This window comes from Peribacillus butanolivorans (assembly GCF_001273755.1).
GTDB lineage: Bacteria > Bacillota > Bacilli > Bacillales > DSM-1321 > Peribacillus > Peribacillus butanolivorans.
Window position 1 is genome coordinate 115,344 of record NZ_LGYA01000001.1, and the last position, 115,343, is coordinate 230,686.

Consider the following 115,343-nt stretch of genomic DNA (forward strand, 5'->3'; position numbering starts at 1 on the left):
GCTATCATGATGCGTGCTCAAACTGCTGTGCCTGATAACGGTTTGTTGGATGGACAGCATTATAATGAAATCTTTACAACACACGGGGTTGTCATGATCCTGTTTATGGCTATGCCATTTATCATTGGGTTAATGAACATTGTTACACCATTACAAGTTGGAGCACGTGACGTAGCATTCCCACGTCTAAACGCAGTAAGCTTCTGGTTATTCTTTATGGGTGCAATGCTATTTAACATCTCTTTCGTAGTTGGTGGATCTCCTGATGCAGGTTGGACATCTTACTTCCCACTGGCAAGTAACGATTTCAGTGAATCAGTAGGTTCGAACTATTACGCGATTGCAATTCAAATAGCTGGTATCGGTACATTACTGACTGGTATCAACTTTATCGTAACAATCTTGAAAATGAGAGCACCTGGTATGAACTTAATGAAAATGCCAATGTTCACATGGTCTATCTTGATCACAAACTTCATTATCGTTTTCGCTTTCCCTGTATTGACAGTGGCACTTGCGTTGATGACAATGGATCGTCTATTCGGAACTCAATTCTTTACGATGGCCAATGGCGGTAGCGATATGCTTTGGGCGAACTTGTTCTGGGTTTGGGGACATCCTGAAGTTTATATAGTTATTCTTCCGGCATTCGGTATTTACAGTGAAATCATTTCGACTTTTGCACGTCGTAACCTGTACGGGTATAATTCGATGGTTATCTCGATGGTAGCTATTTCTACTCTATCTTTCGTTGTATGGGCTCACCATTTTTACACAATGGGTCACGGTGCAATGGTTAACGGTATCTTCTCGATTACCACAATGGCAATCGCTGTTCCGACCGGTGTTAAGATTTTCAACTGGTTGTTCACACTTTGGAAAGGTAAAATCGTTTTTACCGTCCCAATGTTATACTCTTTAGCTTTCATTCCGATTTTCACGCTCGGTGGGGTAACCGGGGTTATGCTTGCCATGGCAAGTGCTGACTACCAATACCATAATACAATGTTCTTAGTAGCTCACTTCCACTACGTTTTAATCCCTGGTACTGTATTTGCCGTACTTGCTGGTTTCACGTACTGGTGGCCAAAAATGTTTGGTTTCATGTTGAGCGAAAAGATTGGGAAATGGTCGTTCTGGTTCATTACAATCAGCTTTAATGTAACATTCTTCCCGATGTTCATCACTGGTTTAGATGGGCAAGCACGTCGTATGTATACGTACTCTGAATCAACGGGCTATGGTCCATTGAATATGCTCTCTTTCGTTGGAGCAATTGGCTTAGCAATAGGTTTCGCGCTTATTGTGTACAACATCTATTGGAGTACTCGTTATGCATCAAGAAATATTTCAAACGATCCATGGGATGCACGTTCTCTAGAGTGGGCTACACATACACCAATACCAGAATATAACTTTGCAATTGTGCCTACAGTTGATTCTACAGAAGCATTCTGGGATTCTAAGAAAAAAGGCTTTAAATTATTTGGTGGTAAAGTAGAAAAGATTCATATGCCAAATAACAGTGGTGTGCCGTTTATCATGAGCTGTATCTTCTTCGTTTGGGGCTTTGCAATGGTATTCAGCATGTGGATCATTGCAATCATTGCAACACTTGGTATCTTTGCTTGTATGGCTCACCGTTCATTCGAAAAAGATCACGGACGTTATATCTCCGTTGAAGAGATTGAAGAAACTGAAAATAAATTGCGAGGTGCTAAGTAATGAAAATAGATAACTCGCTGCCACTAGAATATAGCACGGAAGAAAATCGCTTAAAGATTTTTGGATTTTGGATTTTCCTGGGGGCAGAAATAGCTCTTTTCGCTACACTGTTCGCCACTTATTTTGTATTAGTTAACGGTACTGGAAATGGTCCAACAGGGGAACACCTTTTTAAAGTACCAACCCTAATGCTTCAAACAATTTTTCTTTTAACTAGTAGTTTTACCATTGGTCTTGGAATCAATGCAATGAGACTTGGTAGTAAGAAAGCGATGCTTAGTTTCTTCGTTATCACCCTTATTCTTGGTTTAGGCTTTTTGGGAGTCGAAATCTATGAATTCGTGGAGTATGTACATGAAGGAGCAACCATTCAAACAAGTGCTTTCTTATCTAGTTTGTTTACGTTACTAGGTACGCATGGAGCTCACGTTACACTTGGTTTATTCTGGGGAACATTCATCATTCTGCAGGTTAAAAAACGCGGTCTGATTCCAGAAACAGCAAACAAAGCTTTCATCTTTTCTCTTTACTGGCATTTCTTAGACGTTGTCTGGATTTTCATCTTCAGTTTCGTCTACCTGAAAGGAATGATGTAATATGAAACAATTATTCCCACGGGGCCAAGTTATGGGATTTGCCTTTTCACTAATCCTGACTTTGGTTGCACTATCAGTTATAGTGTTTGATCTCTCACTTAAAATGGCAATGATCATCCTACTTGTTACAGCCTTCATGCAAGCAGCACTTCAATTGGTTATGTTCATGCATGCAGGAGAGTCTGAGGATAAAGCATCGATTTACACAAACGTTTATTACGGATTGTTTGTTGCATTGGTTACAATTTTCGGTACAATGCTAACAATGATTTGGGGATATCAATAATCCATTCCTACAAAACTGGGCGTCTTGATGACGCCCAGTTTTTTTGTATTTAATTATTGTAAGTGGAAATTTATATACCATTTTAATCACTTCATCATAGAAATTTGTTTTGTTATGAAGGATGAAGATGAACCAATTAAGTTTAGTATAACCATTTCAGAATGTTTTATTTACAGGGAATGGGAGAAAATATGGGTAAGAAGATAGGAGCTAGATTCGTTATACACAAGAATTCCTTGAAAATTCGAGGAATCTTCAAACAAAAAACATCTTTTTTCATTATAATTTAAATAATAAATGTTGAGTTTTTACCCCAATCATTGCTCATTATTTCTAGGACGAGATAGCGGCCCCTTTATTGGGTCTTTTACAGTTTGCTCGGATTATCGATTGGCTTACCCTTAGATTCATTTGGAGGAGAGGGAAAAGGTAATGGTAATGCCTTTAATGCTTCTTCCGGGTTTTGAAACGTATTCTTTATCTGTAGCTTTAGTACCAGCCAATAGTGAATCAAAGAGAATAATAATCATCTTTTTATATAAAAAAGAATTCAACAAGCCGTTAAAATAATTTAGTGGTTTCTATAATTTCCTTAATTTCTACTATACTGCGTACATTTTAGACTGATTACGCATTAATCTAGTCTTCGTATCTTTAGTGCCCTTCTTCAGGCACCCGTTCTATTAACGTTTCACCATAAGTGAAACGTTAATAGAACGGTCACATCTTCAAAGAAAAACTGTCCGCCCCTTTGATATAATTAGGGATATAATAATTAATTTAGAACTTAGCGGAGATGATGAAATATGACATTGCCTGTTTTGATTTTAACAATTCTCATAAGCTTGGTTAAGCTATTAGTTACCTGTCTTCCAACCGATGCAGTGAATTGGATTATCAGCAAATTTAAACTGCATTCAGAACTTAGTGACGCGAATTGCATCGTAACCATTGACGGAAAACGCTTGGAAGGTGAAGACAAAATTCAAGTTATTAATTATTTTAATGAAGCTATATTTTTGAAAAAAAATCATATATTTCCAGGGAACGAGCAATTGTTTTTACATCCAGAAAACAATGGGACCCCATTAGTCATTGATACTAAAAGCGGCAAAAAGGATGTTAGGTTACTTGTGCACATTTACAACGACCACGTGGATGTAGTCAAACAGTACAAGAAGAAATTAGTTGCGTATAGTTTGCTTTCCGATAGCCTGCAAGAACGTTCTATGCCAGTAATAAGGGATTTTGTTTAAAAGGAACATAAAAAAAAGACGGTCTTTAAAAAGACTGTCTTTTTTTCTAAATTATTTATTGTGTAATCCATTTTTTTATTCGATGGTAAAAATTATAGTTAATAAAGCCCTGTTCATTTAGGTACCTTTCTTTCCTTCTTTATTGAAAATACTAAAGTACTAGTTATTCAGATTGAGTGTAAAAGCGTTCACAAGCTGACGTCTTTATATTGGTATAATATGAAAAAAACAATTAAAAGTGGGAGGAAATCGTAATCGAGGGGTTCTTCGAATAGAAAAAATTCAAAAAAATGCATTAGGATAATAGAACAATAGAAGTACATAAGTAAAACAGTATTGAAAAGGGTTAATTTGTTTATTAGTATAAGTGCATGTGAAAAGTAATTTTGGTAAATTATATCTGAAAAGGTAATAAAAAAAGCAGGTTTCTAAAACGAAGCCTGCTTTTTTATGCTTTCCATTGTTTTTCCACTTGATGAAGGGCTTGTTGTAAAATTTCTTCTTGATTAGTACCTGGTTTAGCAAGGACGTTAGTTTGATAAGATTTTCCTTGGAAATCAACTGTTACTGTAACTTTTACCATTATGCATCTTTCCTTTCTTAATTCAGTATTAAATGGGAGTGTTGTATGTACTTCTTTTATTCCCAAAGCTGAAGATTTTTCAAACATTTCGAAAGCAACGAAGGTGAAGATTTAATATTCATAATTATCTGATATTTAAAAAGAAATGTCAACACTTTTTGGGGCCAGACCCCATTTCCCGAGATTTTTTATTTGCATAAAGATTGTTGTATCAGTGTTAAAGGCTTGTTGTGTAGGGGTCAGACCCTATTTCCCATATAAAAACAACCTGGCTAGTTTGCATAACAGCCAGGTTGTTTTAGAAAATTTATTATTCAAATTTTGGTTAAGATAATTCCGATTAAGGCTGCAAATACGCCGGCAATTTGATAGGATTTTAGTTTTTCTTTGAATAAATAACATCCAGCAAATACGACCACTAAACAGTTTAGGCTGACGACAGGGAAAATGATGCTTGCGATGCCGGTATTCAACGCAAAGAAATAACATCCATAGGCTATGATGCTTAAAAAACCTACTAAGGAACCAATTTTGACTTCTTGTAGCTTGATTTTTTCATTCTTAAAGGCCAAAGCCGAAAGAAGATAAAGAGCTCCGCCCCCATACATTGATACTAGAATATCAAGGGAGTTTAAATGAAGACGTGTTGATGTCGTCATTAAGATGCCGAGCACACCAAAAGATAAAATGGAAAATAAAGTGTGCATAATCCAAGGTAAATATTGATGATTGCCTTTAGCATTAGGTGTATACTGAATGACTAAAGTAGCGAGAAGCATGCAGGCTATTCCACTCCACTGCAAGGAAGAAATATGTTCGTGAAAAATTAATGCTGCACAGAGAATGGGGAATATTGCATTCGCTGCAATTAATGGAGATGTCAAACTTGCCGGACCTTTTTCAAAGGCGCTTGCCATCTGGATATTCCCATTAGCGTTCAATACACCAATTGCTGCACCTAGCATGATAGAAAGCAAGTTCAGGTTCAAACCATCCACAAGTACTCCATAAGATATGGCCAAAATAAAAGCTACAAAATAAAAGAAAAATTGGATATGTACCTTTGAGTAACCCTTTCCGCTACTCCATTTAAAAATGCTGTTATTGATTCCGAAACACAAACTGGTGATGAGTGCTGCAAAGATCCACATTGCTTTAATCTCTTCCTTCATGTAGGATAAACTTCTTCTACATTTTAAGCTGAATACATGTAGGAATCAAACTAAATTTAAAAAGTATGATTGACAGATTAGATATTTTTTTCTATATTTACTATGACAATTTTAAAATATTTCCCGAAAATCGGGAGAGGTTCATAGCATCACCCTCTTAAAAAAACTATGGCTTTGATATTTTTCGCGAATCAACCATATCTTTGAGGAGATATGGTTTTTGTTATATAGAGGCCCACTTTATGAATCTCCCTGTGAAACGTGGAAGAGGAGGACTTTTTATGTCTGGAAGAAAAGAAGAAGAATTAAAAAAAGATATCACATTACTTGGGAATCAAGGCACAAAATATACATTCGACTATGCGCCTGAAATTTTGGAGTCGTTCGATAACAAGCATCCGAACCGGGATTACTTTGTCAAGTTCAATTGTCCGGAGTTTACAAGCCTATGTCCAATTACTGGACAGCCGGACTTTGCAACCATTTACATCAGCTATATTCCTAGTGTGAAGATGGTCGAAAGCAAGTCTTTGAAGCTTTATTTGTTCAGCTTCCGCAACCATGGTGATTTCCACGAAGATTGCATGAACATCATCATGAACGATTTAATCGAGTTGATGGATCCGAAATATATTGAAGTCTGGGGCAAGTTCACACCTAGGGGCGGAATTTCTATTGATCCATACACAAACTACGGGAAACCAGGGACGAAGTTTGAGGAAATGGCGAATTTCCGCTTGATGAATCACGACTTGTATCCGGAAACTGTAGATAATCGCTAAACATTAGAGGAGCCTCTTATGCGGTTGGAGCCCCTCTGGTCATTTTTCGAAAATGACTGTTACGAAGCCTATTGTCTGGCAGACGCAATGTATCTATCACCGAATGCAGAAGAAGAGGATCTTCATTCTGTAATCAAAGCTCATTAAGAATGGTGATCTTAGGCAGTTATTGACAGTTACTAGGTTAGGGAAAAGCACAGAAAAATACAGGATGAATCCTATCGAGTGATTCAATGGATTCACTGATTCTAATATATTTAATTTAACCCGTCAAAACAGAATCTAGGTATTTTGTTTTGGCGTTTTTTTTTTGTAAATGAACCGTATAAAATGTGAAAAGTGCTACAAAGAAGGGAGATTATTATACGTTTTTCTGCATCCTCATTCAATAATTTTATCGATTTTGTCTTTATAGAAAATACAAATGTCCTTGTATAACGGAATTAACTCTTGATTGTTTTGTCAAAACACGTAATAATAGGGAGAGTTAATTTTGACAGAATATTTTTAAAAATAGGGGATGTCGGGATGAAAGTTGCGAAGTTTGGCGGGAGTTCACTTGCGTCAGGTGAACAGTTAAAAAAAGTATTCGAAATTGTGGTTTCTGATCCAGAGAGGAAGATTGTTGTTGTTTCGGCTCCAGGGAAACGCAATTCCGATGATATAAAGGTGACGGATTTATTGATTGAAGTTGCCGAACAGCAACTACGAGGTGAGAATGGCCAGCTTTTGATAGAAGATGTGGTCACTCGGTATGCGAGTATTGCTGAAGAATTAGATATTTCAGAGGATGTCATTAAAGAGATTCGTGAAGATTTGCACACGTTGTTACGTGCAGATCAAAATAATCCGAAGCGTTATATGGATGCTTTAAAGGCAAGCGGTGAAGATAATAATGCGAAGCTGGTTGCGGCTTATTTTCAAAGCCGTGGGGTAGAGGCGCAGTATATGGATCCGAAGAAAGCTGGCTTGATTGTAAAGGATGAAGATGGATACACTAAAGTGCTGCCCGAATCATATGAGCGGTTATATGCTCTACGTGATGAGCCGGGAATTGTAGTATTCCCAGGGTTCTTCGGTTACACGTTAGATGGCGATGTTTTAACGTTCTCAAGGAGTGGTTCGGATATTACGGGTTCGATTCTTGCCAATGGGGTTAAGGCCGAATTGTATGAGAATTTTACAGATGTGGATGCCGTTTTCGCTGTGAATCCAAACGTGGTTTCCAATCCAAAGGGAATCCGAGAGTTAACGTATCGCGAAATGCGTGAGCTTTCTTATGCTGGTTTCTCGGTGTTCCATGACGAAGCTTTAATTCCTGCATTTCGTGCCGGAATTCCTGTTCATATCCAAAACACGAATAACCCAGCGGCTCAGGGGACGCGTATTGTGAGCACACGCGATAATACGAATGGCCCGGTTATTGGGATTGCGAGTGACAAAGGGTTTTGCAGTATTTACATTAGCAAATACTTGATGAACCGTGAAGTCGGATTTGGACGCAAACTTCTTCATATCCTTGAAGATTACGGGGTTTCATATGAGCATATCCCATCCGGTATTGATGATGTGACGCTTATACTAAGGCAGGATCAAATGACAGAGGAAGCTGAGAAGAAGATCGTTTCGCGCATTAAGCAGGAACTTCATGCTGATGAAGTGATTGTGGAACATAACCTTGCGTTAATTATGGTTGTCGGGGAAGGCATGCGTCATAATGTGGGTACAACGGCAAGAGCATCAAAAGCGCTGGCTGAAGCTAAGGTCAACATCGAAATGATCAACCAAGGCTCTTCTGAGGTGAGCATGATGTTCGGTGTGAAAGGTCATAGTGAAGAGACGGCAATTCAGGCTTTATATCACGAGTTTTTTTGAGAATGAGATTTTAGAAGCCTCCTTGAAAAGGGAGGTTTTTTACTGTTAATCAAATATCTCACCAAGTAGAAGGCGCGCTGAGGGCTCATTACGTCTACTTTAATTCAATACCCATTTGTCCTTCAAAAATAAAATCCTTGATACAGCAAAGAATATAGCAATGGAGACAATGAGGATACTGGCTGTAAGGAAGATGTTTTGATAATCAATCACGCCATAAATCAATTCTTTAAAGAGAGCAAAAATATTGAAAATTGGAATCAAGAAGTGTTTGGTTGTTAATTCATGTAAGCCTGTTCCGCCTAAGAATAGTGCAGGCAGAATGACGAGCATTGTTATCGGTGATATATAGTTTTGGGATTCCTTGACGGTCTTGGATATGATGCTTGCTGACATTTGCAAAGCTTCCTTGATGTTGACTTGCAGCGGACTTATCAGACTAGTGTCAGCATTTATGCTTTGCAGCCTATCTTGAATGATTTGCTTTTCAAAAAGTGTTAAGCTGACTCGACCTGTGAAAGGGCGTAAGAACTATCTTGACCATACGTGTCACCGAAGAGGCTGAACGTGACTTGTTTGCCCTTTTCTATTTGTTCCATGAAACCTTCGCCAACTTGCAGGGCAGCGGGGGCTTGGTCTTCTTGGACTGCTTCGGTAGGGTTATCGAATGATTTGACTTCGATTTGTGGAAAATCACTAAGTAAGGCTTTGCTGAATGACGGATCGACTGCCAGGGTATAGGTTTCATTTTCATCCGTGTTCATCAAACTCTTCTAAAATAGTGTTAACCCAGTCAATAATAGAATAGGCAGGAGTACACTTAAAATCAATGTGCGGCGATCCCTTAAAGCTTCCTTCATTTCTTTCACATACATATTAAGAAACACGGGATTGGTTCCTCCTTACAAGTTTGGACATGAAAATATAATTTAGGTCACGACTTTTTTCTTCTATATATAGAGACTCAAGCTTTCTTTTATAAATCAGTTCCACTTTATGCATCATCGCTACGGAGTCGCAGAGTAAAGTAACCTCCTCCATAATATGGCTAGAGAAAATGATCGTATTGCCCTGCTGTTTCAGTTGAAGAACAAGCTGGCGAAATACATTGGATGAAATGATATCAAGTCCTGTCGTCGGTTCATCGAAAAGAATGATGTCAGGATCATGAATTAGCGTACGTGTCATCGACATCTATAATAAAGAAAAGGAAAGCCTCCAAATTGAAGATTGGAGGCTTTCCTTTTTAGTTAGTTCATAACTGTTAGTAGTTGTTCAATCGATTTCCGTGGACGTGGGGTGGGAATCATATCGGGGTAGCCAACGTGCAGACTACCGACGATTTTTTCACCAGGATTTACGCCTAAAGCTTCACGGAACTCTGTGCTGTGAATCATGCCGTATGTTTCCCAAATCATTCCGATTCCTTGTTCCCAGGCAAGCAGGCTGAAGTTCTGAATCAGGGCACTTGTAGCTGCATAATCTTCTTCGCGAGTCATCGGATTTGGGTTTTCGTCCATTACAACCGCGACAAACATTGGAACATCTTTTAGTTTATTATATCCGCGCTGTCCAGCTTCTTTTTTCTTTTCCGGATCCTTTTCCTTGCCTGCCATAAAAGCACGGGTTGCTTCAGCCAGTTTTAAACGGCTATCACCCTGCACGACGATGAAGCGCCACGGCTGGGTCATTTTGTGATTAGGTGCCCATGTCGACGTTTCCAATAAGGATTGAATGGTATCAAGGGGAACAGGAATGTCCTTAAATCGTTTAATACTGCGCCGTTCTTTAATGATTTGTTCAAGTTTCATGTTCATCCTGCTCCTTTTATCTATATATGTACGTTTATTAGTTTTCAAAAAAAATAATCCCCGGCTGCCTAATATGCTTTCAACGTGAATAAAATGACTTGAATAAAGAGGGGGCAATATTCTAGTGACTTGCATTCGCTACTAAGCATATAATTTTTACTAGGCACAGAGAAGCCGGGGCGACATTGTATCTATGTACAATATCAAAAGGGTACGATAATAGATTATCGTATTTACTTATCAAATTTCAGAGATCGATAATGAAATTGAAAATCATTATCAATTAGAATTTTCTCTTATTTCCTGTTATTTGTCAAGCGTATTTCTAAAAAAATTTCAAGTTATTTACCAATCCTATTAATTATTTCAAAATCTTTTATAAATTCTGTATAAAAATGTATAATGAAAAGATAAAAATGCTATCTACATATGAAGAATTGAAGGGTGTCATAGATGAAAAAACTGTTCTCATTTCTAAGGCCATACCGACTCTTGATTACTCTCGCTTTATTTTTAATGATTGTTGAGCTCGGTGTTGAACTGTTACAACCGCTATTTATTGCAAAAATAATTGATGATGGTATTTTACAGAAAGATCTATCAGTAGTGATTAAGTGGGGAAGCATTATGGTGGGACTTTCTATTTTTTCATTTCTTGGAGGAATCGTTAATTCGTTTACAGCATCTCATGTGAGTCAGAGTTTTGGCCATGATGTCAGGAAAAGCCTTTTTGGAAAAATTCAGGCGTTTTCTTTTGCTAATTTGAATAACATTCCGACCTCATCTTTGATTACAAGGATGACGAATGACGTGACTCAGCTTCAAAATACGGTTTTCATGGGTCTGCGTATCATGGCAAGAGCTCCATTAATTGTACTTGGCGGCGCGATCATGGCGATTACGGTCAATTTGAAACTGTCTCTTGTGTTAGTCATTTCGATTCCCATTCTTGTGTTCTTTCTAGGCTGGGTTATGAAACGAGCGGCTAAACTATTTAAACTCGTCCAGAAAAAGCTCGATAATGTTAATAGCGTCATGCGGGAAAATCTGATAGGCATGCGCTTAATTAAAGCTTTTCTTCGTAAGGAGCATGAAATCAAACGATTTGACGAGGCGAATGACGAGTTGAAAAGAAAGACTGTAACTTCCCTTCGTTTAATTGAAACAACGATGCCGGTGCTGATGCTGGTTATGAATTTGGCCATCCTGGTCATTCTTTGGCTTGGAAGCGAATTTATTGCAACAGGAGATATACAGGTCGGGGAAGTGGTGGCGATTGTTAACTATGCAACGAGGATTGCGGCATCACTTTCAGTTTTTTCGTGGCTGATCATGGTCATTTCACGAGCAAAGGCTTCAGCCGAACGCGTGACTGAAATATTTGAAACCCCCATAGATCTTGATGAAGGTAAGATGGAGAGTCAGAGTGGGGCCGTTAAAGCAGGAAGCATCGAGTTTCAGGATGTATCATTCCGTTATCCTGGAAGTGGTACACCGGTATTGAAAAATTTGAGCTTCACTGTTGAAGCGGGAGAATCGCTTGCTATTATCGGAGCGACAGGCTCAGGGAAAACCTCCTTATTTCAGCTAATTCCAAGATTGTACGAAGTTGAAAGCGGATCCATTTTTATAGACAGCCAAGATGTGAAAAATATTCCCTTGGATTCCCTTAGAAAAAGGATTGGCTATGTACCGCAAGAAGCCTTGCTTTTTTCAGGATCCATAAAGAATAACATTGCTTGGGGGAAAGAAAACGCTACGATGGAAGAGCTTATGACAGCAGCCCAGCATGCTCAGGTTCACGAGACCGTGATGAAACTGCCAAAACAATATGAAACGCAGTTAGGGCAAAAAGGAGTGAATCTGTCAGGTGGGCAAAAACAGCGGTTATCGATTGCGAGGGCATTGGTGCGTAGACCGAAGATTCTTTTGCTGGATGACAGTACAAGTGCCCTGGATTTAAAAACAGAAAGTAAACTGCTTAATGCTTTAAAGTCCTATACATGTACGACACTTATCATTACACAAAAAATTAGTACAGCCATGGAGGCAGATAAAATTTTATTACTTGAAAATGGTGAAATGCTTGCGGAAGGAAAACATGAAGAGTTGATCAAAACAAGTACTCTTTATCGAAAAATCGTTCACTCACAGTTTGGGGAGGAGGGGATTTCACTTGAGTCGAAAAATATCTCCCGCTAATGCAAAGTCAAAACCATCCAACTCATGGAATACGATAAAACGAATAATCCCCTATTTAGCAACGAATAAAGGTCTGCTATTCTATGTCCTGCTTATGGTACTAATAAGCTCGGTATTGGGATTACTCGGACCCTTTCTTGTTGGGATGGCCATAGACGATTATATTGTCACCAAGGATAGCGGAGGGCTAATAAACCTGTTGTTCGGGCTTCTTGCGGTCTATATTTTCTATTCACTTTCGATGTGGTTGCAGAATTATTGGATGATCGGGATTGCGCAGGATACGGTGTATGTGATGCGCAATCAATTGTTTAAAAAGCTTCATCAGTTGTCGATCCCCTTTTTTGACCGCCGTCAGCATGGGGAATTGATGAGTCGGGTAACGAATGATATTGAAAATGTCAGTTCTACTTTGAATAGTTCTGTGATTCAGGTTTTTTCAAGTATACTGACATTGGTAGGAACAATAGGAGTGATGCTGTATTTGAGCCCATTGCTAACGCTTCTTACTCTCTTTATCGTTCCTCTTATGTTCTTCGGGTTGAGATGGATCACAAACCGGACAGGAAAGCTTTTTAAAGAACAGCAGAAAAATCTTGGTGAACTGAACGGGTTTATCGAGGAGACAATTTCCGGACAGCGGATCGTGAAGGCTTTTTCACAGGAAGATAAAGTTATCAGCGATTTTATTACCCGGAGTGAAAACTTAAAGAAAGCTGGGTTTTTATCGCAATCTTATTCAGGGCTGATTCCAAAGCTAATGAATTTACTGAACAACTTAAGCTTTACGGTAATTGCTGCTGTCGGTGGATTTTTGGCACTGAGTGGCGTTGGTACGGTTTCCATCGGGGTCATTGTCATTTTCACCGAGTACTCAAGGCAATTCACCCGGCCATTAAATGACCTAGCTAACCAATTTAATACGCTGCTTTCGGCTGTTGCTGGTGCTGAGCGTGTATTTGCCATTCTTGATGAAAAAGAAGAGGAAATGGATGAGAAACAGGCCGGTGAACTTCGGAATGTCTGTGGTGAGGTGGACTTTGAAGGAGTTTCCTTTTCATATAATGAAGAAGATCAAACAATACATGATGTCAGTTTTCATGCTGAAAAAGGAGAAACCATCGCTCTTGTGGGGCCTACGGGGGCAGGTAAAACGACAATCATTAATCTGCTTGCCCGTTTTTATGAACCAAACAGTGGTCGGATTTTGATCGACGGCCAGGATATCCGGCAGGTAACGAGAGCCAGCCTCCGTAAGCATATGGGATTTGTTTTACAGGATTCTTTTTTATTTCAGGGGACCATTCTTGAAAATATCCGCTACGGACGATTAGAGGCGGGGGATGAAGAAGTTGTGGATGCAGCCAAGCTTGCAAATGCCCATTCCTTTATCATGAAGCTTCCAGATCAATATGATACCATTTTGAATCAGGATGGCAGTGGAATCAGTCAGGGGCAGCGCCAGCTTCTATCGATTGCAAGAGCGATTTTAGCAGATCCCGTTCTATTAATCTTAGATGAAGCGACAAGCAGTATAGATACGATTACCGAACTGAAAATCCAGGAAGCGTTACACCGATTGATGGAGGGAAGAACGAGTTTTGTCATTGCTCATCGATTGAATACGATTCAGCAAAGTGACCAAATTCTGGTACTTGATGAAGGAAGAATCATTGAAAAAGGTTCTCATAATGAGCTTTTGCAGCAGCGAGGATTTTATTCCGAACTTTATCGCAGCTCATTAAAGGAAAATCAGACCGGATGAAAAAAATGTGTGCCGCTGGGCGCACATTTTTGCGTTGGTACTGTAAAGTCAAAACCCTATCCCTAGGAATTGCATTCGATTTCATTTAATGATGCAATTGCTTCGTCTAAAAAAGCAAGGAGCTCTGCCTTTACCGGGTACAAGCCTGCGGAAGAAGAGTCAGTCTCCGATTAACGCACATCCCAGAATTTCTCTTCTAGTTCTTTGTTTCCCTCGAAAATCAACTCAGACAAATGTAAGTCTTCAGCAATCAGCCTTCCTTCCTCTGAATCAGCAGGAATGCCTTTGTTCATGGTTAATTCAATGCGTTTGATGAGGTTAATCCATTGCTTCGCTTGGATACATAAAGATTAGTTAACGGAATAGCTGTGGTATTGACGGCCATTTCGTGAAAGTGCCTACAAATCAGGAAGAAAGACGGTATATTCCATAAAAGTGGTTATAAATCCATTACAAATTGACTAATTGACTATTGCTAAGAAACCTTTTAATGACATATAATTCTGAATATATACAAAATTCTTTAAATTCGTTTGGTTAAGGGGGAAGTATGGAAGCATATTGCCATATGAAATGAAGACTTTTTATAGTAATTAATAATTTTAATAGATAGGAGATGAAAAAATGAAAACGCTTAAATCAGTCATTCTTTGGGGGATTATATCGGCGGTTGGTGCAGTAAGTTTTGGTTTCGTTGCTTTAAACCGAGGAGAAAGTATTAATGCCATGTGGATAGTCACTGCAGCTCTCTGTGTATATTCGGTTGCGTATCGCTTTTATAGTAAATTTATCGCACAGAAAGTGTTTGAGCTAGATGACAATCGTCAGACTCCATCAGAAGCAAATAATGATGGAAAAGACTACGTCCCTACAAATAAATGGGTGTTGTTTGGTCACCATTTTGCAGCAATTGCTGGAGCTGGTCCGCTTGTAGGACCGATCCTTGCTGCACAGATGGGATATTTGCCGGGAACACTTTGGCTTGTAGTTGGAGTTGTTTTAGCCGGAGCGGTACAAGATTTTATTATACTCTTCGGTTCGATGCGCCGTAACGGCAAATCGCTTGGTGAGATGATTAAAGAGGAAATTGGACCTATTACAGGTTTGATTGCAATGGTGGGGATTCTTGGTATCATGATTATATTATTAGCGGTACTTGCCCTTGTAGTCGTAAAAGCCTTAGTTGGCAGTCCTTGGGGGATGTTTACGATCGCTTCAACCATCCCGATTGCAGTCCTTATGGGCGTCTACATGAGATATATCCGGCCTGGTCGGGTTGGTGAAGGTTCAATTATTGGTATTATCTTATTGATGCTTGCTTTATATTTCGGTCGATTTGTATCCGAAAGCGCGACATTGGCGCCAATGTTTACGTTCAGTGGTGAAACAATCGCCATCATGTTGATCGTATACGGATTTGTTGCTTCTGTTCTGCCGGTATGGATGCTATTGGCACCACGTGATTATTTAAGTACATTCTTGAAAATCGGAACGATCATCGGGCTTGCGCTTGGTATCTTTATCGTCATGCCAAGCCTTGAAATGCCTGCTGTCACTCAGTTTATTGATGGAACAGGACCTGTTTTCTCAGGGAATCTATTTCCGTTCTTGTTCATCACGATTGCTTGTGGAGCAGTGTCGGGATTCCATGCACTTGTTTCTTCCGGTACAACGCCTAAAATGATTGAACGTGAATCTCATTCGCGTCCAATAGGATACGGAGCTATGCTGACTGAATCCTTTGTTGCCATCATGGCGATGATAGCAGCCTGCGTACTGACACCAGGGATTTACTTTGCGATTAATAGCCCAGGTGCAGTTGTTGGAACGGAGCCAGCTCAGGTAGCAGCGACGATTTCCGATTGGGGATTCATTTTGACACCAGAGATGATTACTGGTCTGGCAGATGATGTAGGAGAAGAAACGATCTTATCCCGTACTGGAGGAGCACCGACCTTTGCAATTGGAATGGCTCATATCTTCTCGCAGGTGGTTGGTGGTGCTTCACTGATGGCGTTCTGGTACCATTTCGCGATCCTGTTTGAGGCACTGTTCATCTTAACGACCATTGATGCTGGAACAAGGGTAGGACGTTTTATGATTCAAGATATTCTCGGAACCTTTTATAAGCCATTTGCACAGACGAGTAAATGGCTGCCAAACATCATTGCGACGGCCATTTGTGTACTTGGTTGGGGTTATTTCCTTTATCAAGGAGTTATTGATCCTCTTGGTGGAATAAATACACTTTGGCCGTTGTTTGGTATTGCAAATCAGATGCTTGCAGCCATTGCATTGCTGCTTGGTACAACTGTCCTTTTCAAAATGGGCAAAAAAGCGTACACATGGGTTACGCTTGTACCGACTGTATTCTTATTGATTGTAACCATGACGGCAGGTTGGCAAAAGCTATTCCATGAAAACCCGGCGATTGGCTTTTTGGCGCATAAGGACAAATTTAAAGCCGCCTATGATAAAGGGGAGGTTCTTGCCCCGGCAGCTAACTTAGCCGAAATGAAACGAGTTATCATCAATGATTATGTGGATGCAGCCCTTTGTGCCATCTTCATGATTGTTGTCATCACTGTCCTGATTTCAGCCATAAGATTATGGATCAAGGTCTTGAAAAATCAAAAAATAGATTTACATGAATCACCTTATGTATCAAGGTCATAAGGGAGGGAAGACAATGTTGAAAAGATTAACAAAGATTCTTAGCTTCAGAAAGCAGTTTGTAAGTTTGCTTGTCGGCGTACCTAGTTATGAAACTTATGTAGACCATATGAAGGTCCACCATCCTAAAGATCCAGTAAAAACTAGGAAAGAATTTTTCTGTGAAGCGCAGGATGAACGGTATAATGCTAAAGGTGGTAAAGTGTCTCGTTGCTGTTAACTAATTATATTTTTGAAGGGCCCTCGATTTGAGGGTCCTTTTTTTGGTTCGTTTTTTTACGTGGGAAATAAGTAGGGATGGGTTATAAGAACATTAGACTAAAAAAATTTCTTTTGAAATGGTATTAAGGCAAAATTCTTTAGATTTCCGGTTATTTATTCAAATTTGATGTTATAAAATCTAACATTCTTTTTATAAAATATAAAAATAAAGTTGAATTATTAGAAAATTAAGTATATGATAAAAAAAAAAACACATTAATGTTAAATAACATAACATATATAAAAAAAGGGGGAAACAAAATGCAAATGGCAGATTCGGTTTTTATGTTTTTGGCAACAATGATGGTTTGGCTAATGACACCAGGGATTGCCTTATTTTATGGTGGGATGGTAAAAAGTAAAAACGTCCTGAATACAGCAATGCATAGTTATATGCCACTGGCCGTCATTTCTATTCTTTGGGTACTAGTTGGATATTCATTATCATTTTCACCAGGAAATACACTCCTTGGCGGTCTGGATTGGGTTGGTTTAAAAGATGTAGGCTTCGAACCAGGTCCATACAGTGAAACAATTCCTCATAGTTTATTCATGTTATTCCAAATGACCTTTGCTGTATTAACCGTTTCAATCATTGCAGGAGGTATTGCAGAGCGGATGAAGTTTTCCGCATTCTTAATTTTTACCATTCTTTGGTCTCTATTCGTATACGCTCCTGTTGCTCACTGGGTATGGGGAGGCGGCTGGTTAGCTGAACTCGGTACTCTTGATTTTGCTGGTGGTAACGTTGTTCATATTTCTTCTGGGGTTGCAGGTCTGGTTTTAGCGATCATGTTAGGTAAAAGGAAAGAATCAAGTAACAGTGCACCACATAATCTTCCATTAACATTCCTTGGCGGATCATTAATATGGTTCGGTTGGTACGGCTTCAATGTTGGAAGCGCACTGACAATTAATGCGGTAGCAATGAATGTATTCGTGAATACAGCTGTTGCAGCAGCTGCAGGTATCCTTGGTTGGTTAATTGTTGAGTATATGGCGAATAAAAAAGCAACATTGCTAGGTGCAGTATCTGGAGCGATTTCGGGGTTAGTTGCTATTACACCAGCGTGTGGATTCGTAACACCAGCATCTTCCATCATTATCGGTGTCGTTGGTGGAGCAGTATGCTTCTGGGGTGTATTCTTCCTGAAAAATAAACTAGGATACGACGATGCCTTAGATGCTTTCGGTTTACATGGCATCGGTGGAACTTGGGGTGGAATCGCGACAGGATTATTTGCTACTACTTCTGTAAACGAAGGTGGAGCTAATGGTTTATTCTACGGAGATTTCAACTTGCTTTGGAAGCAGATTATAGCCATCGTTGCAACGTATATATTCGTGGCCGTGGTCACTTATATCATTGCAAAAGTAATAAATCTTTTCGTTCCATTGCGTGTAAGTGAAGAAGATGAGTCAATGGGGCTTGATCTTACACTTCACGGCGAAAAAGCCTATCACGAATCAATTTAAATGGAGGTGGATCATATGTCTGAGGTTATAACGAAAATTGAAATCATTACACGTCCTATTAAGTTTGAACAATTGAAAACAGAGCTTGCAAAAATAGGGGTAAGCGGAATAACTGTATCGGAAGTAAAAGGAACAGGACTTCAGAAAAGTTATGTGGAAACGTATCGCGGTCGAAATCGGGAAATGTCGTTACATGATCGGATGAAAATCGAGATTGTTGTTTGTGAAGTTCCAGTTCAGGATGTTGTGGATGTGGCAAGGAAATTTTTGAGCACAGGGAAACCTGGTGACGGCAAAATCTTCATTTATGAATTAGCGAATGTCGTGAATATCCGAACAGGTAAAGAAGGACAGGATGCTTTAAAAAACGAGAACTAGAAGGATTAATTAATCCAACATTATGTGCCGAATTCAGCAGATTAGAGAAAGGAGCTAAATATGGGGAGACTGGTCCGAATTGTTAATGCAAAAAAACAAAAGATTGTTAATACACTCATATCAGAGAATGTATATCAACCTGCTGACCGACCCTTTTTATTAGAATTACCATTGAAAAATTTAGAAGAAATTTTATCACTTCGAATAAAATCCTCGTTTCAAAATCAGAGTTATAAAAAATAACATTTTGCAGCCGTTTCTTCTATATAAAGAAGAACGGTTTTTTTATGTTTTTACTGCATTTCATCGGCAATTAATTTTAAAAGTTTATAGCTTGGAAATGATTTTTATTATATAAGGGAACTTTTTTTTATCTCCCATAGAAATCGATGAGTATTCCTACTATAATGAATATGGACAAAAATTTAAATCCAATTTATTTGCTTTTTTTTACGCTTTTAGCTTAGTTAATTCAATTTTTCTTTATTTTGCGAAAAATAACTTCAAAAAAATTGTAAGTCTTCCATAAATAATGAAGTAGGTTCGAGAATGCCCTGTTTATAGTGAGGGGAATTTATAAATATGTTCTTTTATGAGGTGAGGGGAAATGGATCAATTTACGGTCGAGTCCGTTTTAAATATCATCAGGGAATTTGTTCCGCAGGATGCTTCAATCTCTGTGGCTGACTCGAAAAAATACATTTATTACCAACCGAGCAAGCAGGTTGACTTAGGAATTAAACCAGGAGATTTAATAAGTGAAAAAACAGCTACTTATAAAGCGTTGAGTGTCCGAAAAAAAATTGGTGTACAAGTTGAAAGTAATGTATTTGGCGTACCTTATTATGGTTTGAGCGTACCAATAATGGACGAGGGTAATCCGTTAGGGGCAGTAACAGCCATTTTGCCGTCAAAGCAGTTAATACTACCGACTTCATTTTTAACAATCAAAACGGATGACCACTGGATACCACTTCCATATGACGAAATTATGTATTTAGAAGCGCAAAATAGGAAAACTAAAATTCAGTCCGAACGCGTGAATGGATTTCATAAAATGAACTTAAGTGAATTGGAGTTTATTTTACCAAATGATTTGTTCATTAGGGTTCATCGTTCGTACATCGTCAATATTAATTATATTCAAGAGATTCTTCCTGATTTTCACTCTACATTTTTACTGGTAATGAAGGATCAGTCTAAAATCCAAGTTAGTCAAACATATGCCAGTCAATTCAGAAGAGCTCTAGGATTTTAGTGTTTCTCCTTTATGTGATAAAAATGCTGGTTTGTGCTCTATTTAAGGCTTTTCATTCGAAAACGAATGTGACAATTACACGGGCTTGATAAAATTAAGTGTAAGAAAAGCGAAAATGGGGGTCTTTTGTATGAACGAAAGCGTTTTCAAAAAAATTCGCAACGAACAATTTAAGGGGAAAGTTGTTACAGCGGAAGAAGCAGCTTCTTGGATTAAAGATGGGATGAAACTTGGTATGAGTGGATTCACTCGTGCTGGTGATGCTAAAGTTATCCCGATGGCTCTAGTTGAAAGAGCTAAAACTGAAAAATTTAAAGTTGACGTTTATACTGGTGCTTCATTAGGGCCAGAAGTCGACCAACATATGGCGGAAGCTGGTATCATTAACAAACGCTTACCGTTCCAAGCAGATAAAGGCATTCGTAATAAAATAAATGCTGATGAAGTCACTTATGTGGATCAGCATTTATCTCATACAGCTGAACAAGTTCGTCAAGGCATTGTCGGACCTATCGATTTTGCAATCATCGAAGCATTGGCTATTACAGAAGAAGGATTAATCATCCCAACAACTTCTGTAGGTAACTCAGCCATCTTCGTTCAAGAAGCTAAAAATGTAATTATTGAATTAAACGTGTCTCATCCAGAAGGATTAGAAGGCATGCATGATATTTATACACCCGCTAAACAAGGTGAGCGCCAACCAATTCCAATGACTAGCGCAAGCGATCGTCTTGGATCAATTGGTATTCCGGTTGACCCTGAAAAAGTTAGAGGGATTGTGGTTTCTACAGATCTTGATGCACCTTCTACAATCGTGCCACCAGACGAAGAAACAGCAACAATTGCCAATCACCTTATTAACTTCCTTCGTGAAGAAATCAAGGCTGGCCGTTTAACTGAAAACCTTGCTCCGCTTCAATCTGGTGTAGGTTCAGTAGCAAACGCAGTATTCGCTGGTTTCCTTGACTCTGAATTTAAAGATTTAGAAGTGTATTCTGAAGTATTACAAGATGCAGTATTCGATTTAATTGATGCTGGAAAAGTAAAATTTGCTTCAGGTTGCTCGATTACATTAGCTGAAGAAAAAGGAAAACAAGTTTACGGTGAGCTTGATAAATACCGTGATAAACTCGTTCTTCGTCCACAAGAAATATCTAACCATCCTGAAATCATCCGTCGTCTTGGTTTGATTTCAATCAATACTGCGTTAGAGTGCGATATTTACGGAAACGTAAATTCTACACATGTTTCTGGTACAAGAATGATGAATGGTATCGGTGGATCAGGAGACTTTGCTCGTAACTCACGCCTAGGTATTTTTGTAACGAAATCATATGCTAAAGGCGGCAAAATTTCTAGTATCGTTCCTTTCGTTTCTCACGTGGACCACACTGAGCACGATGTGGATGTACTAGTGACAGAGCAAGGTATTGCTGATTTACGTGGTCTAGCACCAAAAGAACGCGTAGAATTAATCATCGAAAACTGTGCACACCCGGATTACCGTCCGCAACTTCGTGCATACTTTACTGAAGCAGTTGCTCAAACTGGTGGACATCAAACTCCACATATTCTTGAAAAAGCATTCTCTTGGCATACAAACCTTGCTAAAAACGGTACAATGCTTGAAGCTGCTCTTCAAGATCAAAAATAAGATTTATGACCACCCCGCTATTATAGCGGGGTTTTTTTAGGGGTTCAGCATATAGCGCTGAGCCTTTTTTTATGTGTATTTACTGTAGCATGTCATTGGATAGTGATTCTAAGAGTCATTGATCGAATTCAAATGACCCGTTTTCATTGTATATTTTCTTTTTGTATTATTTGCAATATATTAACTGGTTTTTAGATTTTAATAAATAATAAATCATGCTTATGTATCCAAAAGAGCGGGAATTGTATCATAAGATTTTTTTAGATTATTTTTGTATATAATTATACGTTCAGGTTATAGAAGTATGGTAAACTGCTAACAATGAAGGATTATCATACATAGAATTTTACATTATATATGTCGTTTCCTTAGAATTAGGGAGTAATATAGAATGGTTATATTGGAGGAGATAATTTGTTCAAGACAAAACTGCATTTTTGGACGTTAGAGCTATTATTATTGTCTTTACTTTTTTATGTTGGTACAAAGATTTCTTTTCTTTTTGAGCCAATTGTGATTTTTACCTCAACTTTGTTCTTTCCAATCTTGATTTCAGGTTTCCTCTTCTTTTTGTTCAACCCAACTGTTGACTTTTTAGTTAAAAGGAGAATGCCAAGGGGATTGGCGATTTTATTGCTTTACGTATTTTTCCTTGGATTGATTAGTTTGTTGGTCGGCCTAGTGGGCCCATCACTTTCTAGACAGGTCACAGATTTAGTCAATAACCTCCCGGATTATTTCAATCAAGTAAGAAAGTTCATTGAAGATTCAGCTGAGTCAAAATGGTTTTTGTGGACTGTGGAACAAGATTATGTCCCTTTGCAAGAAGTAGGAGATTCGCTTCAAAAATATTTGACGAATTTACCGAGTAATATAACGAATAGTTTGTCTTCGGTTTTCAGTGTAGTGACGAATATTACGTTAGTTGTCGTGACGGTTCCTTTCATCCTATTTTATATGCTGAAAGATGGGGATAAGCTTCCAAGTTCCATCATGAAATTCGTACCCGTTCGTTACAGAAAACCAGCTTTAACGGTACTTAAGGAAACGGGAGAGACGCTTGCTACTTATATTCAAGGACAGATGCTAGTTTGCATGTTTGTCGGAATTGGAACGTTCATTGGATATTTAATCATTGGTTTGCCTTATGCGTTCTTATTTGGACTGATTGGTGCGGTAACCAATATCATTCCATATGTAGGTCCGTTTATCGGAGCGGCTCCTGCGGTCATTGTGGCGTTGATTCATTCACCGACCGAAGCGTTATTGGTCATTCTTGTTGTAACGATTATTCAGCAACTGGATGGTAATGTTATTTCGCCGTTAGTCATCGGGAAGAAATTGAACACACATCCGCTAACCATCATCATCCTTTTACTCGTTGCCGGAAACCTTGCCGGTATCATCGGAATGATTTTGGCCGTTCCGACTTATTCCGTTGTTAAAACGATTGTATTGAATATCGTAAAGTTCATCAGGATTCGGAAAGAGGAAAAGCTTGAAGAAGATATATTAGAATGAAAAATGGGACCAACTCAAAAGAGTTGGTCCCGTTTTTCCTTTTTAAGAAAGGTTCCCCAATAATCGAGGGTACTTGAACATATTACAAACCTAAAGAAATATATTTTACTTCTAAGAACTCTTCAATGCCCTGGTGTCCACCTTCGCGGCCGAGTCCACTTTGCTTGAAGCCACCAAATGGAGCCTGTGGAACGGAGGGAAGTCCGTCGTTTAAGCCGACAATTCCGAATTCTAGCGCTTCAGTAGCTTTGATGCCTTTGGTGATATTTTCGGTAAACACGTATGCAGCTAATCCGAAAATGGAGTCATTTGCACGCCTAATAGCTTCTTCATCCGTCTTAAAGGAGGCGATGGGAGCTAATGGACCGAATGTTTCTTCCTTCATACAGAGCATGCTGTCATCGATGTTGGAAAGAATTGTTGGCTCTAGGAAAAGCCCGCCGATTGATTTTCCACCAGCTTCGAGTTTAGCTCCGCTACTGATTGCTTCATCAATTTGTTTTTGAACCTTATCCACCGCATCTTGGTCAATAAGTGGACCAATGTCGACGCCTTCTTCTAGCCCGTTGCCTACCTTAAGTTCGTTGACTTTGGCCACAAGTTTTTCGATAAAGGTTTCTTGAATGGATTCGTGAACATAAATACGGTTTGAACAGACACATGTTTGTCCAGCATTACGGAATTTAGAACTGATAATGCCATCGACCGCTTTATTAATATCAGCATCTTCAAAGACGATGGCAGGCGCGTGTCCGCCAAGTTCAAGTGAGACTTTTTTTACTGTATCGGCGGAGCCCCTCATTAAGGTTTTACCGACTTCTGTTGAACCGGTGAATGTCAATTTACGGACACGTGTATCTTTAAGCCAGGTTTCACCGATTTCTGATGATTTCCCTGTCACGACATTGATGACACCTTTTGGAATACCAGCCTCTTCTGCTAATTCTGCCATTTTTAAAGCTGTAATAGGAGTCAGGTTGGCCGGCTTAATGACGACCGTACAGCCGACAGCAAGGGCAGGTGCCACTTTTCTTGTAATCATTGCTGCTGGGAAGTTCCATGGTGTAATGACGGCTACCACTCCGACTGGCTGTTTAGTCACGAAAAGTCGCTTATTAGACACAGAAGCAGGAATTGTTTCACCGTACACTCGTTTTCCTTCTTCGGCAAACCAAGATAAAAATCCATTAGCATAGGTCATTTCCCCAAGAGCCTCTTTTAAGGGTTTACCTTGTTCCTCTGTCATGATTCTAGCTAATTCTTCTTTATTATCTTCGATTAATCGATGCCATTTCCAAATTAAATCGGCGCGTTCATAGACTGAGAGAGCTGCCCAACCTGTAAAGGCCTCATAAGCAGCATCGGCAGCCTTGGCCGCTTCAGCTGCACCACCTTTAGGTACGGTGGCAACGACTTCATCCGTTGCCGGGTTTTTCACTTCAATTTTATCCAGTCCAAAATCTGACCACTCACCGTTAATAAATAATCCGTAATCCTTCATGATAAAACCTCCTATTTTGGTTAAATCCATCAAACTACTTAAAAACCTTTTACCTTTATACCAATACCTGTTATATAAAATTATAAACACTTTTTGGAGATTCTGAAATTTATTTGATTGGCTATTTTTTGGAGCCATTGTATTAAAGTGAAGAAAGGGGAGAAGACATAGGGAAATAGGATAAAAATCGGGAAGGTTTTTAAAATAATAGATTATCAAAAAAAGAGGTGCAAGTTGCGCACCTCTTTTTTAATAGTTTATTTTATTTTTCCGAGGAGACGGCTACTTCACCGACATTGTCGGAGAGAGCTTGATTTGGATTGAATTCGCCTTCTGATTTAGAGATGACTACAGTCGCAACACTGTTACCGATAAGATTAGTGATGGCACGCGCTTCGGACATGAAGCGGTCAACCCCTAATAGAAGAGCCATACCTTCAACTGGAATCATCGGGAATGCGGCTAATGTTGCAGCAAGTGTAATGAAACCAGATCCTGTTACACCTGCAGCCCCTTTAGATGTTAACATCAAGATTCCTAGAAGGGTTAATTCCTGCCAGATGCTTAAATCGATACCATATGCTTGAGCGATGAAAATCGCTGCCATGGATAAGTAAATGGATGTGCCATCAAGGTTAAAAGAATAACCAGTTGGGACGACCAAACCGACTACGGATTTTGAACAACCGTATTTTTCTAGTTTTTTCATTACGCTTGGAAGAGCAGATTCCGATGAAGATGTTCCTAATACCAATAAGATCTCTTCTTTTAAATAGGCAATGAATTTGAAAATATTAAAACCGTAGATTTTTGCGATTGAACCAAGGATAAGAATAATGAATAGGGCCATCGTGATGTATACGCTACCCATTAACTGTCCAAGAGAACTTAGAGAACTAAGACCGAACTTACCGATTGTGTAAGCCATGGCCCCAAACGCTGCCAATGGAGATACTTTCATAATCATACCAACGATGCCGAAGAAAATATCAGCAATATGCTGAAGGAAGGAGACGACGGGTTGTACTTTTGGTCCCATCGCAGCCATTGATAATCCGAATAATACAGCAAAGAATAAAATAGGGAGCAAGTCGCCACCAGCCATTGCAGCAACTGCATTATCTGGAATGATGTTAGAAATGAAGGCAACTGCGCCATGTTCCGTTTCGGAAGCGGCTGTTGTATATTGTGATACATCTCCGCCTTCGACTGAATCAATGTTGAAACCTTTACCAGGTCCTAACAGATTAACTACGATAATTCCGATAGCAAGGGCGAAGGTGGTAACGATTTCAAAATATAGCAGGGCCTTTCCGCCGATACGGCCAACCTTCTTCATATCGCCCATGCCGCCAATTCCGATTACGACCGTTAAGAAGATGATTGGTGCAATGACCATTTTAATCATTTTAATAAATAAATCAGCTAATATCTTCAGCTGTTCACCGAAAGTAGGGAAGAAGAAACCGACTGTAATACCTAGAATAATACCGATGATGACCTGAACGGTTAGATTTTTTAATATTTTCAAGGTGCATTCTCCTTTGTTATATGATAGCGCTTTCTTAACTTAACTTTAGTGTAACAGAAGGAAGAGTCAGAATATTCTTTTGGTGATATTGTTCTTTTTGGTCTTTTTGGTCTTGATGATAGTTTAGTAGCTGAAGGGAAAGAAGGAATTTGAAGTAATATTGAATTCATTAAAGATCTACTCTGAAAAGCCGCAAAAAAAGTACCGGTGTAGTACCGGTACTTGAGAAAATCAATTTTCAAACGGTTTTATGAGTCCATAAAGGGTTTCAATAACGGGAAGTTTTAAATTGACCCTTTCAGCTAGACGCAGTGCACCACCTTGTAAATGCTCTACTTCAAGGGTTTGGCCTTTTCTAAGGTCTTGATGCATGGAAGAGGTTGATTCGTCCGGTAAACCTGCCATGTTTTCTAGTGCCTGAGCAACATTCTGTTCTGTTATTCCAACGTTATAAGCATTTGCAAGTTTCTTCATTTCAATAAGGACATGTTCTAGTAACCTATTAGTTTCCGGGAATCTCCGTATTGTGCCAATAGGGAGGTTGGAAGCGGTTGTTACACCGGAGAAAGCGGTAATGAACATATATTTAATCCACATCCTGATTAAAATGTTTTCTGTTCTGCTTGCCCCCATGATAGCTGAACGGACTGCCTGTTCAAATTCGTCGCAAATCTTTGTTTGTGAGGGATGAAGCGGGCCAAAGATTAAATCGTGATTCTTATTGGAGTGAATTACATGGCCCTTTTCGTTTAGGGTAGCGATAATGAAGGCGCTTCCCCCTATGACGGCTGCTTCACTTAGTTCGTCTTGCAAAATGGAGATATGTTCTATTCCATTCAAAAGCGGAAGGATCTTCGCGCCTTTTTCAACAAGCAGCTTCAAGTCAGGGATGGTCCCCTGCAAGTGCTGGCCTTTTACGGCAAGAATCACTAGATCAACTTGTTCTATTTTCTTTACATCTTCTATGATATGTAGCTCGTTAAAATCATAGTTTCCATGAGGACTAGTTATTCTTAGGCCATTTTCTTTCAATTGTTGGGCACGTTTTTTTCGGACAAGGTATTGAACATGCTGTCCGGCCTGTTGTAACCTTCCACCAAAGTAGGAACCTAGTGCACCAGCCCCAATAATGACAATATTCAAAGTGCGCACCTCTCTTTTAATTAGGATGTCCTAATCATAACATCGACTGAATTTTCAGTAAATGTTATGTGGAATAATAAGGTTGTATTCTTAAACTATGTATTTACGAACACAGCCAAAAGATACAAAAGCTGTGTAGTTTAAAAATCGGAGGCTGATGAAAAAAAGAAAGCGATTCCATTTTTTCCTTGACTAACTTGTATATACAAGTTAGTCTATCAATAACAAACATGTATATACAAATTTAGGGAAGAGACGAACAATAAATGTTAAGGGGAGGGATTGTTATGGCAAAGGAATATAGTCAGATAGTGGAAGGAATCGTCAAAGGAGTAGGAGGAAAAGAGAATATCCAGTCTGCAACGCATTGTGTTACAAGGCTTCGGTTTGCATTGAAAGATGAAACGAAAGTGGATAAGGAGGCACTCGATAAAATCGATGTGGTGAAGGGGGCCTTTTCCGCTAATGGTCAATTTCAGGTCGTGATCGGGCAGGGGACGGTAAACAAGGTATATGCGGAAATGGTCGAAGCCACAGGAATTGGGATTGCTACGAAGGAAGAAACGAAATCAGTTGCTGAAAGTAATTTAAATCCACTTCAAAGGGCGGTTAAGGCGTTAGCTGATATCTTTATCCCAATCCTTCCTGCAATCGTGACGGCTGGTTTATTATTGGGAATCAATAATATCCTGACTGGGACAGGTATCTTTTTTGAAAAAAAATCCCTTGTCCAAGTCTATACCCAGTGGAGTGATTTTGCCGATATCATTAACCTAATAGCCAACACGGCCTTCACATTCCTCCCGGCACTTGTCGGTTGGTCAGCCGTGAAGCGATTTGGTGGTAATCCATTGCTTGGAATTATTCTAGGATTGATGCTGGTTCATCCAAGCTTATTAAATGCTTGGGATTATCCAAAAGCAAAGGCAGCTGGCGATATTGGTATGTGGAATTTATTTGGCCTTCAGATTGAAAAAGTAGGCTACCAGGGTCAGGTGCTCCCTATTTTAGTAGCTTCCTATGTACTGGCGAAAATCGAAGTGTTTTTGAATAAACGGGTTGCCGATTCCTTTCAATTGCTGGTAGTCGCACCGATATCATTACTAATCACTGGTTTTCTGGCCTTCATCGTCATCGGACCAGTGACTTTTACGATTGGAAACTGGATCACTTCCTTATTCGTTGGAATATTCGACATGGCGCCTGTTATAGGAGGGCTGCTATATGGTGCATTATATGCTCCGCTGGTTATTACTGGGATGCATCATACCTTCCTAGCGGTTGACTTTCAGCTCATCGGTTCGATTGGAAGTACCTTCCTGTGGCCGATTCTTGCACTTTCGAATATTGCCCAAGGTGCATCGGCACTTGCCATGATGTTTCTGGCGAAAAATGATGAAAAACTGCGAGGACTGTCGCTGACGTCATCGATCTCAGCATTTCTTGGTGTAACTGAACCAGCTATGTTCGGGGTAAATCTGCGTTATCGTTTTCCGTTTTATTCAGCAATGATCGGTTCGGCACTTGGTGCTGTCTATATTATGCTAAATGCTGTCACATCACCCTCTATCGGTGTTGGCGGAATACCAGCAATTTTCTCGATTTTTCCAAATAAATGGATTTCATTTAGCATCGGCATGGTCATAGCAATTATCGTCCCCTTTTTTCTTACTTTTTTCCTGGGGAAATCAAAAAAATATACTCTAAATAGTAAAAAGATTACAAGAATTGAAGACCATAGCGTCTAAGTTTAATAAAAGAAAGGACGTGACATGATGAAGGAATGGTGGAGAAAAGCGACTGTTTATCAAATCTATCCGAAGAGCTTTAATGATACGACCGGAAATGGCATCGGTGATATTAAGGGAATTATTGAAAAGCTTGCTTATTTAAACGAGCTCGGAGTGGATGTTATCTGGCTTACACCGATTTACAAATCACCTCAAAAAGATAATGGCTATGATATTAGTGATTATTATTCAATTGATGAAGAATATGGATCGATGAGGGATTTTGAAGACCTGGTAGCTGCAGCTCATGAACACGGAATTAGAATCATCATGGATCTTGTCGTAAATCACACCTCGACTGAGCATGAATGGTTTAAACGAGCATTAGAAAGTGATGATTCTCGATTCCGCGATTTTTATATTTGGAGGGATCCGATAGACGGTCATGAACCGAACAATTGGCTTTCTAAGTTTGGCGGATCAGCCTGGAAGCTGGATGAAAAATCCGGTAAGTATTATTTGCATCTTTTTGATGAAACTCAGGCTGATTTAAATTGGGAAAACCCTCAGGTTAGGCAGGAAATTTATAAACTGATGCATTATTGGTTTGAAAAAGGGATCGATGGCTTTCGGCTTGATGTAATCAATCTCATTTCTAAGAATCAGCAATTTCCCAATGACGACGGTACACTTGCGCCTGGTGACGGCAGAAAATTTTATACGGATGGGCCGCGCGTACATGAATTTTTGCATGAGATGAACCAAAGTGTACTTTCCAATTATGACAGCATGACAGTCGGGGAGATGTCTTCGACGACGATTGAGGATTGTATCTCCTATTCGTCTCCTAAGCGGAATGAACTGAGTATGACGTTTAACTTCCATCATTTAAAAGTGGATTACCCAAACGGAGAAAAATGGGCGGTTGGCGAATTTGATTTTCTATCTCTTAAGCAGATTCTTTCAAAGTGGCAGATGGAGATGCATCAGGGTGGGGGTTGGAATGCACTATTTTGGTCCAATCATGATCAACCCCGAATTGTCTCACGCTATGGAGATGATGCGTTATATCATCAAGAATCGGCGAAAATGTTGGCAACAACGATTCATATGATGCAGGGGACACCATTCATTTATCAGGGCGAAGAGTTTGGGATGACAAATCCGAATTTTGACAGAATCGAGCAGTACCGGGATGTAGAAACATTGAATTATTTTCGAAATATGAAGAAGCAGGGGATGTCAGAGCAGGAGATTTATTGTATATTACAGCATAAGTCACGAGACAACTCGAGAACGCCTGTACAGTGGAATGAATTGAAGGAGGCGGGTTTTACGAAAGGGACCCCATGGATTCCAGTGGCAGAAAACTATCGGGATGTTAATGCAGCACAAGCATTGAATGATCAGGATTCAATTTTCTACCATTACCAGAAACTAATCCAGCTTCGCAAAGAATATGAAATAATAACGAGCGGTGATTATAAAATAATTCAGTCAGAACATCCTGAGTTATTTATCTATGTCCGTAGCTACCGAGACGAACAGCTTCTTGTGGTTAATAATTTTTATGCAAAAGATACAAAATTAATTCTGCCTGCGGAACTTCTGAATAATGAATCTGAGACTATACTCATCGGAAATTATTCTCAGTCATTGCCTCTATGTCGCAAAATGGAAATTAGACCTTATGAATCCATCGTTTATCATTTGAAAAAGAAATGGTAAAATACTTTGGGTGATAATTAATGAAAAATAAATTTATGAAGATATATGAAAATATTTCAAAACAAATACTTGATGGACGTCTAATCGCGGGGGATATGCTGCCGTCTGAAAATGAATTGGCTGAAAGTCATTCTGCGTCAAGGGAAACGATTAGGAAGGCACTGAAGATGCTGTCGGAAGATGGGTACATCCACAAAGTCCAGGGTAAAGGATCAATTGTTCTGGAAATGAAGCGACTTGACTTCCCAGTTTCCGGACTTGTCAGCTTCAAGGAGTTAACCCAAAAAATGGGCGAGAGGGCGAAAACATATGTTGAAACCTTCGAGAAGATTAATCCGAGTCCTGCCTTGCAGGAAGCATTAAAGCAAACAGAAGATGAACTAGTATGGAAAGTCATCCGTGTTCGTGAAATTGATGGAGAACGAATTATCCTGGATAAAGATTTCCTTGCAGAGAAGTATGTCCCTCTTCTGACCATAGACATTTGCCGGAAATCCATTTACGAATATTTGGAAGAAGATTTGGGTCTTTCAATTGGCTTTGCCAAAAAAGAAATCACGATTGAGGAGCCAACAAAGGAAGATCGGAAACTACTCGATCTTGAAGGTTTTCACAGCATAGTCGTTGTCAAAAGTCACGTTTACCTTGATAATGCTAGTTTATTTCAATTCACCGAATCCCGTCACCGTCCTGATAAATTTCGATTCGTCGATTTCGCAAGAAGAAAATGAGAACATTACAAGAAGGTGCCTCATACGTAGGCGCCTTTTTTGGTTTCCTTAGGCATTACCAATATTATTCAGCAAAATATAAAGAAACCTATAGTTTAGTAGTTGGTAGAGCATGAAAAAACAAAAAAACAGCCTGAAATCTATCAGGCTGTTTTTTGTTAATTATATACTTTAACTTTTACCGTTTTTCTACCCCAATTAATTGCTTTTGTATGAGAAGAGTAGAAGACGTCAATTTTATTCCCTTTGATTGCGCCGCCTTTATCTGCCGCAATGGCATCCCCGTATCCTTCTACATGAACTTTTGTTCCTAGTGGAATGACCTTAGGGTCGACTGAGATCGCTTTTGCGTTAGGGTTTTTCTTTAAGTTAAGACCCGATGCTGTAATACCGCTGCAACCTTTGCAGTTCGCAGTGTAAGCTGTAGCCTTCACGGTGATCGTTTTATATTTCTTGGATGATGACGTTTTAGCTTTAGCCTTAGGTTTAGCAGAGGTCGAAGTCTTCTTGACCTTTAAAACTTGTTTTGGATGGATGTTATCTTTTTTTAGGTTGTTCCAACTTTTGAGTTGATTGACTGTTATATTATGTTTATTGGCGATACTCCATAGTGAGTCGCCGCTTTTAACTTTGTATGTAGTAGTAGCAGCCGATGAAACTCCGGAAAAACTAAATACCAGGAAGAAAGCAGTGAAAATTGGAAGTAGTATTTTTTTCAAATGAATAGTCTCCTTTGTTTTAAATCGTAGACTTAGAATAACAGTTATATATGACAATAATGTTTCGCTGGAATAGTAATTGTGTTACAAAAGCGTTTCTGCTGATAAACAATTGTAATATAAACTGAGTAAAAAGAACTAATCATTTAAATGTTCCAATATTATGTATTTTGTCAATATAATAGATTTTTTGTTTAATACCCTTGATATAATGGCATAATTTGTTTAAAAAAATAAAATATGGTTGTGTTTTTTTAGGTTTAAAGGCCTGTATTTTTTGTAAAAAAGCAACACATAAAGAGTTGAATTCTTCTTTCTTTTTAGTGGATAGCGTCATCAATTCTTATTCACTTGTGAAATGAAGTTCGTAGTTTTTGAGGTTTTCTATTATTTGCGGGTTTTTCAATGATTTCACTATCATCTCTTCATCTAGTAAAAAAAGTTTTTCGTTGTAATAATAGACGCATGAAAAAGCCGACAGCTAAGGAATGTCGGCTTGTAACATGAAATAAATTAAGATAAAACGAATTCAGAAGCAAAATCGACGAGCATTTGTTGATAAACAGCAACAGATTCGAGACTTATACATTCCCTGTCGCCATGCCAGTTCTCACCTTTTGGGCCAAACTCAATAGCCGGGATATCATATGCCGCAAAAAAGACAGTATCAGCGGAGCCATGTTGTCCAAAAATGATAGCTTCCTGATTGGTGTTCTTTTCAATAATTGGACGAAGAAGAGTGATGAATGGGTCATTCTCTTCGGTTTTTACTGGCTTGCTGTACATGTTTATATGGATATTATTCCCTGTCACGCTTTCAATCTGTGCAATAATCTCTTCCATGGTTTGGGTAGGGAGATAACGGATATCAAGACTGAGTAAGCAGGCATCCGGTACCTTATTATAGACATCTCCACCTTTTATTTTAGCCAAATTAAGTGAGGGGGATGTGTAAAGTGGAGAATTTTCCCGAGTAAAGGGAAGTTCTTTAATTTTTTGATAGAGATCATACGCCTTTTCAATAGCATTCACTCCTTCCCATGGCCGGCTTCCATGTGCGGATTTACCTGATACTTCAATATCCAGATGAAGGGCTCCCTTGGCCTGCAGGCCGATCCCTAACTGCGTCGGCTCTGCACAGATTACAAAGTCCCCTCTATACCCATGCTTCGCTAAATATCCAGAACAGTTCAAACCGCCAATTTCTTCATCTGATACGATTTGGAGCTGGATTTTCAAACCTAAGTCTCTATCTTTTAGTTCTGAAAATGCACACATCATGCCTGCAATCCCCGCTTTCATATCAGCTGCCCCACGTCCATATAATTTCCCTTCATGAATCTCAGGGAAAAATTGATCCGGCGTCCCGCTGACAACATCGACATGGCCATTCCAAATCACGGTTTTTTCTCCACTGCCAATTTCGCTTACAAGCATTTTGTACCCGTTATTTACTATTACATTCACGGTAAGTCCTTGCTTGCTAAGCCATTCCGCACAGTATTCAACTGCTTCGTTGGCTCCTTCTTTTGATGAACTGTCAATAGATACTAAATCTTTAAGTAACTCGATGAGCAAATAGAAAACCTCCTAAAAATATGCATACTATAATTATATATACCCTTATTAAGAAAGGGTTAAATCAAAAATATTTTCCTATTAAAAAACGTTTATTCTTTTCATTTCTCAGGGTATGTAAAGGGGGAGCGACAATTTACATTCTTTAAGGAGGATGATAGATATGGATAAACGTATAATTGGTGTATATGAAACTGGAGAAGAGGCCATTAAGGCAGTTGAGGCTTTGCAAGCTCAAGGATATAATCGTGAAGATATTTCAGTCGTAGCGAAAGATAAAGAAGAATTAAGGACAGTGAATGAAGAAACGGGTACAAAAGTTGAAGAAGGGCTTGCTGCTGGTGCAGCGACCGGAGGCATCTTGGGCGGTGCAGCTGGTTTATTAGCAGGAGTAGGGGCGTTAGCGATTCCTGGAATTGGACCTGTATTAGCGGCTGGACCACTCGCTGCTACATTGGCTGGTGCAGCCGTGGGAGCTGGAACAGGCGGCCTGGCCGGCACATTAATTGGTCTAGGTATACCTGAAGAAGAGGCAAATCGATATGAAACAGATGTGAAGATTGGCAAGCTACTTGTGTTAGTTGATGCAGATGCGAGAAAAGCCCATTCTTCCTACTCAGGTATTACAGAAACGGATGAAACGCTTACTAAAAGTAGACCGCTTTAATAAATTTGGATAAAAAGGGACGGATCCTTAGGGTCCGTCCCTTTTTTGTTAGAAATGTCGACACCGAGCACACCGATCAATTTATCTCCATAATAAACGGCTTTGGCTGCGGTAATGACAAGTGTGTTCGTTGCTCCTTAAGCACTTCAAATTTTTAAAATGGTTTCAATAGATATTTCGGCATGTTTTTACTTTTTTGAAGCTTTTAGTTGGAATATTCTTGTAACTATTAATAATGTTGTTAGGTATCTTTATCAGAGCAGATTACAGATGGAAGAGAGGGGGGAATATAGATGAAATAAAAAAAGAGCGGACTGTCATAGTCAACTCTTCCGTTCTTTAACCTTATTCGACTTGAATATTTTGCGTTCGGCAAGTATACCATGTGTAAAACTCGTCAGCATATTCAACTGATACGTCTTGAAGCTTTGTATGATGCACTGGTTTGGAGCGGTTAACAGTTTCAATTGAGGCAAGACCAAAGAGTTTTTGTAATTTCGAACGTTCTACTTCAATTTGAATGACTTTGCTTCTTTTTGTAATAAACAGTGACGTTTCTAAACTTCCCGATTTGAACTGAATAATCTCGTTATTTAACAAATAACGACTATTTTTGTAATCTAATATTCGCAATGTGTAAATAAGGGCGAGTAAGATCACTGATACATACCATATGGCCGGTTTAAAATAATAGATTGCCACGGTCGTAAGGATCCAGAAAAGGCTGGGCCGCAACATTCGTACTTTGAACGCTTGTTTCGATAAGCGTTCCATCGAACGTTCCACTTTGTAAGTAGGTAAAATCTCTTCTATCATCGCATACGCACGGTCAACCGATAAAAACGGATAGAGAGTATTTGTTTCTAGTTCTTTATCGCCTGTACTTCCTGCGCTTATCAGTTTTACTTCCGCTAAACCAAGCATTCTTTTAATGAGTGATTGGGTGATCTCGACTGCTTGTACTTTTTCTTTCTGAATCGAAAAAGCAGATTCGTCAAGTACACCTTTCTTAATATACACGCGTTCATGGTCTGATGATATTTCATACTTTCCAAATTTAACGAACGTGGAAATAATTCCGAATGCAACGGCTATACAAATAATGCCGATGAGGGCTATGGTTACAATCCACCATGTATCTAATAACGTTGCAAGCAACCCTTCGGCATTTTCCATATTGAAAAAATCATCGAGTGTATTATAAATAGTAGCGACAATCGGTATAAGCGCCAGGAAGCTGAGTGATGTAAAGGAGGCTTTCAGCACATCCTGTTTGGTAGGTGTAAAATGAATCGTCTTTTCAGAAACTGATTCAAAAATTTCCAGGGTATCCTCTTCAGTACCATCGACTTCGATAACAGAAAGTTCTTGTATCAACGATAATTCCTGTTCAAGTCGTTTGGCCTCTTTTTGAGAAATAACCTCAAATGGTACAGAACCTTGATCATCAGTCATCCCGGTTTCAAATGTTAATGAAGTTAAGTTGAAAAGTTTGTGGAATAGAGTTGTACGTCGCTGTACGTTTTGTACTTTAAGAAACGGAACTGTTCGAAACGACTTGGAGATAAGCCCTGATGTAATATGAACGGTTCCTTCTTTAATTTGGTATTTATATGTATACCATTGAAGGATAACTGAAATAACTCGCCATACCAAGTAAACTAGAAACCCGATTTGGAGCACCTTCATATATGTCTTTTCAGTACCGAAGTTTAGTACATAAAGCATGATAATAAAAAACAAGTTCCCTTTCATTACTTTCCCTAATTCGAAAGGGATTTTGAACGGGTGTAACCGTTTTGCATGTTCTTCCATTGTTAATCCACTTCCTTAATTTTTGCGAAATGGGCAATTTTATCTCGTAGTTCATACGCTTCTTTCTCTGAAATGGCAGGTATGTCATGGGAAGCACCCATTGTCCCGATACTTATTGAATAAAGATTATATTTCCGCAAAAGCGGACCTTGGTTCAACTTGACTGATTGTACTTTCGTCATCGGAATAAGTTCGTGAGTTTCCTTCCATGCTCCTTGTTTTGTTTGAATGAATTCTTCGCTCACGTCGTAACGCCAATACTTTTGCAAAAGGATTGGTTCAATAAAGATGGACCATATTGCATGAAAAAATAGTAATACGATAAGGCCGGTTAAAGTCCATCCAATCCATTCTTTCCAAGCAAAATAATTATCGACATACAATAGAATGCTAAGGACGGCGAGGATTACAAGATTGGTAATGGTTTCAGTCATCCGCCAAACTTTAACGGATTCTTTGGAAATTTTCTTCGTGGGCGGTTGAATCATTGAATACATATGTTCACTCCTTACTGTGTCTTAATACTAATACGAATAAACTTTCAGAAAAGTTCCCTAAATATCATCTAAAGGGATGAAAAAGAGCCCTATTAGGTATGGGGGCCGTTTATTGATAAAAGTGTAGATTGGTAAATGATTAGCTGAAACACCGCTTGAATAATTGGGGAATTTCTTGTGTATGTATTAGGTGAAACTTTCAAGTGAATCTTCACTTTTTATCTGACCATAAAATGGACAAGATAGTAGGGATGAGTTTTTTTCAGAGTAGGAGTGGTATGTTTGTCATATAAAAGGAAGCTGAGTTTTATATTCTTCCTGTTTTTGATTTGCTTTTTTAATGGAGAATCGATGCAGGCGTCGAATGAAGAGGGAATTCTAGGTCAGGAAATTCAGCGGATTTTGAATGAGTCACCAGCATTGGCAGGTGCCTTAGTGGGAATTTCCATTCGTTCAGCAGAAACGGGAGAAGTGATTTATGAACGCGGTTCGCAAACTAGACTGCGGCCTGCCTCGAATCTAAAGCTTTTGACTGCTGCGGCAGCACTTGAAACATTAGGTGATGATTATGTTTTTCAAACAGAACTGTACATAAAAGGATTGCAGGTCGACCATGTTCTGCAGGGGGATGTGTATCTGAAAGGAAAAGGAGATCCTACTTTATTAGAAAAGGATTTTGATGAGTTGGCAGCTTCACTGAAGCAAAATCAAGTCCAAATCGTCCATGGAAATCTCATTGGGGATGACACCTGGTATGATGATGTTCGTTATTCCAAGGACTTAGTTTGGAGTGATGAGTACGAATACTACGGAGCGGCTGTTTCAGCATTAACCGCTTCCCCGAATGAAGACTATGATACCGGGACAATTCTCGTGGAGGTATCTCCCGGTAAAAAAGCTGGTAAAAAGGCAACAGTGAAGATGAAACCGGAAACGGAGTATGTGGAAATCATAAACAAAACAAAAACCGTAGCAGCGGATGGAAAGAAGAAAATCGATGTCGAAAGGTTTCATGGCAAAAATGTTATAACGGTATCCGGGACCATTCCGGAACATGCTGGGCAGACGAAAGAGTGGTTTTCGGTGACAGATCCTACAGAGTATGCACTAAACCTATTTGAAAAATCAATGAAGAAACAAGGAATCAAAGTGGTCGGTGAAAAGAAGCAAGGTAAAACGCCAGTAGATGCAAGGATGATTGCCACTCATGAATCAATGCCGCTTTCACAACTTCTTATTCCTTTCATGAAGTTGAGTAATAACAGCCATGCCGAGGTTTTGGTAAAAGAAATGGGTAAAGCGGCAAATGGAGATGGAAGTTGGGAAGATGGATTGAAAGTGGCAAAAAGCGAGTTGGCGTTAATGGGCCTCGATATGCATACGATTAAGATGCGTGATGGATCCGGCATTTCCCAAGTCAATATGATCCCTGCAAATGAAATCACTAGTTTACTATATGCCGTTCAGGAAAAAACATGGTTTCCTGCATACTTAAATGCATTGCCAGTTGCAGGGGTTGAAGAACGAATGGTTGGCGGAACGCTAAGAAAGAGGATGAAAAAGACTAATGCAACTGGGAACGTTCGCGCAAAAACAGGGACAATTTCAGGGACGAGCTCCTTATCTGGTTATGTGACGACCAAAAGAGGGGAAAAAATCATCTTTTCCATTCTCTTGAATAACTTTGTAGAAGAAAAAGGCATCACGGCCATACAGGATAAAATAGCCGTGATGCTGGCAGATCAGGAAAACTTGTTAGAAAGTGGTCTTTAGTATCCCTTAGAAATGTAAGTTTGTAGTTCTAGAAAATCAGCGATGAGTATATCTGCATCTTTCATTTCATTTTCATCGGCAAATCCGAATTGACAGCCTACAGCCACTAAGCCATTTTCCTTTGCTGCTTCGATGTCGGATTTCCGGTCACCAATCAGGATGGCTTTCTCAATTTGATAGTCTTTCAATAGCATTCGCACTAAATCGGTCTTCGAGCCTTTCGAAGACCTTTCCACACTGTATATGTCCGTAACATATTCATTTAGCCCAAAATATGAACAGATTTCTTTCAAGTACCTTTCAAGACCATTGCTAGCAATGAAAATGGAAATTCCAAGCTGTTTGATCGTTGACAAGGTCTCCATGACGTGAGGAAAAAGCTGACCTTTTCCTTCTTTGATTTCTTGATTCAAACATTCTAAAAAAAGTTGGTCCGTCTGACGGCGAATATGCTCGGGATGCTTTGGCAATAAGGTTTCCCAAACGACAGTTAATGGGACGCCCATAATCCTTTGGTACGTGGCAAGCGGGGTATCTCCTGTCCAGCTCCCTTCTGATCGAAGGATTTCAAACGTTCGTTCAAGTGAAGGACCTAATATCTTATTTGTTTGAAACAAGGTGCCGTCCATATCGAAAATGGCGGCAAATTGGATTTTATTCAATAGTTGCACCTTCTTCTTAGATTTTTATCCTCTTAAGGAAGGAATATAAGGGAGGGAGGATAGAAATAAGTAGTATAGGAGGAATGTTTTATGAACTTCCCAACACTTCAAGGACCTTATACGATTCAGAGTCTTATAGCTAACATTCATACGTTATCCAAAAAACAATCTCCATATTTAATCGCCATAGATGGTCGCGGAGGATCCGGAAAAAGTACGCTCGCGGCCCGTATTCAATCAGAATGTCCGGGTAGCACGGTTGTTCATATGGATGATTTTTATTTGCCGTCATCACAGAGAATCCAACTGCCTCCCTCCAAAAAGCAAATTGGTGCGGACTATGATTGGCAACGGGTTTTTGGTCAGGTTCTGCAACCGCTTAACTGGAGGGGGAAAGCGAAATATCAACGGTATGATTGGGAAACGGACGCAATGGGCGAATGGCATACGATTCCTGCTGAAGGCCTTGTTATTATTGAAGGAACGTATTCCACTCGTAAAGAACTAGCTGAACTTTATGATTTCACAATCTGGGTAGAATGTCCCCGAAATCAGCGTTTGGAACGGGGACTTGAGCGTGATGGTGAAGAAGCGCGTCCGATGTGGGAGGATAACTGGATGGTGTATGAAGATCTCTATGTTGACACACATAGGCCACAAGAAAGAGTGAATCTTGTGGTGGACGGAACCAGATGAATTCAGACTCTTTGTTCTGCCTTTCACATCTGCCCCATTGCAATTGGGGCAGATGAAATTTGTTTTTCAGTACGCTCATCGCAGAAGGTATATTCATGGACTCAAGAATATAGGCGAGTGCCTGTGTTGTTCTCCGTTGTACATGTTTTACAGTACTTCTCAACTCCAATCATCATAGACTATGAATAAGGCTCTATGTCAGCATAATTTCAGTGAATTTCATTATGCAGATTTGCCAAGGAAATCTGGTAATCAATTCTGCACTATAGCACATTCCATCAGGGCCTATCCCCTCTAATGTAGCGGTCGCATCTTATATTAAGATAGGAATGAATCCGAGGTTACCGGACATCCGGGTGGTGGTCTCTACGCAATGATTGGTCGTTAATCCAGTAATGATAACCTGGGGACAAGCTTCTTCTCTTAAAATCTTCTCAAGATTGGTACCGATAAACGCATTATTCACATATTTTGTGAGAATCCATTCAGCTGACTTTGGTTGACTGAACGCTTTAAACAGGCTTGTTTCATTCTCGAGATAAAAGAGGGAATCCTTTGATTCAGATAAGTACAGTATATAAATTACCTGCCGACTAGACACCCGCCATGCTTGAATGGACCGGGCAATAGTAAATTCTGCCTGAGGATTGTTGCGCCTGCCCTAATTAGGATCATCGAATGCCTTTTGGATATCGACAACGATAAGCAGGACATTCTTTTTCAGCTTTGTTCCCATCATTCCTTTTCTGTGTCGAAGTTACTTTTAATTGTAATGGTTTACCTGTAACATTTATATTGAATTTTTAGATAAATTTCTGAGAAGCCGGAAATATTGGGGGAGAACTATGTTTACTAATGACGAACAAGCAGCCGTATATAAAGCTATTTATAATCGAAGGGATATCAGGAGTTTTTTACCCGATCCCATTTCAAAGGAAATACTGCAAAGAATTTTGGATGCGGCACACCATGCCCCGTCTGTAGGATTTATGCAACCTTGGAGTTTTATTGTTGTTTCATCTCAGGAAATCAAAAACCGCTTGGCCTGGGCAGCCGATAAAGAGAGAAGAGCGCTCGCAATTCATTATGAAGGCGGAAAAGAAAATAAATTTCTTAGTTTGAAAGTTGAAGGGTTAAAAGAAGCACCATATACCATCTGTGTAACCTGTGACCCGACACGGGGAGGTTCCCATGTGTTGGGGCGGAACTCGATTCCAGAAACCGATATTCTATCCACTGCCTGTGCGATTCAGAATATGTGGCTAGCTGCCTGTGCCGAGGGATTAGCAATGGGATGGGTCAGCTTTTACAAGAAAAATGATATCCGTGATATTTTGGATATACCGCCGCACGTCGAGCCTATCGCACTTATGTCGGTTGGCTATACTGATCAATACCCGGATAAACCTATTCTTGAATTAGCCAACTGGGAAAAGAGACGGTCTAAGGATGATCTTATTTTTGAAGATAAGTGGGGTAAAAAATAAAACTCTTTGTACCTTCATTCATGCTAGTGAGGAGAAAATTTGGTGATGTAGCTTTATACTTTTAATAATAAAAACAGGAAAAACAGTGAACAAATTTGACTCCAATCTTATCCTCTCTCTCGAATTACAATCCACTACGCATATTGAGTGTAGGCATGTGGAGAGGAATGTTGTGATAGGGTATCATCGGGCTGTCGTTTCTTCAGTTGCTTTTGATTGTATCGGTCAGAGTAAAGTCAGAGGAGAAGACGATAAATGGGAAGTCGTTCAAACTAGTGCTGCCGTTTCCCGATGTTAAAGTTTAACTATAAAGAGAAAAAAACTAGCTGTACTTTTACACAGCTAGTTTTTTTGTTTCAAAATCTCCGGCGTTTAGAAGATCCAGGTATACCGAGGTCTTCACGGTATTTTGCGATGGTCCGACGGGATATTTTGGTTCCTTCATTTTCAAATATTTGACAAAGTTTTTGGTCAGAAAAAGGCTTTATTTTATCTTCATCGGCGATCAAGACTTTTATTTTTTCTTTGATGGTAAGAGTGGATTCGGTTTCTTGGCTGTTCACTCGGTTTAAGCCTCTAGTAAAGAAGTTCCTTAATTTGAAGAGGCCTTGCGGAGTTTGGATATATTTATTGCTCGTGGCCCTGCTGATTGTTGATTCATGAAGCTGGAGTTTTTCGGAAATATCTTTCAGTGTCATAGGTTTTAATCCAGCAATCCCTTTCAAGAAAAAATCCTGTTGTTCCTCTACAATGGTTGCTGTCACTTTGTAAAGGGTCATTTGCCTTTGTTCAAGACCTTTAATCAGTAATTGAGCATCATTTAAGTGATTTTTGACGTAATCTTTAGCTGGGTCGCCCGGCTTAGTGGCTAATATATTCGTATAGTAATGGTTGATTGATAGTTTAGGTGCGAAACTGTTGTTAACCGTAATCAGATAGCCATCCTTTTCTTTTTCTACGAATACGTCCGGAACGATGTAATGGGTCATATCATTAGAAAAATGACTGACGGGACGGGGATTTAACGTGCGGATAAAATCTGATGCCTCTTGGACTTCCTGAATAGTTACTTTGTAAAGGTTGGCTATTTTCTTGTAACGCTTTTCAGCTAAATCTGTTAAGTGCTTATCTATAATAGTGTACGCTAATTCATTATAATGCTCATGCTCACGCAGCTGAATGAGTAAACAATCAGTCAAATCTCTGGCACCCACTCCGATGGGGTCAAGGGATTGCAGAACTTGAATCATGTCTTCAATTTCTTCCATAGACACGGAAAAAAGAGAGGCTGCCCAATCTGCATCCACTTCAAGAAATCCATATTCGCTTAAGTTTCCAATTAAAAATGCGAGGATCTTTCTTTCAAGAGGTTTCAAGAATTTCAGCATACTCACTTGTTCTAGTAAATGATTTTCTAGTGTTTCTGTGTTTACTGAATAATTATTGATAGGGTTATAATCACTGTCTCCATTGAATCCTTTACTTGTAGCCGAAGATCCTCCTGCCTGAGTGTTTATTTTATTTGTACGTATACCAGATTCAGAGAGAGAGGCGAGAGGGTCTTTAAATGTTTCGGTTATTTCGAGAACAGGATTTTCGTTAGCCTGTTGGTGTAAAAAATCTATAAGTTCATGTGCAGAATATTGTAGAATATTGATCGATTGCTGTAATTGAGGGGTCAAAGCTAACTTCAAAGTTTGCTTTTGATACAGTTCAAAGCCTACCTGCATTTATATCAACTTCTTTCATTTTAGATTAACCGAGGGCTCAAAAGGGAAATGAAAATGTTATTAACATGATAATAATACAAATTTTTCAAAAATTCAATAATTTATGTCAGGTTATGTAACATCATTAAGAAATTAAATGCAAAAAACGACAATATTAGTAAATAAGTATTAATATTTGTTGAAAAATGGAAATTTAAATATGTTTGATTTGAATATGAATCGATTGATTTATATTCGAATCAATACGCGCTATTTTTGATTTATTTATGAATCACTTTCTCTCTGAATACTATTATATAAAGCTCATATACTTTGGCATGCATCTTGCTATATAAATACTTATAGAAAATTATAAAAAATCTATTACGTGAGAGAAGGGTGTTTTTTACATGATTAAAGAGAAGACGGGGATTCAGGAATTAATCGATTTGGATAAAAAGCATTTTATTCATCCGACTACAGCAATTGCACAACAGCAGGCGGATGGTCCAAGTTTCATTTTTACAGAAGGTAAAGGAATATATCTTACGGACGTCACGGGTAGAACCGTCATCGATGGCATGGCCTCACTTTGGAATGTGAATATTGGGCATGGACAAGAAGAGTTGGCTGAAGTGGCGAAAGAACAGATGGCAAAGTTAGCGTTTACCTCCAGTTTTGCTACCTTCAGCAATGAGCCGGCTATTCGTTTAGCTGCTAAAATTGCTTCAATTGCTCCTGGGGATTTGAATGCTGTTTTCTTCACTTCAGGTGGATCGGAATCGAATGATACAGCGATTAAACTTGCCCGTCACTACTGGATTTTAAAAGGGCAGCCTAATCGTCAAAAGATTATTTCCCGTTCGAAATCCTATCATGGGGTGGCAATGGGAGCGACAAGTGCAACAGGCTTGAAACCATTCCGTGACTTCACGAATTCCATCGCTCCGGATTTTTGTTATGTAGATGGTTCTTCCATTGAAGATTTGCGTAAGGTCATCGAACAAGAAGGGCCAGAAACGATTGCTGCATTTATCGCGGAACCGATTCAAGGAGCTGGCGGCGTGAATCTACCTCCTGAAGGGTATTTTAAGGAAGTAAGAGAGATTTGTAATGAATACGGCATTTTAATGGTAACGGATGAAGTCATTACAGGCTTCGGAAGAACAGGTACGTATTTTGGAATTGAGCACTTCGGTGTTGTGCCAGACATGATGTGCTTTGCAAAAGGTGTGTCGAGCGGATATGCCCAGTTAGGTGGCGTGGTCCTTAATGATAAGATGCATCAGGATTTTATAGCCCTGTCTAAAGGCACGCTTTTACATGGATACACATACAGTGGGCACCCTATGGCTTGTGCTGTCGCCTTGAAAAATATTGAAATTATTGAACGCGAAAACTTAATAGAAAACTCGAAACAGCGTGGCTTAGAATTGCTTGAGGGCTTTAAAAAGCTACAAAGCAAACACCCGATTATTGGGGATGTTAGAGCACTTGGTCTTATTGGAGGCATTTCCATTGTCAAAGATAAACAAACCGGGGAAGGCTTTGAAACACAGCTAGCACCAAGACTTGTAGCTGAAGCTGCGAAGAATGGTTTAATTTGCCGGTCTGTTACGTTTGATCAAGATACACTCGTGTTTGCACCACCTTTAATCATAACTAAATCAGAAGTCGAAAGAATAATTGAAATCCTGGATGAAACATTTACAGCTGTCGAAAAAGAAATTTTATAAGAGGTGAAAAGGATGGTAATGACGGAAACTCTGAAAAAGAAACTATTTATTAATGGAAAATGGAAAGAAGCCCAAAAGTTCACGACACTAAAGTCTCCCTATAGCGGGGAGGTTTTAGCGGAGATTCCGGCTGCTACCCCTGAAGAGGTTGAGTTGGCGATAGACTCAGCTTATCAAGCTAGAAAAGCAATGGCTGCTCTGCCAAGTCATAAACGGGCTGCCATTCTTGAAAAGCTTGCAACTCTTTTGGAAAGCCGTAAAGATGAGGCAGCTGAAATTATTGCTAAAGAGGCAGCGAAGCCGATCAAAACAGCGATAGGAGAAGTCTCCCGGACGATTGCCACATATAAATTTGCAGCAGAAGAAGCAAAGAGAATTCATGGAGAAACATTAACGATGGATGCGACAGCTGACGGGGAAGGTAGAATTGGTTACACCGTACGCGAGCCAATTGGCGTAGTGGGTGCAATTACTCCTTTTAATTTCCCGATGAACCTGGTAGCTCATAAAGTCGGACCGGCCATTGCTGCTGGAAACCCGATTGTCTTGAAACCTGCGAGCCAAACGCCACTATCATCGCTATTACTAGCTGAGCTATTAGCCGAAACAGATCTTCCTGATGGAGCGTTTAATCTGATTACGGGGAGTGGTTCGGTAATTGGTGATAAATTAGTGACTGATTCACGGGTGAAGAGCATTTCATTCACCGGAAGCCCTGCTGTAGGAATCGGTATCCGTAACAAGGCGGGCTTGAAGAAAGTGAGTCTTGAACTTGGTTCCAATGCAGCGGTTATTGTGGATAAAGGGATTGATATTGATAAAATTATCCCACGGTGTGTAACGGCAGCATTTGCTTTTCAAGGGCAAGTCTGTATTTCCTTACAGCGAGCATATGTTCATGAAGAGGTGTATGACGAGTTTGTAGAAAAATTCTCTGAGGCAACGAAGGGACTAATACTCGGCGATTCTTTGGACCCGGCAGTGGATGTCTCAGCGTTAATAAGCGCTGGTGATGTAGAACGCAGTCTGGACTGGATCAGTGAAGCAAAACAGTACGGTGCCGTTGTTGCAGCAGGAGGTAAATCTGAAGGGAATATCCTGCATCCTACTGTCTTACTGGAGGTGGATGCGAAGCTTAAGGTATCCTGTCAGGAAGTCTTTGCTCCTATTGTTTTGATCAATAAGGTGTCGTCGGTTGAAGAAGCAATTGATTTGGTCAATGATTCCGAATTTGGCTTGCAGGCAGGGGTTTATACAGACAATATCAATTTGGCCCTTACTGCAGCTGAAAAACTGGAAGTCGGTGGCGTTATCATAAATGATATCCCAACATATCGCGTCGACAACATGCCATATGGCGGAGTCAAAAAAAGCGGGATGGGCCGTGAAGGGTTAAAGTATGCGATTGAAGAAATGACGGAAATGAAGCTGGTCATTTTTAATCGGAATTAATAATGAAAAAGTATGGAGATGAGCAGCTGCTCATCTCTTTATTTTTGAGAAAATATATTTCTTCTAAATATATTTTTTATGAATCTTTTAATAGAAATAAAGAGGTTGTGGCGAAAGTAGAGAAGATTGACTAAAGTTATTATGCAAAAATGAATAGAAAATTCACGATTGAATTTATATGGGACAGGGAAGAGAAAGAAAATGCGATTTTACCTAATATTTCAAACTGGCATGAATCTTGCTTATATCTTGTATATAGGTAGATAACTTAAAACCGAGGAGGAATTAAAATGCAGGAAACTTTACAAAATAACACACAAAAAGAAGGAACGGAAGCACTAGACTTAAAGATGTTTATCAATGGGGAATGGGTGAGTTCGACTTCGGGTGAAAAAAGGGATGTATTGAATCCGGCTACGGGAGAAGTTATTGCTACAGCTGCAGAAGGAACACAGAAGGATGTCGATGCAGCGGTTGAGGCAGCTAAATATGCTTTCTATGAAGGCGGATGGTGGGGAACTCCGGCAGTGGAGCGAGCCAGACTTTTATTCAAAATTGCCGATAAATTAGAAGAAAAGGCTGAAGAACTAGCTGCTTTGGAAACGTTGGATAATGGAAAACCATTGCGCGAAGCTCGTTTTGATATAGATGATGCAGCAGCCTGTTTTAGATATTATGCAGGATTGGCTACTAAACCGACAGGACAGACGTATGAAGTGCCTGACGGTCAGCAAGCAATGGTCATCCGGGAACCAATCGGAGTTTGCGGGCAAATTATTCCTTGGAACTTCCCTTTGTTGATGTCAGCCTGGAAATTGGCTCCGGCGCTAGCTGCAGGAAATTCCGTCGTTTTCAAACCATCAGAAGTAACACCAGTAACGGCTGTTAAACTATTCGAAATCTTGGAAGAGGTCGGAGTACCCAAAGGTGTCGCAAACCTAGTATTAGGGGCAGGAACAGTTGTCGGACAGGCCATTGCTGAACATGAGGAAATTGATAAAGTGGCCTTTACAGGCGGAACAGCAACAGGCCGTAAAATCATGGAAGCATCGTTAGGGAATTTGAAAAAAGTGACTTTGGAGCTTGGTGGGAAATCCCCTAATATCGTATTTGCAGACTCTGACTTTGAGACTGCTGTTGATTACGCTTTATTCGGGATCTTCTGTAACCAAGGACAAGTATGTTCAGCGGGCTCTCGATTACTTTTGGAAGAGTCCATTTATGATCAATTTATTGCAAGTCTTACCGCGAAAGCGAAACAAATTAAAGTGGGGTCAGGTTCTGATGAAAAAACTCATATGGGACCAGTCGTTTCTGAAGCCCATATGAACAAAATTTTATCGTATATCGAAATTGGAAAAGAAGAAGGAGCCAAATTAATCGTTGGTGGGAACCGGATTAAAGGAGAGGGCTTGGAAAATGGGTACTTTGTTGAACCAACGATTTTTGTTGATACAACACCTGAAATGCGTATCGTGCAGGAAGAAATTTTTGGACCAGTACTTGTCGTTCAAAAGTTCAAGGACGAGGCAGAAGCTCTTCGACTGGCCAATGACACGAAATATGGTTTAGCTGGAGCGGTGTTTACGAATGATATCGCTAAGGCGTACCGTGTCATCAAAAAAGTACGTGCTGGTATCACGTGGATAAATTCTTATCACCCGACATATAACGAAGCTCCTTGGGGCGGCTTCAAACAAAGCGGAAATGGCCGTGAGCTAGGTACTTTCGGATACGAGGCTTACACAGAAGTGAAGCAAATTAATAACAACTTGGATATTCAACCAACAGGATGGTTTGATGAAGAGTAAATAGCTAGATGAAAAGGCTGTTCCTTAAGGAACAGCCTTTTTGTGGAAATGAAATTCTAGAAACGTAAATATAACTCCAGAATCGTAGATAAACTCCAGAAATTGAACATTTTTTAAAAAATGCACTCAAAATAAAATGAATAATAGACACTTTTCAGTAATGAGCATAAAACATGATAATCAATCAAATACGATACGACTATAATTTCACAGTTTTAATAGATCAACCCGGCCTGAAAAGAAAACGGCGCCATTTCCCATATCTGCCACCCTGTCTGGAGTAAGTGCATTGACATGTTGCTTTGTTTCAGGTGTGATCTGCCATAAGCCTTGGCTGACAAGAACACCGGCTAACACATTTTCCCCGGGAGCAGCAGTTAGCACACATTCACCGCGCTCGTTCCAGATACGGACCATATCTCCTGTATCTATTCCTAATTTTAGGGCATCTGCCGTATTCATGTGTAGTTTCGGCTCTTTTTCCATAGAGATATGTTTTTCGTTATTGGAAAAAGTTGAATTCAAGAAATTGTGATTAGGTGCTGGTATGAATAAAAATGGCAGGTCACTGTCTTTGACGATTGGCGTATACGTTGGTAGCGGTTCGTATCCATGCTTCTTCATCTGTTCAGAATAGAGTTCGATTTTGCCGCTCGGTGTCTGCAGTTTACCCGGGAACAGCGGACTCATCTTGGCTTTGACAAATTGACTTTCTGAAAGGGATTCATAAGTAATTCCTTCTAAATACGGGTTATCTGGAAAATTGAGTGCCTGGCGTATCATATCATCCTCTGAATCTCTAAAAGCTGGTTCTTCAAAGCCCATACCACAGGCTAACAGTTTGAATAATTCGACATTTGATTTCGACTCTCCATACTTTTCCACTACAGGTTTTTGTATTTGGACGTAATTATGCCAGTATGAATTATAAAAATCCTCCGTTTCATAAGATGAAGCAGCAGGCAGGACGATGTCGGCATACATTGCCGTTTCTGTTAAGAATAAATCATGGACCACAGTAAATAGATTTTCTCTCATCAGACCTTCCTGCACTTTATTCGCATTCGGAGCGACAAGGGCTGGATTGGAACTGTATATAAATAAGGAAAGAATCGGGTTTTCTTTTTCAAAAAGGGCTTGACCGATTTGGTTCATATTAATGATACGTGTTGTTTTATCCTTCAAAAGGTCAGGACGTCTTAGGGCATTGGTATTAAAAGCCAGGTATCCTGAATTCCCCTTTATCGCGCCACCGCCCTTCACAAGCCATTGACCGGTAAGTGCAGGAAGGCAGGCGATGGTCCGTACGGCCATGCCGCCATTATCATGGTGCTGCAGACCGTTTCCTATTCGTATGAATGAAGGAGTCGTGCTACCGTACATTCGTGCCAACTCATATAGGTCATCAATTGGAACACCTGTAATCGCTGAGACGGTGGCAGGGTCATATTGGCGGACATGCTCGCATAATTCAGCGGAGCCCACAGTGTATTCATCTAAGAAAGGTTGGTCGACTAGATTTTCGGCATATAAAATATGCATTAAACCGAGAGCGAGAGCACTATCAGTTCCGGGCAGAATAGGAATGAACCAATCGGCCCACTTTCCAGTTTGGTTCTTATGTACGTCAATGACCACAACTTTTGCCCCGTTTTTTCGGGCCTGCTGGGCAATTGTTACTTGGTGCATATTTGTGCTCACAGCGTTAATGCCCCACAGGATAAAAAGCTTTGTTTGAATCGTTTCTTCCGGGTCGATGCCGAACGAACCACCCATCGTATAGTTATAGCCAACAGAACCGGCCGCGTTACAAATGGAACGTTCAAGTCTGCTTGCCCCGAGCTTATGAAAGAACCGACGATCCATTCCTTCTGCACTGAGGTTTCCCATGTTTCCATAAAAGCTGTAAGGAAGGATGCTTTCTGGGCCATGCTGTTCAATTAAGTTTTTCCATTTTGAAGTGATTGTGTCAAGGGCTTCCTTCCAGCTGATTGGAACAAAATTCCCTTCTCCTTTTGAGCCGATCCGCTTTAATGGCTGCTGAAGACGTTTGGGGTCATATATGCGAGCTGTCATGTTTCGGACTTTGTTGCAAATATTTCCTTTAGTAACAGGATGGTTTGGGTCTCCTTGCACCTTAATGATTTTCCCATCTTTTTTGTGCAAAAGTAAGCCGCATTGATCAGGACAATCAAGAGAGCAAACTGAGGGAAAGACTCCATCTGGTTGATTGATATAGGGTTGCATGGCGAATTCCTCCTTATAATCTAATCTTATATCTTGCATCGATAATCTATTTATATCTTAATTATTATTGAATGTGAAATAGTAGATAGTTGCAAGAACTTCTTAACATATGATTTTTTTTCTGATAAGCTTACAAGATAAAAATGAACCTTTTTTATCACAAAATAAATAAGTAATAGGAGGATATATTTTTGGATTATGGAGTAATAATATCTATTGGAATATATATGGCAGGTATGCTATTAATTGGTTATTTAGCTTATCGGAAAACTGCCAACTTAACCGATTATATGCTTGGAGGCCGCAACTTGGGCCCGGCTGTAACCGCATTAAGTGCAGGGGCTTCCGATATGAGCGGATGGCTGTTAATGGGTCTTCCTGGTGCGATGTACATAAGCGGCTTAAGTGCCGGGTGGATTGTTGTCGGCCTGTGTGCAGGGTCTTATTTAAATTGGTTATTTGTAGCGCCGCGACTTCGGACATATACGGAAGTGGCCGACAATTCGATTACGATACCGGACTTTTTGGGAAATCGGTTTAAAGATAGTTCTCGAATATTAAAAGTGGTATCAGCCTTAGTCATCTTAATCTTTTTCACCTTTTACACCTCTTCAGGTATGGTAGCGGGTGGGGAGCTTTTCCGAACTGCTTTTAATATGGATTACCGCTGGGGCATCTGGCTGACAGCGAGTGTTGTTATTCTTTATACATTATTTGGCGGTTTCCTTGCGGTTAGCTGGACGGATTTTGTACAAGGTACGATCATGTTCATTGCCTTAATTTTAGTCCCTGTTGTCACGATTGTAAATATTGGCGGCTGGGATCCTACCATTAATGAAATAAAATCGATTAATCCGAATTTATTACATGCTTTTGAAGGAACTTCAACTATTGGTATTATATCGTTGCTAGCATGGGGTCTTGGTTATTTTGGTCAGCCTCATATCATCGTTCGATTCATGGCGATTTCATCTGTAAAAGAATTGAAAAGCGCACGACGAATCGGTATGGGCTGGATGATTTTCGCTATCGTAGGAGCGATGTTTACGGGATTGGTCGGAATCGCTTATTTTAATCTGACAAGCGGACCTTTAGGGGAAAAAAATGCCGAGTCTGTCTTCATCATTCTGGCTAAAGAACTATTTCCTTCTTTGATTACAGGCTTCTTATTAGCAGCGATTTTAGCAGCGGTCATGAGTACGATTGCATCTCAACTGTTAGTATCCGCTAGTGCGCTGACTGATGATTTCTATAAGCAGTTTATTCGCCCGAATGCATCGGATAAGGAATTAGTGCTGGTTGGACGATTTGGTGTATTAGCGATAGCTGCTATTGCCCTTATTTTAGCTTTCAACCCTAGTGGTACGATTCTTAAATTGGTCGGTTATGCCTGGGCTGGGTTTGGAGCAGCATTTGGACCGGTCATTTTGTTAAGTCTTTACTGGAAACGGATGACCAAATGGGGCGCACTAGCAGGAATGATTGTGGGTACCGCAACTGTGATCGTCTGGGAAATGATTGATAAATTTGCTGAAGTCTATGAAATCATCCCTGGATTTATTGCTGGTACAATAGCAGTCGTGTTTTTTAGCCTGTTATCAGCCAAACCTTCTAAAGAGATAGAAGAGGATTTCAATCAAGCTGTAAAAAATCTCTCTTAATTATTGACGCTGCTCAATCAAATGGGCGGCGTTTTTTATATGATAAATAACCAAAATATATGGTACAATATTCGTAAAGTCCTTATGTGTAAAACATGAGGACTTTTTTTGAGTGGTTTGGGAATAATAAACCAAAAACAACTACAAAGGATATAAAATGAACCAGTCTCATAAAATTGCAATTAAAGTAGCTATTATATATATAATCATTGGGGTCTTATGGATTATCATTACAGATTCCTTCTCGATGACCCAGGCAAAAGAAGATGTCCAGACATATGCGATGTTTCAGCATTCCAAAGGGTGGATGTTCATTTTCATTACCGGGATTTTTTTATATATTATAATCCGATATTGGACTGGGAAAATGTTGCGCTCTCAACAGGAATTTAATCTGAAGGATGAGCAATATCAGTCGTTGTTCAAGCATAATCCGGATTGTGTCCTTGAATTGAACCTCGAAGGAAATGTCGTTTCAATTAACCCGGAGGCTGAAAAGCTGTTAGGTCACCAAAGTGACAACTTGAAGGGCAAAAATGCCAATCATTTTATCAACTGGAATGAAAGTGAAAAAGTATCTGTTTTCTTTACACAATCCCTTCAAGGAGAGGCTGTTAAATTCGAAACGACCATCCAGAATATGAGTGATGAAAAGCGGATAATTCGTGTAACTTTTTTGCCAATTATTGTTCAAACGGAAATGCTTGGAGTATATGCAATCGTCAGGGATATTACCGAATTGCGGCGAGAAGAGGAATTGATGATCATGTCTGAAAAGTTATCTGTAATCGGACATCTGGCTGCTGCCGTCGCACATGAGATAAGGAATCCGCTGACATCGCTAAAAGGGTTCGTGCAGTTAATGGATATGACGAAAGAAGTCAACCCGATGCATTCTGATATCATGTTAAAGGAAATTGATCGAATTAATATTATTTCGAGTGAGCTGCTGGTTCTAGGGAAAAAACAGGATGTTGCTTTATGTAAAATTGATCTTGGTGACTGTTTACAACAAGTATATACGTTAATGAAAGCAGAGACGAATTTGAATAATATTGAGATGGGGTATCAGGTAAAAAAAGCCGAGCCGGTTTATATTATGGCTGATTCCATCGAACTTAAACAGATGGTCATTAATATTGTCAAGAATAGCATTGAAGCGGTTAGTGATAATGGGAATATAGACATATCCTTGGATGTCATTGATGATCATGCTGTAATCAGTGTGAGTGATAATGGAATAGGTATGGTGCCTGAGCGCTTGAAACGAATCGGTGAACCTTTTTATTCGACGAAGGAAAGGGGCACAGGAATCGGACTTGCAATCTGCCAGAAGATTATTCATCGCCTCGACGGAGAGATGCATTTTGAAAGTGAGAAAAATAAGGGAACCACGGTTACAATTCGGATTCCGTTGGCTACTACGCTTTAACAAATGGTACTATAGAGTATATGAAAAGTTTTTTTATTAAAGGAGAACGATATGAGCGAATTACCAGCATTAGTGAACGATAGAAAGCTATTTATCCAGGAGGCCTGGAAAAAATCTGGCTTCGGCCAACTTACTCCGATTCAAACGAAAGCGATTCCTGTAATTGTAGAAGGAAAAGACATCATGGCTGAATCACCTACGGGAACAGGAAAGACACTTGCTTATTTACTGCCATTGCTTGAAAAAATAGATCCTGATAAAAAATCTCCCCAAGCTTTAATTTTGGCGTCATCACGTGAATTGGTCATGCAGATTAATGAAGAAATCCGGATTTGGTCAGAAGGAAGCGGTATTTCAGGTGCAGCATTCATCGGTGGAGCGAATGTAAAACGTCAGTTGGACAAACTGAAGAAGCATCCACAGGTCATTGCTGGAACACCAGGACGGATTTATGAATTGATTGCCCAAAAGAAATTGAAGATGCACGAAGTAAAAACAATTGTCCTCGATGAAGGTGACCAATTAATTATTCCCGAGCATATGGGAACGATTAATAATATTATCAAAACTACGCTTAAAGACCGCCAAATCATGGTGTTTTCTGCAACTCTACCAGAGGAAACGGAAAAAGTGGCTCGTGGATTCATGAACGAACCAGAAATGATCAAGGTCGATAAGCATGAAAAAATGGAGTCAAAAGTAGACCATCTTTACTTTGTTGTTGAGAGACGGGAAAAGTCCAAGATTCTTGAGAAAATCACGAGGCTGAAAGATGTGAAAGCTCTTGCCTTTTTAAACGATATCGCAGAGCTGAGCGTCTTACATGAAAAGTTGAGTTATAAAGGCGTTGAAATGGGTGTCCTTCACGGTGAATCTAATAAAGTAGACCGTGAGAAAGCGCTGCGCAAGCTTCGTTCAGGTAAATCTCCGATGTTGATGGCAACAGATGTGGCGGCTCGCGGACTTGATATTAAAGGGCTGACAGCCGTCGTTCATATTGATATGGCTGAAAACATTGACCAATATATTCATCGATCCGGGAGAACAGGGCGTGCGGGTGCAAATGGCACGGTTATCTCGATTGTAACGGAAAGAGAAGAGCGAGAATTGAAAAAAATGGCACGTGAACTTGAGATTCCGTTAACGAAAGTAACATTCTATGGTGGAAACATCGTAGTCGAAGAATAATTTTTGAATGTAGAGATGGCCATGCAGGCTGTCTCTACTTTTTTTATCAAGACTAGGCAGGTGTATTAATACATACCCTCTAAACCAATCATTAACGTCATGAATAAAATATAACAAAGAACAGCTCCCAAAATCGTTTGGTTATGAATACTTTTACCTGCTTTTAGATTTTTCAAAAGTGAAACCAAATTAAGAAAACACATAGCACTTATTGATGGGATAACGAACAAGTGTATAAACAATAGCGTATCATCTCCACTCATTTTCTTGTTCCCTCCTACAGTGAGAATTTTTTTTGAAGAACACTCTACATGGACTTTTCTATTGTTGCAACTTGATGGGATGTCCAGTTAACCAGAAAGATCCCTACGAAGATGAGTGAACCACCTAACGCAACGTACCAGTGGACCGGTTCATCTAGCAAGATGAAACCAGATAAGACACCAAAAAAGGGAGCTAGAAATAGAAAGGCACTCGTTTTGGCGGAATCTCCTTTTTGTAGTAGGAAAAACCAAATTGAAAATTGTACGATAGAAGCCATAATGGCTAGCCATAATAAAATAAGCATGGATGCCGTTGTGATTATGAAAAAGGGCTGTTCAAAAAGATAAGAGCCAATAAGCAGCAGTACCCCTCCGCAAAGCATTTGATAGGCTGACATGACCCAAGTGTCGATTGCGTGTCCCCAGTTTTTCATCAACAGGGTGGCGAGGGACCAGGAAATGGCTGACATCAATCCGAGAAGGGTTCCTGTTTTTAAATCAAGATGTGCCCCCATTGTGATAAAGACACCGATAAATCCTAGGAAAACCCCTGCCCATTGCTGTGGGGCGTATCTTGTTTTACAAAAGAGCGTTCCAAAAATGATAACTAATAAAGGATTCATAAACGTCAAAATCGAAAGTTCCCCTGCTGAAATGGTTCTAAGGCCTACAAAGATGCAGCCCATGACACCAGCTGTCTGGAATAAACCGATGATAGCCAATTTAGCCCAGTCTATGGTCTTGCTTGGATGAGGTCGTTTGATGAGTTTAACAATTATGGCCATGATCAAACCTGCAAGGATAAATCTTATGGCTGCAAGCAACATGGGAGAAGTATAAGCTAATCCTATTTTTCCGATAGCGAATGACGAACCCATTAAAGCAGTCGTTAAAATGACAAGTAAACCAAAAATGACTTTGTTCATCGTTTCCCCTCCAAAAATCCTTATCTATGAATAGTCAAAATTAGAAAATTGAATGATTGTAAAATTATAGCATATTGCTGAAGATAGGAGTTTAATAATGAGTGGAAAACACAAATGAAAACGCTTCCTTTATATGGGATATTGACATATGATAGAAATAGACATTGGTGAGGAGGAGACGGTATGGCAGAGAAATATAAGCATATTGAAACGGCAGTAATTCATGAAGGATATGACTCGAAGGAGCATTTAGGAAGCTTAACAACACCACTGTTTCAAACCTCAACATTTACTTTCGAAACGGCTGAGCAAGGAGAAAGACGTTTTGCCGGTTTAGAAGATGGATATATTTATTCGCGTCTTGGAAATCCAACGGTACAGGTGCTTGAAGACAAGATTGCGGCATTGGAGGGCGGGGAAGCAGGGCTTGCTTTCAGCTCAGGTATGGCTGCGGTATCGGCTGTACTTTTTGCATTAACTAAAACAGATGACCACATCTTGTGTTCACAAGGATTATATGGTTGTACGTTTGGCCTCCTTCAGTTGATGAAAAGTAAATATCGTATCAATCATGATTTTTGTGATATGGATACAGAGGAACAGTTAAGGAAGATGATCCGTCCAGAAACAGCCTGCATCTATGTGGAAACCCCTATTAATCCGACTATGAAAATGATTGATTTACAAATGGTCATGAAAGTCGCGAAAGAATGCAATGTGCCGGTTGTAGTCGATAATACTTTTTCGACACCTTATTTACAGAAGCCCCTTGACTATGGCTGTGATGTCGTCCTTCATAGTGCGACGAAGTATCTTTGTGGACATGGAGACGTCGTTGCAGGTCTTGTAGTTGGAAAGAAAGAGTTTATCAATCAGGTAGCGGTAACGACTCAGAAAGATATCGGAGGAATTATTTCGCCGTTTGATGCGTGGCTACTACTGCGGGGGTTAAAGACTTTACCGGTTAGGATGGACCGGCACTCTGCCAATGCGTGGGAAATCTTTCGGGAGCTGAAACAGCACCCCCAGGTGAAGAATGTATATTATCCAGGGGATACTAGTTCTCCGGCCCATTATATAATGGAAAAACAGATGAAACATGGTGGGGGCCTTATCTCCTTTGAATTGCAAGGTACGAAGCAGGATGCCCAGAAATTCCTGAATAACTTGAGACTTATCAAAATAGCTGTCAGCCTAGGAGATGCCGAAACATTGATTCAGCATCCAGCTACCATGACTCACTCGGCAGTTCCTGAAGAATCCAGACATCAAATGGGGATCAGCGACCAGCTTATCCGCCTCTCAGTAGGCCTCGAAGCTTGGCAGGACATCTGGCACGATCTTCAGCAAGCCTTTTAGCTGGGGTCAGACCCCATTTCCCGGATTATTTCCCGGTTTTTTTGATGAAAATGGTGAAAGATAAGGATTAGAACAGCCAGGATGTAGGATAAAGGGGTGATTGTCGGGTAGAGAGTGCTGTTCCGTACACCAATGCCGATGAACGCCCAGAAGAAGACAAGCGGATAGCACCAATCCCGGATTTTAACTGCGAAGACAAAGGCCAGGATTGTTGCTGCAATCATCATGACAATCGTCCCGGTTACATTAGATATCTCAAATCCTTTCCAGCTACTATAGGTGAGATAGTAAGAAATGTCAGCGATGGCTGCGACGCTTACCCAGCCTAATTAAATGGAAAAAGGGCATAGGTCGAAAGAGGCATGCTCCACTTCATTAATGTTTGTTTAAATGATAATTAAGTTAATCAAAAGCGCAATAATAATGAACACTAATTTTACTTATTTAACCATTTTGAGCACATAGGAGGTCTATAAGAAAAATATGTACATTTTTTCTTATACATAGTAAGTTCTTGTTACTAATGATTCATTTAAGATTAGAAATTTTACATCTTTACTTTAAGGTGATAAAATATTCAGAGATTCATAATAATTTAGTCCTTCGGGGTCGGGTGAAAATCCCAACCGGCGGTGATGAAGAAATTCTAAGCCCGCGAGCCTGATAAAGGCAGGATTTGGTGAGATTCCAAAGCCGACAGTATAGTCTGGATGGGAGAAGGACGTGTGGAACCCAAGTGTATACGTGCGCCTAATTTTTCAAAAATGAAAATTTTAGGCTTTTTAGGTATACAATTTTTCACTCATTTCTCCTGCTAACTCCTTAGGTCAATCTAAGGGGTTTTTTATATTCTATAAAAGGGGGAAAAACATGTTTACGGGAATCATTGAGGATATCGGTACCGTCCATTCCTTGAAAAAAGGCAAAAGCAGCATGGAGTTGGCGATTCGTTCTGAGAAAATCCTCGAAGATGTACATCTGGGGGACAGTATTTCTGTCAACGGAGTTTGCTTAACGGTAACGTCTTTCACGCAAAGTCTGTTTACTGTCGACGTGATGCCAGAAACGGTCAAAGCTTCTTCAATCCGGACGTTAAAACTGGGATCACCTGTGAATCTGGAACGTGCCATGAGTGCACAGGGCAGGTTTGGCGGCCATTTTGTTTCAGGCCATATTGATGGTACAGGAACGATAATAAAAAAAGAGCGAAAAGAAAATGCTGTGTATTATGTGATCAAATTGGAAGAAGGACTCAGTACATTTTGCATCCCAAAAGGGTCAGTTGCCATTGATGGTACGAGCTTGACAATTTTCGGGATAGAGGGAAACCTGCTTACTGTATCTCTGATTCCCCTGACTCATCAAGACACAATATTGGGGCGGAAAGCAGCTGGCGATATTGTTAACATCGAAAATGACATGATAGGGAAATATATCATACATCAAATAAAAAAAAGTGATTCAAAACCAGGACTGAATTTAGAGTTTTTGGCAGAACACGGATTTTAATTAAAGGGCGGTGTAAAAGATGTTCCATACAATAGAAGAAGCGATCGAAGACTTAAAAGCTGGTAAAGTAGTAATCGTATCCGATGATGAAGACCGTGAAAATGAAGGTGATTTTGTTGTATTGGCAGAAAAAGCAACGCCTGAAGCGATTAATTTTATGGCGACCCATGGACGCGGTTTGATTTGTACAACCATTACCGAAGAACTGGCGGCAAAATTGAATTTGCATCCTATGGTCGGTGAAAATACCGATCATCATGGAACTGCTTTTACAGTTAGTGTCGATCATAAAAGTACTTCTACAGGAATAAGTGCATTTGAAAGATCCTTGACCATTCTGGAGCTTCTTAAAGAAGATTCAGTTGCTGGGGACTTCCAACGGCCTGGTCACACTTTTCCGATTGTCGCTAAAGAAGGTGGCGTGTTAATACGGGCAGGGCATACGGAGGCATCCGTAGATTTGGCAAAGTTATGCGGGGCTGCTCCTGCAGGCGTTATTTGTGAAATCATGAATGAAGACGGGTCAATGGCACGAGTATCTGATCTAGAAATTATCGCCGAAAAATTCGATCTTAAATTCATTACGATTGCCGAGCTAACTCGTTATCTCCAACAAAGAAAAATATATGAGAAACAGGAACTTGAATTAAATATTCCGAATGCTTGAAGGATATAAGTGGTTGAAAAATAAAAATACGAAAAAAATTGACATTTGTTTTTAAATTAGGAGGATATGGACATGGGGAAAATTATTGAAGCACAATTAATCGGATCAGGGTTGAAAGTAGGCATCGTGGTAGGAAGATTTAATGAGTTTATTACAAGCAAGCTTTTAGGCGGTGCATTGGATGGCCTTAAGCGTCATGGTGTTGATGAGAATGATGTTGACATAGCGTGGGTACCAGGGGCTTTTGAACTTCCACTAATTGCGAAAAAACTAGTGAACACAGGCAAATATGATGCAGTTATCGGCCTTGGAACAGTAATTAGGGGGTCTACTTCTCATTATGATTATGTGTGTAATGAAGCAGCTAAAGGCATGGCAGCAGTTTCTCTGGACACAGGTGTACCTGTTATCTTCGGTTTGTTGACTACTGAAAATATCGAGCAGGCTATTGAACGTGCAGGAACAAAATCAGGCAACAAAGGCTATGAAGCAGCCGTTAGTGCTATTGAAATGGCGAACCTTGGAAAATTGATTGAACAGTAAATGGTACACATTAAAAAAGCCGCAGAGAAGAAAATTCTTTTCTGCGGCTTTTTAATGTAGTGAATGTACAATTACCTGTCAGATTGAGCTAGCTTTTTCAACCCATTAAGCAGTTCTTCAAAGTTCGGGAAATTTCTTGCTATTTTATTGATGAGATTATCCTGTTCATTGAAGCTTGCCGCCACTTCTTCAATGAAGAAGCGTGTTCACCTGCTCTAGCAGCTTCAATTGAGGCATTCAGGGAAAATAAATTCGTTTGTTTTATATGTCTTCAATATTTGCTAAAACCGCTTGGATGTCTTAACAAGAGGAATAAAAGCACTTTGTTCCAATTTGTTCTTTTTCTTTCAAATATGCTTCTTCAAGATCGGAATATAATTAACATTATCTACCTCACAAATATAAACAAATACTTTAAACTTCTCATTCCTTATATCATTCAGAAAACTACCAAAGTATATCTAAACCATTAATATCGATACTTGCATTGGCAACAGAAGATGAACATACATTCACAACATACTATTTTACATCCTCGCCAAATACGGTTTTCACGACATTCTCTGCCGCATTGCCATTATCCCAACCGCAGAATTTATCGTAAAAGCGATCATACGTCTCTTGATATTGAGTTTTAACTTGGTCAATATTTGTAACGGCATCAATGATTTCATCCGTTGTTTTCACTAATGGACCAGGCACTTCTGATTCAATATCTATATAAAATCCTCTTAATGTATCTCTATATTTCTCAAGATCATAGGTGAAAAACAAGATTGGTCGTTTCAAATTTGCATAATCAAAAAATACAGAAGAATAATCAGTGATCAATATATCAGAAATCAAATAAAGTTCAGCAATATCATCGTATTTTGAATAATTATATACAAATCCTTCTAAACCATCTGTGTCGATCTCATCGGCAATAAAGTAATGCATGCGTAATAAAACGACATATTCATCCCCTAATTGTTCTCTCATTTTATGCAAATCCATTTGAATAGCAAACTTATACTTTCCAGGTTCATAAAATTCATCATCCCGCCACGTCGGGGCGTATAAAATCACTTTTTTATCAAGAGGAATTTGGAGACTCTCTTTTAAATTCTGGATAGACTCCTCATTATCCTTTTTATATAAAATATCATTTCTTGGATAACCGAATTCGAGCATCTCCTTTTCGAACTTAAAGGCACTTCTAAATATATCCGAAGAATATTGATTCGGTGAAATAAGATAATCCCAACGTCTTGATTGATTAAAGAAATGCTTTTTATAATTGGGATTTGCCGAATAAATATCATTCATATCAAAAACAAGCTTCTTCAACGGTGTTCCATGCCAAGTCTGCAAATCGATATTCCCTTCACGCTTATTCAATTTTAGTGGAAGGCGTGAATTACTTACCGAAAATTTAGATGTAGCGAAATAATAATAGTAAGCTAAGCTAAACCGTTTCACTTGTTTTGCATTACCTGGAATCTCTTTCCCTGTCTTATTAAAAATCCATATATATTTAAAATCGTAATTATGCTCAAGCATATATTCATAAATGTACTTCGGACTATCCGAATAGTTTTTCCCTAAGAAACTTTCGAATACGATTGTTTTTTCTTTTAGCGGCATACGCATGAACACAGAGCGATATAAATAAATGTACATTTTCTGCCTACTCTTCAATGCCCTCTTCATATTACGGGCAAAATGATGGAGTCCAATCAGCCTTTTATAAGATTCCAGTTTCCTTTTACGTAACAGCTTTAGCTCTCTTTTCACTACAACATTAAGCTTTTTCCTTTTTGATACATCAATTTTATCAACAGAAACGGCTACTTTATTAAAAAATTCATCGATACATCCTTGATTGGAAAACAGCATGATAATCTGTTTTCGATATATATTCAAAAATAACCAGTCTAAATATGAACCAGCTCGTTTGTTCATACCATATTGATCTTTCATCTGATTATAGATTGATAAAAAATCCAAAACCTTTTTTTCCCGATCCGATTGCATTACTGCAGGATTAGAGATGGGGTCATTGCGCCTGCGCTTGAAATAATAGCAACGTGTTAAAAATGGGAATGTCCCCATTTCACTTATGATAGGAACGATAAAGGATAAATCTGAATAACAATCAACTTCTTCTGAAAACCGCAAATTATTCACCTTTATAAAATCACGCGAAATAAGAGTGTGCAGGATTGACATACCACGGAACGAGCGTTGAATCCCCCTTCTTAAACGTACACGTCCTTCTTGCACTTTCTCTTCAATCTCTTCTATTATCATTCCATCATCAGCTTCTTCTTCAACCATATTCCCGATTTTACTATCCTCTTTATTAGTTAACCGGACCCGCTTTCCGGTAAGCATATCGTGTTCCCCAATATTCTCGACCAACCTTCCAATTGTATCGAGAGCAATAAAATCATCACTATCAACGAAGTAGACGAACTCACCCGTAGCATTATCTAAACCTAGGTTACGAGCTGCGCTCACTCCTTTCCTCTCATCATTATGGAAGCAGATAATCCGTTTATCCCTCTTGGCAAATTCATTAATGATAGCACCAGACTGATCCAATGATCCATCATTAATAAGTAAAACTTCCAAGTTACTATATGTTTGATTCACCACTGAAGTTAAACACTCATCTAAAAATTCTTCTGTATTATATACTGCAATAATTACTGATACCTTTTTCAATTTCAAAACTCCTTAGGTATTGATTTCCTAATTTTAATTAATAGGTAGATTTATTATACAATATTTCAAGTCTTTTTGACGCCCCAAATAAATTGGATGGATATGGAATTAACCTTATTAAATGCTTAGAGGGAGGCGGTTAAGATAATTGATTGCTTGTGAAATAGATATCAAAGGAATCAACTGCATAGAAGAAGGCAAAGACACTTCTCTTTTCCTCTTGCCTGACTAATTTAATTACTTCAAATGCTGTATTCATTTATTCTAATTGTAAAAGTAATATTAAAAAAAGTATTATTTTAGCTAAAGCATAATTAAATAAAAGATTTAACCTCTATAGAGAAAAAACGAAGAAGACCTTTCTCTCAATTAGATAAACCGTCCTTTATGATTGATTAATATTAAGTTAAATACAAATCCCATTTACTAATCAGGTTTGCTAAGAGGATTTATTTTAGCGACATAGCAAACTTGTACGTACAAAAATAGAATATTAATTAAAAGATTACATAACCAATACATGTAATTATAAAATCCACTCAATTGATAAAAATCAAAAAAATCCAAGTCAAACTAAGGATTCAAAATAATATATATTAAATATCAAAAAGACATTGCCACGATATTAAAATGATATCTAAGGAGTGGAATTGATGACAATTAAGAAAATGCCTGTTTCTTTACCTGAAAGTGCAAAACAAGATTTAGAAAAGATGTCGGCAATTTGTTTTAAGAAGGCTTTTGGGAAGCGTAAAAAAGATTATGAAAGCTGTTTTTAATAGAGTCACAGATGCTATTAAGTAAGGTTCAACTATTACATGCATATCCAGCTATGTAGACCGTGTCTTTAGATCAATGGAACGACAGGCTTTACATATGGAAAATAACCGTTAGAAGGCTAAGAGGAAGAAGAGTGAGGCAGAGGCACATGAATTTTTCTATCCAACCAAAGATGTCCCATTATGGGATTGGTTAGAACAGTGAGGGAGGAATTAAATGAAGTTACATTAGACCCATTTTCATACACATAAAAAAAGAGCCATTTCGGCTCTCCAATCAACAACTTATGGCTTCTCCTTCGCTCATTTCTATCACCCTTTTCACTGAATAATTACAAGATAATAAAACGGCCTTATCATGCCCCAATTCTTCAACCCAACTTTTAAATAAAGTATCCTTGCTAACCCCTGTTTGATCCATTTCCATTTCCCTCTCCATGAGTTTTTTCCATTCTTCTTCATCAATCAACAAAGGCATGGAACTTTCATTTAGAGTAAAACAAATTCCTTCTTCTGTTTTGATAACACCCTCACCATTTGCTAGGACCTGTTTTGATTCCATTTTAATTCCCCTTTTCGTATTGAATTGTTTAACAAGGATAACTTTTGTCATATCTCCAAATTGATCTGTATAAAACGATTGGTTGTGTGCCTTACAAGCTGGATTCACACATTCATATATATCCCTAACTTTTGAAAACCTTCTTTCTCTGGTACTCCCAGGCCATAATAATCAATACATGTCATACCTTCATCACAATATGGGCATTCCACATCTTCAACCTAACTAAACAATTTAAATATTGATTTTATCAAGCGAAAAGGTCGCGCACGCTGATCTTCCTGGTATTCCTTCCTGCAGTGGTTACAGAGGTTCAACCCTCGCCTTTTGCCTTCGTCTTCGGTAACCACCAGGGCCATAAAAACATATCCTCTATAAAAATTATCGGGGTTATCATTTGGCATTGTAATTTCAATTTTAGAGTCCTTAAATTCTGCAACCCCTAAAGGGATACCGTTTTTAAGCTTAAAGATATTCGGAATGTTTACTTCAGTACGCTCTTAACACTTAATTCATCGGCATATTTGCATTGGAGCTCTTTGTTTGGCATTTGAAGAACTAATTTACTCATTTCATCCGTCGAAACAATATTTACATTAGGATCCAACTTTGTTTTCTTGGTTAACTTGAAGGTGTTTAATTCCTCAATAACTTCAATTCTACGACCATTAAAATTAATTTTTATTCCGTGCAGCTCATTATTTTCCGTTAAATCGCTCAAAGAAAGGGCTAATGTTTCCCCTAATGTTTCCCTTGTTAATTTATCTTGGCTATGAGAAACCACCCTAATATGAGTTTTAAATACGGGTAAGTTCATCTTTCCGTTGTTGCCGCGCTAATTTTGTTAGCTTTGATTTCATCCTGGAGGCTGTGAGGCTTAGTTATAACCTTTTTCTTTTTAAAATTCTTATTACTTTTAAAGAAAACGTTAGTAACAGCCTGGAATGTATCGGTTAACAAATCATTAATTTCATTCACTAAACTGCCGACGCCTATTTTAAATCCGGTAACAACCCGTTTACCGCTTATATTCGCTCTTAACGGAACTTTACCTTTTGAAGACTTTTCGTGAGCCCAGAGCGTTTCTAAGCCACTTATTCCTTTCTTCAACTTCATTACAAATACTTAACCTTGCGAAATCTCCATCATATACTAATTCATCCACTCAATTTAATATTGATGCTATCGGCGTTTTTGTGTCATTACTTTGTGTATTCAAGGAGAAAATTTTATTTTGCTGATCAATTCACATGCTGGATTCCCTTAATGAATACATAAAAATATCTCGATTTCAAAGTAATATCTTACATTTATAATTAGGTATAAATACTGGGAAATAAAGAATTTTATAGGTAGGATACTAAATATTTTATTACAAAAGCTGTTCGTAAATGAAGCATGTTAAAATATGCGGATATGATTATGCTACAATTGTAAAGATTGCAATTGAAATTCATATCTTAGGGAAAAGTAATTATATTAGTATTTAGGAGGGGTTTGTGTGTACCATCTCTTTACACATAATGATTTAGATGGAGTCGGATGCGGTATTGTAGCGAAGCTGGCATTCGGGGAAGAAGTAGTGGTTAGTTATAATTCAATCGGGCGACTTAATCAGAATGTAGCGGCATTTCTTGAGCAGGCCAAAATTGAGGATACGTTGCTGGTTACTGATCTTTCAGTTGATGAAGATAATGAAAAAGCGATTTCACAGTTTGTTGAAGATGGAGGCAAAGCGCTTCTGATTGATCATCATAAATCAGCGCTGCATTTGAACGAACATGATTGGGCATCTGTAACAGTCGAGCAGGAAGACGGTAAACAAACAGCAGCGACTTCATTATTCTATCAGTATGCAGTTGAAAAAAAATTGTTGGAACCTTCGCGGATTGTTGCTGAATTTGTTGAATTAGTTCGTCAATACGATACTTGGGAATGGGAAGTAAACAAAAATTTAACGGCAAAACGGTTAAATGATTTGTTCTTTATGATTCCGATTGAGGAATTTGAGATGAAAATCGCCCATAAATTATCAACGGCTGAAAGCTTTACTTTTGACGAAGTTGAGCAAACGCTTTTGGATGTTGAGGAAAGCAGGGTTGATCGGTACATAAACAGGAAAAAAAGAGAAGTCTATCAGGCTACGGTTGGTCCCCATACAGCAGGTGTGGTCCATGCTGAGTCCTATCATTCGGAATTGGGAAATGAACTGTCCAAAGAGTTTTCCCATCTGGATTATATTGCAATTCTAATGGTCGGAAGTAAAAGAATCAGCTTTCGGACAATCCATGATGACATAGACGTTTCTGAGGTTGCAGGTAAATACGATGGGGGCGGTCATCAAAAAGCCGCAGGTTGCACAATGTCCGAAAAGGCATACAGTCAATACGTAGAAAAGACCTTTTTTGCCGAGCCTATTAAACGCGATGCTCATAAAAACCAATTGAATATCAAGGAATCCCCAGAGGGTTGCCTGTATTCAACGAGAGAAAAACAAGACATTTTCATCTATGAAGATGAAGAAGAAGAATGGATTGTGGAGATCAACGGAAAACAACAGAAAAAAACATTTGATACATTTGGGGAAGCGGATAAATATATAAAGCGGAAATACGTTGCATGGCTGGCCCATGATGAAAGATACGAAGAGTTTGTCAATAGAGGGTGAATAGGAAAACGGCTGTCCGAATGTGGGCAGTCGCTTTTTGTTGTGTCTCTAAGACGGAAACCTGACACTTTGTGTAGAATCATCCATAAATCGAAGGAAATGAAGATAAATGGAGACTTTGCGTAGATAAAACTGAAATTTCGTAGATAAAAAGAAAGATTCGTTGATAAAAGTTGTTGATCCTACTCATTTACGTAGGATTGGACTGAACTTTCATAAAAAACAGGCTCAAAACGGATGCCTTTTGAGCCTGTTTAAGCTATTTTACCTTTTAAGTGGGACAGGATGTACGATGGTACGGGATTGTTTTTTGGGTATAGAATTTTGGCGATGAAGAATTGCGTTGATTTCGCCACCGATTACAAAGATCAGACCACTCAAATACAACCATAACATTAAGATGATAACGCCCCCTAAACTGCCGTATGTGGACGAATAGTTAGCAAAGTTGCTGACATAGAATGAGAATCCAAGTGATATTCCGAGCCACAGTACGGTTGCGGTCACAGCCCCAGGGATAACGTGTTTAATTGGAAAACTCTTATTCGGTGCAAAGCGATATAAAAAGGTCAATACTAGTGAGATAACGACAACTGCAATGATCCACCGTAATAAGCTGAATAGACTTTGCATTTTTTCAGGAAGCGAGATGACTTGTTGTAATAAATCGATGATCACTTTCCCGAAAACGGGCAGACCTAACATAACGATAAAAGCTACAACCAAGCCTAAGGTTAAGATAATAGAAATAAAGCGGGCTTTAATGAAGTTCCTTGTTTCTTTCACATCATAAGCGATGTTCATTGAATGAATAAACGCATTCATACCGTTTGAGGCTGACCATATGGTGCCTAGGAAACCGAAAGTAAGTAAGCCGCCGTTCCGCTCACTTAATATGTTGATAATATTTTCCTCGATGACTTCCACCGTTTCCGTTGGCATGAAGGTTTTTATAGTATCCATGGCTGTCTGAATGTCGATATTCAAATAAGGTAAAATCGAAAGTAGTAAAATGAGCAAAGGGAATAGTGCGAGTAAATAATAATAGGCCTGTTCTGCTGCCAACCCTGTTACACGATCTTCTTTTATTTCTTTGATAAGCTGCTTGCTGAATTTTATCGACTTATTCATCCGGGCATCACTCCTGAATAGTTACTAAGGTTATCTGCTTCTTTTCCCTCAGTTCAGGTAAGTTAATCCTCCTATCTAAAGAAAAGAAAATGAAAGGTACTTTTTTAAAAAAGGTCTTGATAACCCTTCAGGTTGTCTTTCATTGTATATCTGTTGGTTTTCTTATACTTGTAAGAACAATATAACCCGCAATTATTCCTGTAATTGAATTAAATGTGGTTGATCCATCTGCTCCGAAGTATCCTCCCCAAACCAATGTGGAGAAAGGTAATTCGAATTCAATTATTTCAGTGAAATACAAAATTGGAATAATGGACATGTAAATGAACGGTAATCCAAGGATAAGTAACCTTAGCCAATTCATTTTCCAGTGACCTTTTGTTAAAAAGTTTTTCACGATACTAGGTATCGCGAATATGCCCCCGATGAAAATTGGGAAGAAAGATTGAAACAAAAAATATCCCTTAATCTCATATGTTTCGCGACTAATTATTTCTAGATGATGTTGGTACTTTAAACCATATAATAATACACTTAATAATAGAATTAAGTAGGATAAATAACTAATTGTTCTTTTCCAAGAATGGCTCATAAAATGTTTCCCCCCGTCTTTTTACTATTATACGGAAAAATAAGGAAAAAGTTTCAGCGGTTAACATTTGCAGAGCTTTAAAGAAGAAGTGTAAAGAAAGGCCGAACATTTTGTCCGACCTTCCTCTATTACACTTCTTCTTTTTGTTGTTCCTTTTGGACCTTTGGCGGCGTCCATTTGAAGATTTTATTGAGGATATTATAGATATGTTTGGATTCTTTTGTAAGGATTGGTCCAAGAATCGCTAAGGTCAAAACATATAGTGCCGCAAACGGGGTTAGTATTGGCATTAAACCACCTGCAATACCTAGGTTGGCGAGAATAATGGAGAATTCACCACGTGAAACAATAGTTAAACCGATATTGGCTGAGGCTTTGTGAGATAAACCAGATTTTCGTCCGGCTATCATACCAGCGACAAAGTTACCGATTATAGTGATGATTACGGCTCCAAGGACCATCCAGACAGCTCCACCAAGGGTAGTTGGATCAATGCTCAAGCCAAAGCTGAAGAAGAATATGGCGCCAAAGAAGTCTCTAAAGGGAATGACAAGTTTTTCTATCCTGTCGCTGTGTTCCGTTTCAGAAAAGACTAGACCAAGCAGTAATGCACCAATGGCTTCTGCAACGTGAATTGTTTCTGAGAAACCTGCGACAAAGAATAGCAAGGCAAACACAACAATAATAAATAACTCATCAGAGGATATATTAAATAATTTGTTGAGTAAACCAGAGGCTTTCCGAGCTATTACGAAAAATATCAGCATATATCCGATGGCGATGAAGGTAGAAAGTAGCGTTCCCCAAATGGAACCAGAATCGCTTAATACCAATCCAGATACGACTGATAAATAAACAGCAAGGAAGATATCTTCAAACATGATGATACCAAGAATGAGCTCTGTTTCGTTATTACCTGTTCTTTTAAGATCGACAAGGACTTTTGCTACAATGGCACTTGATGAAAAGCTGATAATCCCTGTTAATATTAGAACTTCTCTTAAAGGTAGTCCGAGCAGGAAACCATATAGTAAGGCCATTCCAGCGTTGATTAAAATGTAATACGTTCCGCCTGTTACTATATTTTTCCCTGACTTCATTAGCTTTTTAACGGAAAACTCAAGACCTAAGTAAAATAAAAGGAACAATATCCCGATTCTTCCGAGGAACGCTATGATTTCATCACTTTCGATGAAGCGCAGATCAATCAATCCGAAGTTTGGAGCATGGGGGCCAACGAGCATGCCGATGATAATTAATAATGGAACATTTGATATTTTAAATTTACCTGCAATGAGAGCAGCTAATGCTACTAGAAGCAGGGCAGTTCCTACTTCAAAGACTAAATGGTCCATATGTGCTTAGTCACTCCTTTCGTCGGTCAAAAGTTCTCTTGTCAGGTTACGGATATCTTTTCTTTCACCAGATATTACTAGCGTATCGCCTGTTTCGATGATAGAGTCTGGACCAGGATTGTTTAGTTGTTTTTTTCCCTTTTTCGAATGGGCAATAACGGTTACGTTGTAATTGCTCCGAATATCAATCGAACCTATTGTTTGATTGATTGCTCTTGAACCTGGTTCCACCTTGAACCATTCAATAACCAAGTCGCCTAATGACATCTCAATCGTTTCAAGCGCTTGTGGTTTGTAAACCATACCGCCTATGATGGAAGCCATTTGTCGCGATTCCTGATCGTTAAGGGTGATGCTCGATATAACTTCTTCATGTTCATTATCAAAATGGTACAATTCTCGACGGCCATCATCGTGAATGACAATCACTAACTTTTCATCATTTCTCGTTATGATTTCAAATTTTTGGCCAATACCAGGAAGTTCGCTTTCTCTAATTTTCACTGGAATTCCTCCTTAAGATAGTTGGTTAGAGTTTTAGAAGATAGAAATATGTTTATAAATTAACGTCAATAATCGTTTTGAATTTCTTCTCCTTAGAAATGCCGATGTATTTTAGTGTCTCTGATGGACTTGAATGATGGTAATGCTTTTGTATCAAAGAAAGAGACACTCCTTGTTTATAGGCATGATAGCCAAATGTTTTGCGCATCGAACTCGCTCCGAATTTACCTGTCAGACCTGCACCTTCCACAGCATCATGAATGATTCGGTGAGCTTGTTGGCGCGTAATCGGCTTTTTTGTTTTAGGGGATAGAAATAAAAATTGACCTTCGATAACCTTCGAGCCTTTTAGGTATTCTTGTAAGGCGGTACGAACTTTCAAGTTCAAATAAATTTGAGTGACTTCTTCATTCTCCATTCGTTGCTCATAAAACTCTTTGATTTTTCCTGTTTCATCGAGAACGTTGGAAACAGTGATTTCCAGCATTTCATTGATCTTCATACCCGTATTGATTCCGAGTACAAATAATAAATAATCCCGACTGGAGTGAGCTCGTAAGTACGTTTTTATTTTGCTGATTTGATTGATATCCTTAAAGGCTTCCACATATTCCATAGATCTTCTCCTCTTGCCAATGTAACATAATTATATTATATCACAAATTATGTTACATTGCATGTATTAAGTCCTATAAGAAAGATTCCCCCAAAAGAAGCAACTCATATATCATTAAAAGAGAAAATAAAGAAGTGGTGTCCAATAGTAATCCTTCTTTTATTTATTCTCTACCCAAACAAGAAAAAATATATCAGTTTAGTGTGTTATAGCTTACTAAAATGAGGGGATGTAAGGCATTTCTAAAAAAAATGTAGTTTGGCAGCATAAAACATAAAAAAAGAGGGAATCCCTAAGTTGGAATTCCCTCTCTAAATTTCTTTTTTTAATAGACTGCTTTTTGTAATTTATGAATGACCTCAAGTGAAAGGCCAGTTCCTATGGCAACTGATTCAAGCGGGTTATCAGCAAGTTTGACTGGTACTACAATTTCATTCGTTAGCCAATCTTGTATTCCATTAAGGAGTGCACCTCCACCAGATAAGATGACACCTTGATCAACAATATCACCACTTAATTCAGGAGGACAGTCTTCCAAAGTGGCTCTGATTGCTTCTAAAATATGAAGAAGCGATTCCTGGATTGCTTCCTGGACGTCAGTGGATGATATCGTAATCGGTTTTGGAAGACCAGTTACAAGGTCGCGACCTCTGACTTCCATGGTAACAACGGAATGTTCAACGAGGGCGTAGCCGATTTCCATTTTTATTTGTTCAGCTGTCCGTTCCCCGATTAACACATTATGTTTTTTTCTTACGAATTGGGAGATATCTTCATCCAATTGATCTCCGCCAATTCTGATGGAATTACAAGAAACAACGCCGCCGTAAGAAATAATTGCCACCTCAGTTGTACCACCGCCGATATCAACGATGACATTAGCAACTGGCTCTTCTACAGGCAGACCTGCTCCGATTGCTGCTGCTACTGGTTCCTCAATAAGGTGAACCTGCTTGGCTCCACAGCTTTTGACTGCATCCTGAATGGCTCTTCTTTCCACAGATGTTGAGCCTGATGGTGTACAGACTACTACACTTGGCTTTCGAATTGATAAGCCTAAAGCCTTGCTTGCTTTTTTCATGATTTCCCGTAGCATTTGTGCGGTAACATCAAAATCCGCGATGACCCCGTCCTTTAGTGGCCGGATCGCAACAATATTTCCAGGTGTTTTTCCAATCATATTTTTTGCATCCACACCGACTGCTAATACCTTACTAGTCTCTATATCAATGGCCACAACAGATGGCTCATTAAATACGATTCCTTTATTTTTACTGTAAACTAGCGTATTTGCAGTTCCTAAGTCAATGCCTATTTCTGTATTTGATAACATTTAGTCACCCCTCCATAAGAGTTTGACCCCTATATAATCATTCTACCTTGAACTGTGAGTTTGTGGGGGTGGGAAATCTAGTAAATAGTGGAATTGCTGCGCTGTTCTTTTTCATAAAGGGAAAACATGATGAAATATAAAACGGCGCTTGCGATTGCCAGCGCACTAAGAATGCCAAATGTCCAATTGTAACCAATCCATCCTGTCATGGGAATGGCCAATGGTGCTAACATTCTACCAATTGTAAAACGCAAGCTTGCTGCAGCAAAATATTGCCCCCGCATATGTGCCGGAGCGAGCTTGGATACAAATCCCTGCTGAATGCCTGCTGTCAAAAGGTCAGCTATTGAAAACAAAGCAATGGCGATAAATAACCCCCATAACCATCTTTCTGGTATATTCCCCACCATCATACTTCATGCCCCAGGCGAAAACAAGAGAGGGCAGTAGACTTGAAACAGGTTATTTTATGTTAAGATGAAAGATGAAATTATGGTAGATAAAGAAGGGTAATAATATGAAAACATATTTAGTTGACAGTAAGATTTTTAGAGTTATTTTCACCGCTTTTCTAGCTTTCATAGGTGGGTTCGTGTTCAATCGTCTTGGAATATATTTACCGTGGATGCTCGGACCATTATTTGTGGTGATGATTGCTAAAATCAAATTAGGAAAGTACATGTTATGGTCTAAACCCTTTAGAAGCACTGGATTGGTTATTCTTGGTTTACAACTAGGAAGTTCATTCACGAAACAATCGTTAAATGAAATGATTGAATATTTGCCCATCATGCTTTTTACGACGGTTGCTATCATTTTATTTACGGTATTAACTGGTTGGTTTGTTGGAAAGCGAATGAATTTATCTTTGAGTACGTCCATGCTTGGCAGTTTTCCTGGCGGTCTGTCTCAGATGGTGGTCCTAAGTGAGGAAATGAAGGATAGTGATGAAACAATTGTTGGCTTCATGCAGACGCTTCGAGTCATCCTTGTTATATCCATTGTTCCCTGGCTTGTGACTCACGTTATGACAGTTGATTCGGTTGCGGTAGTAAGTGTTTCGGATCGGCCCTTTTTCATGTTTGATTATGATGGGAAATTAGCCATTCTGATGATTGTAACCTTTCTATTATTCATTTTCATCACAAAAAGGGTAAACTTCCCGCTGCCATTTTTACTTGGGCCTCTCATGGCGGCAGCCCTATTTAATTTGGCAGGACCTGGGGCACCGCAAATTCCTGATTTTTGGTTGAACTTTTCACAATTGCTGATTGGCACGCATTTAGGGTATACATTGAAGGTCGACAATCCTCGACTTTTCAGAAAGATGTTCGGAGCAGTATTCGTTAGTAATGTCCTGTTAATTGGATTTTGTTATTATCTTTCGATTCAGTTTGCTCCCATCCTATCTATACCGGCTAACGAATTGTTTTTAAGTATGGCACCAGGCGGTGTGGCAGAAATGGCAGTAACAGCTATGTCTGTTCATGTGGATTTATCTGTGGTCACTAGTTTCCACTTATTCAGAATTTTATTCATTTTATTTTTACTCTCACCCATCATCAAATGGCTGGATGGTAGAAATATATGGTACCAGAAAAAAGAACGAGGCTGACATGCTTCGTCTTTTTTTTTGTCTAAATATTTTTCATTTTAATAGATTAATAAGAAAAGGGTGAATGAGATAGAGCGGAGGGCACATTGGAACATTAGAGAAGATATCGTCAAATTCCTTTTATAACAAGGTTTGTATGGAAAAAATCAGCATATACGAACAGAGCGGCTTGAAATTCCCTTTTGACGGAAACTTTGTCTGAACTGAAATATGCTATGGAATCAGTCCTATATAAGGAGTAAAGCAGGTAGATTTTGTGATAATAGAATGAAATTTTAAATTCTATCTAATGGAATAGTAAAATAATACTCATTTTTTTTAAACTTCATCCGATATAAAGAGCAGATAAGACTTTTAATGAATGGGTGAGTATTATGGATATAACATCGGTTTTGGGAGTAGTTCTAGGGATTGTGGCTATTTTAGTGGGAATGGTATTGAAAGGCGTAAGCATTACAGCGCTGATTAACCCGGCAGCTATCTTGATCATTATTGTAGGGACAATAGCTTCTGTCGTAACGGCTTTCCCTTTTTCAGAATTAAAAAGATTGCCAAAAATATTAAAAGTTTTATTCTTAGAACAACAATTAACAAAGCCTGAAGAACTAATTAAAACCTTTTCTGAATGGGCGGTCATTGCTAGAAAAGAAGGCTTATTGGCTTTAGAAATTATTTCGGATCAAGTCGACAATACCTTTTTAAAAAATGGGTTGAATCTTGCGGTCGAGGGTCAGAGTGCCGATTATATTCGTGATATTTTAGCAGAAGAAATAGACGCAATGGAAGAACGTCATCAAAGCGGGGCTGCAATTTTTAGTCAGGCTGGCACATATGCACCGACACTTGGAGTATTGGGTGCGGTAATCGGGCTGATCGCTGCATTAGGTAACATGGCTGATACCGAGGCATTAGGACATGCCATTTCTGCAGCGTTCGTTGCAACCTTGATGGGAATTTACACAGGGTATGTATTATGGCATCCATTTGCGAATAAGCTTAAGCGGAAATCGCAACAAGAAGTCCGGATAAAAGAAATGATGATAGAAGGAATTTTATCGATCATCGAAGGGGAAGCGCCAAGAACGATAGAACAAAAACTAACATCCTATTTGCCTGCTGAAGATCGTAAAAAGTGGTTAGAAGGCGATGTGAGAGAAGATGGCTAGGCGGAAAAAAAAACAGCGGCATGAAGAGCATATTGATGAGTCATGGTTAGTACCTTATGCCGATATCTTAACTTTGCTTCTTGCACTTTTTATCGTCCTTTTCGCTTCGAGTTCGGTTGATGGAGTTCGATTCCAACAATTATCTAATGTGTTTAATCAAGTGTTTACGAGCGGGACGGGATTTATGGATTTCCCCAGCGATTCTCCCAGCAATAAACCAACATCACCGGAACAAAGTACAGAGGCAGAAGAACTTAAGAGGTTAGGGAAAAGCGAAAAGAAACAGCTTACAGAGGTTCAGGAACGTGTAAATGCATATATTAAAAAGAATGGTTTAACAGATAAATTGGGTACGAACCTCACGGATGAAGGCATGCTGATATCAATTAGGGATAATGTGCTGTTCGAATCAGGCGTGGCAGAGGTTAGAAGTGAAGATCGAAAAATGGCTAAGGAAATTTCAAATCTTCTAGTTATGGACTTACCCAGAAACATTATAATAAGCGGACATACCGATAATATACCGATTCAGACTTACCGGTATGATTCGAACTGGGATTTAAGCGTTATGCGTGCGGTTAATTTCATGAAACTTCTCCTCGGAAATAAAGACTTGGATCCCGAAATGTTCAGCGCAAAAGGTCATGGGGAATTTAAGCCAGTTGCTTCTAATAAAACAAAAAATGGAAGAGCGGAAAACCGGCGTGTTGAAATACTGATTGTTCCGCGGACGGCAATAATTGAGTGAAAACCTGTCTGGTATGGACGGGTTTTTCTTTTTTAAAGGAGTATATATGGAAAGAGAATATACAAATGTGATGGAAGAGATTGTTGTGACTTGGGTGCAGATTTTAATGGCTGGAATGGAATATCAAACGTTTTGTTCGTGCAACAAATGTAAGAATGACATTATCACATTATCTTTGAATGCCCTGCCTAATTATTATGTAACAACGGAAGAAGGGCGGAAGCGGATATTTGAAAACTTGAATACGGATGAAAACCGAAAATGGATTAACAAAAGACTTATTAGTGCCATACATGTGGTAGGTAAATTCCCCAAACATAATCAGAATGGAACAAGGGAAAACTGTTAAAGGCAAACAAGGTGAAGTCGAAGTCACAATAGATGAAAGCATCGACTCAGTAAAACCAGAGGACTTTGATGCTTTGTTCATTCCTGGAGGTTTTTCCCCAGACCAGCTACGTGCAGATGCACGCTTCGTAACGTTTGCAAAATCGTTCATGGATGAAAAAAAACTGTATTTGCAATCTGTCATGGACCACAGTTGCTGATTTCTGCCAAAACACTTGAAGGACGTCATGCAACAGGGTATAAATCTATTAAGGTAGATATTGAGTATGCAGGTGCTACATATTTAGACAAAGAGGTCGTTGTTTGAGGCGATCAGCTTGTCACCAGCAGAACACCAGAAGATATCCAAGCCTTTAATCGAGAGTCACTTAGATTATTGAAAAAAAATCCCGACGCCGTCGGGATTTTTTCTTTAATAAGGTTTAAAGGATTCATATACTTCCATCTTTGCAGTAAAATAAAAGGAGAGACGAAAAAAAAGGAAGTGTAACGATTGATCGTATTAAAATCTGCACGTGAGATTCAAGCGATGCATGACTCAGGTAAAATTTTGGCAGCTTGTCATAGGGAAATCGCAAAAATAATTGTACCCGGTGTGACAACATGGGAAATTGAAGAATTTGTTGAAGGGTTTTTAAAGAAACATGGGGCGAAGCCGGAACAAAAGGGTTACAAAGGGTATGAATATGCGACATGCGCAAGCATCAACGAAGAAATCTGTCATGGTTTTCCTCGAAAGACACCTTTGAAAAATGGCGATATCGTAACAATTGATATGGTCGTTAATTATAACGGCGCGCTTTCAGACTCTGCCTGGACGTACCCGGTCGGTAAGGTTTCAAAGGAAACGGAACACTTACTGCATGTGACAAAGGAATCTTTATATAAGGCGATTGAAGTATCTGTAGAAGGCAATCGTATTGGCGACATTGGTCATGCTATTCAATCATATGTAGAAGCGGAAGGCTTCTCTGTCGTCCGTGATTTTATCGGCCACGGGATTGGAAATGTTATTCATGAAGAGCCTCAAGTTCCGCATTATGGATTGCCAAATAAAGGGCCACGCCTAAAAGAGGGCATGGTATTCACAATTGAACCGATGGTGAACGTAGGTACATATAAAGCCAGCAGGGATGCGAATGGTTGGACCGCCTCTACTGCAGATGGGAAATACTCGGCTCAATATGAGCATACGATTGCCATCACAAAGAACGGTCCAATTATTTTAACGGAACAATAATGATTTGGTTATCTTATCTCCTAAAAACGAAAAAAACAGCATCGAAAATTGATGCTGTTTTTTTCATCTCATTTAATTGGCCGTTCCAATGAATATAAATCTTCTTCGATGTTCCCAATTCGGTCCTCAATCACTGTTTTAGCATCTTTAATGCCCTCGTTATATATAAAGGGAGCAATGTTGTCGAGAATGAATTGTAAGTGGTTTTCAGCAGCAATTTCGCCAATTCTTTCACCATTTTCCTGGTAGACATACTCTTGAATGCGTTCAATCATCACGCGTCGCTTTTCTAAGGGAAATTGAATAAACATAAAAAACCTCCTTTATATCTGTTCTAAAAACCATGAAATGAAATGATCCGAATTTAGAGGGAAGACAGGTACTGAAGCATAGCTCATTGTTTGCTCCAGACAGTCAGGCCAAGCAATAACTGCTTTGATATTATTAAGCTGTTTTAGTAATAGAAGGTCATTTTCCTCTTTGATTAGAATTATCTTAGGAAAGTCTTCCTGTTTGTATCCTTCGATTAAAATCACGTCGGGATGAAAAAGACCCAGCAATTGAATCAGCTCTGCTATAGAGGTTCCTTTTCTAAAATTGCCAAGTAATTCAATCGTCCCGTCTCCTTCAACAAGTGATGCAGCTGCCCCAGCCTGAAAGTGTTTGGTGGAATCCTTTATACTTGTATGATCGGGTTTTCCGCCATGCCCATGATGCTTTAATACGGCTGTTTCCAAGTTTACTGCGCGAAGCTTCTCAATTATATTCGTAATGAAAGTCGTTTTTCCTCTATTTTGGTAGCCGACCACTTGAAATATAAAAGGTTTCACCAAGGCCATACGCATCCTTCTTGGTCATCAAGAAGAAGGACGTCCACGATATCGCCAGTTTTGAATCCACGAGTGCCTCCAGGTAATACGGTTAGTGAATTTGCTCCTGCAAGGCTTGTTGTTATATTGGATTTATCTACACCACTAGGGATAACCTTCAGCTGGCCAGATTCGAAAAATAAACGCGTTCGCAAAAGCCGTGAGAAGGGATTGGGCTTTAAGAAATCCTCAGCCAATTGCGCTTTTTCTTTTCGTAAATGAGGCAGCTCAGAAAACAGCATGGTTCGAATAATCGGTCTTGCAAATAACTCAAAGCCGACATAACTGGCAGATGGATTACCAGATAAGCCGAATAGAAATTTATTATTAAATACAGCAACTGTTGTAACACTGCCTGGGCGCATAGCTACTTTATTGAATAAAACATCGGCTCCTATTTTCCGGTAAATATCAGGGAGAAGGTCGAAATCACCGACGGAGACGCCCCCCGTTGTAATGAGAAGGTCAACTTCCTCCAAGGCTGAGGAAATTGCCTCATAGCTTAAGTCAAATTCATCCTTAAGTTTTCCATAAAAACGAACTTCTCCTCCTGCTCTCTGAATTTGGGCGGAGATGGCATGAGAGTTGCTGTTGCGAATTTTTCCCGGTTGCAATGGTTCACTGACATCTAGAAGTTCTGACCCTGTAGCAAATAAGCCGACGACAGGCTTTTTGGCAACTGGAACTTCAGAGTAACCGAATGTAGCAAGCAAGCCGATGATGCCTGGATTAATCATTGTGCCTTTTTTGACAAGAATATCACCTTTTTTTGCATCCTCTCCTTTGAAAGACACATTTTCGCCTGCGTTAAGTGAGCGTTTAAAGGATATGTATTTCTTCCCGTCCTTTTCAAATTCCTTGGTGAGCTCGAACATAATAACTGCATCACATTCGTCTGGCATTTGGGCTCCAGTCATGATTCTTGCTACCTGGTTTTGTTGCACAGGAAGAGTAGAAACCATCCCTGCAGCCAACTCTTCTATCACTTCGAATTCGAGCGGATTATTAAGGGAACCTTCAGCCGTATCTTCAGACCTGAGGGCAAAACCATCGTACGGTGAACGGTTGAAATGTGGAACATCAATTGTAGCTATAATATCTTGAGCTAAAAAACGATAATGACTTTTCTCAAGAGCAACTAATTCCACCTGTCCTTCTAATGTATGTTTCATCACTTTTTCTACTGCATCTGCGAGACTAATGGGCGTTCTTCTTTCTACCATACCTACAACTCCTGTCTGATTGTCCAATAATATTCACTATAACAAATTTAGCAGAATTCTTTAATAAATAAAAAACCCTCACCATTATGGGAGGATTTGGATGTTATTTATTGCGGAGTCTTCCAAGTTCTTCAGCGATTGCTTCCATTTCACGGACACTGAAGTTTGTTTTTTTCATCACCATTTTATAAATATCATGAAGTTCTTCATACATTTCGATATCGAAATGGGTGGATTTGATTGCTCCGAAGTTCATTACTTTTAGTTTATCCTTGATTGCTTCTACCATAAACTCGACACTTTCGGCTGTATTTTGTGTTAAATCCATTTCCCTCATCCTTTCACACGTTTCTAAATTATTTTCATCTTTGCATGATTACCCCTATAAGTCAATGAATATTCAGTAGGAAAACGACGCATTATCTCCGATTTACTTGATTGTCTCGCGTTTTAATGTGAGCATGTTTGGGAAAAGATAGGAAAAAACTTTTTTAAACACTGTATAATGGAGATAACCACCATTACCCATCAACTAATATATGACGAGGAGGAGAATATATGAGCAACATTCGTGAAGAATATAAGTGTGCAAAGAAAAGTAAATTTATGCAGGCGGTTTTAATAGGGGCTCTAGCTGGGGCTGCTGTTAGTCTTTTTGATAAAAACACGCGAAGTTCCGTATTGGCAAACAGCAAAAGTTGTATGAATAATATGAAAGAACTAGTGAAAAATCCCAATGGAATCCTAACTCAAGTACGTGAAACATCTTCAAAAGTTCGTGCCACAGTTGAAAAAATTTCCGATGATGTATCCTTCATTTCCCAAAGAGTAGAGGAGATGAAAGATATTCCATCGCAAGTTGCGCATGTTGTGATGGAGACAAAAGAGGTCTTCTCTGCGGAAGGACAGCAAGAATCTTCTTCAAACCATGATTTAGAAGAGCGTATTTCCTTAAATTAGATAAAGAGGTGGAGGTATGGCCGATAAAAAAGAATGGTTGAAAGGGTCATTCTTCAAAACTTTCATAAAACGGTTACAAGTGGATGATGTGTCGGGACTTGCCGCCCAGCTGTCCTATTTCTTTTTACTTTCCCTGTTTCCGTTACTTATTTTCCTATTTACTTTATTGGCCTACCTGCCATTTTCACAGGAAGATATTTTACGTTTAGTCCGTTCATATGCACCAGATGGTTCTATGGCAATCATTGAGGGAAATCTAACAGAAGTTATGGAAGGGAATAGTACCTTATTGTCGTTTGGTGTCATTGGAACAATATGGTCAGCATCTAATGGAATGAATGCAATTATTAAAGCCTTTAATCACGCATATGGTGTAAAAGAAAGTCGAACTTACTTTATTTCCCGGGGAATGTCGATTATTCTCACATTAGCAATGATTTTTGTTTTTATTGTCGCTTTGTTGCTTCCTGTATTCGGAAAGCAGATAGGTATATTTTTATTTGCCGAATTTGGGCTATCTGACGAGTTTTTGTCGATTTGGAATCATATGCGCTGGGTGATTAGCACAATTGTATTATTTATCGTGTTTACGATCCTCTATTTGATAGCGCCCAACAAAAAGTTGAAATGCCTGACAGTGATTCCGGGTGCTATTTTTGCCACGGCTGGCTGGAGTCTCGTTTCCTTTTTATTTTCTTTTTATGTAGCGTACTTCGCAAATTATTCTGCAACATATGGGAGCCTTGGTGGGATAATCGTGTTAATGATCTGGTTTTACTTATCAGGGCTAATCATAATTCTAGGCGGGGAAATTAATGCCCTCATAAGTAATAAAGAACAGCCAAAATGTGAATGAGCTTCCTAAAGTTCCCGTAATAGCTATAAGTCCTGTAGCTAATGCTAATCAAGAAATGACGACTTAGTAGTAGGGAGGAATTCTTTCATGGGTAAAAGCAACAAAAAGCAAAAAGGAAAAAAAGGTTCGAACCATAAAACGTCAGGTTCTGCTAATGGGAAAAACGGCTATCACTAAGTAGAATGAACACGCAAAAAAAGGGGCCTCATAGGCTCCCTTTTTTTGTTTAGTTTTTCAATAATCTTAAACTGTTCAGAATAACTAGAATGGTGCTTCCTTCATGGCCAATTACGCCATATGGAAGGTCGAGGAATTGAAGGAAGTTAGATGCAATCAGAACCATAATGACAGAAATCGAGAAGACGACGTTTTGTTTGATGATTCGGTTCATTTTCTTAGATAACCTTACTGCTTCGGCAATACGCGGTAGGTCATTCTTCATTAGGACAACATCCGCTGTTTCCAACGCAACATCTGTGCCCTCGCCCATTGCAATCCCGACAGAAGCAGTTGCAAGTGCAGGTGCATCATTAATTCCATCTCCAACCATTGCTACAGTACCGTAGTGTTCTTTCAACTTTTTCACTTCAGTAACCTTAGTTTCAGGTAAGCATTCAGCAATATATGCATCGATATGGCTCTCAGACGCAATCGCTTTAGCGGTCTTTTCACCATCGCCTGTTAGCATAACGGTATGAATGCCTTCATTTTTCAATGCTTCGATAGCAGTAATCGTTTCTTCACGCACCACGTCTTTCAATGTAAGAATGCCGGCAATACCTTGATTGTCTCTTGCATAAACTATCGTCTTGCCTTGTTCAGCTAGTGTTAGTGCAATACCGTTTTGAAATTGTTCGGCTTCACTTCTTCCGACGAAATCAGCTTTTCCTACTTGCCAAAGTACTCCGCTGAAATATGCTTGAACCCCATTACCTGAGATATCTTCCATATTATCCGGTTTAATGATGTCTTTTGCTAATTTAGTTTTAGCGTAGCGCACAATTGATGTTGCCAAAGGATGGTTCGAATAATTTTCAACAGATGCAATATGGAATAGGAAATCTTCTTCGTTTAAATCTTCACGGATAATGACATCCGTTACCTCTGGTTTTCCTTTTGTTAATGTTCCGGTTTTATCTAAGGCAATTGCCCTCAAGTTACCAAGATTCTCAAGGTGGATACCACCTTTAAATAGAATTCCATGACGAGCACCATTAGAGATGGCAGATAGCGTAGCTGGCATAATAGAAGCTACGAGAGCACAAGGTGAAGCAACAACAAGCAAAATCATTGCCCGGTAAAATGTTTCGGTCCAACTCCATCCTAATACAAAATGCGGTACGAACAACATCAAAGCGACAACGGTTAATACGATTTTTACATAGGTTCCTTCAAAACGTTCAATGAACAGCTGAGAAGGAGACTTTTCACTTTGTGCAGATTGAACGAGAGTAATTATTTTTTGAAATAATGTTTCGTTTGCTGGTTTTGTAATTTCTACGGTAATCGTTCCACGCAGATTCACTGTTCCCGCAAATACTTCATCATCCAATGACTTACTAACTGGAATAGATTCGCCAGTGATCGCCGCTTCATCAATATTGGTACGTCCGTCCGTGATTTTTCCATCAGAGGGTATTCTTTCACCTGGTTTTACCAAAATTAGGTCCCCGACTTGTAGCAGGGAGACGGATACGGTTTCTTCATATCCATTTGTGATTCGCAGCGCTTCTTCCGGCTGTAAATCCATAAGTGCTGAAATTTCTTTATGACTTTTATTCATTGTGTATGTTTCAAGCGCCCCGCTTAAAGCAAAAATAAAAATTAAAATAGCGCCCTCCGTCCAGTAACCGATAATCGCAGAACCGATGGCCGCGAAAATCATTAGCATCTCTACATTCAATTCCTTATCGGCAAACGTATCTTCAATTCCCTCTTTTGCTTTGGCATAACCGCCGATTAGGAAGGAAGCTAAATATATAACGATAGAAGGAGTTTCAAGTCCATTCTTAGAAAGCGCCCAGCCCAATAATATCAATACACCGCTAAACAATGCGGCAATAAGTTCTAGATGGGGTTTTACTTTTTCCAACCAAGAGGTTTCGCATGCAGTCGGTTGTGTTAATTGTTTAGTATCAGTGGTCATAAGATTCCCTCCCATATTCTTTTCTATTTTTGTGTAAATGATATAGATTATCATTTGTATAATATATAATTGAGAAAGATAATCAACGTCATTTCTCTGAATAAAATATGAAAGCTGTCACCAAAATTGCGATGACAGCAACGATTTAAAAGGTTTATTAACGTGGTGTTCTTTTTATTAATCTTATATTAACACATATCCTATTCAAAAATAAAGAAGAATGATTCTAATATAGGAAAAAATATAAAGAACCATAATTTATATCATTTGACCACTATATGATAAATACAATACAAATTGAATAATAAATGGAGTAGTTCAGATAATAAACTATACTACAAGTTTGGAGCAGGCATTTTTTCCTTAAATAGCACCAGTGAAATAAAGACAAGAAGAAGCATTATACTAATTAAATAGAAAAAATTACCTCCTTGTAAGTATTCTATGACTAAACCACCGAAAAACGGACCACCAATGCTGCCGAGACTGTAGAAGATGCTGCATAACAGATTTCCTGCAGGTAATAGGTTGCGGGGCAAAAGGTCTGCCATATAACTGATTCCTAAAGAGAAAGTCGAACCCACCATCATCCCGCCAAGCAGGAAGCAAATGAACAGACCGATTACGGAATATGAAACAATCCCAGCTAGAGTAAATACGGTAAAGCCTGAAAAAAGAATGATCAGCAAGATTTTTCGTCGGCCAAATCGGTCACTGAGCATTCCAAGCGGAATCTGTGAAAGCAAAGTACCACCTGAAAATGCTGGAATGATAAGCGATACTGCGGTTAAATCAATTCCAGAGCGCAACGCGAATACTGGAAAGTTGCTATTCAATGAGGATTCAAGCACGCCAAAGGTGAATGGAAGTAAAAAGGCGACCCAAGCAATGTGACTCACTTTCGTAAACCGTTTGAGTGTACCGAAGAATGATGTGCTTTCTGACTCATCCTGTTCAGGAAGCTCGTTTTTAATCAGGAATACAGTCATCCACGTAAGTAGGCTTAGTATGGATGTAATGATGAATGGCAAAGACTGATTAATCTCCAGAAGCTTCGTCATTAGCGGACCAACCATGAAACCAAGACTGAAAAATAGTCCATAAATAGCGATATTCCTTCCGCGCTTTGCTGAAGGGGAAATAGCGGTAATCCATGTCTGGGTAGCAAAGTGAAGGGTATGATCACCGATTCCGATGAAAAAACGCAGAGCAAACCAAAACCAGAATGATTTCCAGACCGGAAATAAGGCAAGTGAAAGAATTACCGTTATTCCGCCAAATAATATTAATGGCTTATAGCCATATTTGCGGAGAGGTGCTTCCATAAAAGGAGAAATTAAAAGAATCCCAATATAAAGTGACGCAGCATGAAATCCATTTAAGGAAGAGCTAATTCCGTCATTTTCGAAAATGATTGCGATAATTGGCAGAAGCATTCCTTGAGAAAATCCAGATATGCCGACCATACAAATTAGAACACTAATAAGCAGCTTTTGATTCATAAGTTTTCGTCTCCTAAGATATGTATACCTTGTTGATGTTACATCCAGGGGAGAGGGTTAAGCAATAGAAATTTGGGTAAATGTTGACAAGAAGAGAATATCGTTAAAAATCCCCTTTTTCATTTCGGGAAAATTATGTATGATAATTTTTGTTACATATTAAATTGCATATAGGATTGTGAGGAGAAATATCGTGGATAAAATATTTTTGGGGCTCGTCCTCTTAGGTGTCCCTTTATCAGTTATAGGTTCTTTGATGCATTGGCCGAGTGTAATCATGTTTATTGTGTATTGTTTAACAATTATAGCGCTCGCAGGTTTTATGGGCCGGGCAACGGAAAGTCTAGCGATTGTGATGGGCCCAAGGATTGGTGGACTGTTGAACGCAACCTTTGGTAATGCAGTGGAACTGATTATTTCCATTTTTTCATTAAAGGCAGGGCTAGTGGGCGTCGTATTAGCCTCCTTAACTGGATCGGTATTAGGAAACTTATTGTTGGTGGCAGGACTTTCCTTTTTTATTGGGGGGACGAGGTACAAACGGCAGAAATTTAATGTGTTCGATGCAAGGCATAACGCTGGTCTGCTAATCTTCGCCGTTATTGTTGCTTTCGTGATACCGGAAGTGTTCACTCAAAACATGAGCGAATCAAGTACTATGTCGTTAAGTGTCGGAATTTCCATTATTTTAATCTTATTATACTTAGCGGCATTATTCTTTAAATTAGTTACTCATCGCGGGGTTTATCAGCATGCGGAAAAAAGAGAAGCCCATGAGGAACATGAAGAGGAAATACCGGAATGGAGCAAGAAAAAGGCCATTACTATCCTAGCTGTTGCTACATTGGCTGTTGCTTACGTATCGGAAAAACTTGTTCATACTTTCAGTGAAGTCGGGGAGACGTTCGGGTGGACAGAGTTATTTATCGGGGTCATTATCGTTGCCATCGTAGGTAACGCGGCTGAACATGCATCAGCCGTTATTATGGCATATAAAAATAAAATGGATGTCGCTGTTGAGATTGCAGTCGGTTCTACGCTGCAAGTAGCGATGTTCGTTGCTCCTGTCCTAGTGTTGATATCATTAATGTATCCAACACATATGCCGCTTGTTTTCACATTGCCTGAGTTGATTTCTATGGTTACGGCTGTCTTTCTGATGATTATGATTTCGAATGACGGGGAAACGAACTGGTTTGAAGGGCTTACCCTGTTGGCTGCTTACTTTATTATGGGGATTGGATTTTACTTATTATAAGAGTGTCAGGCCTTCCACATCGGGAGGTCTTTTCTTATGAGAAATGCGGATACAAATAAAAATGACTCTGCCCAGGTTATTTTAGCAGAGTCATTTCTATATTAATAAATTACCATTCATAAATTAATCCAAAATTTTTCATCATGCTTCTGTTAAAGTTGAGAAATAATTCTAGAGTGTTACACCATCCTTTTACATCAAATTTAAGTAAGTGGCGAATTCGTTTTTCTGTCATCCTTGAAAAGGGTGTCTTAGATCGATAAGCATACCTCCTGAACGTTTATTAGGTATGAACGATTTCGCCTCCTTTTTATAATGTAAGTTAAGTATAACCGATTTATATAAAAAAGTAAATATTCTGAACTTTACAAATTTATTACAAAATCAACATGTTATTGAAATGTATAGAATGTTGAGTAAAAACAAAATCTATAAACAAAATGATTGAACCTTTTAAAGGAGTGCTACAGCATGAGACGACTTATTCTTATTACAGTGTTTGCCCTAACTGCCTTTATTCAGGCGAATGTAAGTTTTGCAGCCCCTATATCAGCCGGAGATAAAACAACTCCGAACAAGGTGAATATCCCACCTTCCGTATTAAATATTGCGAAGGAGAATACGTATCCAAACTCGACTCAGGATCTTCCAATGCTGCAGCCGAGTGAGTTTGCTAAACAGTTGATTGATTCATCGGATATTAAGATTGAAAATCCAGAACTCATTCATATGTTGAATGAATCAGCAATTGCAAAGGCACCGCTTGCTTTTGGTTACAGGGCGACCATTTACCTTGGCCATTGGGCGTTGAATTACGAGTCTTCCGAGACGGCCCCAAATTGGGAATATCAAAAGATCAATATGAATTACTATGATAATCGCGGCGGTGATGTTCCATACAGAATCCGTTATGTCCAAGAAAACCAAAAGGCAGTGAGTGGTGGACTAACAGCGAAAATTCCTAAGGCCGAGGATGTTAAAAAGATGATGCTATTAAAAGCTACGGAAAAGACCCATTTGCCACTCGCTTTTGAAACGATTGTTGGAGCTGGTACGAAAAAAGATGAAGTATACAATGTTGCTTCAAATCGGATTGGTTATTTATCTAGCTATGCTTCTGCCGTCAATGAAAAAGGTAAGGTCACCTATGGAGAAGTATATTTGAACCTTAAAGGAAATAAACGCTCGATTACGATTAAAAATATTACCTCTCAAGGCATAGGCGCTTGGATACCAGTTCAGGACCATGTTTCCTTCAGCTTTACTGTTTCGCAACAACCACGGTAAGGAAGGTGAAGTAAAAAAACTCGCCTGATTGGCGAGTTTTTTTCTCATATATTAGACTTTCTTACGCTGAAGTCTTCTTTAGGGTAATATGCATTTTTGACAAGAACATTCGGACCGAGACATTTAACCGACGAACAGTGGCAGTTTAATTCATTGGCCAGCTTCGAATTCATCCATGTTTCATAGGATTCGGTTAACGGCTGATCAATGATATTTCCCAAAGTAGGTGCATCCCCAAAATCGGTAACAATGACTTCTCCGGTAAAAATATTGACATTCAAACGAGAGCGTCCATCAGGGTCATTCCGAACTGTCACTTTTTTAGCACTGTAAAGCCGCTGAAGCAGCTCTAAATCTTCTTTGCTGTTGTTACATGGATAGAATGGGAGCGTTCCGAAAAGCATCCATACATTTTCATCCCGAATATTAAGTAGATGATGAATCGCCTCGCGCATGTTCTCCAATGATAACGTTTCAAGTGCTGAGGCGAAATCACTTGGGTACATCGGATGTATTTCATGGCGCTGACATCCCATTTCAACGACAATCTGTCTGTGGATATGCTCAAGATGCGGCAAGGTGCGTTTATTAAGCATCGTTTCTGCAGAAACTAGTACACCTGCTTTTGTCAGGGCACGGGAATTTTCAATCATTTTATCAAATAATTTTTTTCGTTGCTCGCGCGAAGGTTTGCGGTCCATCATGGCAAAACCGATATCGATGAATTCATCGATCGTTCCCCAGTTATGGGAAATATGAAGAACATCCAAATAGGGTATGATTTCCTCATACCGTTCCAAGTCAAGGGTCAAGTTAGAATTGATTTGGGTACGAACTCCACGGTTACGAGCATATTTTAATAAAGGTAAAACATAATTTTTCACTTGTTTTTTAGAAAGCATTGGTTCACCGCCAGTTATACTTAGCGAGCGAAGCAATGGTATCTCATCGAGGCGCTGAATTATTAATTCTAAAGGAAGAGCATCCGGGTCTTTTGGCTGAAGTGTGTAACCGACAGCACAATGTTCGCAACGCATATTGCAAAGGGTAGTGGTTGTGAATTCGACATTGGTAAGACTGAGCTTTCCGTATTGTTCAACGTCCATATATGCTTCCCAAGGATCATACTTGGGTGTGATTGGTGTTAAAAGATCTTGCTTGATTATAGACATGTTTAAAACTCCTTACGTAATAATGCACTAACCCATTATGAACAATGGGCACAAAAATTGTCAAATGGCGGAGAGCTTCATTTTAGCTTGCCATTGCACTTTCAAGAGGATTTCGTTACGATGGAAGAAGAACGGAAGGAGAGTGCCTCATGGGAAAAACCATTACAGGTAAAAACGAACAATTAACATACTTAAAAGAACGCCTCACGATGTTCATGGAGGTTCTTGACCATATTGAACCAGAAAATACAGAATTAGAAGATATTGATCGCTTAATCGGCATGCTTGATGATTTGGAAGTTAAAGTAGAACAATTTAAAACGCGCAAAGAAGGATAATATCTGTACGATAGTATGATTTTTTTATAATTAATATTCATAAAGGGATGACGCTATTTACTCGTCATCCCTTTTTATATGTAAGGAAGAAAAATGGTTATTTAAAATTAGGTAATTATCGGTAATTTTTTTGCTTTATGCTATTCTTAGCGCCATGATTATTTCTCTTCACACTGATTTTCATTAAGAAAACTAATTACTTGTTTTCGAAAGATTATGTTAGATGTATAATAAAACGGGTGTTGTATCATTTGCTCTTATATAGAGAAGCGGTGAATGATTAAATCTAGGGGAAATAAGAGGGGGAAGAGAAATTTGGATATTCAAAAATTCCAAGAAAGTATGTACAGTCTTATCGTTGAAACTTCAACGAATCTTCCAAAGGATGTTCGTCGTGCGGTCAAAAGTGCGAAACAACGTGAAAATGCAGGTACGCGTTCAGCGTTGAGCCTAACAACAATCACGAATAATATTACAATGGCTGACGACAATGTATCACCGATTTGTCAGGATACAGGTCTGCCGACATTTAAAATTAAAACTCCAGTTGGTGTGAACCAACTTGAAATAAAAGAAGCAATTCGAAATGCAATCATTTTAGCAACAAAAGGCGGAAAGCTTCGTCCAAACGCAGTTGACTCTTTGTCAGGTGAAAACAGCGGGGATAACCTTGGGGAAGGTCTTCCTGTCATGAAATTCGATCAATGGGAAAAAGATTACATTGATGTGCGTCTTATATTAAAAGGCGGCGGCTGTGAAAATAAAAATATTCAATACAGTCTTCCGATGGAGATTGAAGGATTAGGTAAAGCCGGCCGTGATTTAGACGGAATCCGTAAATGTGTTCTTCATTCCGTATACCAAGCGCAAGGACAAGGCTGTAGCGCAGGGTTCATCGGCGTTGGTATCGGGGGAGACCGTTCATCCGGATATGATTTGGCTAAGGCTCAACTTTTCCGCAGCAACGAAGATGTGAATCCGAATGAGGATCTTCGTAAACTAGAAGAGTATATTATGGAGACGGCTAATGAATTGGGAATCGGCACGATGGGCTTTGGCGGAGAAACAACACTGCTTGGCTGTAAAATTGGTGTCATGCACCGTATTCCGGCAAGCTTTTTCGTATCGGTTGCTTACAACTGTTGGGCTTTCCGTCGCTTAGGTGTGAAAGTGAGCCCAGAAACAGGAGAAATCAATGAATGGCTATATCAAGATGGCGAGAAAATTGACTTTGCTCTAGAAGCAGAAAAAGCAGCGAAAGAAGAAGTAGCCGCAGCAATAGAAGCGGAAGTTGAAGCACCGCGTGAAATCATCCTTCAGGCACCAATTACGGAAGAACAAATCCGTGAGCTGAAAGTTGGTGACGTAGTCCGGATTAACGGAAGAATGTATACTGGCCGTGACGCGATACACAAGCACTTGTCTGAAAACCCTGCACCAATTGACCTTGATGGACAGATTATCTATCATTGTGGGCCGGTTATGCTTAAGGACGAAGAAGGTAAATGGCACGTGAAAGCTGCAGGTCCGACAACTAGTATACGTGAAGAACCATACCAAGGCGATATCATGAAAAGATTTGGCATTCGCGCTGTTATTGGTAAAGGCGGAATGGGTCCAAAAACACTAGAAGCACTAAGTGAACACGGTGGTGTTTATTTAAACGCGATCGGCGGCGCAGCTCAATATTATGCAGACTGCATTAAATCAGTCGAAGGTGTGAACTTCACTGAATTTGGTATTCCTGAAGCAATGTGGCACTTGAACGTTGAAGGATTTACCGCAGTTGTTACCATGGATTCACATGGAAACAGCCTGCATAAAGACGTACAGCAATCTTCATTAGAAAAACTGTCACAATTCAAAGAACCTGTATTTAAATAAGATGTATGCAAAAGACGCTCACCAATTCGGTTGAGCGTCTTTTTACCTTACTCTTCTATTTTCGGCAATGGATCAATCCTTTTTGAATCCCCTAAATTCAATCCACTTTTCACAAAATAAACAAACAGTCCCGCACCTAATCCCAGACAACCAATAAAACCTAACGTAATCACCCATTCAAGCATTGTATACGCCCCCTTGCTAATGTATATGAAAAAAAAGGCTATTATTGCCTTAAAAAAGTACAATCTTTTTGCACCTTTGCTCATACATTAGAAGAGAAAGGGGGGAGTAAAATGCAAAATAGCATCTTATTGTTCTTTGTCGCAATGTTAACAGGTTTTGCTTTCATCCATCTTCCTGTGGCAGGCACGATTTTCTCCGGACTTGAACCAACTTTAGACGTAATTGGAATTGTAACCGTTATCGTTTTTGCCATCGTCGTCATTTGGAAGGCGGTACAGGCGTTATTTAAAGGGTAAATAGATAGGGGGCCTATCCTTTTAGGAGGATAGGCCTTTTTTTGTGTGGAATTTGTTCGTTGTGGATAAAATTCGTCCAACAGAAAGATAATTCGACCGTAACAGGCAAGAATTCGACCTACAATTCGACCGTCATCGGGTATAATTCGTCCTACGTGGCAATAATTCGACCGTAACCGGCAAGAATTCGTCCTACATGGCAAAAAATCGACCGTCATCGGGGAAAATTCGTCCTACATGATGAAAATTCGACCGTAACCGGCAAGAATTCGTCCTACATGGAAATAATTCGACCGTCATCGGGTATAATTCGTCCTACATGAGGAAAAATCGACCGTAACCGGCAATAATTCGTCCTACATGGCGATAATTCGACCGTCACCACGAAAAATTCGACCTACGACAATATCATGCATATAAATCTTCATGTTCCAAACACTAAGAAAAAAAGAACATGGGGGATAATCCAATGAAAAAAATGGCGATTCTATCCGTTTTTATATGCTTGATCTGCTCTTTAGCAAGTCCGGCTTTTGCGGAGTCCTATAATTGGGGCTTCAATAAAGGGAAAAACGGAACTCCTGCCGATGCAGGAAAAAACTTCAATGAAATGCTGCCTAAATATGAAGCAATTTATAAAGGTGACACAACGAAAAAAAACATATATTTAACGTTTGATAATGGTTATGAAAATGGATATACGGCCCAGATCTTAGATGTGTTAAAAAAACATAAGGCCCCAGGAACATTTTTCGTCACTGGTCATTATTTAAAAACCGCACCGGAGCTTGTTGTCCGTATGGCGAATGAAGGTCATATCGTCGGAAACCATTCCTGGAATCACCCTGATATGACCAGTGTGACGGATGAAGTCATTCGCACAGAACTGCAACGGGTTAAAAAAGCAACTGAAAAATTAACGGGCCAACAGGGGATGAACTATTTAAGGCCGCCGCGTGGTGTATTCAATGAGAGAACAATGAAAGTCGCACAAAAAGAAGGATATTACCACATTTTCTGGTCGCTTGCTTATAAAGACTGGGTCGTTGACCAACAAAAGGGTGCAGCTTACGCTCATGATGAAGTGCTTAAACAGATTCATCCAGGTGCGATTTTATTACTGCATACTGTTTCAAAAGATAATGCAGAGGCGCTTGACTCGATTTTGACTGATCTTGAAAAACAAGGATACACATTCAGCAGTCTGGATGAATTAATGATTGAAAAACACCTGCCAAATCGAATGCTTTATTAAAATAAAAAGCGGAACCTGAAGTGAAAATACAGGTCCCGCTTTTTTCCATTCTCCTCATTTTTAAGTAATATTTCAGGAAACATGCTATAATACGTGGAAAACTGCTAAAGGATGGATCGCTTGTGTGGACGGAAAAATTACAGGTCCAGGGACCATATAATTTCGACCTTGTTCTCGAACGATTATCGTTAGACCCACTTCAAGTAGTTGATTTTACTAACAGAACGGTAAAAGTTCCGCTTTATATAGAAAAAGAACCAGTCGTTTTGCATGTTCAGGCAATAGGAAACATCGAAGAACCGACCTTTATCATTAAAGGTCAATCAGAGGAATACAAGTCTAAAGCAATCGAACGGTTAAAAAAGGTGTTTCATTGGCATCAGCCATTAGAAGGCGTTTCCCAGCATTTCCGAAAATCTGATTTGAGGGGAATCTTTGAAGAGCACCGCGGTACAGCCATAGTCTTGGACTTCGATTATTACAGTTGCCTCGTCAAATGCATCATACATCAGCAATTAAACTTGTCTTTTGCGCATATACTCACGGAACGGTTCGTGAAAACATTTGGCTACCAGATAGATGGTGTGTGGTTTTATCCAACACCGGAAACGACCTCACAACTTCAGGTGGAACAGTTAAGAGCCATTCAATTCAGTGGCCGAAAAGCTGAATACGTCATCGGACTATCCCAGCAAATCACTCATGGCCATCTTAATCTTGATCTGTTGGCAGAGCTATCCGATCAAGAGGTTATGGATATACTAATAAAAATACGCGGAATCGGTAGATGGACGGCTGAAAACTTCCTGCTTTTTGGACTTGGAAGGCCGAACCTTTTTCCAAAAGCCGATATTGGCATTCAAAACGCCATAAAACTTTTATACGGCTTACCGCAGAAGCCAACCCAAGAAGAAATGGAAACCTACAGTGCAAAATGGGCTCCATATCTAAGCTACGCTTCCCTCTATTTGTGGAGAAGCATCGAAAAACGGAGTGAAAAGAAATGACAAACATGCAAGATACAACACTAGAAGTAAATCAAACCCTTCCATTAACCATTAAACGGCTTGGCATAAACGGAGAGGGAGTCGGCTACTTTAAAAAGAAAGTCGTCTTCGTCCCAGGAGCATTACCAGGTGAAGAAATTGTAGCTTTAATAACAAAAGTGCAGCCAAACTTTTCTGAAGCAAAAATAAAAACCATCCGGAAAGAATCGCCACACCGCATTGCCGCACCATGCCCAATCTACGCAGAATGCGGTGGCTGTCAACTACAGCATTTAAGCTATAGTCAACAGCTTATTGAAAAACGCGATATCGTCATTCAAGCGATGGAACGTCATACGAAATTCCCGATTTCTTCATTAAATATACAAGAAACAATCGGCATGGAAGATCCTTGGAACTATCGCAACAAAAGTCAGTACCAGGTCGGTCAGAAAGATGGCAAATTGATTGCCGGTCTTTACGGTTTGAACTCCCATAACTTGATCGATATTCCCAACTGTCTTGTCCAACACAAAGCTACTAATAAAGTAACCCGTACGGTGAAGAAGATACTAAAGAACTTGAATATCTCGATCTATAATGAAAGAAAGAGAAAAGGTGTGATCCGAACAGTCATTACAAGAGTTGGCTTTGAAACAGGCGAAGTACAGGTGGTCTTAGTTACAGGAGCGGAAGAAATTCCACAAAAAGATCAATTGCTTAAGCAAATTCGTGACCAACTGCCGGAAGTGAAATCGGTCGTTCAAAATATTAATAACCAAAACACATCACTTATTTTTGGCGAAAAGACGATCCATCTGGCTGGCGAAAAAGTCATCAACGAAACATTGGGTGATCTATCGTACGAACTATCGGCCCGCACTTTCTTCCAACTTAATCCAGTTCAAACAGTCCGCATGTATGACGAAGTGAAAAAAGCGGCAGCCCTAACCGGTACCGAAAAAGTCGTTGACGCGTATTGCGGCGTAGGAACCATCGGACTTTGGCTATCGGAAGATGCAAAAGAGGTTCGCGGAATGGACGTCATCAAAGAATCCATTGAAGACGCCAAGAAAAACGCCATAAAACACAAACGCACCAACATGCACTACGAAACAGGAAAAGCCGAAAACATCCTGCCACGCTGGACCAAAGAAGGATGGAAACCGGACGTATTAGTCGCCGACCCACCAAGAACTGGCCTGGACCAATCCTTACTGCAAACTATCCTAAAGGTCAAACCAAAAACCATTGTGTATGTATCATGTAACCCATCCACATTGGCAAAAGACCTACAAGAATTGAGCGCTTTATATAACGTAGAATCCATGCAGCCTGTGGACATGTTCCCGCAGACGAGTCATGTTGAAGTTGTGACAAAGTTGAAAAGGAAAGAATAAGCAGAAGGATCCGAGAATCTGTAAAAGGTTCTCGGATTTTCATCTGCGTTTATTTCAATCCATTTGTGAAATAATGAAGGTGCTGTAAAAAATAAGAAATATACAGGAGGTTTATGGATGCATAATCATGATATTTTAATTAGATTAAGATATGCTCTGGATATAAAAAATAAAGATATGGTAGAGATATTTAAACTTGGGGATATTGAAGTAACAAGAGAAGAAGTCATGCAGATGCTCACAAAACCAAAAGACGGTTTCTATGATGAATACGACGACGATGATATGGATGATGAAGGTATAAAATGTAACAATACGATGTTGGAATCCTTTTTAAATGGCTTGATCATTTTTAAAAGAGGGAAACAAGAACCAAAACCCGGCCAGCCAGAAAACCCGGCACCGACTGCAAAGAATAAGGAAAGCATGAATAATATTCTGCTAAAGAAATTGAAAATTGCGCTGACATTAACAAGCGAGGATATGATTGATATCCTGGATGAAGCAGGAGTCATGATAACTAAAGGAGAATTAAGCGCCATCTTAAGAAAAGTTGGTCATAGAAATTATAAAGAGTGCGGGGACAAATTCGCCAGGAATTTCTTAAAAGGGTTAGCTTATAAATATAGGGGATAAGGGAGCAGCCAAGTAGTTGAAATAAAACTACTATATGAATAAGATGCTCATACCAATGCTCAATTTTTTTGAAAGTTACTTAACCGTTAATAAGAAATAAAAGAATCCTAATTTCTCATTTATGACCCTGAGAAAATTAGGATTTTTTGCAAACTTCACCAAAATCCAATGTTCCGCCACATACGCTCTACACATGTTGAATTAGTAACAAAATTAGTTTTAAAATAAAATAGTAGACCACTAATTAAAGTTGTGCATAAAGTGTGGACAAAGGAAAGAAGGAAGAAGGAGAAATCCCAATCCCTCAAGCCTTTCTCCTATCCTTGTGCATAACTTTTTTTAGAGGGGAGAAAGAACGACCCTATATATTATTGAGAAAAATGAAGTACAGCAATGAGAGTGTTCCATTGTAAAAAGCCCATTCTATTGAAACTTTTTTTAGTATACGTTTCAATACCAGTTTCTAATTACCATCACCTAAACTAGATTAGGAAAATCATCCCTAATATTATTTAAAGAAAATAATATATATTCAAAAAATTCATACTATAATACTTTATACTTATGCTATATTATAGGGAGAATTATTTATTATCACGTATAATCTAAGAATTGGAGTGATTTGAATGAAGAAACTTGGTTTATTTAGTATGTTTTTGATTCTTACTATCATTATCTCAGCTTGTGGAAGCAATGATGAAAAAAATGCAGGTGAGAAAGAGAAAAGTCAAAAGGTATATAAAGTTGGTGTGGATACGACATATCCTCCCTTTGAATTTAAAGAGGGAAACGACTATAAAGGTATTGATATTGAATTAATCAATGCAATAGCAAAAGACCAGGATTTTAAAATCAAATTTTCTCCAATGGATTTCGGTGGTATTATTCCAGCGATGCAAGCCAATCAGCTTGATGTCGCTATTGCAGGAATGAGCATTACAGAGGAAAGAAAAAAGGTAGTAGATTTCTCAACGCCGTATTTTGATGCAGGATTAACAGTGGTTGTTAAAAAAGATAATACAAGTACTAAATCAGTCGATGACCTTAAAGGAAAGACCATAGCAGTGAAAAAAGGGACAACCGGTGCTAAATATGCACAGGATAATTCCAAGAAACTAGGAATTAAAGTTGTTCAATTTAATGATAGTCCAGCTATGTTCCAGGAAGTAGCAAACGGTAATGCCGAAGCACTTATAGAAGATTATCCTGTTATCTCCTATGCAATTGCTCAAAAAGACCTTGGGTTAAAAATCGTAGGTGATCGTTTGAATGGAGATCAGTATGGAATTGCTGTATTGAAAGGGCAAAACCAGGATTTATTGAAAAAAATAAATGACGGTCTTGCTAATCTTAAAAAAGATGGAACATACGATGAAATATTAAAAACTTATCTTGGTGAATAGATTTATGCTTATTAGGCGCGCTTAAAGCGCGCTTTCTTTTTCTAAGGGGTGAATAGAATGGATATAATTGTTGCGGCATTGCCTATTTTATTAAAAGGACTTCAGGTGACACTTTATATCTTTGTAATTGCCATTATCCTAGGTTTCTTGATTGGTTTAGTGGTGGCCTTGCTGCGACTTGCTCCTATCAAGATCTTGAACTGGATTGCAAAGGTTTATGTAGATGCGATACGAGGAACGCCGTTTATTGTGCAATTGTTTTTTATATATTTCGGTGTGAATTCACTGAATTTGATTTCTTTAAACAGTACTACAGCTGGAATAATTACCGTTGCCATCAATGCAGGGGCCTATTTTGCTGAGATAATAAGAGCGGGAATTCAATCCATCGATAAAGGGCAAACAGAAGCGGCAAGATCAATCGGATTCACTGGTACTCAAACAATGCGATATGTAGTACTGCCACAAGCCTTTAGAAGGATGCTTCCCACCATTACGAACCAATCGATCATTAGTCTAAAAGATACATCTCTATTATCCGTTATCGGTATAGCGGATTTAACACAGCAAGGGCAGATTCAGGCTTCGGCAACCTTTGAAGCGTTCAAGATTTGGCTTGTTGTTGGTGTGATTTACTTTATCATCATCTATTTGTTAACCCTTATTGCTAACTTCATAGAAAGGAGGGTACAAGTTCGATGAGCATCATTACTGTAAAAAACCTGAGAAAATCATTTGGAACTGTCGAGGTTTTAAAAGATATTAATGCAGAAATAAAAGAAAAGGAAGTAATTTGTGTAATAGGTCCTTCTGGATCTGGAAAGAGTACATTTCTGCGCTGCCTGAATCTTCTTGAGGAAGTTACGGGCGGTGAGGTGGTCATTAATGGGCATGATATTACTGACCCTAAAGCGAAAATCAATATCAACAAAGTTAGACAAGAGGTTGGAATGGTTTTTCAACATTTCAATCTATTCCCTCATAAAACCGTGTTGGAAAACATAACGTTGGGGCCTATTAAAATTCGTGCCACCGATAAAGCTGAAGCGGGAAGATTAGCGCTTGAGTTACTGGATAAGGTTGGGCTAAGGGAAAAAGCAAATAGCTATCCAGGAGAACTATCCGGAGGACAAAAACAACGGGTTGCCATCGCAAGGGCATTGGCCATGAATCCGAAGATTATGCTATTTGACGAGCCGACTTCTGCACTTGACCCTGAAATGGTCGGAGATGTTTTAGAGGTAATGAAACAACTTGCTAAAGAAGGTATGACAATGGTTGTTGTTACCCATGAAATGGGCTTTGCCCGGGAAGTTGGAGACCGTGTCATATTCATGGACGGAGGGTATATTGTAGAAGAAAATGAACCGAATGAATTATTCGGTAACCCTCAGCATGTTCGAACCAAAGCCTTCTTAAGTAAGGTGCTTTAGGCAGGTAGAGTGTGGGAATGAATGGCTAAAAGAGTGAATGCATATCACTTAAGAGGCTTATAAAACTCACCAACGTTGAAGTTAAAATAAATTAAAGTTGTGCATAACGTGTGGACAAAGGAAAGAGAGAAAAAGGAGAAATCCTAATCCCTCAAGCCTATCTCCTATCCTTGTGCATAACTTTTTTTGTTTTAGAGGTAAAGGTTAATCGTGTTCAATCAGGCTAAACATTCATACAAAAAAGTAACCTATGCATTCAACACCCGCACAGGTTACTTCTCTAGTTACTGGGCCCCGTAACTAATCAAGTTCGTCATGATTCGATATCCTCCTGGTACCTGGCTTTGAATTTGCCGGTAGAGGACAAGGTTGGTGTAGAGATAAGTTCCTTTACCGTAATTGGCCATTAGGATTCCACCATCAAATGGTTCTTCATTTGGATCAGCCATGGAAATGAAAGTTTCAAATCTTTCGTCCCATTTCATTGGGAAGTACAATCCTCTTTCTTGAACCCAATTGTTCCAATCGTCCGTTGTTATTTTGTTTGGATAGTTGAAAAGCGCTGATTCTGGTTTCAATACGTTTACTGTGGCTTTTTCATCGGTTACTCTCCAGCGAATGGATGGATTTCCGATTGTAAGTGGATATGGAGCAGTCGTCAGGGCATCCCATCCATCACCAGGTTTGTGGTATTGAACGACAAGGTGACCGCCGTTTTCTACGTATTGAAGTAAGCGCGCGTTATTTGTCTTTAGATCTTCTCGAGATAGATAAGCGCGTATACCTGTAACAATCGTGTCGTATTGGCTCAAATCACCTAATGCTAAATCATCAGCTGTTAGCTTTGTAATATTAAGACCTGTGTTGCTTAAGTAATCGGCTACTTTGTCAAATCCACTCTCAATGTAACCTACTTTTAGTGAAGCTGGCATTAAAAGCTCAAATGCAACGGTGTTGATTGCTGCTGGGTATTGGTAATAGAATGTTCCGATATGGTCATAGGAAATTTCTTGAATAGTAGAATCAAAGGTTTTTCCATTGACAGTAGCTTCTGCTTTTAGCTGATATTCACCATTTTGAATCGTCTTCGGTGGTATAAGGGTGAATTTTACTTGTTTTTCTTCTGATTTTTCATTAAATGATACGGTTGCTTTGGTAGGTGACACTTTCCAATTTTTAGGTATTTTTAAAGCGACGTTTGCTGATGTTTTTCCTTCTGTATAATTTTTTACAGTTACGGTTACTGGTATTTCTTCCTGTACATCTGCTGTGTTTACTACGATGTCTTCAGGTGAAAGGGTAAGACCCACATCAGGTAGGACAGCGATTGTTCCTTCCAATTCTTCTGTGATGGTAGTCTTGGTTTTACCGGATTCATATGAAATGTTGGTTGTAATTGCTGATTTGTCATAAGCATGGTAAAAGGAAGCATCTTTTGGAACGTTAACCTGGTAGGTGATGGTCTCTGATTTATTTGGTGCTAGATTGATTGCTTTAGATTTTGTTTTAGCTTTCCATCCTTTAGGCACGTTCAATTTGGCAGAGAATTTTTTCAATGTTTGTTTTCCGGTATTCTTCACTGTTACGGTTACGTTCGTATTTTGACCTTTTGTAAGGATCGCAGAGGCTGATTTTGCTTGAACATATAGTCCTGAAGAGACATAACTAACGTTTTGTAATTGCTCTTCTTTTAATGAGAGCTTATGAAGCAAGTCGTTCTTCAACTCAGAGTTTAGCTTTGCCTTTTTAATTTGCGAAGTAAGTGAACGTACATGAGAAAGAGCTGTTTGGGATGTTGTGAAAACACGTTGATCATTCGGATAGGCCGCAATAACTGTGTTCAAATCCCGTTGTACATTTTTAAAATAAGATTTTAACTTTGAAGCTGAAACTGGGAGTTTATCAGCCCATTCGGTAAAATTATAAGGTACTCCTGCAAAAAGGTCTGACTGGTCTTTCGTATCAACTGCACTTTGTTTCAAATCTAGATGAACCTGGCGAGGTGCTGCAGGGATATCAGAGCCCATTCCTTGGCTTTTATGCAGATAGCGGGATTGTTCTCCAAGCTGTGGATAAGTCATACCGTATATTGGGTCATAGGTACCGATTTCAATGGATGTGGTGGCTTTATCTGCGGAGGAAACAGGTAAATATAATTTTTTCACTTGCCATACCGATAGACCTTGTTTCAATTGTTGTGGAAAAACAGATGGATTAGCCGCATCCTTAAAAGCACGTTCACTTAAGATTGTCATTGTGCGATGATGTCCATGCTGGGTATCATCATTTTGGAAGGATGGCATCAATATATCAGGCTGATATGTTCGGATAAACCGGATAAGCCGTTCATATGTGAGTTCCTCGCCCCATTTTTCTAATGTTTCTTCTGGTGTTTTCGAGAAGCCAAAATCATAGATGGGATCAGAGGTTGTTTCACTGAGATGATAGGCTTTAACCCCGGTAATTTTTGCAGCTTCTATCATTTCTCTTGAACGGATAATTCCAAGAGCATTGTCCAGTTCATCCCCAATTTCATTTTGTCCGCCTTCCCCACGGTTCGCAATTAGGCTGGAGGTCTTCACACCTAACCCTCTCGATAAATAGGCGAGAAAGTCGCTGCGCTCATCATCTGGATGGGCACCGCTGTTTAAGAATGTAACGGTTGTCTCGAGTGGCTTGACCGCATTCCATAACTCAACATTAGGTTTTTCCTTTTTTGCTGCGCTACCTGCGAGCGGCAATAGTGAAAAAACTAACAAAAGTGAAAGCAAAGGTACCAAAATTTTTTTCATGCCTTCCTTTAACCCCTTTCAAATTTAATAAAAAACCTAAGCTTCTTTGAAGACTATGAAAAGTATGTTAGTAATATTACCTAACTAACTTGATGAAAAAGCCTATCTAATAAATAACATAATAGGTTATAATTGTAAATGAACCGAAATAACTATTAAAAACAGAGTATTTGAAATAACCAAAAAAATATCTTGTGCACTTTCTTGATTTAAGTTATATTTTTACTTAATTAGTAAGATTTACTAACTAAATAATGTAAGGCCGTGATGTGATGAGTTTTAAGCGAACACCCAATCATCAAAAATACGTAAATAAAAAAAGAATCATTCAATGCATCCAAGAATGTTCATCTATTTCAAGGGCTGAAATCGCTGTTAAGCTTCAGCTTAGTAAACCGACAGTTTCTCTTGTTGTAGATGAACTTATACAGGAGAAATGGGTATTTGAGAAAGGAATAGGAGAGTCCTCTTCTCAAGGCGGGAGGCGGCCAATCCAGCTCTTTTTCAATGAACGAGCGGCATATATCATAGGAACCGATATTGGCGGAACAAAAGTGAAAATCGTTTTATGTGATTTAAGTGGCAACATCCTTGCTGATACTAGTTTTTCAACAAATATTTATCTGCAATCAGGTCTTCTTAAACAAATGGCTATTGAAACAGATCGGTTACTTGCAAAGAATCAGATCGCGAAAGATAGGATTTTAGGGATGGGAGTTGGGATTCCTGGTATTACACAAACAGCAAGTGGACTAGTAATTGAGGCACCGAGTTTAGGGTGGATTCAGTATCCATTTATAGCCGAAGCGAAACGGTATTTCGATTTCCCTATCTTTGTCGACAATGATGTGAATGCTGCTGCGCTAGGTGAACAGTGGCTAGGGAACGCACAGAATAAGCGAAACGTACTGTTTATTGCAGTTGGCACAGGGATAGGAAGCGGCATTATCTTGAATAACCAGTTATACAGAGGGGCTTCGAGTGCAGCTGGAGAGATGGGATATATGGTAACTAATAAAGAGGATATGAAGCGTGAATTTAAGCCGATTTTCCACAGATATGGCTATTTAGAAAGTGTTGCAGGAGGAAAGTCCATTGGTGCTCATTTTACTAGAGCAGTTCTTAAGGATCCTCATCATTCCTTTTTTGAACGGGCCCAGTCTTCTGAACTATCAGGTGAAGATGCTTTTTTGTTCGCAAAAAAAGGAGATTCGACAGCTATAGCTGTCATTAATGACGCCATCGAACATTTAGCCTACGGAATTGTCAATGCAGCCTGCTTGCTAAATCCAGAGGTCATTATTTTAGGAGGTGGTGTATTAAATTCATCTGAATACATTTTACCTAGAATTCGGGAGATTGTTGATCGATATCTTCCAAGTTTAGTAGAAATGAAAACTTCACAACTGGGAGAAAACGCAGGAGTTTTGGGAGCGGTTTCCCTATTTTTAAGAGAACATGATAGCATTTTGAATTTTCATAATGAGGGGGATTATTAATGAATAATAAGAAAAAGTCGTTTGTTTCAGTGCTAACCTTATCGGCAGCTTTATTGATTTCTGGATGTAGCAGTACAGATACAAAAACGAATTCGAATGCAGGCGGTGCCAAAGAAGAAAAAAGTGAATTAGAAGATAAGATTGTAGTTTATTCACCGCATGGAAAAGATATTTTATCAAAATTCGAGACTCAGTTTGAAGAAAAATATAGCATTGATGTTGAGTGGCTTGACATGGGGTCTCAGGAAATCCTTGATCGTGTTCGATCAGAGAAAACTAATCCGCAGGCAGATGTTTGGTGGGGAGCACCTTCCACGAACTTTAACCAAGCAAAGGATGATGGACTGCTAGCTGCTTACCAACCTACCTATTCTGATAGTCTTGATGAAGGGTTCCACGATCCAGAATGGTATTGGACGGGAACGAGCCAGACTCCAGAAGTCATCATGTATAACAGCAAGGAACTATCAAAAGACGAAGTACCAAAAGATTGGGATGAGCTGCTTGACCCGAAATGGAAAGATGAAATTATCATTCGCTATCCGCTAGCATCTGGAACGATGAGGACGATTTTTTCTTCGATGATTTATCGCACGTATAAGGATACAAATGATCCTCAAGAGGGCTATGATTGGTTAACGAAGCTCGACCAAAATACAAAAGAATATTCAGCCAACCCGGAAATGATGTATAACAAAGTAGCCAAAGGAGAGGGTTCACTATCTGTTTGGGCAATGCCGGACGTTGTCATGCTGAAAGAAAATAAAAACTATCCGTTTGAGTTTGTTATTCCAGAAAGCGGAACACCGGTGTTGACAGAGGGAATTGCCATTGTTGAAGGTGCCAAGCATCCAAAAGCAGCTGAAGCGTTTTATGAGTTTGTGAACTCACCAGAAGCTGCGAAAATTTTAGCTGAGGAATTTTACCGGATTCCGACAAGAAGTGATGTGACGGATTTACCTGAATGGATCACGGAAACAGATATTAAAACGATGGATATTGATTGGGATGTTTTCCAAGAAAAAGGTGACGAGTGGATGAAATATTGGGACGAAAATATTAAAAGTGGAGATAAAGAAATAAAAGAATAAGGAAGTGTCGTTGGGATGGCGTCAATAAAAATAGAGAATGTCCAAAAAGCCTTCGGAAAAACGATAGCTATCGATCATTTAAATCTGGAAATCAAAGACGGTGAGTTTTTTACCTTTTTAGGTCCAAGTGGCTGCGGTAAAACGACAACCCTTCGGATGATTGCTGGGTTTTATTATCCAACAAAGGGTGTCGTCCGATTTGGCGACAAAGATATGACGCGAGTCCCTCCGGAGAAAAGAAATACTGGCATGGTTTTTCAAAACTATGCCCTTTTTCCTCACATGACAGTTTTTGAAAATGTAGCCTTTGGATTGCGCGTGAGAAAAGTTTCTTCAAGCGATTTAAAGGGGAAAGTGCTGGATGCACTTCGCAAAGTCAGGCTGGAGAAATACTCGGATCGTCAAGTGAGCCAGTTAAGCGGAGGACAGCAGCAGCGTGTAGCCCTTGCGAGAGCACTTGTTATAGAACCGGAAATATTACTGTTGGATGAACCATTAAGTAATTTGGATGCCAAGCTTCGTGATGAAATGAGAGCAGAAATCTTAAGGCTGCAGCGTGATTATAAGATTACCACCATTTATGTCACACATGATCAGGCAGAGGCATTATCCATGAGTGATCGGATCGCCGTTTTCAATTTTGGGGTATGTCACCAGGTCGGGACTCCAGCAGAAATTTATAATCAGCCCGCTAATGATTTCGTGGCGAGTTTTATTGGTGAGATTAATCTATTGTCCGTTCAAGTGAAGAACGTTCAACAAGAGAATATAGTGGTTACCCTAGAAAACGGTGAAGAACCGGTAAAATTAATTGTACATAATCACACTAATGAAGGAGAGTTAATTCAACAGAATGAAAAGAACCTTGCAGTTTCGATTCGTCCTGAAGCAATCCGTATTCTTGATACGGTCGAAAAAGGAACAAATATCTTAAAAGGAAAAATCGAATCTGTCCAATTCTTTGGATCTGTTGTGAATGTGATGGTGGATGTTCATAACGTGTTACTGAGGGTGGACGTGTTAAACACGCATGAATTCGGATACTTTTATCAAGGGAAGGAAGTGTATGTACAACTTCCGGAGAAACAACTGCGCCTCATCCCGGTCATAAGCGGTGATGCTCCATGATTAAAAATCGTGATACAAGGTTGACGATTTGGCTTCTTATACCAGTTGTATTAGTGCTCGTTGCATATGTTCTTTATCCATCATTGAGAACCTTTTTCGAAAGTTTGCAAAAAGACGGATCGATATCTTTCGGAAATTATCAGGATTTCTTCGTGCAGGAATCGAAAACGAACTTAGAAGCTCTATGGAACTCTGTTTATATATCAATTTTAAGTGTATTGGCTAGTGCCTTGATTGGTATTCCGCTTGCGATTATTTTTAACCGTTACGATTTTCCAGGCAGAAGCTTCTTTTCAACTGCAGCGATTTTGCCGATTGTTCTTCCATCATTGGTAGGGGTTATGGCCTTTATGTTTTTATATGGAGAATCAGGATTAATTCCAAATGCTATTAAGGATTTGTTTGGTCTTGATAAAGTTCCTTTTAAAATTGGCGGGGTTTCGGGAATCCTGATCGTGCATGCCTATACGATGTATGTATATTTTTATATGACCGTATCCGCTGCGATCAATAAAATTGATCCGTCTCTAGAAGAAGCTGCTTTTAACTTAGGAGCGAATAAATTCAAGGTATTTTGGAAGGTGACATTTCCATTATTAACACCTGCCATCGTTGCCGCTTCTTTACTTGTATTCATGATTTCAATGGCTTCATTCAGTGCCCCGTTTTTATTAGCTGGTGGGTACCGAGTGTTGAGCTTGCAAATATATTTTTCGAAAATTAATGGTGATATGGAAATTGCTGCTACTCAATCTGTAATACTTTCCATTGTTTCGATTTCATTTCTATTATTTATGCGTTGGTATCAGAATAGGAAAGATTACCGCATGGCTTCGAAAGGAATCGGGGCACACAGGAGTGAAGTGAAAAATCCGCTTATGAAGTGGGTGATGGTGGTAACTGGTATCATCGGCGTACTTATTCTGCTTTTACCGCACTTTACGATTCTATTGCTTTCACTTGTGCCGGATGGAACCTGGACGTTTCAAACGTATCCAACAGTATTTAATGTGGAAAATTACCGGCTTTTGTTTGAAGACCCTAATATTTTTAAACCGTTACGAAATAGTTTACTAATGGCTGTTATTGCCACACTAGCAAATTTGGTATTTGGGGTCATAGCGTCCTATGTTCTTGTCAAACGGAAATTCATTGGGAAAAGCTTTATTGATATTCTAGTCATGATTCCATGGGCCTTGCCAGCAACGGTTATTGGGATGAACTTGATATTCGCATTTAATGAACCTAGCGTTTTTTCTTTCGGTCAAATATTAGTAGGAACATTTTGGATTTTGCCCCTGGCCTATTTCGTTAGACATATTCCACTTGTTGTCCGCTCAACTAACGCCGTTCTAGAGCAGCTTGATGACTCGATTGAGGAAGCAGCCAGAAACTTGGGGGCAAAGTGGTTTTATACCTTCAGAAAGGTCATTTTACCGATTATTATGCCTGGCGTTTTATCAGGGACATTATTAGCCTTTATCGAGTCTGTAGGAGAATTCCCAACCTCAGTCCTATTGTATACGATTTCTAACAGACCTATATCTATTGAAATTATGAATCAGCTTCGAATGTTCAATATGGGGCAGGCAGCTGCTTATGGGATGATTCAAATCACGCTGATTGTTATTGTTCTCTTTATTTCGAACAAGTTTTTTGGAATCAAAGCAGAAAAAGCCTTATAAATCGGGGGTAAAAAGATGAGTAAGCTGGATGAATTTATCAAAAATGAAGGTAGTGTTTTTCCAGGGAAAACATATGTAGAAGAGCTTCTAATGCCCGTTTTTAATGATCAAAGAGATTACTTATTTCATGTGATGTTCGATATTCATCGAGCCCATGTGATCATGCTTTCAGAACAAAAGATTATTAAAGAAGAAGAAGCAAAAATTATGCTGGATGGGATTCGGAAAGTGGCTCAAACAGATCTAACCCTCCTGACCTATCAACCTCAATTCGAAGACTTATTTTTCATGATGGAGGCAAAGATTGGCGAAGAAATCGGTCATGAGCTTGCAGGAAAGATTCATATCGGTCGCAGTCGTAATGATATGGGAGTTGCAATGTATCGGCTTGTTTTGAGAGGCCATCTTCTTCAATTAATTGGCTATGCAGACCAATTGAGTGAGTCATTCTTGGTGCAAGCTGAAAAGCATATAGAAACCTATATTACGGGTTACACGCATACTCAGCCAGCTCAGCCGACTACATTAGGCCACTACTTTCTAGCCATTTATGATGTTCTTCAAAGAGATATTGGAAGGTTATGGGCAGCCTATGAAACGGTGAACCTATCTCCTCTGGGAGCGGCCGCATTAACCACAACTGGTTTTCCAATCAGCCGGAATCGTACCGCTGAATTGCTTGGCTTTGAGGCGGTTGTTGAAAATTCCTATGACTCGATTGGCGGGGCCGATTATTTATTAGAAACTGCAACTGCAATTATGACGTGCATGGTCAATACTGGAAGATGGATTCAAGATTTTTTGCAGCATGTGACAAGAGAGTTTGGTACATTTTATGTGGCAGATCCTTATGTTCAAGTAAGCAGTATCATGCCGCAAAAAAGAAATCCAGTATCAATTGAACATTCCCGATCGATTGCCAGCAGTGCGTATGGTGATGCGCTTGCTGCAGTGAATATGATCCACAATACTCCATTTGGTGATATCGTCGATACGGAAGATGATTTACAGCCGCATTTATATCGAGCATTTTCGAATGCAGGCCGTGTCATGAAACTAATGTATGCAGTCATATCAACCTTGAAAGTAAATGAAGAACATACAAAAAAAATGGCCGCAAAATCTAGTATCACGGTTACTGAATTAGCAGATACTCTATCAAGAGATTACGCGATATCATTTAGGAAAGCTCATTCCATAGCTAGTCATATTGCAAAACGGTCGATAAGTGAAGGGAAAGAGTTATATGACTGGGACACACAAGACATTAACAAGATTATTAATGAATTCGTTTCAGTGAATATAGCAGAAGACGAATGGAAAAAAATTATCTCTCCCGAATATTTTGTGGAGATTAGAAGCATTCAAGGTGGACCTAGTCCGAAAGAAGTTTCGAGGATGATTGTGAATAGAAAACAAAAACTAGAACAACAGGTGCAGGAATATAAGGGAATTGTTAAAGGTTTGAATGATAGAAGGAAAGCTTTAGTGGAATATTGAGGTTGCAGCTTTGGAAAATCCCGTAAGCAGAACTAGTGTCAAAGTCAGCATAATGTTTAAAGACCCGGGAGGAAGTTACCTGGGTTTTTTTAGGTTCATTCCATTTTATTTAAATGTCATCTAACTATTTACAGGGCTAGAGCTCTGATAATTGAATGTGTAGAACAAGTGTTCTAAAATAAAAGAAAAGAACGAGAGTGAGGTGTATCGAATGGCTTTGTAAGAGAATATAGTAAAATGACTAGAAAGCTTTAAAATGGAGGATTAGAACAGATGGATGAGAAAAATCGAGACTTATTAGAAGCTGATCTCAGCGGTCAAAATTCCTGGGCTTCCTCTGAAACAATTCATAGTGACCTTCTTGCAACTAAGGAACTTGTCTTTAGTCCATGCAGGTTTGAGTTCTCTCAACCACTAATAGAAGCACAAAACGCTGAATATGGAGCCTATATATTCAAGTTGAATACTCTTACGGTTAGATTTCGTGTGGCAAAAATCACGCCTACAAAGGTAGGACAATTTGTGACTTTATGGGAGAGAATTGGGGATGGAGTGATTCAACCATATGACGTATCAGAGCCAGTTGATTTGTTTGTTATTAGTACTCGCAAAGGTAATCACTTTGGTCAGTTTGTATTTCCAAAAGCTGTTTTATGTGATCAGAATATAGTATCTAATAAAGGTAAAGGTGGTAAAAGAGCAATACGCGTTTACCCACCTTGGGACAAGCCTACTAGCCGTCAGGCACAAAAAACTCAGATATGGCAGCTAAAATATTTCATAGAGATACCTATAAATACACCAATAGACTGTGTTCGTGTTCAAATGCTTTACAGTCCAATTCACGCAAGTCAATTAGAAAAATAATTATGATCTCTATGAATTTGGGAATATGTACAATTGAGTCGTAATAATTTGATGAATTTTCAACATTATCGTTTAACATAGTAAAGAATAAAAGAATCTGCTGATTGCCAAGGCTCTTGCTGTCTTTCATTACACATGTATTAAGAGAAAAATAGACGGTTTAAGGGAGAAAAACGCCGAAAAAAGAAGTGTGTATCCTTTATGGGGTATGAGATACATAACAATCGAAAGGCTCAGTCTTTTGACTGAGCCTTTCGATTGTATAATTGACGGTGCACTTTTAATCCCCAAAAAACCACCGTCAAAGAAGTACTTCATATATCTTTAACAGATTTAGATTATTTTGCGGAATCTAACTGAACCGAGAGCTTTCTGAAAGCGAGACTTACAGTAATCATAACAAAGAAATTGACCGCCAAGGCAATGATTCCAACATTCAAATCCTTCGCTGCCTGTGGTAAGGATGGAAACATGGTACCTATGGTTGAATGACTAAGTGTAATGTAGGTTACGATGGCCAATCCGCAGATGATCCCGGCGATCGCTCCATATTTGTTGATGGTATTAGTCTTTTTCAGGCTAAAGAGAAGAGACGGAAATAACTGTGTGATAAGACTGTATCCCATGAGAATTAATGCTGACATCGTTTCGCCGCCGTTTAAGGTAAAGTAGACTGCTATTAATGCAATAACAGGAACGAGGAACTTTGCTAATCTTACAACGTTCCGATCGGATACTGTAGGTGCAAATTCCTTATAGACGTTTTTCGCGAGCAGTGTAGCCACACTCATTAAAAGCATGGATCCTGGTACTAATGCGGTCAGCATTCCAGCTCCGCCGATTATGCCTATAAACCATGGATCAAAGGTCTCAATAGAAAGGCGCAGCAATGAGAGGTCTGCATCTGCCCCAACGAGTCCAGGCACTTTCAATATAGCAGTAAATCCTACAAAAAAGACAAATAACAACATGAGCGTATATAAGGGACTGATTATAGCATTTTTACGAAATACTTTCCCGCTGCGCGCCGAATAGACAGCGCTGAAAACTTGGGGCCACATGTAAAAACCAAATACAAGCAATATTACCGTGGAGATAAACCATGAAACACTAAGCCCCTGTTCAGGAAGCTTTAGAAAACCAGGCTTGGCTGCATTTACGGCCTCAAACATTGGTTGAAAACCACCAAAGTAATGAATAGGAAGATATATTCCTAAGAATCCTATAATCACGATCATCATGATATCTTTAATGACTGCTGTCCAAACTGAGCCGTGTATTCCAGAAATCATAACATAAATGGTAAGGCTGATTGCTCCCATCCAGACTGCGGTAGACATTGAAATTGCTCCATAAGATGCTTCTGAAACAATAATCCCTAATCCTTTAAGTTGCACGACAATCACTGGAATCATAGATACCACACCGACAAGTGCTGCCAGAATTCCTAAACTTGGGCTCTTATACTTGCTTACAAAGAAATCAGATTGAGACATTAGACTATTTTCTTTGGCATATTTCCATATTTCCGGAAGAAGCCAATATGACAATACATAAGACAAAGTAATGTAAATAAGGACGTATAAAGCGGGTGCACCCTTACCATAAGCCCAGCCGCTGCCACCAAGAAAGGAAAACGTCGTATAAATTTCTCCAGCCATCAATAGAAAGACGAATATAGCACCAAAACCACGGCCTCCAACTGTCCATTGTTCCAAATTCATGTCTTTTCCTTTTGAAGATCGAATACCTAAAAAGATTGATAAAAGTAAAAATCCTAAAATAATTAAGAGGGAAATATTCATTCCTGGTCACCTTCCCGATTTCTGGGGTCCAACTTATACATGATGCCCAAAATAACGGATGTAAGGACCACCCACATAGCCATCCAAAACATATTAAAAGGCATCCCTAATACGTAAGGTTCTATTCTGTTTACAAACGGAAGAAATCCTAATATGCCTATAAAAGGAACTAGAGTAAGTATATATATAATCTTCATTAATCCAACCCCTCCATTCTAAGTGAAAAGTCATTTATATCGACTTACAGTACCTTACACTATTTTAATATAAAATTTACTGTGGCTGCATTATATATTTTAGTAGCACTTCTCTGTGTTAGCAAAATAAATTGAAAAAAAGGAAGGGAGTGTCCCTTCCTTTTAATTCCTGCGACCATGAAAAATAGCTACTTCTTTTTCTGATAGTTATAGAGTACGAGTAGAAGAATGAACCAGATTGGCGTCATTAACAGTGAAAGTCGTGTAGCTTCAGCGAATAGCATAACGATTAGGATGAACAGAAATAATCCTAAAATAACGTAATTGATAAAGGGTGTAAAAGGAGCTTTGAATGTAGATTGCGCTCTCAAGTCCGGACGTTTTTTCGTATATTTGATATGTGAAATCAGGATGATGCTCCAAACCCAAATAAAACAGATGGCACTGATTGTAGTTACTATTGTAAAGGCCTGTTCAGGTATCATTTTGCTTAGCAATGCCCCTAGGGAGACGACGATTGCCGATGTAACCAAGGCATTACTTGGAACAGCATGTTTATTTAATTTTGCTAATTTTGCAGGAGCATCGTTATTATTGCTTAATGTATAAAGCATACGGCTTGTTGAAAATAAACCGCTGTTGCCGGCAGATGCAGCGGATGTCAGGACAACAAAATTGATAATCCCTGCAGCGATTGGAATGCCGATTAGTGTAAAGACTTCTACGAATGGACTGCTTGATGCATCCAGCTGTGTCCAAGGATTGACGCATAGAATGACGAGTATGGCACCTACATAGAAAAGTAAAATTCGGACCGGGATTTTATTGATGGCTGATGGTATATTTTTTTTCGGGTTAGCTGTTTCTGCTGCAGAAACACCAATTAATTCGACCCCTACAAAGGAGAAGACAACCAATTGTAAAGATAGCAGGAAGCCGGATACGCCGTTCGGAAACATGCCTCCGTGGCTCCAAAGGTTGGTAAGTGAAACGGTGCCAGTATTGGTTTTGAAGCCAATGACTAACAGGATGATGCCTACAATAATTAAGGCAACAATCGTGATGACTTTAATGAGCGCGAACCAGAATTCAAGTTCTCCAAACAATTTAACCGTCAATAGATTCAACCCTAACAGAATGACCAGGCAAGCAAGAGCTGGTATCCATTGAGGGATATTGAACCAATATTGCATATAGACACCAACCGCGATGATATCGGCCATGGCTGTCATGATCCAACAGAACCAATAGGTCCATCCGGTCACAAATCCAGCCCACGGCCCGATATATTCGGTAGCGAATTCGGTGAATGACGTATAACCGGCGTTGGATAAAAGTAATTCCCCTAAAGCCCTCATAACAAAAAATAAGGCAATCCCTATAATAAGATAGGAAAAGATAATGGAGGGGCCTGCCAATTGGATGGCTTTACCGGATCCAAGAAATAAACCGGTACCAATTGTTCCTCCTATTGCAATTAATTGTACATGGCGATTTTTTAAATCTCTTTTCAATTCCTGTTTAGCCAATTTGAGCATCTCCCGTTGTTTATGATCTTAGTCGTGTGGAGCGTGATTCTACATTCCGTGTAGCTCGTTGTTTTCACCTCGCTTATGCCATTGAATGGCAATATCTTGGATTTTGGACAATAAAAAAAGAGATTGGATACTACCAATCTCGTCAGGTTTAAGAATAACAATTCATCATTCGTTACTCTTCTGTCCTTTTGCCTGAGATTGTGAATCCTTCGGCGCTGTACTATGTACAGTCTCTCCAGAAGCTGCTCCTGCTATAGTGTGATCCATAGCATTCAACGCTTGCTAGTATGCGGTTGTAATAAATGTCCGTTTGTAGAAGAATTGAATCTTCCTTCGGTCATTTGTCATTATACTTAAATAACGTCAATATAATATTGGAATTCTATCATTGTTTATTCTATAGGTCAATATGGAAATTGGAAAGTTAGCGGTAATGTAGTTGCTGTATATCAACATTCTATAAAAGTAATGATTGGAAAAGCCATAGTGACTGTAGCTGATAGTTTAACGGGTCCACTTTAAAATCAATACAAAAAACAACAACAAATTTTGTGGTTATCGTTCCGCAGAAGAGTAGACTTCGTTAAAGACTTAATTTGCTTTTTAGTGAAATACATGAACCAAAAGGAAGCTGTAAGGAAGTTACAAACCCCTCGTGTCATTATTGATATTTCACAATATTGTAGCTTTTCTAGGTGGTTTTTTTCTAAACAATTCATACCATAGAACTGGCATTTTAATCGCGACTGTTTTCTGAATAGTGTGATAATATTTAGGTAGAAAGGTGAAAGGAATTAGAGATGCTATGGCGATAAAGACAGTATCAATTGTTGGATTAGGAGCACTGGGCATTTTATATGGACATCATTTATCAAAGGAAATGCCGAAGAAGAATGTGAGGATTATTGCGGATACAGCTAGAATAAAGAGATATGTCCAGGATGGGGTTTATTGCAATGGTGAGCGTTGTGACTTTCATTATGTAACGCCTGAAGAAATATGCGAGCCTACAGATTTGATAATTTTTACTGTTAAATTTAGTGGATTGGAAGATGCTATCGAAGCGGTGAAGAATCAAATTGGAAAACAGACGATTATTATTTCTGCTTTGAATGGGATCACAAGTGAAGCGATTATTGGTGAGGCGTATGGAAAGGATAAAGTCTTATATTGTGTTGCGCAAGGTATGGATGCTGTTAAAGAAGAAAATAAGTTGACATACGACCATATGGGCATGCTCTGCTTTGGTGAGCGGGAACCTGGTTTGGTTTCAGAAAAGGTTCAGCTGGTGGCAGATTTTTTTGAAAAAGTGAAGGTCCCATATGAGATAGACACGGATATGTATAAGCGGCAATGGGGGAAATTTATGCTGAATGTTGGTGTTAATCAAACTGTTGCTGTCTATAAAAGTAATTATGGTGAAATTCAACGAAAGGGTCATGCAAGAGAAATGATGATTTCTGCCATGAGAGAGGTTATCGTTCTGTCAGAGAAAGAAGGAATTCATTTAACGGAAAGAGATCTGGATTATTGGTTAAGTGTATTGGATGCATTAAGCCCAGAAGGAAAGCCATCCATGGCTCAAGATATCGAAGCTCGACGTTACAGTGAGGTTGAGTTATTTGCAGGTACGATATTAAAATTAGGTGAGAAATACGGAGTGCCTACACTTGTAAACAAAGAGTTATATGATCGGATTAAACTTCTTGAAAGTCAATATATTTGCAACTAAAGTTTGACTTTTTTCTATAATAACTCCCTTACCTTTCTCTAGAAAAAGGCCATTTGAACTGAGCTCAGTCTTTAAAGACTGGGTTTTCTTTGGTTGTGTTAAATTCCCTACTTTATCTTATTAAGCTCATGTTATTTTATTGATTTCTTAAAATACTAATATATCTAATATCACTTTTAGTGATTGAATTTTTTTATACTGGTTAGTGTTTCCTCTAGAAATACATTTGTTTTTTTACAGAATATTTATTATTATAAGATAAGATTATAAATTATTCGATATGATAAAGAATTGGAACTTTTCAAATCTAATCATAAGTATGGAAAAAGAATCAACAGTTGTTTTAATCTAAATTGAGAGTTAATTAGGGGCTAGAAAAAGACTTTAATAACCTTGTACGAAGTATAGTCGCTAATATTACATCTGGAGGAATTAATCATGTCAAACAAAGAATTAAAGAGAGGGCTAGAGGCACGTCATATTCAGATGATCGCTTTGGGCGGTACCATTGGTGTTGGGTTATTTATGGGATCAGCAAGTACGATTAAATGGACTGGACCATCTGTAATGGTAGCTTATGCTATCGCTGGTCTTTTTATATTTCTCATCATGCGTTCTATGGGAGAAATGCTTTATTTAGAGCCTACTACGGGTTCGTTTGCAACATTTGCGAGTAACTATATTCATCCTTTAGCAGGTTATATGACTGCATGGAGTAATTGGTTTCAGTGGGTAATCGTCGGAATGTCCGAGATAATTGCCGTTGGAATGTATATGAAGTATTGGTTCCCAGATTTACCCGCATGGATACCAGGTGTGATTGCCATGGTTATCCTAGGGGCTGCAAACCTCATTTCTGTAAAATCTTTCGGGGAATTTGAATTTTGGTTTGCGCTTATTAAAATTATAACGATTGTACTGATGATTATTGCTGGACTAGGTCTTATCTTTTTCGGATTTGGAAATGGCGGTGATGCAATTGGATTATCAAATCTTTGGGCAAATGGCGGCTTCT

At 39.1% G+C, this 115,343-nt stretch carries 104 protein-coding genes, 4 pseudogenes and 2 riboswitches (2 of these 110 cut by a window edge); of the genes and pseudogenes, 65 read left to right on the top strand and 43 right to left on the bottom strand.

What is annotated here, in order from left to right; translation table 11 throughout:
- From qoxB to AKG34_RS00565, 5 genes are all read left to right on the top strand, one after another.
- On the top strand, window positions 1–1,725 hold the 3' portion of the coding sequence (gene qoxB / locus AKG34_RS00550) for a cytochrome aa3 quinol oxidase subunit I (RefSeq protein WP_053344299.1). It extends 222 nt beyond the left edge of the window; only the last 1,725 of its 1,947 coding nucleotides appear in the window; its start codon lies beyond the left edge, outside the window; its stop codon occupies window positions 1,723–1,725.
- Window positions 1,725–2,321 (top strand): cytochrome aa3 quinol oxidase subunit III, encoded by a 597-nt coding sequence (gene qoxC / locus AKG34_RS00555; RefSeq protein ID WP_053344300.1) that lies wholly within the window; start codon window positions 1,725–1,727, stop codon window positions 2,319–2,321. The genes qoxB and qoxC overlap by 1 nt, the downstream gene beginning before the upstream one ends.
- A 1-nt stretch (window position 2,322) precedes the next feature.
- The gene (qoxD, locus tag AKG34_RS00560; RefSeq protein ID WP_053344301.1) at window positions 2,323–2,607 is read left to right on the top strand and encodes a cytochrome aa3 quinol oxidase subunit IV; all 285 of its coding nucleotides are present in this window, start codon (window positions 2,323–2,325) and stop codon (window positions 2,605–2,607) included.
- Between the two features lie 432 nt (window positions 2,608–3,039).
- Entirely contained in the window at window positions 3,040–3,177 is a 138-nt protein-coding gene (locus AKG34_RS27815) for a hypothetical protein (RefSeq protein WP_157444502.1), read from the top strand.
- Between the two features lie 236 nt (window positions 3,178–3,413).
- Window positions 3,414–3,863: a YfmQ family protein gene (locus AKG34_RS00565; RefSeq protein ID WP_053344302.1), complete on the top strand. Its 450-nt coding sequence runs from the start codon at window positions 3,414–3,416 to the stop codon at window positions 3,861–3,863.
- Between the two features lie 448 nt (window positions 3,864–4,311).
- Here the strand turns inward: AKG34_RS00565 and AKG34_RS00570 are convergent, their stop codons facing one another.
- Both AKG34_RS00570 and AKG34_RS00575 read right to left on the bottom strand, forming a co-directional pair.
- Window positions 4,312–4,446, bottom strand: coding sequence for a BA3454 family stress response protein (locus AKG34_RS00570; RefSeq protein WP_053344303.1), 135 nt, complete (start codon window positions 4,444–4,446; stop codon window positions 4,312–4,314).
- 314 nt (window positions 4,447–4,760) lie between these two features.
- The gene (locus tag AKG34_RS00575) at window positions 4,761–5,618 is read right to left on the bottom strand and encodes an EamA family transporter (RefSeq protein WP_223305388.1); all 858 of its coding nucleotides are present in this window, start codon (window positions 5,616–5,618) and stop codon (window positions 4,761–4,763) included.
- Window positions 5,619–5,899: 281 nt separating this feature from the next.
- Between AKG34_RS00575 and queF the strand changes: the two genes are divergently transcribed.
- The 3 genes from queF (at window position 5,900) to AKG34_RS00585 (ending at window position 8,275) form a co-directional block, all read left to right on the top strand.
- Complete coding sequence (queF, locus tag AKG34_RS00580; RefSeq protein ID WP_053344304.1) at window positions 5,900–6,400, top strand: preQ(1) synthase; 501 nt, start codon at window positions 5,900–5,902, stop codon at window positions 6,398–6,400.
- A gap of 18 nt (window positions 6,401–6,418) precedes the next feature.
- Complete coding sequence (locus AKG34_RS29165; protein WP_269083710.1) at window positions 6,419–6,547, top strand: hypothetical protein; 129 nt, start codon at window positions 6,419–6,421, stop codon at window positions 6,545–6,547.
- A 381-nt stretch (window positions 6,548–6,928) separates the two neighbouring features.
- Window positions 6,929–8,275, top strand: a complete 1,347-nt coding sequence (locus tag AKG34_RS00585) for an aspartate kinase (RefSeq protein WP_053344305.1) — start codon at window positions 6,929–6,931, stop codon at window positions 8,273–8,275.
- Between the two features lie 99 nt (window positions 8,276–8,374).
- Here the strand turns inward: AKG34_RS00585 and AKG34_RS00590 are convergent, their stop codons facing one another.
- From AKG34_RS00590 to AKG34_RS00605, 4 genes and pseudogenes are all read right to left on the bottom strand, one after another.
- Window positions 8,375–8,671, bottom strand: a complete 297-nt coding sequence (locus AKG34_RS00590; RefSeq protein WP_053344306.1) for an ABC transporter permease family protein — start codon at window positions 8,669–8,671, stop codon at window positions 8,375–8,377.
- Between the two features lie 101 nt (window positions 8,672–8,772).
- Complete coding sequence (locus AKG34_RS00595; protein WP_053344307.1) at window positions 8,773–9,039, bottom strand: hypothetical protein; 267 nt, start codon at window positions 9,037–9,039, stop codon at window positions 8,773–8,775.
- Between the two features lie 112 nt (window positions 9,040–9,151).
- Window positions 9,152–9,457: pseudogene (locus AKG34_RS00600) on the bottom strand (ABC transporter ATP-binding protein); the annotation flags it as partial.
- Between the two features lie 68 nt (window positions 9,458–9,525).
- The gene (locus tag AKG34_RS00605) at window positions 9,526–10,086 is read right to left on the bottom strand and encodes a nitroreductase family protein (RefSeq protein WP_053344308.1); all 561 of its coding nucleotides are present in this window, start codon (window positions 10,084–10,086) and stop codon (window positions 9,526–9,528) included.
- Window positions 10,087–10,539: 453 nt separating this feature from the next.
- On the opposite strand from AKG34_RS00605, the gene AKG34_RS00610 reads away from it, so the two are divergent.
- From AKG34_RS00610 to AKG34_RS00655, 9 genes are all read left to right on the top strand, one after another.
- The gene (locus tag AKG34_RS00610; RefSeq protein WP_053344309.1) at window positions 10,540–12,288 is read left to right on the top strand and encodes an ABC transporter ATP-binding protein; all 1,749 of its coding nucleotides are present in this window, start codon (window positions 10,540–10,542) and stop codon (window positions 12,286–12,288) included.
- Complete coding sequence (locus AKG34_RS00615) at window positions 12,263–14,053, top strand: ABC transporter ATP-binding protein (protein ID WP_053344310.1); 1,791 nt, start codon at window positions 12,263–12,265, stop codon at window positions 14,051–14,053. The genes AKG34_RS00610 and AKG34_RS00615 overlap by 26 nt, the downstream gene beginning before the upstream one ends.
- A gap of 624 nt (window positions 14,054–14,677) precedes the next feature.
- Window positions 14,678–16,729, top strand: a complete 2,052-nt coding sequence (locus tag AKG34_RS00620) for a carbon starvation CstA family protein (RefSeq protein ID WP_053344311.1) — start codon at window positions 14,678–14,680, stop codon at window positions 16,727–16,729.
- 13 nt (window positions 16,730–16,742) lie between these two features.
- Window positions 16,743–16,946 (top strand): YbdD/YjiX family protein, encoded by a 204-nt coding sequence (locus AKG34_RS00625; RefSeq protein WP_053344312.1) that lies wholly within the window; start codon window positions 16,743–16,745, stop codon window positions 16,944–16,946.
- Window positions 16,947–17,248: 302 nt separating this feature from the next.
- A complete protein-coding gene (locus AKG34_RS00630; RefSeq protein WP_053344313.1) occupies window positions 17,249–18,463 on the top strand; it encodes an ammonium transporter in 1,215 nt (404 codons plus the stop codon).
- Between the two features lie 15 nt (window positions 18,464–18,478).
- Window positions 18,479–18,841, top strand: a complete 363-nt coding sequence (locus AKG34_RS00635; RefSeq protein WP_053344314.1) for a P-II family nitrogen regulator — start codon at window positions 18,479–18,481, stop codon at window positions 18,839–18,841.
- Window positions 18,842–19,448: 607 nt separating this feature from the next.
- On the top strand, window positions 19,449–20,099 hold the full coding sequence (locus AKG34_RS00645; RefSeq protein ID WP_053344316.1) for a LytTR family DNA-binding domain-containing protein: 651 nt from the start codon (window positions 19,449–19,451) through the stop codon (window positions 20,097–20,099).
- A gap of 130 nt (window positions 20,100–20,229) precedes the next feature.
- Window positions 20,230–21,756 carry a succinyl-CoA:acetate CoA-transferase ScpC gene (locus tag AKG34_RS00650; RefSeq protein WP_053344317.1) on the top strand — a complete coding sequence of 509 codons (1,527 nt, stop codon included), beginning with the start codon at window positions 20,230–20,232 and terminating at the stop codon, window positions 21,754–21,756.
- Between the two features lie 414 nt (window positions 21,757–22,170).
- Entirely contained in the window at window positions 22,171–23,277 is a 1,107-nt protein-coding gene (locus AKG34_RS00655; protein WP_053344318.1) for an AI-2E family transporter, read from the top strand.
- An 82-nt stretch (window positions 23,278–23,359) separates the two neighbouring features.
- Here the strand turns inward: AKG34_RS00655 and AKG34_RS00660 are convergent, their stop codons facing one another.
- From AKG34_RS00660 to AKG34_RS00670, 3 genes are all read right to left on the bottom strand, one after another.
- Window positions 23,360–24,778 (bottom strand): NAD-dependent succinate-semialdehyde dehydrogenase, encoded by a 1,419-nt coding sequence (locus AKG34_RS00660; protein ID WP_053344319.1) that lies wholly within the window; start codon window positions 24,776–24,778, stop codon window positions 23,360–23,362.
- Between the two features lie 262 nt (window positions 24,779–25,040).
- The gene (locus AKG34_RS00665) at window positions 25,041–26,309 is read right to left on the bottom strand and encodes a dicarboxylate/amino acid:cation symporter (RefSeq protein ID WP_053344320.1); all 1,269 of its coding nucleotides are present in this window, start codon (window positions 26,307–26,309) and stop codon (window positions 25,041–25,043) included.
- A 231-nt stretch (window positions 26,310–26,540) separates the two neighbouring features.
- Entirely contained in the window at window positions 26,541–27,461 is a 921-nt protein-coding gene (locus tag AKG34_RS00670; protein ID WP_330219135.1) for a ketopantoate reductase family protein, read from the bottom strand.
- Between the two features lie 278 nt (window positions 27,462–27,739).
- On the opposite strand from AKG34_RS00670, the gene treP reads away from it, so the two are divergent.
- Genes treP through treR form a run of 3 tightly spaced genes read left to right on the top strand, consistent with a single transcriptional unit; the run spans window position 27,740 to window position 31,641 of the window.
- Window positions 27,740–29,200 (top strand): PTS system trehalose-specific EIIBC component, encoded by a 1,461-nt coding sequence (gene treP, locus AKG34_RS00675; RefSeq protein ID WP_053344322.1) that lies wholly within the window; start codon window positions 27,740–27,742, stop codon window positions 29,198–29,200.
- A gap of 24 nt (window positions 29,201–29,224) precedes the next feature.
- On the top strand, window positions 29,225–30,910 hold the full coding sequence (gene treC, locus AKG34_RS00680; protein WP_053344323.1) for an alpha,alpha-phosphotrehalase: 1,686 nt from the start codon (window positions 29,225–29,227) through the stop codon (window positions 30,908–30,910).
- A 20-nt stretch (window positions 30,911–30,930) separates the two neighbouring features.
- Window positions 30,931–31,641 carry a trehalose operon repressor gene (gene treR / locus AKG34_RS00685; RefSeq protein WP_053344324.1) on the top strand — a complete coding sequence of 237 codons (711 nt, stop codon included), beginning with the start codon at window positions 30,931–30,933 and terminating at the stop codon, window positions 31,639–31,641.
- Between the two features lie 158 nt (window positions 31,642–31,799).
- On the opposite strand, the gene AKG34_RS00690 is transcribed toward treR, so the two are convergent.
- The gene (locus AKG34_RS00690) at window positions 31,800–32,360 is read right to left on the bottom strand and encodes a 3D domain-containing protein (protein WP_053344325.1); all 561 of its coding nucleotides are present in this window, start codon (window positions 32,358–32,360) and stop codon (window positions 31,800–31,802) included.
- Window positions 32,361–32,873: 513 nt separating this feature from the next.
- Complete coding sequence (locus AKG34_RS00700) at window positions 32,874–33,938, bottom strand: M20 family metallopeptidase (RefSeq protein WP_053344327.1); 1,065 nt, start codon at window positions 33,936–33,938, stop codon at window positions 32,874–32,876.
- Between the two features lie 163 nt (window positions 33,939–34,101).
- On the opposite strand from AKG34_RS00700, the gene AKG34_RS00705 reads away from it, so the two are divergent.
- Window positions 34,102–34,605 carry a general stress protein gene (locus AKG34_RS00705; protein WP_053344328.1) on the top strand — a complete coding sequence of 168 codons (504 nt, stop codon included), beginning with the start codon at window positions 34,102–34,104 and terminating at the stop codon, window positions 34,603–34,605.
- Window positions 34,606–34,950: 345 nt separating this feature from the next.
- Here AKG34_RS00705 and AKG34_RS00710 read toward each other — a convergent pair whose 3' ends face one another.
- Together AKG34_RS00710 and AKG34_RS00715 are read right to left on the bottom strand one after the other, a co-directional pair.
- A complete protein-coding gene (locus tag AKG34_RS00710; protein ID WP_053344329.1) occupies window positions 34,951–36,420 on the bottom strand; it encodes a PH domain-containing protein in 1,470 nt (489 codons plus the stop codon).
- A 2-nt stretch (window positions 36,421–36,422) separates the two neighbouring features.
- A complete protein-coding gene (locus AKG34_RS00715; protein ID WP_053344330.1) occupies window positions 36,423–36,917 on the bottom strand; it encodes a PH domain-containing protein in 495 nt (164 codons plus the stop codon).
- Between the two features lie 351 nt (window positions 36,918–37,268).
- Between AKG34_RS00715 and dacB the strand changes: the two genes are divergently transcribed.
- Entirely contained in the window at window positions 37,269–38,690 is a 1,422-nt protein-coding gene (gene dacB, locus AKG34_RS00720; RefSeq protein ID WP_083450871.1) for a D-alanyl-D-alanine carboxypeptidase/D-alanyl-D-alanine endopeptidase, read from the top strand.
- On the opposite strand, the gene AKG34_RS00725 is transcribed toward dacB, so the two are convergent.
- Window positions 38,687–39,352 (bottom strand): HAD-IA family hydrolase, encoded by a 666-nt coding sequence (locus AKG34_RS00725; RefSeq protein WP_407946247.1) that lies wholly within the window; start codon window positions 39,350–39,352, stop codon window positions 38,687–38,689. The genes dacB and AKG34_RS00725 overlap by 4 nt on opposite strands.
- 90 nt (window positions 39,353–39,442) lie before the next feature.
- Here AKG34_RS00725 and AKG34_RS00730 point away from each other — a divergent pair, with 90 nt between their 5' ends.
- Window positions 39,443–40,048 carry a uridine kinase family protein gene (locus tag AKG34_RS00730; RefSeq protein WP_083450630.1) on the top strand — a complete coding sequence of 202 codons (606 nt, stop codon included), beginning with the start codon at window positions 39,443–39,445 and terminating at the stop codon, window positions 40,046–40,048.
- Window positions 40,049–40,257: 209 nt separating this feature from the next.
- On the opposite strand, the pseudogene AKG34_RS29520 reads toward AKG34_RS00730, so the two are convergent.
- Window positions 40,258–40,784 (bottom strand): annotated as a pseudogene (locus AKG34_RS29520) (isochorismatase family protein).
- Between the two features lie 109 nt (window positions 40,785–40,893).
- Here AKG34_RS29520 and bluB point away from each other — a divergent pair.
- Both bluB and AKG34_RS29170 read left to right on the top strand, forming a co-directional pair.
- The gene (gene bluB / locus AKG34_RS00735) at window positions 40,894–41,535 is read left to right on the top strand and encodes a 5,6-dimethylbenzimidazole synthase (RefSeq protein ID WP_053344332.1); all 642 of its coding nucleotides are present in this window, start codon (window positions 40,894–40,896) and stop codon (window positions 41,533–41,535) included.
- Window positions 41,536–41,707: 172 nt separating this feature from the next.
- On the top strand, window positions 41,708–41,833 hold the full coding sequence (locus AKG34_RS29170) for a hypothetical protein (RefSeq protein WP_255264071.1): 126 nt from the start codon (window positions 41,708–41,710) through the stop codon (window positions 41,831–41,833).
- A 58-nt stretch (window positions 41,834–41,891) separates the two neighbouring features.
- Here AKG34_RS29170 and rpoN read toward each other — a convergent pair whose 3' ends face one another.
- A complete protein-coding gene (gene rpoN / locus AKG34_RS00740) occupies window positions 41,892–43,265 on the bottom strand; it encodes an RNA polymerase factor sigma-54 (protein ID WP_053344333.1) in 1,374 nt (457 codons plus the stop codon).
- A 389-nt stretch (window positions 43,266–43,654) separates the two neighbouring features.
- Here rpoN and AKG34_RS00745 point away from each other — a divergent pair, with 389 nt between their 5' ends.
- From AKG34_RS00745 to AKG34_RS00755, 3 genes are all read left to right on the top strand, one after another.
- Window positions 43,655–44,980 (top strand): aminotransferase family protein, encoded by a 1,326-nt coding sequence (locus AKG34_RS00745; protein WP_053344334.1) that lies wholly within the window; start codon window positions 43,655–43,657, stop codon window positions 44,978–44,980.
- Between the two features lie 18 nt (window positions 44,981–44,998).
- Entirely contained in the window at window positions 44,999–46,432 is a 1,434-nt protein-coding gene (locus AKG34_RS00750; protein ID WP_053347937.1) for an aldehyde dehydrogenase family protein, read from the top strand.
- A 290-nt stretch (window positions 46,433–46,722) separates the two neighbouring features.
- A complete protein-coding gene (locus AKG34_RS00755; RefSeq protein ID WP_053344335.1) occupies window positions 46,723–48,243 on the top strand; it encodes an aldehyde dehydrogenase family protein in 1,521 nt (506 codons plus the stop codon).
- A 207-nt stretch (window positions 48,244–48,450) separates the two neighbouring features.
- On the opposite strand, the gene AKG34_RS00760 is transcribed toward AKG34_RS00755, so the two are convergent.
- Entirely contained in the window at window positions 48,451–50,490 is a 2,040-nt protein-coding gene (locus AKG34_RS00760; RefSeq protein WP_053344336.1) for a molybdopterin oxidoreductase family protein, read from the bottom strand.
- Window positions 50,491–50,681: 191 nt separating this feature from the next.
- Between AKG34_RS00760 and putP the strand changes: the two genes are divergently transcribed.
- From putP to AKG34_RS00775, 3 genes are all read left to right on the top strand, one after another.
- Window positions 50,682–52,151, top strand: a complete 1,470-nt coding sequence (gene putP, locus AKG34_RS00765) for a sodium/proline symporter PutP (RefSeq protein WP_053344337.1) — start codon at window positions 50,682–50,684, stop codon at window positions 52,149–52,151.
- Window positions 52,152–52,308: 157 nt separating this feature from the next.
- On the top strand, window positions 52,309–53,583 hold the full coding sequence (locus tag AKG34_RS00770; RefSeq protein ID WP_053344338.1) for an ATP-binding protein: 1,275 nt from the start codon (window positions 52,309–52,311) through the stop codon (window positions 53,581–53,583).
- Window positions 53,584–53,634: 51 nt separating this feature from the next.
- Window positions 53,635–54,771, top strand: coding sequence for a DEAD/DEAH box helicase (locus AKG34_RS00775; RefSeq protein WP_053344339.1), 1,137 nt, complete (start codon window positions 53,635–53,637; stop codon window positions 54,769–54,771).
- A 65-nt stretch (window positions 54,772–54,836) separates the two neighbouring features.
- Here the strand turns inward: AKG34_RS00775 and AKG34_RS00780 are convergent, their stop codons facing one another.
- A complete protein-coding gene (locus tag AKG34_RS00780; protein WP_053344340.1) occupies window positions 54,837–55,034 on the bottom strand; it encodes a hypothetical protein in 198 nt (65 codons plus the stop codon).
- A gap of 44 nt (window positions 55,035–55,078) precedes the next feature.
- On the bottom strand, window positions 55,079–55,960 hold the full coding sequence (locus tag AKG34_RS00785) for a DMT family transporter (RefSeq protein ID WP_053344341.1): 882 nt from the start codon (window positions 55,958–55,960) through the stop codon (window positions 55,079–55,081).
- 183 nt (window positions 55,961–56,143) lie between these two features.
- On the opposite strand from AKG34_RS00785, the gene megL reads away from it, so the two are divergent.
- The gene (gene megL, locus AKG34_RS00790) at window positions 56,144–57,319 is read left to right on the top strand and encodes a methionine gamma-lyase (RefSeq protein ID WP_053344342.1); all 1,176 of its coding nucleotides are present in this window, start codon (window positions 56,144–56,146) and stop codon (window positions 57,317–57,319) included.
- On the opposite strand, the gene AKG34_RS00795 is transcribed toward megL, so the two are convergent.
- Entirely contained in the window at window positions 57,316–57,546 is a 231-nt protein-coding gene (locus tag AKG34_RS00795) for a TspO-related membrane protein (protein ID WP_053344343.1), read from the bottom strand. The two genes, megL and AKG34_RS00795, sit on opposite strands and share 4 nt — an antisense overlap.
- A gap of 368 nt (window positions 57,547–57,914) precedes the next feature.
- A riboswitch (FMN riboswitch) is annotated at window positions 57,915–58,045 on the top strand.
- Between the two features lie 144 nt (window positions 58,046–58,189).
- On the opposite strand from AKG34_RS00795, the gene ribE reads away from it, so the two are divergent.
- The 3 genes and pseudogenes from ribE to ribH all read left to right on the top strand — a co-directional run bounded on the left by ribE (window position 58,190) and on the right by ribH (window position 60,038).
- Window positions 58,190–58,828 (top strand): riboflavin synthase, encoded by a 639-nt coding sequence (ribE, locus tag AKG34_RS00800; protein WP_053344344.1) that lies wholly within the window; start codon window positions 58,190–58,192, stop codon window positions 58,826–58,828.
- Between the two features lie 19 nt (window positions 58,829–58,847).
- Window positions 58,848–59,486, top strand: a pseudogene (ribB, locus tag AKG34_RS00805) (3,4-dihydroxy-2-butanone-4-phosphate synthase); the annotation flags it as partial.
- Between the two features lie 81 nt (window positions 59,487–59,567).
- The gene (ribH, locus tag AKG34_RS00810; RefSeq protein ID WP_053344346.1) at window positions 59,568–60,038 is read left to right on the top strand and encodes a 6,7-dimethyl-8-ribityllumazine synthase; all 471 of its coding nucleotides are present in this window, start codon (window positions 59,568–59,570) and stop codon (window positions 60,036–60,038) included.
- A 522-nt stretch (window positions 60,039–60,560) separates the two neighbouring features.
- Here the strand turns inward: ribH and AKG34_RS00815 are convergent.
- Entirely contained in the window at window positions 60,561–62,747 is a 2,187-nt protein-coding gene (locus tag AKG34_RS00815) for a bifunctional glycosyltransferase/CDP-glycerol:glycerophosphate glycerophosphotransferase (protein ID WP_053344347.1), read from the bottom strand.
- 653 nt (window positions 62,748–63,400) lie between these two features.
- On the opposite strand from AKG34_RS00815, the gene AKG34_RS29175 reads away from it, so the two are divergent.
- Window positions 63,401–63,526, top strand: a complete 126-nt coding sequence (locus AKG34_RS29175; protein ID WP_269083711.1) for a hypothetical protein — start codon at window positions 63,401–63,403, stop codon at window positions 63,524–63,526.
- Between the two features lie 277 nt (window positions 63,527–63,803).
- Here the strand turns inward: AKG34_RS29175 and AKG34_RS00820 are convergent, their stop codons facing one another.
- From AKG34_RS00820 to AKG34_RS00830, 3 genes are all read right to left on the bottom strand, one after another.
- Window positions 63,804–64,088: a hypothetical protein gene (locus AKG34_RS00820; protein ID WP_152952224.1), complete on the bottom strand. Its 285-nt coding sequence runs from the start codon at window positions 64,086–64,088 to the stop codon at window positions 63,804–63,806.
- A gap of 484 nt (window positions 64,089–64,572) precedes the next feature.
- Window positions 64,573–64,905: a hypothetical protein gene (locus AKG34_RS00825; RefSeq protein WP_053344349.1), complete on the bottom strand. Its 333-nt coding sequence runs from the start codon at window positions 64,903–64,905 to the stop codon at window positions 64,573–64,575.
- Window positions 64,902–65,204, bottom strand: a complete 303-nt coding sequence (locus AKG34_RS00830) for a hypothetical protein (RefSeq protein ID WP_053344350.1) — start codon at window positions 65,202–65,204, stop codon at window positions 64,902–64,904. The genes AKG34_RS00825 and AKG34_RS00830 overlap by 4 nt, the downstream gene beginning before the upstream one ends.
- A gap of 385 nt (window positions 65,205–65,589) precedes the next feature.
- On the opposite strand from AKG34_RS00830, the gene AKG34_RS00835 reads away from it, so the two are divergent.
- Window positions 65,590–66,756: a DHH family phosphoesterase gene (locus tag AKG34_RS00835; protein ID WP_053344351.1), complete on the top strand. Its 1,167-nt coding sequence runs from the start codon at window positions 65,590–65,592 to the stop codon at window positions 66,754–66,756.
- Between the two features lie 264 nt (window positions 66,757–67,020).
- Here AKG34_RS00835 and AKG34_RS00840 read toward each other — a convergent pair whose 3' ends face one another.
- The 7 genes from AKG34_RS00840 to AKG34_RS00870 all read right to left on the bottom strand — a co-directional run bounded on the left by AKG34_RS00840 (window position 67,021) and on the right by AKG34_RS00870 (window position 72,700).
- A complete protein-coding gene (locus AKG34_RS00840) occupies window positions 67,021–67,887 on the bottom strand; it encodes a YihY/virulence factor BrkB family protein (protein WP_053344352.1) in 867 nt (288 codons plus the stop codon).
- A 139-nt stretch (window positions 67,888–68,026) separates the two neighbouring features.
- Window positions 68,027–68,479, bottom strand: coding sequence for a hypothetical protein (locus tag AKG34_RS00845; RefSeq protein WP_053344353.1), 453 nt, complete (start codon window positions 68,477–68,479; stop codon window positions 68,027–68,029).
- 128 nt (window positions 68,480–68,607) lie between these two features.
- The gene (locus AKG34_RS00850; protein ID WP_053344354.1) at window positions 68,608–69,834 is read right to left on the bottom strand and encodes a cation:proton antiporter; all 1,227 of its coding nucleotides are present in this window, start codon (window positions 69,832–69,834) and stop codon (window positions 68,608–68,610) included.
- 6 nt (window positions 69,835–69,840) lie between these two features.
- Window positions 69,841–70,338: a cation:proton antiporter regulatory subunit gene (locus AKG34_RS00855; RefSeq protein WP_053344355.1), complete on the bottom strand. Its 498-nt coding sequence runs from the start codon at window positions 70,336–70,338 to the stop codon at window positions 69,841–69,843.
- A gap of 52 nt (window positions 70,339–70,390) precedes the next feature.
- Window positions 70,391–70,954: a tyrosine-type recombinase/integrase gene (locus tag AKG34_RS00860; protein ID WP_053344356.1), complete on the bottom strand. Its 564-nt coding sequence runs from the start codon at window positions 70,952–70,954 to the stop codon at window positions 70,391–70,393.
- A gap of 325 nt (window positions 70,955–71,279) precedes the next feature.
- Window positions 71,280–72,287 carry a rod-share determining protein MreBH gene (mreBH, locus tag AKG34_RS00865; protein ID WP_053344357.1) on the bottom strand — a complete coding sequence of 336 codons (1,008 nt, stop codon included), beginning with the start codon at window positions 72,285–72,287 and terminating at the stop codon, window positions 71,280–71,282.
- 77 nt (window positions 72,288–72,364) lie between these two features.
- Entirely contained in the window at window positions 72,365–72,700 is a 336-nt protein-coding gene (locus AKG34_RS00870; RefSeq protein WP_053344358.1) for an MFS transporter, read from the bottom strand.
- Between the two features lie 104 nt (window positions 72,701–72,804).
- On the opposite strand from AKG34_RS00870, the gene AKG34_RS00875 reads away from it, so the two are divergent.
- The 6 genes and pseudogenes from AKG34_RS00875 (at window position 72,805) to map (ending at window position 77,404) form a co-directional block, all read left to right on the top strand.
- On the top strand, window positions 72,805–73,902 hold the full coding sequence (locus tag AKG34_RS00875; protein WP_053344359.1) for an AbrB family transcriptional regulator: 1,098 nt from the start codon (window positions 72,805–72,807) through the stop codon (window positions 73,900–73,902).
- Window positions 73,903–74,276: 374 nt separating this feature from the next.
- Window positions 74,277–75,068, top strand: a complete 792-nt coding sequence (motA, locus tag AKG34_RS00880; protein ID WP_053344360.1) for a flagellar motor stator protein MotA — start codon at window positions 74,277–74,279, stop codon at window positions 75,066–75,068.
- Window positions 75,061–75,816, top strand: a complete 756-nt coding sequence (gene motB / locus AKG34_RS00885) for a flagellar motor protein MotB (protein WP_053344361.1) — start codon at window positions 75,061–75,063, stop codon at window positions 75,814–75,816. The genes motA and motB overlap by 8 nt, the downstream gene beginning before the upstream one ends.
- A 46-nt stretch (window positions 75,817–75,862) precedes the next feature.
- Window positions 75,863–76,165 (top strand): late competence development ComFB family protein, encoded by a 303-nt coding sequence (locus AKG34_RS00890; RefSeq protein WP_053344362.1) that lies wholly within the window; start codon window positions 75,863–75,865, stop codon window positions 76,163–76,165.
- Window positions 76,134–76,549: pseudogene (locus AKG34_RS00895) on the top strand (DJ-1/PfpI/YhbO family deglycase/protease); the annotation flags it as partial. The gene AKG34_RS00890 and the pseudogene AKG34_RS00895, both read left to right, overlap by 32 nt.
- 108 nt (window positions 76,550–76,657) lie before the next feature.
- Window positions 76,658–77,404, top strand: coding sequence for a type I methionyl aminopeptidase (gene map / locus AKG34_RS00900; RefSeq protein ID WP_053344363.1), 747 nt, complete (start codon window positions 76,658–76,660; stop codon window positions 77,402–77,404).
- Between the two features lie 68 nt (window positions 77,405–77,472).
- Here the strand turns inward: map and AKG34_RS00905 are convergent, their stop codons facing one another.
- From AKG34_RS00905 to AKG34_RS00920, 4 genes are all read right to left on the bottom strand, one after another.
- Window positions 77,473–77,715, bottom strand: coding sequence for a DUF2164 domain-containing protein (locus AKG34_RS00905; RefSeq protein WP_053344364.1), 243 nt, complete (start codon window positions 77,713–77,715; stop codon window positions 77,473–77,475).
- A 12-nt stretch (window positions 77,716–77,727) separates the two neighbouring features.
- The gene (gene mobB, locus AKG34_RS00910; RefSeq protein WP_161804892.1) at window positions 77,728–78,243 is read right to left on the bottom strand and encodes a molybdopterin-guanine dinucleotide biosynthesis protein B; all 516 of its coding nucleotides are present in this window, start codon (window positions 78,241–78,243) and stop codon (window positions 77,728–77,730) included.
- A complete protein-coding gene (locus AKG34_RS00915) occupies window positions 78,231–79,496 on the bottom strand; it encodes a molybdopterin molybdotransferase MoeA (protein WP_053344365.1) in 1,266 nt (421 codons plus the stop codon). The genes mobB and AKG34_RS00915 overlap by 13 nt, the downstream gene beginning before the upstream one ends.
- Before the next feature lie 103 nt (window positions 79,497–79,599).
- Window positions 79,600–79,824 (bottom strand): DUF1128 domain-containing protein, encoded by a 225-nt coding sequence (locus AKG34_RS00920; RefSeq protein ID WP_053344366.1) that lies wholly within the window; start codon window positions 79,822–79,824, stop codon window positions 79,600–79,602.
- A gap of 230 nt (window positions 79,825–80,054) precedes the next feature.
- On the opposite strand from AKG34_RS00920, the gene AKG34_RS00925 reads away from it, so the two are divergent.
- Both AKG34_RS00925 and AKG34_RS00930 read left to right on the top strand, forming a co-directional pair.
- Window positions 80,055–80,456, top strand: a complete 402-nt coding sequence (locus AKG34_RS00925) for a YtxH domain-containing protein (protein ID WP_053344367.1) — start codon at window positions 80,055–80,057, stop codon at window positions 80,454–80,456.
- A 16-nt stretch (window positions 80,457–80,472) separates the two neighbouring features.
- Entirely contained in the window at window positions 80,473–81,312 is an 840-nt protein-coding gene (locus AKG34_RS00930; protein WP_053344368.1) for a YihY/virulence factor BrkB family protein, read from the top strand.
- 226 nt (window positions 81,313–81,538) lie between these two features.
- On the opposite strand, the gene AKG34_RS00935 is transcribed toward AKG34_RS00930, so the two are convergent.
- Together AKG34_RS00935 and AKG34_RS00940 are read right to left on the bottom strand one after the other, a co-directional pair.
- Window positions 81,539–83,458, bottom strand: a complete 1,920-nt coding sequence (locus AKG34_RS00935) for a heavy metal translocating P-type ATPase (protein ID WP_053344369.1) — start codon at window positions 83,456–83,458, stop codon at window positions 81,539–81,541.
- Window positions 83,459–83,793: 335 nt separating this feature from the next.
- Window positions 83,794–84,960 carry an MFS transporter gene (locus tag AKG34_RS00940; RefSeq protein WP_053344370.1) on the bottom strand — a complete coding sequence of 389 codons (1,167 nt, stop codon included), beginning with the start codon at window positions 84,958–84,960 and terminating at the stop codon, window positions 83,794–83,796.
- Window positions 84,961–85,150: 190 nt separating this feature from the next.
- On the opposite strand from AKG34_RS00940, the gene cax reads away from it, so the two are divergent.
- Together cax and AKG34_RS00950 are read left to right on the top strand one after the other, a co-directional pair.
- Window positions 85,151–86,218 carry a calcium/proton exchanger gene (gene cax, locus AKG34_RS00945; protein WP_053347939.1) on the top strand — a complete coding sequence of 356 codons (1,068 nt, stop codon included), beginning with the start codon at window positions 85,151–85,153 and terminating at the stop codon, window positions 86,216–86,218.
- 471 nt (window positions 86,219–86,689) lie between these two features.
- Window positions 86,690–87,505, top strand: coding sequence for a YfkD famly protein (locus AKG34_RS00950; protein WP_053344371.1), 816 nt, complete (start codon window positions 86,690–86,692; stop codon window positions 87,503–87,505).
- A gap of 44 nt (window positions 87,506–87,549) precedes the next feature.
- On the opposite strand, the gene yfkAB is transcribed toward AKG34_RS00950, so the two are convergent.
- A complete protein-coding gene (gene yfkAB, locus AKG34_RS00955; protein WP_407946269.1) occupies window positions 87,550–88,671 on the bottom strand; it encodes a radical SAM/CxCxxxxC motif protein YfkAB in 1,122 nt (373 codons plus the stop codon).
- A 155-nt stretch (window positions 88,672–88,826) separates the two neighbouring features.
- Here yfkAB and AKG34_RS00960 point away from each other — a divergent pair, with 155 nt between their 5' ends.
- Together AKG34_RS00960 and AKG34_RS00965 are read left to right on the top strand one after the other, a co-directional pair.
- Entirely contained in the window at window positions 88,827–89,015 is a 189-nt protein-coding gene (locus AKG34_RS00960) for an SE1561 family protein (protein WP_053344373.1), read from the top strand.
- 315 nt (window positions 89,016–89,330) lie between these two features.
- The gene (locus tag AKG34_RS00965) at window positions 89,331–90,899 is read left to right on the top strand and encodes a fumarate hydratase (RefSeq protein WP_053344374.1); all 1,569 of its coding nucleotides are present in this window, start codon (window positions 89,331–89,333) and stop codon (window positions 90,897–90,899) included.
- Between the two features lie 47 nt (window positions 90,900–90,946).
- On the opposite strand, the gene AKG34_RS28195 is transcribed toward AKG34_RS00965, so the two are convergent.
- Window positions 90,947–91,084, bottom strand: a complete 138-nt coding sequence (locus AKG34_RS28195; protein WP_162878737.1) for a hypothetical protein — start codon at window positions 91,082–91,084, stop codon at window positions 90,947–90,949.
- A 111-nt stretch (window positions 91,085–91,195) separates the two neighbouring features.
- Here AKG34_RS28195 and AKG34_RS00970 point away from each other — a divergent pair, with 111 nt between their 5' ends.
- The 8 genes from AKG34_RS00970 to AKG34_RS01005 all read left to right on the top strand — a co-directional run bounded on the left by AKG34_RS00970 (window position 91,196) and on the right by AKG34_RS01005 (window position 98,494).
- On the top strand, window positions 91,196–91,381 hold the full coding sequence (locus tag AKG34_RS00970) for a hypothetical protein (protein ID WP_053344375.1): 186 nt from the start codon (window positions 91,196–91,198) through the stop codon (window positions 91,379–91,381).
- 469 nt (window positions 91,382–91,850) lie between these two features.
- A complete protein-coding gene (gene pdaA / locus AKG34_RS00975) occupies window positions 91,851–92,636 on the top strand; it encodes a delta-lactam-biosynthetic de-N-acetylase (protein WP_053344376.1) in 786 nt (261 codons plus the stop codon).
- 122 nt (window positions 92,637–92,758) lie between these two features.
- Complete coding sequence (locus AKG34_RS00980) at window positions 92,759–93,643, top strand: DNA-3-methyladenine glycosylase family protein (protein ID WP_053344377.1); 885 nt, start codon at window positions 92,759–92,761, stop codon at window positions 93,641–93,643.
- Window positions 93,640–95,022: a 23S rRNA (uracil(1939)-C(5))-methyltransferase RlmD gene (gene rlmD / locus AKG34_RS00985; RefSeq protein WP_053344378.1), complete on the top strand. Its 1,383-nt coding sequence runs from the start codon at window positions 93,640–93,642 to the stop codon at window positions 95,020–95,022. The genes AKG34_RS00980 and rlmD overlap by 4 nt, the downstream gene beginning before the upstream one ends.
- Before the next feature lie 117 nt (window positions 95,023–95,139).
- Window positions 95,140–95,658, top strand: a complete 519-nt coding sequence (locus AKG34_RS00990; RefSeq protein ID WP_053344379.1) for a YehS family protein — start codon at window positions 95,140–95,142, stop codon at window positions 95,656–95,658.
- 626 nt (window positions 95,659–96,284) lie between these two features.
- Window positions 96,285–97,061 carry a transporter substrate-binding domain-containing protein gene (locus AKG34_RS00995; protein ID WP_053344380.1) on the top strand — a complete coding sequence of 259 codons (777 nt, stop codon included), beginning with the start codon at window positions 96,285–96,287 and terminating at the stop codon, window positions 97,059–97,061.
- Window positions 97,062–97,118: 57 nt separating this feature from the next.
- Window positions 97,119–97,763, top strand: coding sequence for an amino acid ABC transporter permease (locus AKG34_RS01000; protein WP_053344381.1), 645 nt, complete (start codon window positions 97,119–97,121; stop codon window positions 97,761–97,763).
- Window positions 97,760–98,494: an amino acid ABC transporter ATP-binding protein gene (locus AKG34_RS01005; protein ID WP_053344382.1), complete on the top strand. Its 735-nt coding sequence runs from the start codon at window positions 97,760–97,762 to the stop codon at window positions 98,492–98,494. Before AKG34_RS01000 ends, AKG34_RS01005 begins: the two co-directional genes overlap by 4 nt.
- A gap of 284 nt (window positions 98,495–98,778) precedes the next feature.
- On the opposite strand, the gene AKG34_RS01010 is transcribed toward AKG34_RS01005, so the two are convergent.
- Window positions 98,779–101,286: an NEW3 domain-containing protein gene (locus AKG34_RS01010; protein WP_053344383.1), complete on the bottom strand. Its 2,508-nt coding sequence runs from the start codon at window positions 101,284–101,286 to the stop codon at window positions 98,779–98,781.
- A gap of 272 nt (window positions 101,287–101,558) precedes the next feature.
- Here AKG34_RS01010 and AKG34_RS01015 point away from each other — a divergent pair, with 272 nt between their 5' ends.
- The 6 genes from AKG34_RS01015 (at window position 101,559) to AKG34_RS01040 (ending at window position 109,056) form a co-directional block, all read left to right on the top strand.
- Entirely contained in the window at window positions 101,559–102,785 is a 1,227-nt protein-coding gene (locus AKG34_RS01015) for an ROK family transcriptional regulator (RefSeq protein ID WP_053344384.1), read from the top strand.
- A complete protein-coding gene (locus AKG34_RS01020) occupies window positions 102,785–103,876 on the top strand; it encodes an extracellular solute-binding protein (RefSeq protein WP_053344385.1) in 1,092 nt (363 codons plus the stop codon). Before AKG34_RS01015 ends, AKG34_RS01020 begins: the two co-directional genes overlap by 1 nt.
- 15 nt (window positions 103,877–103,891) lie before the next feature.
- Window positions 103,892–105,004 (top strand): ABC transporter ATP-binding protein, encoded by a 1,113-nt coding sequence (locus tag AKG34_RS01025; protein WP_053344386.1) that lies wholly within the window; start codon window positions 103,892–103,894, stop codon window positions 105,002–105,004.
- On the top strand, window positions 105,001–106,689 hold the full coding sequence (locus tag AKG34_RS01030; protein ID WP_053344387.1) for an ABC transporter permease: 1,689 nt from the start codon (window positions 105,001–105,003) through the stop codon (window positions 106,687–106,689). Before AKG34_RS01025 ends, AKG34_RS01030 begins: the two co-directional genes overlap by 4 nt.
- Window positions 106,690–106,704: 15 nt before the next feature.
- On the top strand, window positions 106,705–108,189 hold the full coding sequence (argH, locus tag AKG34_RS01035; protein WP_053344388.1) for an argininosuccinate lyase: 1,485 nt from the start codon (window positions 106,705–106,707) through the stop codon (window positions 108,187–108,189).
- A gap of 273 nt (window positions 108,190–108,462) precedes the next feature.
- Window positions 108,463–109,056 (top strand): MepB family protein, encoded by a 594-nt coding sequence (locus AKG34_RS01040; protein WP_053344389.1) that lies wholly within the window; start codon window positions 108,463–108,465, stop codon window positions 109,054–109,056.
- 338 nt (window positions 109,057–109,394) lie between these two features.
- Here AKG34_RS01040 and AKG34_RS01045 read toward each other — a convergent pair whose 3' ends face one another.
- The 3 genes from AKG34_RS01045 to AKG34_RS01055 form a co-directional block, all read right to left on the bottom strand.
- Window positions 109,395–110,861 carry a sodium:solute symporter family protein gene (locus AKG34_RS01045; RefSeq protein ID WP_053344390.1) on the bottom strand — a complete coding sequence of 489 codons (1,467 nt, stop codon included), beginning with the start codon at window positions 110,859–110,861 and terminating at the stop codon, window positions 109,395–109,397.
- A complete protein-coding gene (locus AKG34_RS01050) occupies window positions 110,858–111,058 on the bottom strand; it encodes a DUF3311 domain-containing protein (protein ID WP_053344391.1) in 201 nt (66 codons plus the stop codon). The genes AKG34_RS01045 and AKG34_RS01050 overlap by 4 nt, the downstream gene beginning before the upstream one ends.
- Window positions 111,059–111,246: 188 nt before the next feature.
- The gene (locus tag AKG34_RS01055; RefSeq protein ID WP_053344392.1) at window positions 111,247–112,587 is read right to left on the bottom strand and encodes an amino acid permease; all 1,341 of its coding nucleotides are present in this window, start codon (window positions 112,585–112,587) and stop codon (window positions 111,247–111,249) included.
- 179 nt (window positions 112,588–112,766) lie between these two features.
- Window positions 112,767–112,845: riboswitch (glycine riboswitch) on the bottom strand.
- A gap of 556 nt (window positions 112,846–113,401) precedes the next feature.
- On the opposite strand from AKG34_RS01055, the gene AKG34_RS01060 reads away from it, so the two are divergent.
- Window positions 113,402–114,328: a ketopantoate reductase family protein gene (locus AKG34_RS01060; RefSeq protein ID WP_053347940.1), complete on the top strand. Its 927-nt coding sequence runs from the start codon at window positions 113,402–113,404 to the stop codon at window positions 114,326–114,328.
- Window positions 114,329–114,766: 438 nt separating this feature from the next.
- Window positions 114,767–115,343, top strand: partial view of an amino acid permease gene (locus AKG34_RS01065; protein WP_053344393.1) — the 5' end (the start) only. It continues 812 nt past the right edge of the window; the window shows 577 of its 1,389 coding nt (coding positions 1–577); the start codon lies at window positions 114,767–114,769; its stop codon lies beyond the right edge, outside the window.

Coding starts and splice junctions, on each gene's coding strand:
- AKG34_RS01025 (WP_053344386.1), top strand. CDS start 103,892: ATGGCGTCAATAAAAATAGAGAATGTCCAAAAAGCCTTCGGAAAAACG.
- motB (WP_053344361.1), top strand. CDS start 75,061: ATGGCTAGGCGGAAAAAAAAACAGCGGCATGAAGAGCATATTGATGAG.
- AKG34_RS00925 (WP_053344367.1), top strand. CDS start 80,055: ATGAGCAACATTCGTGAAGAATATAAGTGTGCAAAGAAAAGTAAATTT.
- AKG34_RS00770 (WP_053344338.1), top strand. CDS start 52,309: ATGAACCAGTCTCATAAAATTGCAATTAAAGTAGCTATTATATATATA.
- AKG34_RS00920 (WP_053344366.1), bottom strand. CDS start 79,824: ATGGATTTAACACAAAATACAGCCGAAAGTGTCGAGTTTATGGTAGAA.
- AKG34_RS00775 (WP_053344339.1), top strand. CDS start 53,635: ATGAGCGAATTACCAGCATTAGTGAACGATAGAAAGCTATTTATCCAG.
- ribH (WP_053344346.1), top strand. CDS start 59,568: ATGGGGAAAATTATTGAAGCACAATTAATCGGATCAGGGTTGAAAGTA.
- AKG34_RS00785 (WP_053344341.1), bottom strand. CDS start 55,960: ATGAACAAAGTCATTTTTGGTTTACTTGTCATTTTAACGACTGCTTTA.
- AKG34_RS00915 (WP_053344365.1), bottom strand. CDS start 79,496: ATGGTAGAAAGAAGAACGCCCATTAGTCTCGCAGATGCAGTAGAAAAA.
- AKG34_RS00750 (WP_053347937.1), top strand. CDS start 44,999: ATGACGGAAACTCTGAAAAAGAAACTATTTATTAATGGAAAATGGAAA.
- AKG34_RS00845 (WP_053344353.1), bottom strand. CDS start 68,479: ATGAGCCATTCTTGGAAAAGAACAATTAGTTATTTATCCTACTTAATT.
- AKG34_RS29165 (WP_269083710.1), top strand. CDS start 6,419: ATGCGGTTGGAGCCCCTCTGGTCATTTTTCGAAAATGACTGTTACGAA.
- argH (WP_053344388.1), top strand. CDS start 106,705: ATGAGTAAGCTGGATGAATTTATCAAAAATGAAGGTAGTGTTTTTCCA.
- AKG34_RS01015 (WP_053344384.1), top strand. CDS start 101,559: ATGAGTTTTAAGCGAACACCCAATCATCAAAAATACGTAAATAAAAAA.
- AKG34_RS01020 (WP_053344385.1), top strand. CDS start 102,785: ATGAATAATAAGAAAAAGTCGTTTGTTTCAGTGCTAACCTTATCGGCA.
- AKG34_RS01060 (WP_053347940.1), top strand. CDS start 113,402: ATGGCGATAAAGACAGTATCAATTGTTGGATTAGGAGCACTGGGCATT.
- AKG34_RS01050 (WP_053344391.1), bottom strand. CDS start 111,058: ATGAAGATTATATATATACTTACTCTAGTTCCTTTTATAGGCATATTA.
- AKG34_RS01040 (WP_053344389.1), top strand. CDS start 108,463: ATGGATGAGAAAAATCGAGACTTATTAGAAGCTGATCTCAGCGGTCAA.
- AKG34_RS00825 (WP_053344349.1), bottom strand. CDS start 64,905: ATGAACTTACCCGTATTTAAAACTCATATTAGGGTGGTTTCTCATAGC.
- rlmD (WP_053344378.1), top strand. CDS start 93,640: ATGACAAACATGCAAGATACAACACTAGAAGTAAATCAAACCCTTCCA.
- AKG34_RS00610 (WP_053344309.1), top strand. CDS start 10,540: ATGAAAAAACTGTTCTCATTTCTAAGGCCATACCGACTCTTGATTACT.
- AKG34_RS00620 (WP_053344311.1), top strand. CDS start 14,678: ATGAAAACGCTTAAATCAGTCATTCTTTGGGGGATTATATCGGCGGTT.
- bluB (WP_053344332.1), top strand. CDS start 40,894: ATGTTTACTAATGACGAACAAGCAGCCGTATATAAAGCTATTTATAAT.
- AKG34_RS00960 (WP_053344373.1), top strand. CDS start 88,827: ATGGGAAAAACCATTACAGGTAAAAACGAACAATTAACATACTTAAAA.
- AKG34_RS29175 (WP_269083711.1), top strand. CDS start 63,401: ATGACAATTAAGAAAATGCCTGTTTCTTTACCTGAAAGTGCAAAACAA.
- megL (WP_053344342.1), top strand. CDS start 56,144: ATGGCAGAGAAATATAAGCATATTGAAACGGCAGTAATTCATGAAGGA.
- AKG34_RS00830 (WP_053344350.1), bottom strand. CDS start 65,204: ATGAAGTTGAAGAAAGGAATAAGTGGCTTAGAAACGCTCTGGGCTCAC.
- ribE (WP_053344344.1), top strand. CDS start 58,190: ATGTTTACGGGAATCATTGAGGATATCGGTACCGTCCATTCCTTGAAA.
- AKG34_RS01005 (WP_053344382.1), top strand. CDS start 97,760: ATGAGCATCATTACTGTAAAAAACCTGAGAAAATCATTTGGAACTGTC.
- AKG34_RS00710 (WP_053344329.1), bottom strand. CDS start 36,420: ATGGAAGAACATGCAAAACGGTTACACCCGTTCAAAATCCCTTTCGAA.
- mreBH (WP_053344357.1), bottom strand. CDS start 72,287: ATGTTATCAAATACAGAAATAGGCATTGACTTAGGAACTGCAAATACG.
- AKG34_RS00660 (WP_053344319.1), bottom strand. CDS start 24,778: ATGAAGGATTACGGATTATTTATTAACGGTGAGTGGTCAGATTTTGGA.
- AKG34_RS00870 (WP_053344358.1), bottom strand. CDS start 72,700: ATGATGGTGGGGAATATACCAGAAAGATGGTTATGGGGGTTATTTATC.
- AKG34_RS00650 (WP_053344317.1), top strand. CDS start 20,230: ATGAACGAAAGCGTTTTCAAAAAAATTCGCAACGAACAATTTAAGGGG.
- AKG34_RS00875 (WP_053344359.1), top strand. CDS start 72,805: ATGAAAACATATTTAGTTGACAGTAAGATTTTTAGAGTTATTTTCACC.
- AKG34_RS00570 (WP_053344303.1), bottom strand. CDS start 4,446: ATGGTAAAAGTTACAGTAACAGTTGATTTCCAAGGAAAATCTTATCAA.
- treP (WP_053344322.1), top strand. CDS start 27,740: ATGGCAAAGGAATATAGTCAGATAGTGGAAGGAATCGTCAAAGGAGTA.
- rpoN (WP_053344333.1), bottom strand. CDS start 43,265: ATGCAGGTAGGCTTTGAACTGTATCAAAAGCAAACTTTGAAGTTAGCT.
- qoxC (WP_053344300.1), top strand. CDS start 1,725: ATGAAAATAGATAACTCGCTGCCACTAGAATATAGCACGGAAGAAAAT.
- AKG34_RS01045 (WP_053344390.1), bottom strand. CDS start 110,861: ATGAATATTTCCCTCTTAATTATTTTAGGATTTTTACTTTTATCAATC.
- AKG34_RS00705 (WP_053344328.1), top strand. CDS start 34,102: ATGGATAAACGTATAATTGGTGTATATGAAACTGGAGAAGAGGCCATT.
- AKG34_RS00860 (WP_053344356.1), bottom strand. CDS start 70,954: ATGGAATATGTGGAAGCCTTTAAGGATATCAATCAAATCAGCAAAATA.
- AKG34_RS00745 (WP_053344334.1), top strand. CDS start 43,655: ATGATTAAAGAGAAGACGGGGATTCAGGAATTAATCGATTTGGATAAA.
- AKG34_RS01000 (WP_053344381.1), top strand. CDS start 97,119: ATGGATATAATTGTTGCGGCATTGCCTATTTTATTAAAAGGACTTCAG.
- AKG34_RS00850 (WP_053344354.1), bottom strand. CDS start 69,834: ATGGACCATTTAGTCTTTGAAGTAGGAACTGCCCTGCTTCTAGTAGCA.
- AKG34_RS00585 (WP_053344305.1), top strand. CDS start 6,929: ATGAAAGTTGCGAAGTTTGGCGGGAGTTCACTTGCGTCAGGTGAACAG.
- AKG34_RS00575 (WP_223305388.1), bottom strand. CDS start 5,618: ATGAAGGAAGAGATTAAAGCAATGTGGATCTTTGCAGCACTCATCACC.
- AKG34_RS00595 (WP_053344307.1), bottom strand. CDS start 9,039: ATGAACACGGATGAAAATGAAACCTATACCCTGGCAGTCGATCCGTCA.
- AKG34_RS00715 (WP_053344330.1), bottom strand. CDS start 36,917: ATGTATTCAATGATTCAACCGCCCACGAAGAAAATTTCCAAAGAATCC.
- dacB (WP_083450871.1), top strand. CDS start 37,269: ATGCAGGCGTCGAATGAAGAGGGAATTCTAGGTCAGGAAATTCAGCGG.
- AKG34_RS00780 (WP_053344340.1), bottom strand. CDS start 55,034: ATGAGTGGAGATGATACGCTATTGTTTATACACTTGTTCGTTATCCCA.
- queF (WP_053344304.1), top strand. CDS start 5,900: ATGTCTGGAAGAAAAGAAGAAGAATTAAAAAAAGATATCACATTACTT.
- AKG34_RS00970 (WP_053344375.1), top strand. CDS start 91,196: ATGCAAAATAGCATCTTATTGTTCTTTGTCGCAATGTTAACAGGTTTT.
- AKG34_RS00730 (WP_083450630.1), top strand. CDS start 39,443: ATGAACTTCCCAACACTTCAAGGACCTTATACGATTCAGAGTCTTATA.
- AKG34_RS27815 (WP_157444502.1), top strand. CDS start 3,040: ATGGTAATGCCTTTAATGCTTCTTCCGGGTTTTGAAACGTATTCTTTA.
- AKG34_RS00990 (WP_053344379.1), top strand. CDS start 95,140: ATGCATAATCATGATATTTTAATTAGATTAAGATATGCTCTGGATATA.
- AKG34_RS00840 (WP_053344352.1), bottom strand. CDS start 67,887: ATGAATAAGTCGATAAAATTCAGCAAGCAGCTTATCAAAGAAATAAAA.
- AKG34_RS00820 (WP_152952224.1), bottom strand. CDS start 64,088: ATGGAATCAAAACAGGTCCTAGCAAATGGTGAGGGTGTTATCAAAACA.
- treC (WP_053344323.1), top strand. CDS start 29,225: ATGATGAAGGAATGGTGGAGAAAAGCGACTGTTTATCAAATCTATCCG.
- AKG34_RS00590 (WP_053344306.1), bottom strand. CDS start 8,671: ATGTCAGCAAGCATCATATCCAAGACCGTCAAGGAATCCCAAAACTAT.
- AKG34_RS00625 (WP_053344312.1), top strand. CDS start 16,743: ATGTTGAAAAGATTAACAAAGATTCTTAGCTTCAGAAAGCAGTTTGTA.
- mobB (WP_161804892.1), bottom strand. CDS start 78,243: ATGGCCTTGGTGAAACCTTTTATATTTCAAGTGGTCGGCTACCAAAAT.
- AKG34_RS00935 (WP_053344369.1), bottom strand. CDS start 83,458: ATGACCACTGATACTAAACAATTAACACAACCGACTGCATGCGAAACC.
- AKG34_RS00940 (WP_053344370.1), bottom strand. CDS start 84,960: ATGAATCAAAAGCTGCTTATTAGTGTTCTAATTTGTATGGTCGGCATA.
- AKG34_RS00565 (WP_053344302.1), top strand. CDS start 3,414: ATGACATTGCCTGTTTTGATTTTAACAATTCTCATAAGCTTGGTTAAG.
- qoxD (WP_053344301.1), top strand. CDS start 2,323: ATGAAACAATTATTCCCACGGGGCCAAGTTATGGGATTTGCCTTTTCA.
- AKG34_RS00760 (WP_053344336.1), bottom strand. CDS start 50,490: ATGCAACCCTATATCAATCAACCAGATGGAGTCTTTCCCTCAGTTTGC.
- pdaA (WP_053344376.1), top strand. CDS start 91,851: ATGAAAAAAATGGCGATTCTATCCGTTTTTATATGCTTGATCTGCTCT.
- treR (WP_053344324.1), top strand. CDS start 30,931: ATGAAAAATAAATTTATGAAGATATATGAAAATATTTCAAAACAAATA.
- AKG34_RS00755 (WP_053344335.1), top strand. CDS start 46,723: ATGCAGGAAACTTTACAAAATAACACACAAAAAGAAGGAACGGAAGCA.
- AKG34_RS00995 (WP_053344380.1), top strand. CDS start 96,285: ATGAAGAAACTTGGTTTATTTAGTATGTTTTTGATTCTTACTATCATT.
- AKG34_RS00795 (WP_053344343.1), bottom strand. CDS start 57,546: ATGATGATTGCAGCAACAATCCTGGCCTTTGTCTTCGCAGTTAAAATC.
- AKG34_RS00905 (WP_053344364.1), bottom strand. CDS start 77,715: ATGTTTATTCAATTTCCCTTAGAAAAGCGACGCGTGATGATTGAACGC.
- AKG34_RS28195 (WP_162878737.1), bottom strand. CDS start 91,084: ATGCTTGAATGGGTGATTACGTTAGGTTTTATTGGTTGTCTGGGATTA.
- AKG34_RS00635 (WP_053344314.1), top strand. CDS start 18,479: ATGTCTGAGGTTATAACGAAAATTGAAATCATTACACGTCCTATTAAG.
- AKG34_RS00645 (WP_053344316.1), top strand. CDS start 19,449: ATGGATCAATTTACGGTCGAGTCCGTTTTAAATATCATCAGGGAATTT.
- AKG34_RS00950 (WP_053344371.1), top strand. CDS start 86,690: ATGAGACGACTTATTCTTATTACAGTGTTTGCCCTAACTGCCTTTATT.
- AKG34_RS01010 (WP_053344383.1), bottom strand. CDS start 101,286: ATGAAAAAAATTTTGGTACCTTTGCTTTCACTTTTGTTAGTTTTTTCA.
- AKG34_RS01030 (WP_053344387.1), top strand. CDS start 105,001: ATGATTAAAAATCGTGATACAAGGTTGACGATTTGGCTTCTTATACCA.
- AKG34_RS00890 (WP_053344362.1), top strand. CDS start 75,863: ATGGAAAGAGAATATACAAATGTGATGGAAGAGATTGTTGTGACTTGG.
- AKG34_RS00605 (WP_053344308.1), bottom strand. CDS start 10,086: ATGAAACTTGAACAAATCATTAAAGAACGGCGCAGTATTAAACGATTT.
- AKG34_RS00930 (WP_053344368.1), top strand. CDS start 80,473: ATGGCCGATAAAAAAGAATGGTTGAAAGGGTCATTCTTCAAAACTTTC.
- AKG34_RS00630 (WP_053344313.1), top strand. CDS start 17,249: ATGCAAATGGCAGATTCGGTTTTTATGTTTTTGGCAACAATGATGGTT.
- motA (WP_053344360.1), top strand. CDS start 74,277: ATGGATATAACATCGGTTTTGGGAGTAGTTCTAGGGATTGTGGCTATT.